This is a genomic window from Mesorhizobium quangtriensis, assembly GCF_040081925.1.
Lineage (GTDB): Bacteria > Pseudomonadota > Alphaproteobacteria > Rhizobiales > Rhizobiaceae > Mesorhizobium_K > Mesorhizobium_K quangtriensis.
The window spans coordinates 671,653-784,335 of sequence record NZ_JBEBMF010000003.1; the positions used below are offsets into that span (position 1 = coordinate 671,653).

109 protein-coding genes, 3 tRNA genes and 1 pseudogene are annotated in these 112,683 nt (G+C 62.4%); 45 read left to right on the forward strand and 68 right to left on the reverse strand.

Translation table 11 applies throughout. The features are described 5' to 3' along the window. Positions 1-43: 43 nt before the first annotated feature. The 3 genes from ABMA32_RS19030 (at position 44) to ABMA32_RS19040 (ending at position 2,058) form a co-directional block, all read left to right on the forward strand. A complete protein-coding gene (locus ABMA32_RS19030; RefSeq protein WP_349015357.1) occupies positions 44-1,408 on the forward strand; it encodes an NAD(P)/FAD-dependent oxidoreductase in 1,365 nt (454 codons plus the stop codon). A gap of 99 nt (positions 1,409-1,507) precedes the next feature. Then, on the forward strand, positions 1,508-1,636 hold the full coding sequence (locus ABMA32_RS19035) for a hypothetical protein (protein WP_349015358.1): 129 nt from the start codon (positions 1,508-1,510) through the stop codon (positions 1,634-1,636). A 131-nt stretch (positions 1,637-1,767) separates the two neighbouring features. Next, positions 1,768-2,058 (forward strand): Dabb family protein, encoded by a 291-nt coding sequence (locus ABMA32_RS19040; RefSeq protein WP_349015359.1) that lies wholly within the window; start codon positions 1,768-1,770, stop codon positions 2,056-2,058. A gap of 5 nt (positions 2,059-2,063) precedes the next feature. Here the strand turns inward: ABMA32_RS19040 and ABMA32_RS19045 are convergent, their stop codons facing one another. The 4 genes from ABMA32_RS19045 to ABMA32_RS19060 form a co-directional block, all read right to left on the reverse strand. Then, positions 2,064-2,657, reverse strand: coding sequence for a class I SAM-dependent methyltransferase (locus ABMA32_RS19045; protein ID WP_349015360.1), 594 nt, complete (start codon positions 2,655-2,657; stop codon positions 2,064-2,066). Positions 2,658-2,865: 208 nt separating this feature from the next. Then, positions 2,866-3,174 carry a hypothetical protein gene (locus tag ABMA32_RS19050; RefSeq protein ID WP_349015361.1) on the reverse strand — a complete coding sequence of 103 codons (309 nt, stop codon included), beginning with the start codon at positions 3,172-3,174 and terminating at the stop codon, positions 2,866-2,868. A 194-nt stretch (positions 3,175-3,368) separates the two neighbouring features. Continuing rightward, a tRNA-Asn gene (locus tag ABMA32_RS19055) sits at positions 3,369-3,444 on the reverse strand. A gap of 471 nt (positions 3,445-3,915) precedes the next feature. Beyond that, the gene (locus ABMA32_RS19060) at positions 3,916-4,512 is read right to left on the reverse strand and encodes an HD domain-containing protein (RefSeq protein WP_349015362.1); all 597 of its coding nucleotides are present in this window, start codon (positions 4,510-4,512) and stop codon (positions 3,916-3,918) included. A gap of 136 nt (positions 4,513-4,648) precedes the next feature. Here ABMA32_RS19060 and cysE point away from each other — a divergent pair, with 136 nt between their 5' ends. Together cysE and ABMA32_RS19070 are read left to right on the forward strand one after the other, a co-directional pair. Beyond that, the gene (cysE, locus tag ABMA32_RS19065; protein WP_349015363.1) at positions 4,649-5,497 is read left to right on the forward strand and encodes a serine O-acetyltransferase; all 849 of its coding nucleotides are present in this window, start codon (positions 4,649-4,651) and stop codon (positions 5,495-5,497) included. 178 nt (positions 5,498-5,675) lie between these two features. After that, positions 5,676-5,879 (forward strand): DUF3126 family protein, encoded by a 204-nt coding sequence (locus tag ABMA32_RS19070; protein WP_349015364.1) that lies wholly within the window; start codon positions 5,676-5,678, stop codon positions 5,877-5,879. A 22-nt stretch (positions 5,880-5,901) separates the two neighbouring features. Here the strand turns inward: ABMA32_RS19070 and ABMA32_RS19075 are convergent, their stop codons facing one another. After that, complete coding sequence (locus tag ABMA32_RS19075; protein ID WP_349015365.1) at positions 5,902-6,633, reverse strand: hypothetical protein; 732 nt, start codon at positions 6,631-6,633, stop codon at positions 5,902-5,904. A 134-nt stretch (positions 6,634-6,767) separates the two neighbouring features. Here ABMA32_RS19075 and ABMA32_RS19080 point away from each other — a divergent pair, with 134 nt between their 5' ends. After that, on the forward strand, positions 6,768-7,298 hold the full coding sequence (locus ABMA32_RS19080) for a gamma carbonic anhydrase family protein (protein ID WP_349015366.1): 531 nt from the start codon (positions 6,768-6,770) through the stop codon (positions 7,296-7,298). A 128-nt stretch (positions 7,299-7,426) separates the two neighbouring features. Here the strand turns inward: ABMA32_RS19080 and ABMA32_RS19085 are convergent, their stop codons facing one another. The 3 genes from ABMA32_RS19085 to ABMA32_RS19095 all read right to left on the reverse strand — a co-directional run bounded on the left by ABMA32_RS19085 (position 7,427) and on the right by ABMA32_RS19095 (position 9,637). Next, positions 7,427-8,035, reverse strand: a complete 609-nt coding sequence (locus ABMA32_RS19085; RefSeq protein ID WP_349015367.1) for a transglutaminase-like cysteine peptidase — start codon at positions 8,033-8,035, stop codon at positions 7,427-7,429. 228 nt (positions 8,036-8,263) lie between these two features. Then, positions 8,264-8,881, reverse strand: coding sequence for a PilZ domain-containing protein (locus ABMA32_RS19090; protein WP_349015368.1), 618 nt, complete (start codon positions 8,879-8,881; stop codon positions 8,264-8,266). 117 nt (positions 8,882-8,998) lie between these two features. Beyond that, positions 8,999-9,637, reverse strand: coding sequence for a PAS domain-containing protein (locus ABMA32_RS19095; RefSeq protein WP_349015369.1), 639 nt, complete (start codon positions 9,635-9,637; stop codon positions 8,999-9,001). 390 nt (positions 9,638-10,027) lie between these two features. On the opposite strand from ABMA32_RS19095, the gene ABMA32_RS19100 reads away from it, so the two are divergent. Both ABMA32_RS19100 and ABMA32_RS19105 read left to right on the forward strand, forming a co-directional pair. Further along, on the forward strand, positions 10,028-10,741 hold the full coding sequence (locus tag ABMA32_RS19100; protein ID WP_349015370.1) for a rhomboid family intramembrane serine protease: 714 nt from the start codon (positions 10,028-10,030) through the stop codon (positions 10,739-10,741). 108 nt (positions 10,742-10,849) lie between these two features. Then, a complete protein-coding gene (locus ABMA32_RS19105) occupies positions 10,850-11,281 on the forward strand; it encodes a CBS domain-containing protein (protein ID WP_349015371.1) in 432 nt (143 codons plus the stop codon). Between the two features lie 49 nt (positions 11,282-11,330). Here the strand turns inward: ABMA32_RS19105 and ABMA32_RS19110 are convergent, their stop codons facing one another. Together ABMA32_RS19110 and chrA are read right to left on the reverse strand one after the other, a co-directional pair. Then, complete coding sequence (locus tag ABMA32_RS19110) at positions 11,331-11,585, reverse strand: YjhX family toxin (RefSeq protein WP_349015372.1); 255 nt, start codon at positions 11,583-11,585, stop codon at positions 11,331-11,333. A 214-nt stretch (positions 11,586-11,799) separates the two neighbouring features. Then, entirely contained in the window at positions 11,800-12,990 is a 1,191-nt protein-coding gene (chrA, locus tag ABMA32_RS19115) for a chromate efflux transporter (RefSeq protein WP_349015482.1), read from the reverse strand. A 188-nt stretch (positions 12,991-13,178) separates the two neighbouring features. Between chrA and ABMA32_RS19120 the strand changes: the two genes are divergently transcribed. From ABMA32_RS19120 to ABMA32_RS19135, 4 genes are all read left to right on the forward strand, one after another. Next, on the forward strand, positions 13,179-13,568 hold the full coding sequence (locus tag ABMA32_RS19120; protein ID WP_349015373.1) for a hypothetical protein: 390 nt from the start codon (positions 13,179-13,181) through the stop codon (positions 13,566-13,568). Between the two features lie 107 nt (positions 13,569-13,675). After that, positions 13,676-16,201, forward strand: a complete 2,526-nt coding sequence (gene secD / locus ABMA32_RS19125; RefSeq protein WP_349015374.1) for a protein translocase subunit SecD — start codon at positions 13,676-13,678, stop codon at positions 16,199-16,201. 147 nt (positions 16,202-16,348) lie between these two features. After that, positions 16,349-16,558, forward strand: a complete 210-nt coding sequence (locus ABMA32_RS19130; protein ID WP_349015375.1) for a hypothetical protein — start codon at positions 16,349-16,351, stop codon at positions 16,556-16,558. A 154-nt stretch (positions 16,559-16,712) separates the two neighbouring features. Continuing rightward, on the forward strand, positions 16,713-17,750 hold the full coding sequence (locus tag ABMA32_RS19135; RefSeq protein WP_349015376.1) for a glycoside hydrolase family 25 protein: 1,038 nt from the start codon (positions 16,713-16,715) through the stop codon (positions 17,748-17,750). 28 nt (positions 17,751-17,778) lie between these two features. On the opposite strand, the gene ABMA32_RS19140 is transcribed toward ABMA32_RS19135, so the two are convergent. Continuing rightward, the gene (locus tag ABMA32_RS19140) at positions 17,779-18,960 is read right to left on the reverse strand and encodes a lipopolysaccharide biosynthesis protein (RefSeq protein WP_349015377.1); all 1,182 of its coding nucleotides are present in this window, start codon (positions 18,958-18,960) and stop codon (positions 17,779-17,781) included. A gap of 182 nt (positions 18,961-19,142) precedes the next feature. Then, positions 19,143-20,774, reverse strand: coding sequence for an ABC transporter substrate-binding protein (locus ABMA32_RS19145; protein WP_349015378.1), 1,632 nt, complete (start codon positions 20,772-20,774; stop codon positions 19,143-19,145). A 272-nt stretch (positions 20,775-21,046) separates the two neighbouring features. On the opposite strand from ABMA32_RS19145, the gene ABMA32_RS19150 reads away from it, so the two are divergent. From ABMA32_RS19150 to ABMA32_RS19180, 7 genes are read left to right on the forward strand one after another with little or no spacing between them, the layout of a single operon-like run. Beyond that, positions 21,047-21,739, forward strand: coding sequence for a pyroglutamyl-peptidase I (locus ABMA32_RS19150; protein ID WP_349015379.1), 693 nt, complete (start codon positions 21,047-21,049; stop codon positions 21,737-21,739). Between the two features lie 7 nt (positions 21,740-21,746). Next, positions 21,747-23,057, forward strand: coding sequence for an amidohydrolase family protein (locus tag ABMA32_RS19155; RefSeq protein ID WP_349015380.1), 1,311 nt, complete (start codon positions 21,747-21,749; stop codon positions 23,055-23,057). Continuing rightward, positions 23,054-24,457, forward strand: a complete 1,404-nt coding sequence (locus tag ABMA32_RS19160) for a dihydroorotase (RefSeq protein ID WP_349015381.1) — start codon at positions 23,054-23,056, stop codon at positions 24,455-24,457. The genes ABMA32_RS19155 and ABMA32_RS19160 overlap by 4 nt, the downstream gene beginning before the upstream one ends. After that, positions 24,454-25,503, forward strand: coding sequence for an aminopeptidase (locus tag ABMA32_RS19165; protein ID WP_349015382.1), 1,050 nt, complete (start codon positions 24,454-24,456; stop codon positions 25,501-25,503). Before ABMA32_RS19160 ends, ABMA32_RS19165 begins: the two co-directional genes overlap by 4 nt. Next, a complete protein-coding gene (gene allE / locus ABMA32_RS19170; RefSeq protein ID WP_349015383.1) occupies positions 25,500-26,258 on the forward strand; it encodes a (S)-ureidoglycine aminohydrolase in 759 nt (252 codons plus the stop codon). The genes ABMA32_RS19165 and allE overlap by 4 nt, the downstream gene beginning before the upstream one ends. After that, complete coding sequence (locus ABMA32_RS19175; RefSeq protein ID WP_349015384.1) at positions 26,245-27,519, forward strand: amidohydrolase family protein; 1,275 nt, start codon at positions 26,245-26,247, stop codon at positions 27,517-27,519. Before allE ends, ABMA32_RS19175 begins: the two co-directional genes overlap by 14 nt. Positions 27,520-27,560: 41 nt before the next feature. Continuing rightward, positions 27,561-28,646 carry a LacI family DNA-binding transcriptional regulator gene (locus ABMA32_RS19180; RefSeq protein WP_349015385.1) on the forward strand — a complete coding sequence of 362 codons (1,086 nt, stop codon included), beginning with the start codon at positions 27,561-27,563 and terminating at the stop codon, positions 28,644-28,646. 161 nt (positions 28,647-28,807) lie between these two features. On the opposite strand, the gene ABMA32_RS19185 is transcribed toward ABMA32_RS19180, so the two are convergent. The 3 genes from ABMA32_RS19185 to ABMA32_RS19195 form a co-directional block, all read right to left on the reverse strand. Further along, positions 28,808-28,897, reverse strand: a tRNA-Ser gene (locus ABMA32_RS19185). Positions 28,898-29,087: 190 nt separating this feature from the next. Further along, a complete protein-coding gene (locus ABMA32_RS19190) occupies positions 29,088-29,885 on the reverse strand; it encodes a hypothetical protein (RefSeq protein ID WP_349015386.1) in 798 nt (265 codons plus the stop codon). A 187-nt stretch (positions 29,886-30,072) separates the two neighbouring features. Continuing rightward, positions 30,073-30,312: an HP1242/YdcH family protein gene (locus ABMA32_RS19195; protein ID WP_349015387.1), complete on the reverse strand. Its 240-nt coding sequence runs from the start codon at positions 30,310-30,312 to the stop codon at positions 30,073-30,075. 119 nt (positions 30,313-30,431) lie between these two features. On the opposite strand from ABMA32_RS19195, the gene ABMA32_RS19200 reads away from it, so the two are divergent. Then, positions 30,432-31,220 carry an alpha/beta fold hydrolase gene (locus tag ABMA32_RS19200; protein WP_349015388.1) on the forward strand — a complete coding sequence of 263 codons (789 nt, stop codon included), beginning with the start codon at positions 30,432-30,434 and terminating at the stop codon, positions 31,218-31,220. Here ABMA32_RS19200 and ABMA32_RS19205 read toward each other — a convergent pair. Beyond that, complete coding sequence (locus ABMA32_RS19205) at positions 31,217-31,456, reverse strand: hypothetical protein (protein ID WP_349015389.1); 240 nt, start codon at positions 31,454-31,456, stop codon at positions 31,217-31,219. The genes ABMA32_RS19200 and ABMA32_RS19205 overlap by 4 nt on opposite strands. A gap of 72 nt (positions 31,457-31,528) precedes the next feature. On the opposite strand from ABMA32_RS19205, the gene ABMA32_RS19210 reads away from it, so the two are divergent. Beyond that, positions 31,529-31,834 carry an SH3 domain-containing protein gene (locus ABMA32_RS19210; protein WP_349015390.1) on the forward strand — a complete coding sequence of 102 codons (306 nt, stop codon included), beginning with the start codon at positions 31,529-31,531 and terminating at the stop codon, positions 31,832-31,834. Positions 31,835-31,850: 16 nt separating this feature from the next. Here the strand turns inward: ABMA32_RS19210 and ABMA32_RS19215 are convergent, their stop codons facing one another. After that, positions 31,851-32,474, reverse strand: coding sequence for an alpha/beta hydrolase family protein (locus tag ABMA32_RS19215; RefSeq protein ID WP_349015391.1), 624 nt, complete (start codon positions 32,472-32,474; stop codon positions 31,851-31,853). Between the two features lie 64 nt (positions 32,475-32,538). Beyond that, positions 32,539-32,946, reverse strand: coding sequence for a hypothetical protein (locus tag ABMA32_RS19220; RefSeq protein ID WP_349015392.1), 408 nt, complete (start codon positions 32,944-32,946; stop codon positions 32,539-32,541). 591 nt (positions 32,947-33,537) lie between these two features. Here ABMA32_RS19220 and ABMA32_RS19225 point away from each other — a divergent pair. The 9 genes from ABMA32_RS19225 (at position 33,538) to rimO (ending at position 43,494) form a co-directional block, all read left to right on the forward strand. Next, positions 33,538-34,722, forward strand: a complete 1,185-nt coding sequence (locus tag ABMA32_RS19225; protein WP_349015483.1) for a septal ring lytic transglycosylase RlpA family protein — start codon at positions 33,538-33,540, stop codon at positions 34,720-34,722. Positions 34,723-34,880: 158 nt separating this feature from the next. Then, a complete protein-coding gene (locus tag ABMA32_RS19230) occupies positions 34,881-36,011 on the forward strand; it encodes a D-alanyl-D-alanine carboxypeptidase family protein (RefSeq protein ID WP_349015484.1) in 1,131 nt (376 codons plus the stop codon). 111 nt (positions 36,012-36,122) lie between these two features. Next, a complete protein-coding gene (gene tmk, locus ABMA32_RS19235; protein ID WP_349015393.1) occupies positions 36,123-36,785 on the forward strand; it encodes a dTMP kinase in 663 nt (220 codons plus the stop codon). A 4-nt stretch (positions 36,786-36,789) separates the two neighbouring features. Continuing rightward, positions 36,790-37,842, forward strand: a complete 1,053-nt coding sequence (locus ABMA32_RS19240; protein WP_349015394.1) for a DNA polymerase III subunit delta' — start codon at positions 36,790-36,792, stop codon at positions 37,840-37,842. A gap of 143 nt (positions 37,843-37,985) precedes the next feature. Further along, positions 37,986-39,533: a methionine--tRNA ligase gene (gene metG, locus ABMA32_RS19245; RefSeq protein WP_349015395.1), complete on the forward strand. Its 1,548-nt coding sequence runs from the start codon at positions 37,986-37,988 to the stop codon at positions 39,531-39,533. A gap of 5 nt (positions 39,534-39,538) precedes the next feature. After that, on the forward strand, positions 39,539-40,333 hold the full coding sequence (locus ABMA32_RS19250; protein ID WP_349015396.1) for a TatD family hydrolase: 795 nt from the start codon (positions 39,539-39,541) through the stop codon (positions 40,331-40,333). A 2-nt stretch (positions 40,334-40,335) separates the two neighbouring features. Next, on the forward strand, positions 40,336-41,148 hold the full coding sequence (locus ABMA32_RS19255; protein WP_349015397.1) for an MBL fold metallo-hydrolase: 813 nt from the start codon (positions 40,336-40,338) through the stop codon (positions 41,146-41,148). A 210-nt stretch (positions 41,149-41,358) separates the two neighbouring features. Then, positions 41,359-42,069: a TerC family protein gene (locus ABMA32_RS19260; RefSeq protein ID WP_349015398.1), complete on the forward strand. Its 711-nt coding sequence runs from the start codon at positions 41,359-41,361 to the stop codon at positions 42,067-42,069. A gap of 111 nt (positions 42,070-42,180) precedes the next feature. Further along, a complete protein-coding gene (gene rimO, locus ABMA32_RS19265) occupies positions 42,181-43,494 on the forward strand; it encodes a 30S ribosomal protein S12 methylthiotransferase RimO (protein WP_349015399.1) in 1,314 nt (437 codons plus the stop codon). A gap of 81 nt (positions 43,495-43,575) precedes the next feature. On the opposite strand, the gene ABMA32_RS19270 is transcribed toward rimO, so the two are convergent. The 6 genes from ABMA32_RS19270 to pcsA form a co-directional block, all read right to left on the reverse strand. Then, positions 43,576-44,652: a BMP family ABC transporter substrate-binding protein gene (locus ABMA32_RS19270; protein WP_425475560.1), complete on the reverse strand. Its 1,077-nt coding sequence runs from the start codon at positions 44,650-44,652 to the stop codon at positions 43,576-43,578. A 58-nt stretch (positions 44,653-44,710) separates the two neighbouring features. Continuing rightward, complete coding sequence (locus ABMA32_RS19275) at positions 44,711-45,625, reverse strand: ABC transporter permease (protein ID WP_349015400.1); 915 nt, start codon at positions 45,623-45,625, stop codon at positions 44,711-44,713. Position 45,626: 1 nt separating this feature from the next. Beyond that, positions 45,627-46,748 (reverse strand): ABC transporter permease, encoded by a 1,122-nt coding sequence (locus ABMA32_RS19280; RefSeq protein ID WP_349015401.1) that lies wholly within the window; start codon positions 46,746-46,748, stop codon positions 45,627-45,629. After that, positions 46,748-48,313: an ABC transporter ATP-binding protein gene (locus tag ABMA32_RS19285; RefSeq protein WP_349015402.1), complete on the reverse strand. Its 1,566-nt coding sequence runs from the start codon at positions 48,311-48,313 to the stop codon at positions 46,748-46,750. Before ABMA32_RS19285 ends, ABMA32_RS19280 begins: the two co-directional genes overlap by 1 nt. Positions 48,314-48,446: 133 nt before the next feature. Continuing rightward, complete coding sequence (locus ABMA32_RS19290; RefSeq protein ID WP_349015403.1) at positions 48,447-49,424, reverse strand: quinone oxidoreductase family protein; 978 nt, start codon at positions 49,422-49,424, stop codon at positions 48,447-48,449. A 3-nt stretch (positions 49,425-49,427) separates the two neighbouring features. Beyond that, positions 49,428-50,237 (reverse strand): phosphatidylcholine synthase, encoded by an 810-nt coding sequence (pcsA, locus tag ABMA32_RS19295; protein WP_349015404.1) that lies wholly within the window; start codon positions 50,235-50,237, stop codon positions 49,428-49,430. A gap of 148 nt (positions 50,238-50,385) precedes the next feature. On the opposite strand from pcsA, the gene ABMA32_RS19300 reads away from it, so the two are divergent. Beyond that, positions 50,386-51,603 (forward strand): UbiH/UbiF family hydroxylase, encoded by a 1,218-nt coding sequence (locus tag ABMA32_RS19300; protein ID WP_349015486.1) that lies wholly within the window; start codon positions 50,386-50,388, stop codon positions 51,601-51,603. Here the strand turns inward: ABMA32_RS19300 and ABMA32_RS19305 are convergent. Further along, positions 51,580-52,542 carry an AEC family transporter gene (locus ABMA32_RS19305; RefSeq protein ID WP_349015405.1) on the reverse strand — a complete coding sequence of 321 codons (963 nt, stop codon included), beginning with the start codon at positions 52,540-52,542 and terminating at the stop codon, positions 51,580-51,582. The two genes, ABMA32_RS19300 and ABMA32_RS19305, sit on opposite strands and share 24 nt — an antisense overlap. Before the next feature lie 127 nt (positions 52,543-52,669). Between ABMA32_RS19305 and hspQ the strand changes: the two genes are divergently transcribed. After that, the gene (hspQ, locus tag ABMA32_RS19310) at positions 52,670-52,993 is read left to right on the forward strand and encodes a heat shock protein HspQ (RefSeq protein WP_349015487.1); all 324 of its coding nucleotides are present in this window, start codon (positions 52,670-52,672) and stop codon (positions 52,991-52,993) included. Between the two features lie 69 nt (positions 52,994-53,062). Here hspQ and ABMA32_RS19315 read toward each other — a convergent pair whose 3' ends face one another. Beyond that, entirely contained in the window at positions 53,063-53,701 is a 639-nt protein-coding gene (locus ABMA32_RS19315; RefSeq protein ID WP_349015406.1) for an invasion associated locus B family protein, read from the reverse strand. Between the two features lie 246 nt (positions 53,702-53,947). On the opposite strand from ABMA32_RS19315, the gene ABMA32_RS19320 reads away from it, so the two are divergent. The 3 genes from ABMA32_RS19320 (at position 53,948) to ABMA32_RS19330 (ending at position 59,893) form a co-directional block, all read left to right on the forward strand. Beyond that, positions 53,948-55,750, forward strand: coding sequence for an extracellular solute-binding protein (locus tag ABMA32_RS19320; protein WP_349015407.1), 1,803 nt, complete (start codon positions 53,948-53,950; stop codon positions 55,748-55,750). A gap of 10 nt (positions 55,751-55,760) precedes the next feature. Beyond that, complete coding sequence (locus ABMA32_RS19325) at positions 55,761-56,435, forward strand: DsbA family oxidoreductase (protein WP_349015408.1); 675 nt, start codon at positions 55,761-55,763, stop codon at positions 56,433-56,435. Positions 56,436-57,010: 575 nt separating this feature from the next. After that, on the forward strand, positions 57,011-59,893 hold the full coding sequence (locus ABMA32_RS19330) for an Rne/Rng family ribonuclease (protein WP_349015409.1): 2,883 nt from the start codon (positions 57,011-57,013) through the stop codon (positions 59,891-59,893). An 83-nt stretch (positions 59,894-59,976) separates the two neighbouring features. Here ABMA32_RS19330 and ABMA32_RS19335 read toward each other — a convergent pair whose 3' ends face one another. From ABMA32_RS19335 to ABMA32_RS19350, 4 genes are all read right to left on the reverse strand, one after another. Next, positions 59,977-60,441: a hypothetical protein gene (locus tag ABMA32_RS19335; protein WP_349015410.1), complete on the reverse strand. Its 465-nt coding sequence runs from the start codon at positions 60,439-60,441 to the stop codon at positions 59,977-59,979. A gap of 117 nt (positions 60,442-60,558) precedes the next feature. Continuing rightward, positions 60,559-60,966, reverse strand: coding sequence for an ACT domain-containing protein (locus tag ABMA32_RS19340; protein WP_349015411.1), 408 nt, complete (start codon positions 60,964-60,966; stop codon positions 60,559-60,561). Between the two features lie 3 nt (positions 60,967-60,969). Beyond that, entirely contained in the window at positions 60,970-64,467 is a 3,498-nt protein-coding gene (gene mfd, locus ABMA32_RS19345) for a transcription-repair coupling factor (protein WP_349015412.1), read from the reverse strand. A 12-nt stretch (positions 64,468-64,479) separates the two neighbouring features. Beyond that, positions 64,480-64,758: an FAD assembly factor SdhE gene (locus ABMA32_RS19350; RefSeq protein WP_349015488.1), complete on the reverse strand. Its 279-nt coding sequence runs from the start codon at positions 64,756-64,758 to the stop codon at positions 64,480-64,482. An 87-nt stretch (positions 64,759-64,845) separates the two neighbouring features. Here ABMA32_RS19350 and recG point away from each other — a divergent pair, with 87 nt between their 5' ends. After that, positions 64,846-66,954 carry an ATP-dependent DNA helicase RecG gene (gene recG, locus ABMA32_RS19355; protein ID WP_349015413.1) on the forward strand — a complete coding sequence of 703 codons (2,109 nt, stop codon included), beginning with the start codon at positions 64,846-64,848 and terminating at the stop codon, positions 66,952-66,954. Here the strand turns inward: recG and ABMA32_RS19360 are convergent. From ABMA32_RS19360 to ABMA32_RS19410, 11 genes and pseudogenes are all read right to left on the reverse strand, one after another. Beyond that, positions 66,906-67,689: pseudogene (locus ABMA32_RS19360) on the reverse strand (DUF502 domain-containing protein). The gene recG and the pseudogene ABMA32_RS19360 overlap by 49 nt on opposite strands. An 85-nt stretch (positions 67,690-67,774) precedes the next feature. Further along, positions 67,775-68,395, reverse strand: a complete 621-nt coding sequence (locus tag ABMA32_RS19365) for an AAA family ATPase (RefSeq protein ID WP_349015415.1) — start codon at positions 68,393-68,395, stop codon at positions 67,775-67,777. Positions 68,396-68,502: 107 nt separating this feature from the next. Next, entirely contained in the window at positions 68,503-70,326 is a 1,824-nt protein-coding gene (gene glmS / locus ABMA32_RS19370) for a glutamine--fructose-6-phosphate transaminase (isomerizing) (protein ID WP_349015416.1), read from the reverse strand. Positions 70,327-70,552: 226 nt separating this feature from the next. Continuing rightward, positions 70,553-71,926: a bifunctional UDP-N-acetylglucosamine diphosphorylase/glucosamine-1-phosphate N-acetyltransferase GlmU gene (gene glmU / locus ABMA32_RS19375; protein WP_349015417.1), complete on the reverse strand. Its 1,374-nt coding sequence runs from the start codon at positions 71,924-71,926 to the stop codon at positions 70,553-70,555. 88 nt (positions 71,927-72,014) lie between these two features. Continuing rightward, a complete protein-coding gene (locus ABMA32_RS19380) occupies positions 72,015-72,731 on the reverse strand; it encodes a GDSL-type esterase/lipase family protein (RefSeq protein ID WP_349015418.1) in 717 nt (238 codons plus the stop codon). Next, a complete protein-coding gene (locus ABMA32_RS19385; RefSeq protein WP_349015419.1) occupies positions 72,728-73,474 on the reverse strand; it encodes a cytochrome c biogenesis CcdA family protein in 747 nt (248 codons plus the stop codon). The genes ABMA32_RS19380 and ABMA32_RS19385 overlap by 4 nt, the downstream gene beginning before the upstream one ends. Positions 73,475-73,586: 112 nt before the next feature. Continuing rightward, a complete protein-coding gene (locus ABMA32_RS19390) occupies positions 73,587-74,825 on the reverse strand; it encodes a DegT/DnrJ/EryC1/StrS family aminotransferase (protein WP_349015420.1) in 1,239 nt (412 codons plus the stop codon). A gap of 212 nt (positions 74,826-75,037) precedes the next feature. After that, positions 75,038-75,910 carry a polysaccharide deacetylase family protein gene (locus ABMA32_RS19395; protein ID WP_349015421.1) on the reverse strand — a complete coding sequence of 291 codons (873 nt, stop codon included), beginning with the start codon at positions 75,908-75,910 and terminating at the stop codon, positions 75,038-75,040. 20 nt (positions 75,911-75,930) lie between these two features. Further along, positions 75,931-76,764 carry an ATP-binding cassette domain-containing protein gene (locus tag ABMA32_RS19400; protein WP_349015422.1) on the reverse strand — a complete coding sequence of 278 codons (834 nt, stop codon included), beginning with the start codon at positions 76,762-76,764 and terminating at the stop codon, positions 75,931-75,933. Continuing rightward, positions 76,761-77,885 carry an ABC transporter permease gene (locus tag ABMA32_RS19405; RefSeq protein WP_349015423.1) on the reverse strand — a complete coding sequence of 375 codons (1,125 nt, stop codon included), beginning with the start codon at positions 77,883-77,885 and terminating at the stop codon, positions 76,761-76,763. Before ABMA32_RS19405 ends, ABMA32_RS19400 begins: the two co-directional genes overlap by 4 nt. 72 nt (positions 77,886-77,957) lie before the next feature. Next, entirely contained in the window at positions 77,958-78,986 is a 1,029-nt protein-coding gene (locus ABMA32_RS19410) for a substrate-binding domain-containing protein (protein WP_349015424.1), read from the reverse strand. 489 nt (positions 78,987-79,475) lie between these two features. Here ABMA32_RS19410 and ABMA32_RS19415 point away from each other — a divergent pair, with 489 nt between their 5' ends. The 4 genes from ABMA32_RS19415 to ABMA32_RS19430 all read left to right on the forward strand — a co-directional run bounded on the left by ABMA32_RS19415 (position 79,476) and on the right by ABMA32_RS19430 (position 83,659). Continuing rightward, positions 79,476-80,441, forward strand: a complete 966-nt coding sequence (locus ABMA32_RS19415; RefSeq protein WP_349015425.1) for a rhizopine catabolism ABC transporter substrate-binding protein — start codon at positions 79,476-79,478, stop codon at positions 80,439-80,441. Between the two features lie 111 nt (positions 80,442-80,552). Further along, entirely contained in the window at positions 80,553-81,725 is a 1,173-nt protein-coding gene (locus tag ABMA32_RS19420) for an ABC transporter permease (protein ID WP_349015426.1), read from the forward strand. Further along, positions 81,722-82,543, forward strand: a complete 822-nt coding sequence (locus ABMA32_RS19425) for an ATP-binding cassette domain-containing protein (protein ID WP_349015427.1) — start codon at positions 81,722-81,724, stop codon at positions 82,541-82,543. The genes ABMA32_RS19420 and ABMA32_RS19425 overlap by 4 nt, the downstream gene beginning before the upstream one ends. Positions 82,544-82,561: 18 nt before the next feature. Next, entirely contained in the window at positions 82,562-83,659 is a 1,098-nt protein-coding gene (locus ABMA32_RS19430) for a Gfo/Idh/MocA family protein (RefSeq protein ID WP_349015428.1), read from the forward strand. Positions 83,660-83,723: 64 nt separating this feature from the next. On the opposite strand, the gene ABMA32_RS19435 is transcribed toward ABMA32_RS19430, so the two are convergent. Then, on the reverse strand, positions 83,724-84,701 hold the full coding sequence (locus ABMA32_RS19435) for a LysR family transcriptional regulator (protein ID WP_349015429.1): 978 nt from the start codon (positions 84,699-84,701) through the stop codon (positions 83,724-83,726). Between the two features lie 65 nt (positions 84,702-84,766). On the opposite strand from ABMA32_RS19435, the gene ABMA32_RS19440 reads away from it, so the two are divergent. Continuing rightward, positions 84,767-85,096, forward strand: a complete 330-nt coding sequence (locus ABMA32_RS19440) for a nuclear transport factor 2 family protein (protein ID WP_349015430.1) — start codon at positions 84,767-84,769, stop codon at positions 85,094-85,096. Beyond that, on the forward strand, positions 85,093-85,881 hold the full coding sequence (locus ABMA32_RS19445; protein WP_349015431.1) for an SDR family oxidoreductase: 789 nt from the start codon (positions 85,093-85,095) through the stop codon (positions 85,879-85,881). Before ABMA32_RS19440 ends, ABMA32_RS19445 begins: the two co-directional genes overlap by 4 nt. Positions 85,882-86,061: 180 nt before the next feature. Here the strand turns inward: ABMA32_RS19445 and ABMA32_RS19450 are convergent, their stop codons facing one another. Beyond that, complete coding sequence (locus ABMA32_RS19450; protein ID WP_349015432.1) at positions 86,062-86,382, reverse strand: hypothetical protein; 321 nt, start codon at positions 86,380-86,382, stop codon at positions 86,062-86,064. A gap of 160 nt (positions 86,383-86,542) precedes the next feature. Between ABMA32_RS19450 and mazG the strand changes: the two genes are divergently transcribed. Continuing rightward, positions 86,543-87,373: a nucleoside triphosphate pyrophosphohydrolase gene (gene mazG, locus ABMA32_RS19455; RefSeq protein ID WP_349015433.1), complete on the forward strand. Its 831-nt coding sequence runs from the start codon at positions 86,543-86,545 to the stop codon at positions 87,371-87,373. Between the two features lie 47 nt (positions 87,374-87,420). Here mazG and hflX read toward each other — a convergent pair whose 3' ends face one another. The 8 genes from hflX to dusB form a co-directional block, all read right to left on the reverse strand. Then, entirely contained in the window at positions 87,421-88,752 is a 1,332-nt protein-coding gene (hflX, locus tag ABMA32_RS19460) for a GTPase HflX (RefSeq protein ID WP_349015489.1), read from the reverse strand. Between the two features lie 69 nt (positions 88,753-88,821). Then, positions 88,822-89,070 (reverse strand): RNA chaperone Hfq, encoded by a 249-nt coding sequence (hfq, locus tag ABMA32_RS19465; RefSeq protein ID WP_349015434.1) that lies wholly within the window; start codon positions 89,068-89,070, stop codon positions 88,822-88,824. A gap of 134 nt (positions 89,071-89,204) precedes the next feature. Continuing rightward, entirely contained in the window at positions 89,205-90,065 is an 861-nt protein-coding gene (locus tag ABMA32_RS19470; protein ID WP_349015435.1) for a D-amino-acid transaminase, read from the reverse strand. A gap of 87 nt (positions 90,066-90,152) precedes the next feature. Then, on the reverse strand, positions 90,153-91,514 hold the full coding sequence (gene ntrX / locus ABMA32_RS19475; RefSeq protein ID WP_349015436.1) for a nitrogen assimilation response regulator NtrX: 1,362 nt from the start codon (positions 91,512-91,514) through the stop codon (positions 90,153-90,155). Beyond that, positions 91,504-93,771, reverse strand: coding sequence for a sensor histidine kinase NtrY-like (locus ABMA32_RS19480; protein WP_349015437.1), 2,268 nt, complete (start codon positions 93,769-93,771; stop codon positions 91,504-91,506). The genes ntrX and ABMA32_RS19480 overlap by 11 nt, the downstream gene beginning before the upstream one ends. Positions 93,772-93,877: 106 nt before the next feature. Beyond that, positions 93,878-95,335, reverse strand: coding sequence for a nitrogen regulation protein NR(I) (ntrC, locus tag ABMA32_RS19485; protein ID WP_349015438.1), 1,458 nt, complete (start codon positions 95,333-95,335; stop codon positions 93,878-93,880). Then, on the reverse strand, positions 95,332-96,462 hold the full coding sequence (locus tag ABMA32_RS19490) for a two-component system sensor histidine kinase NtrB (RefSeq protein WP_349015490.1): 1,131 nt from the start codon (positions 96,460-96,462) through the stop codon (positions 95,332-95,334). The genes ntrC and ABMA32_RS19490 overlap by 4 nt, the downstream gene beginning before the upstream one ends. A gap of 2 nt (positions 96,463-96,464) precedes the next feature. Beyond that, positions 96,465-97,496 (reverse strand): tRNA dihydrouridine synthase DusB, encoded by a 1,032-nt coding sequence (dusB, locus tag ABMA32_RS19495; protein WP_349015439.1) that lies wholly within the window; start codon positions 97,494-97,496, stop codon positions 96,465-96,467. A 139-nt stretch (positions 97,497-97,635) separates the two neighbouring features. On the opposite strand from dusB, the gene ABMA32_RS19500 reads away from it, so the two are divergent. Together ABMA32_RS19500 and ABMA32_RS19505 are read left to right on the forward strand one after the other, a co-directional pair. Next, on the forward strand, positions 97,636-98,853 hold the full coding sequence (locus ABMA32_RS19500; protein ID WP_349015440.1) for a bifunctional 2-C-methyl-D-erythritol 4-phosphate cytidylyltransferase/2-C-methyl-D-erythritol 2,4-cyclodiphosphate synthase: 1,218 nt from the start codon (positions 97,636-97,638) through the stop codon (positions 98,851-98,853). After that, the gene (locus tag ABMA32_RS19505; RefSeq protein WP_349015441.1) at positions 98,850-99,344 is read left to right on the forward strand and encodes a CinA family protein; all 495 of its coding nucleotides are present in this window, start codon (positions 98,850-98,852) and stop codon (positions 99,342-99,344) included. Before ABMA32_RS19500 ends, ABMA32_RS19505 begins: the two co-directional genes overlap by 4 nt. Positions 99,345-99,367: 23 nt before the next feature. Here ABMA32_RS19505 and ABMA32_RS19510 read toward each other — a convergent pair whose 3' ends face one another. The 17 genes from ABMA32_RS19510 to ABMA32_RS19590 all read right to left on the reverse strand — a co-directional run. Further along, positions 99,368-99,796, reverse strand: coding sequence for a GNAT family N-acetyltransferase (locus ABMA32_RS19510; protein ID WP_349015442.1), 429 nt, complete (start codon positions 99,794-99,796; stop codon positions 99,368-99,370). 4 nt (positions 99,797-99,800) lie between these two features. Next, entirely contained in the window at positions 99,801-100,262 is a 462-nt protein-coding gene (locus tag ABMA32_RS19515; RefSeq protein ID WP_349015443.1) for a type II toxin-antitoxin system RatA family toxin, read from the reverse strand. Between the two features lie 6 nt (positions 100,263-100,268). Then, positions 100,269-101,249 (reverse strand): lipoyl synthase, encoded by a 981-nt coding sequence (lipA, locus tag ABMA32_RS19520; protein ID WP_349015491.1) that lies wholly within the window; start codon positions 101,247-101,249, stop codon positions 100,269-100,271. Positions 101,250-101,355: 106 nt separating this feature from the next. After that, the gene (locus ABMA32_RS19525; protein WP_349015444.1) at positions 101,356-101,613 is read right to left on the reverse strand and encodes a GlsB/YeaQ/YmgE family stress response membrane protein; all 258 of its coding nucleotides are present in this window, start codon (positions 101,611-101,613) and stop codon (positions 101,356-101,358) included. A 132-nt stretch (positions 101,614-101,745) separates the two neighbouring features. Then, a complete protein-coding gene (gene lpdA / locus ABMA32_RS19530) occupies positions 101,746-103,206 on the reverse strand; it encodes a dihydrolipoyl dehydrogenase (protein WP_349015445.1) in 1,461 nt (486 codons plus the stop codon). Between the two features lie 16 nt (positions 103,207-103,222). Further along, positions 103,223-103,864, reverse strand: a complete 642-nt coding sequence (locus ABMA32_RS19535; RefSeq protein WP_349015446.1) for an SGNH/GDSL hydrolase family protein — start codon at positions 103,862-103,864, stop codon at positions 103,223-103,225. Continuing rightward, positions 103,861-104,310, reverse strand: coding sequence for a hypothetical protein (locus ABMA32_RS19540; RefSeq protein WP_349015447.1), 450 nt, complete (start codon positions 104,308-104,310; stop codon positions 103,861-103,863). The genes ABMA32_RS19535 and ABMA32_RS19540 overlap by 4 nt, the downstream gene beginning before the upstream one ends. Positions 104,311-104,320: 10 nt before the next feature. After that, the gene (locus tag ABMA32_RS19545) at positions 104,321-105,685 is read right to left on the reverse strand and encodes a pyruvate dehydrogenase complex dihydrolipoamide acetyltransferase (protein WP_349015448.1); all 1,365 of its coding nucleotides are present in this window, start codon (positions 105,683-105,685) and stop codon (positions 104,321-104,323) included. Positions 105,686-105,703: 18 nt separating this feature from the next. Continuing rightward, positions 105,704-107,125 carry a pyruvate dehydrogenase complex E1 component subunit beta gene (locus ABMA32_RS19550; RefSeq protein WP_349015449.1) on the reverse strand — a complete coding sequence of 474 codons (1,422 nt, stop codon included), beginning with the start codon at positions 107,123-107,125 and terminating at the stop codon, positions 105,704-105,706. Positions 107,126-107,150: 25 nt separating this feature from the next. After that, positions 107,151-107,432, reverse strand: coding sequence for a hypothetical protein (locus ABMA32_RS19555; protein ID WP_349015450.1), 282 nt, complete (start codon positions 107,430-107,432; stop codon positions 107,151-107,153). An 11-nt stretch (positions 107,433-107,443) separates the two neighbouring features. After that, on the reverse strand, positions 107,444-108,508 hold the full coding sequence (gene pdhA, locus ABMA32_RS19560) for a pyruvate dehydrogenase (acetyl-transferring) E1 component subunit alpha (RefSeq protein WP_349015451.1): 1,065 nt from the start codon (positions 108,506-108,508) through the stop codon (positions 107,444-107,446). A gap of 172 nt (positions 108,509-108,680) precedes the next feature. After that, positions 108,681-109,007, reverse strand: a complete 327-nt coding sequence (locus ABMA32_RS19565) for an FtsB family cell division protein (RefSeq protein ID WP_349015452.1) — start codon at positions 109,005-109,007, stop codon at positions 108,681-108,683. A gap of 75 nt (positions 109,008-109,082) precedes the next feature. After that, complete coding sequence (gene eno / locus ABMA32_RS19570) at positions 109,083-110,357, reverse strand: phosphopyruvate hydratase (RefSeq protein ID WP_349015453.1); 1,275 nt, start codon at positions 110,355-110,357, stop codon at positions 109,083-109,085. A gap of 422 nt (positions 110,358-110,779) precedes the next feature. Continuing rightward, positions 110,780-111,142 (reverse strand): PRC-barrel domain-containing protein, encoded by a 363-nt coding sequence (locus tag ABMA32_RS19575; protein ID WP_349015492.1) that lies wholly within the window; start codon positions 111,140-111,142, stop codon positions 110,780-110,782. 84 nt (positions 111,143-111,226) lie between these two features. Then, positions 111,227-112,057 (reverse strand): 3-deoxy-8-phosphooctulonate synthase, encoded by an 831-nt coding sequence (gene kdsA, locus ABMA32_RS19580; RefSeq protein ID WP_349015454.1) that lies wholly within the window; start codon positions 112,055-112,057, stop codon positions 111,227-111,229. 121 nt (positions 112,058-112,178) lie between these two features. Next, positions 112,179-112,254: transfer RNA gene (locus ABMA32_RS19585), tRNA-Trp, on the reverse strand. Between the two features lie 229 nt (positions 112,255-112,483). Further along, positions 112,484-112,683 (reverse strand): EF-Tu C-terminal domain-related protein (locus tag ABMA32_RS19590; protein ID WP_484534581.1); only part of this gene is annotated, 200 nt, incomplete at its 5' end.

Genomic DNA, 112,683 nt, shown 5'->3' on the forward strand with positions numbered 1-112,683 from the left:
GAAGCCCTATCTTTGAAGGACCGGGCGAGCGAAGATCGGGAAGATGGAACAGGGAACTCACCGTGTCGTCATCGTGGGCGCCGGCTTTGGCGGGCTTGAGTGTACGCGCGCGCTTTCGAGTTCGCCGGTAAGCATTACCGTGGTAGACCAGCGCAACCACCATCTCTTCCAGCCGCTTCTCTATCAGGTCGCGACGACGGCGCTCGCAACCTCGGAAATCGCCTGGCCGATCAGGCATCTCTTGCGCAAGCGCAAGAACGCGACGACGCTCCTCGGGACCGTGATCGGCGTCGATGCCGAAAACAGCCGAGTGTTGTTTGATGACGGCGGTTTCGTCGACTATGACACTCTCGTCCTCGCGACCGGAGCGCGCCACGCCTATTTCGGTCACGACGAATGGGAACCGTTCGCGCCCGGTCTCAAGACGCTGGAGGATGCGACGACCATCCGCCGGCGCATATTGCTGGCGTTCGAGCGCGCGGAGCGCGAAACCGACCTCGAAAGGCAACGCGCGCTGATGACATTCGTCGTCATCGGCGGCGGCCCGACCGGCGTCGAGTTGGCCGGCACCATCGCCGAGCTGGCACGCGACACGCTCGTCGGCGAATTCCGTAACATCGATACGCGGACAACGCGGGTCGTGCTGATCGAGGCCGGATCGCGCATCCTTCCGGGGTTCAAGCCGGAACTGTCCACCTATGCCAAGCAAGCGCTGGAAAAGCTCGGTGTCACTGTCGAGCTCGGCAATTCGGTAACCGAATGCGCGGCTGACGGCGTCGTGTTCGGCGGCCGGCATCTTCCTGCCGGGGCCGTCATCTGGGCTGCCGGCGTGGCCGCGTCGCCGGCCGCGGAATGGCTTGTTGCAAAAGCCGACAAGGCGGGACGCATAATTGTGGAGCCAGACCTGACCCTGCCGGGCCACCCGGAAATCTTTGCCATAGGCGACACAGCGCTGGTCAGGTGGGACGCGGATCGGAACGTTCCCGGCATCGCGCCCGCCGCCAAGCAGCAGGGCATGCATGTCGCCGCAACGATCAAGGCGCGGCTAGCAGGCGACCGCTCATCACGCCCGTTCAAATACCGGCACGCCGGCGATCTCGCCACCATCGGCAAGCGCGCGGCGGCGATCGATTTCGGCTGGATGAAGCTGAAGGGACGCCTTGCCTGGTGGATCTGGGGCATCGCCCATATCTACTTCCTGATCGGCCTCAGAAACCGCATCAGCGTCATGCTGAGCTGGCTCTGGATCTACGTCAGCGGCCAGCGCAGCGCACGGCTGATTACCCAGATCGACAGGCACGAGGAAGCTGCTCGCGACGAGGAGCGCCTAACACGTCTGGACGAACCGACCGTCATTCCGGCCGCTTCCGACCCGACCGGACTGGACGAGGATTTGATCCAGGCTTGATGAACCGGGCGAAGATGGTTTCGTCTGCTCGATCAAACCGCCCCGATTGGCCGTTGCGCATCGGTCAAAAAAGACTGATGCTTTGGCTGGGAGCACGACATGCGCTACGTGATTGTTATCTGTGCCATAACCGCATTCCTGATCTGGGACTTCGGTTACAACGAGGGCCGGTATGTCGGCTCGGCCGTCCTTGAGGTGAAGCGCCTCGTGGGCATGGCAACAGGTTGATTTCGGTCCGTATCTCGGGCGCGTGAATTCGTCACGGTTGACCTGAGCCGTTCGGCGACACAAGAAGGCCGCGCGGGCCGTGAGCCCGCGCTTCATCTGGCCCCGTTCAGGGGCGCGGTCCGGAGGCGGAGTTGATCAGGCACATCGTGTTTTTCAGCGCGAAGAGGAGCGACGACATCGAGGCAATCCGCGATGGCTTGGAGGCACTCGGCACGATCCCGCATTCCACGGTTTTCGAGGTGGCGCTGAACTCGAAAGTCGATCCCTACGGCAACGACATCGACATCGTCGTCTATGCCGAATTTCCCGACGAGGCGGCCCTGGCAGCCTACAAGGCGCACCCGACCTACGCCGAGACGACCGCCAAGGTCAGGCCAATGCGCGAACTGCGCTTTTCCGCCGACGTAAAGGCAGGCCAGTAGCTTGGTCAGGCTTTCGGCCCCGAAAACAGACTGACCGATGACCCCAGCCGCTCCACAATCCAGCGGTAACGGGCCGCGGAGCGTGGCAGCAGGAATGCGCCTTCCCACTCTCCCGTGACAGGATCCTCGCCGCGATAGGCGAGGACCGGCTGGTCCGGAATATAGGCGGCGAAGCGCTTTACCACGTCGGAGCCATAGACGCGCCAGTGACCGTGCTTTTCCGGCTTCGGAAAGCCCCAGTCGCGCGTCACCTCCTCGCGGAACGGATCGGGGAAGGCGAGGTAGAGCATGCCTTCGGGCTTCACGATGCGCAGCAACTCGTGCAACGCCTTGCGGTCGTCGCCGACATGTTCGATCACATGCGAGCAGATGGCGATGTCATAGGCCGCGTCTGGCTTGTCGATCGCCTGGATGTCCAGTCCGCCCGGTTCGCCGTAGACAGAAAGCTCATGGGATGCGAACCATGACGGATCGACCGTTGCATCAGGGCTGAACTGGATGGCCTTCCAGTCGGCAAAACCGTCCGTTCCCAGCGTGTCGAACATGACGCGGAAGATGCGGTGACGCTCGAGTGACTGGCAACCGGCACAGCGCGGCATCGTTCCATTCGGAGCTTTGCGCCCCTTCGGTCCTGGCCCAAATATCGTCCCCTTGCAAATAGGGCATTGCGGATGTGCGGGCGGGACGGCGACTGGCAGCATAATGTGTTCCTGGCGGCGGGGAGCCGACAGGCATCATGACAGGCGGACCGGCGCAAGCAAAAAGTGACGCTTCAGCTCCTGTTCCGAGGGCACCGAACTGTCCGGCCTAATGACCGTCATGCTTGATCGGCAATTCGCCATCAGCGGCGGTCTTCGGGTTTTCGGCAGGCGAATCCCGTGTGTCGCGCGTCGGCGTTTTGCTTTCCTCGTGCTTTTTTCTGCCGTTCCGCGCCTTGGCGTCGTCCTTCTTCTCGCCACGCGCCCGGGCGCGTGCATCCGGTCCGGCGACGATCACGCCCTCGTCGTCGTCATCATTACGTTTCGCGTCGTGTTGGTTGTCCATTGAAAATCTCCTTTCGAAGGCAGCCTTGGCGGCTGCGATCACCCGCAACTCTGCACGCTTTTGCTGCAGCAACAGCTTTGTGTGTGCTCTCGGAAAAATCTCGGCTGACAGGCTATCCAACCAGCTCATAGCAAACCTCGTCCGAGACGAACTCGCAGGGCAGCCAAGGGTTCCCGAAGGCAACAGAAACGGAGAGGAATTGACAACAGTTGACGAGGGCCGACATCAGCCGACCGGCCCAACATTCAGAAAGTTCAGAGGATAAGTGGCTCCCTGAGCAGGACTCGAACCTGCGACCATTCGATTAACAGTCGAACGCTCTACCAACTGAGCTATCAGGGAACATCGCTCTCGCGACTGCGGGCTGCCCTATAGCATACCTTTCGCGTTTGCAAAGAGCAGAAAGGCACTTTTTCCCGGTTGGATTCGTCTGCCTTCTCGCAATTTGCGCCAAATCGCATCATATGCGCGGCTCAGGCGTTAATGCGTGCCGCCGACGTGCGGCAAGACGTTAGGCATGGAGCGAGACGCAACAGCGCATGACCGACAAGCCGATCGATCACAGCCTTCATCCTCGGCGCAGAATCAATGTCCTGGGGCGGGATTTTCACCTGCCACAGTCCAAGGCGCTACGCATTTCTATGGGCTCCGGCCTAGTGTTTTTGGGCTGCCTCGGGTTCCTGCCCGTGCTGGGCTTCTGGATGATTCCACTCGGTTTGCTCGTCCTGTCTCACGATTTGGCATGGGCGCGGCGGGGCAGGCGGCGGATGAATGTGTGGTGGGAGAAGCGGCGTCGAAAGAGGACTGGCGCTCCTAACCGTTGAGCTGCGACAACGACCTCTCGATGTTTTTCCGCGCAGGCTGTTCGTAGCGCGTCCCGAAGAGGTCAGTGTGGAAGATCGCCGGGCGGTCCGCGAATTTCCGCAGCACGGCAGCACGTCCGGTCCGCCAGGAGGCTTCGTCCACCCACCCATATTCCCGGCGTATGGCGGCTTCGTAGGCGTCGAAGGCGTCGGCAGGCGCACCGAGGATCGCAAGATCCATATCCAGGAACAGCGCAGCGTCGCGACGTGCTTTGCCCGGGAGGTCGGGCAGGGCATGCGTCGCCGTCGCCTCTATCATCGCGACGACGCGCGAAAGGCGGGCAGGGTCGACCGTGCCTGCCAGCCGATCGGCGGCCAGCGCCGCGCTCTTCGCCTCGTTGTCGGCGCGCCGGCTGTCGTAGATGGCGTCGTGGAACCAGATCGCCGCCTCGACCGCCTCCGGGTCGGCGAATTCGGATCGGTTTTCACCGAGCAGATGGAGCAGCGCCTCGATATGGTCGAGGCCGTGGTAATGTCGATCAGGCTGCCGATAAAACGCGGAAAGTTCAGTTTTAAGCGCTGCGCCGATCAAGGGTTCGTTTGCCATGCCGTCTTGAATCCCGATGAACCAATTCCATTTGAAGGACGACTAAGGAAAATTGAGTTCAACCGAACGGCGATTTGCCTTATAGGACCAGCCATAGAGCCTATAGCGCCGCCCGTCGGCAATGGGGAGCGTGTCGATGAATACCCTTAGCATCGCAAGAGGTTCAAACCTCCAGCCGGTCGATCCGATCTGGCGCGCTGTTCGCGACGAGGCAACCGAGGCCGTCGAGCGTGACCCGTTGCTCGCCGCCTTTCTCTATTCGACCGTGCTCAATCAGGAGACGCTGGAAGACGCCGTTATCCACCGGCTCGCCGAGCGATTGGCGCATCAGGATCTGGGCGCCGACATCATCCGCCAGAGCTTCAAGGCCATGCAGAAGGCCAATCCGGAATGGAGCTCGATCGTACGCGTCGACATCCAGGCCTATTACGACCGCGATCCGGCCTGCGACCGCTTCATCATGCCAGTGCTCTATTTCAAGGGCTTCCATGCCGTGCAGACACATCGTCTGGCGCACTGGCTCTATCAGGAGGGTCGTCGCGACTTCGCGCTCTATCTCCAGAGCCGCTCGTCCTCCGTGTTCCAGACCGACATCAATCCGGCCGCCCGGATCGGCAAGGGCATCTTCATTGACCATGCGACCGGCCTCGTGGTCGGCGAGACTGCCGTCATCGAGGACGATGTGTCGATCTTGCACGGCGTGACGCTGGGCGGCACCGGCAAGGCGGGCGGCGATCGCCACCCGAAGATTCGCCACGGCGTGCTGATCGGCGCCGGCGCAAAGATCCTCGGCAATATCGAGGTCGGCCATTGCGCCAAGATCGCGGCCGGCTCGGTTGTGCTGGCTCCGGTGCCCCATAACAAGACGGTGGCCGGCGTGCCGGCGCGTGTCGTCGGTGAGAGCGGCTGCGCGCAGCCTTCGCGCCAGATGGACCAGTTGCTGCCGTCGCAATCGATGGATCACGTCGTCAGCTTCGATATCTGAACTGGTGGGTTTCTGCGCCACCTAAGGGGAGCAGGTGGCTTGAAGGTTGTGACGCGATCTGGCGTCAGCCTTTACACCGCCACACCTCCATGCAAGAAGCACCTCCCACCATGAAAGCGCACCCTATTGCCTGGCTGCAAAAGCCGGGACAGCGCCGCGTCCAGATCGGAGAAGAGCCTTGAAGCCGGAAGAAATCAGGAAGCTAACCGCTTACCTAAAGCGTGTGTTTCAGAATCCGACCATCGATGTGAAGGCGCGGCCGCGCAAGGAAGATTCGGCCGAGGTTTACATCGGCGAGGAATTCATCGGTCTGATCTACAAGGACGAGGAAGACGGCGACTATAATTTCCAGATGGCGATCCTGGATATCGACCTGAACTGATTGAGGTAGATTCGGCCGGCGCTCAGCCGGCCGTCTTCAGCAGCGAAGCCGCCTTGGCGCGAACCGTTGCCTCAAGCGCCTGCCAGTCCGCCAGAAGCGCCAGCGGAAATCTGTAGGTCAGGCTCAAATCCTTGCCGACATGGATGTCGCGTTCGCAGGGCGCGAGCGACTCCTCGGCGCTTTCGCCGGCAAGGCAGCGCGCAACGAAGGCCTCACCGTCCGTCTGGCGCGCCACCGCCAGCATCTCGTTCAGGTAGCCCGACTTCTCGTTGAACATGAACAGTTCGACGCCTGACGGTCCGGGTTGGCCGGGCTGCACCAGCATGGTCGAGTAGATCGGCTCCAACCTGCCGCTCATGTCTCGCGACATCATGCGTTCGCCGAACGAGAGGAAGATGACGTTGCGGCTGCCGTTGGCGTGGTTGAAGTCGTCGCGCGCGGCGTCGCTGTAGCCATCCATCTGCGGCCAACGCAGATAGAGGTCGAGACGGCTTGCCACGCCATCCGTGCGCTGCCTGTCGAAACGGATCATGTTGGATGGCGCGGAGATCACGTTGTTGCCGATGACGATCTCGCGCAGCGTGGCGTCATCCGTGTGGCCGGCAAGCGCGATCGAGCGCCCGAGCCATTTGCCCCCCATGCTGATGCCGAGCGACAGCAGGGCCAGCGCCGCGAAGACATAGAACACCTTCATCATGAAAGATGAATCGATCGCATGCCTGGATTGCAGTGCGGGCGCAGTCGCCTCGGTCATGGAGCCACCCCTCGAATGCGCGGACTCTGGGCCCGTCATGGTAAATGGACGGTAAACCTTCGGGGCATGCGTCCTTGCCTCTTCTTCGTCGGCACGCTTATTGAACAGGACGGGACTGCGAACGGGGGGCCAGCATGCCGATCTACGCCATTGACGGGAAAGAGCCGCAATTCGCGGACCGCAAGACGAACTGGATCGCGCCGGACGCGACCCTAGTCGGCAAGGTGCACCTGGGGCGCGACGTGTCCATCTGGTTCGGCGTGGCCATCCGCGGCGACAACGAGCCGATCGTGATCGGCGAAAGCAGCAATGTGCAGGAACATACGATCATCCACACAGACCCCGGCTTCCCGCTGACGATCGGTGCGGGTTGCACCATCGGCCACCGCGCGCTTTTGCATGGCTGCACCATCGGAGAAAACAGCCTCGTCGGCATGGGCGCCATCATTCTCAACGGTGCGAAGATAGGACGCAATTCGCTCGTCGGGGCCGGTGCGCTCGTGACAGAAGGGAAGAAATTTCCGGATAATTCGCTGATCGTCGGTGCGCCGGCGAAGGTCGTGCGTACGTTAGATGACGAGGCTGTCGCCAGGCTGCGCGCGTCGGCGCAGCATTACGTCGCCAATGGGCGGCGCTTTATCTCAGGTCTCAGAACGGTTTTGTAAAAAAGGCGGAGCCGGCCCCGGGGACAAGGGGCCGGCTCCTGAACCCGGTCGTTGGGGACGGGGAGGGTGGGGACTCGACCAGGTTTTTCCGTCGAGGCTCCGCGCGAACGGTGCCTCCGTGATCTCTTTTACTTCACGCTGCCGACGGCGATCGTCGCGCGGCTGTCGTCGATGGCGATCCACGCGCCCGAGTTCCGGTCGGACTGGCGCTTGAGATAGGTGTAGGGCGTCTCCGACCAGAGCTTCACCTTGCCCTCCAGGTTGTCGAGAATGAAGTCGCCCCGGCTGGTACGCACCGTCAGAACCGCATGACCGTCGCCGTTAGGCTGGCGCGCCACCGTCATCAGCAGGTCGCCCGGGGCGATACCGATTTCCATCAGGCGGCGGCGCTTCTCCAGCGCATAGTCCTCGCAGTCACCAACACTGGTGGGATAGGACCAGACTTCTTCCTTGCCCCAGATCTCCATGTCGGTGCGCGGCTCGACGGCGGCGTTCACCGCGTTGTTGATCTCGATGATCGCGGACCATAGTTTGCGCGTCAGCTCGACCGGCGCCTTCTTTGGCGTCTTCTGGCTGCATTCGCCCGTCTCGCGCTGGCAGAATTCGTAGTGGCCGATTGGCTGCGTCGTGCGCCCGCCCGTCGGCATGTAGGCCGATCCGCCCTGCGCGACACCTGCCCAGGCGCTCAGCGCCACAGCCATCGCAAGAACTAACGGCGTCCCCATCCGTTTTGTCATTGTTATGTCTCCCCGTTCGAAGACACCATGACAGACGGCGATTTAAGTCACGCAAAGACCGCTATCGATGTTTGAGTAAAATAAGGAACGACTTGTAAAGGTTCACGAACGAACCGTGGCCGAGCGTGGTTAAACCTTTGTCGCTGCGGGAATGCCATACACAGGACGAATGCAGCACGGCGCGTCGATGTGCCCGACGCGCCGCGTGACAGTCACGAAAATCCGATATCAGGAGAGGCGGCCGCCGAACTCGGCATCGAGGGACTCGGCGCGCTGGACGACCGCGAATTCGATGGCGATGCCATCCTCGAAATGACGCACGACCTGGCCGCGCATGGTTCCGAGCGTGACCTGAACGCCGATCGCCGGCTTCACCTCTATCTCGATGGCCGCGCCTGACAGGGACAGGTCGATGACACGGCACGGATACTGACGTCCGTCCAACAATTGAAGCACGCTCAAAGGATTGCGCGGCGCGACGCGTTCATGCCGGCGATCCTCGGGCAGGTCTAGTTCGTGCTTGTTGGCGAGCCACGTGAGCTGCGCCGCAAGCTTGTCGCGCTTGCGCTCCGACGCGACAACCGTCATCGCGAAGCCGTCCTGCAGCGTGCGCGTAACCACACCTTCGACGCGGCCGATGTGATCCAGATAGGCGATCACCTTTTCACCGGGCTGGCCGATGCGCTTCGACATCAGCGAGACGTTGCCCGGCGACATGTCGATGACCTGACAGGGATGCTCGGTGCGGTCCTCCAGCATGAAGCGGCCGTAAATCTTCACGCGCACGCGCTGAAAATTGCGTCGTTCGGCCATCGCCGGCGTATGATCGATCGCCGCTGCCCTCATGAAATCCCTCGACCTCCGCTGGAGCATTATCGCAGGACGCGAATGTATGCTGCGACATTACCGCCAAATAGGTTAATGCGCGGTAACGTTCCGGCATCAGGGATTTACTTTTGATGCCTATTCCGTGCGGCCTCCGTCGAGCACGACGAGGTGCCGAATACGCCGGGGGGGCGCCGCATTCTCGGTAGTTCCGAGGTTTTCAAGTTCGATGGGAGAGAGTGCGGGAACGTCGATTGCCGCCCGGTCTCGCAGGAACATCGCTTCCTGTTCTGGATCGACGACGCGCACCGATTCGACCGTCGCCTCGACAATAGGGTCGGCCCCCAGCCAGAAGGGCTTGCGCAAGGGCGAAATCGCGCCGATGCAGCGCGGGCTGTCGACACCGCCGTTGAGCGGCAGGATCACCATCTCGAACGGGTTTGCACGGCCGTTCCTGCTCCGGCCGTCTAACGTCACGACGATGACATGGTTGGACTCGAAGACGCTGCGCACCAGCCGGTCGATGAGGGCCTGATCCCGCTCGGTCCAGAGCGAGGTGAAGGACAGGCTCTTGAGTTCGCCGCCATGCGTCGCACAGACGCGTGTTCCAGCCAGCCGGAAGATGGCTTTGCCGCGCATGTCGCGCTCGAGGATAAACGTGTCCGACAGCAGCGACTTGATGTCGGCCGGTTCGATTTCAGTTCGTTTGGGGGCGGGGCGACCTTTACGAAGCCGATTCCAATAATGGAACAGCGCCACCGATCCGTCCTGCTTCATGCCAAATGCTCCGTCTAGTCGGTCGTCAGGTGTGCCAACGCCGGACAGAATGGCGCCCTCCGATGACCTACATGCGGGGCGTCGCAGGAAGCGTGCCAGCCTGCCTCTCGGGTTGTTAACCGGGCAAGGTCGTTAAGGTTAATTTTTGGTTTACGTTGTGCCGCCAAATGCCCTGTGCCATACAACATTCGGGGCTTGGACAGCACTTCCAGTCTAATTCTAGGACGGGTCGGGGGACTCGACCAACCGTCCGGGGGAAACCTCGGGCGGTTTTCTTTTGTTGCTGATTCGAATCATTAAGCAAAATCGACCCGTATTCGGCTCCCGGATTCCTTTGTGATTCCGACGGCGGTCGATTACAGCCGGTATAGAGAAACCGGAACGCCAGACATGACCGAGCCTGCGCCCGACGCGCGCGATTATGAACCGCACAAACGCGAGCCGGTTTTCAACCTGCCCGCGGTTGTCATCGCCTTCATCGCACTCTGTGTCGGAACCTTCCTCGTCACCGACTACGTGCTCGATGACGCGCAGTACTACTGGCTGATCCTGCATGCGGCCTTCATCCCGGCCTTCTACAGCGGGGGGATCGCGATCGACTTCTATCCGGTATTCGGCCCCGTCACCTATTCGCTACTGCATGGCAGCGTCGCGCACCTCTTTGTCAACATGATCTGGCTGGCTGCCTTCGGCTCGCCGCTTGCGAACCGGCTGGGAGCAGGGCGCTTCATACTTTTCTGGATCGTCACGTCGCTTGCGGCGGCCGCCCTGCATTTCGTCATCTACCCGACCAGCCAGGCGCCACTGATCGGGGCCTCCGGGGCAATCTCGGGCATGATGGGAGCCGCCGCTCGTTTCGGCTTCCGGGTCGACCGTTCCGCCGGCAAGCCCGCTTTCGACGGGCCGGTGCTGCCGATCATGACAGTCCTTCGCATGCGCAACACCGTCGCCTTTCTGGCGGTTTGGATGGTCATCAACGTAGTCACGGGCGTTGTCGGCATTGTCCCCGGAGAAGCAAGCCAGATTGCCTGGGAGGCCCATATCGGCGGCTTTGTCGTCGGCTTCTTCTTCGTCTCCCTGTTCGACAGGCGTTACTACGGCTGACGTCCGACCGGCTTTCCTCTTGAAATGGCCGCTTTCAAGCGGCACGATCACTCGGCCGGACAAGGGGTGGAGCGAAGGGTCGATAAACGAAGTCAGGAGGAGGACGCTATGACGGTCAAGGCAATTCTCGAAGCCAAAGGGCACGACGTCGTGACCCTGGGACCCAATGAGAAATTATCGGAGGCCATCAGGCTCCTCGCCGAACGTCGGATCGGCGCGCTGGTCGTCACCAACGGCGACCGCAAGATCGTCGGCATCCTTTCGGAGCGAGACATCGTGCGTACCATCGGAAAGGAAGGCGCATCGGCTCTGGATTTCATCGTGCGCGATGTCATGACGCCGAAGGTGAATATCTGCAATGAGCACCACACCGTCAACGAGGTCATGGAAATCATGACGCGCGGGCGTTTCCGACACCTGCCCGTCGAAAAGAACGGGCAGCTCGACGGCATCATCTCCATCGGCGACGTGGTGAAGAAGCGCATCGAGGATGTCGAACGCGAGGCGGAGGATATCCGCAGCTACATCGCGACAGCCTGAGCCTCGAAAAAGGCTCCCGCCGGACGGAACCGGCGGAAGCCTTTGTGCATCAGCAGTTGTCGAGTTGCGCGCGCACCAGTTCCAACCCGCGACGCGTGATGCGGTAGGGACCACCGCCCGTGGACGACACCGCCTTCTTGCGCTTCAGCTTGCGGAACAGCACGAGGTCGACGCCTGGATAGCGCCAGCCGTCACGCGTCAGGCAAACGACGTCCGCTATGGTCTTGCCTTCCTTTTCGATTTCGATGCGCCCGCCTTGCGCGAGCAGATGCAGGACGCGTTGTTCCGAACGCGAAATGTCCATGATGAGAATTCCCGGGTAATGCCGGCGCGCTGAGGCGCAAATGCCGGCCGAACGCCAAAATCCGCCGCCGCGATTAGGTCGCGGCACGGGGTTTCAGGTTTCATGCCCTGCCTCGCTACGAGGTCAGGGCCTTACCGGGTCTCTCGGGACGAAGGCATCCAAACTCCTGGGAACGGTCGGCCTATAGCCGATCGCGCCCGGGAACTCCAGCGTTTCAAAGCAGCAGGAAGCCGGCAACTCCCGCCGCCACAACAACCGCCCATGCAGGAGCCTTCCATGCGGCAAGCGCAACGAAGGACGCAGCCGCGATCGCCATCGTCAGCGGCGACGTTATCCCTGCGGTGAACACAGGATCGTAGAATGCCGCGGCGAGCAGGCCCACGACGGCGGCGTTAACGCCCAGCATCGCCTTGCGCGCCAGGGGCGCCGCCCGCAATCTTTCCCAAAAGGGCAGCGCTCCGATCACCAGAAGCGTCGAGGGCAGGTAGATGGCGAGTAGTGCGATCGCAGCGCCTGCAAGACCGGTCGGGGGCGTCTGGTAGACCGCGCCAAGATAGGCAGCGAAGGAGAACAACGGCCCCGGCACGGCCTGCGCGGCTCCATATCCGGCGAGGAATGCCTGTTCGCTCACATGGCCCGTCGCCACGACTTCTGCTTGCAGCAGCGGCAGCACGACATGGCCACCGCCGAAGACAAGTGAGCCGGCGCGGTAGAAGCTGTCGATCATTTCGAGCACGGGATTGCCTGATACTCCGGCCAGCAGCGGCAGCGCCACCAGCAGGATGGCGAAAACCGAAAGAAAGCAGGCGCCGGCCGTGCTGCTTACCGGAACGGCAAAAGGCTCGTGACGACCGATCTGCGGCATGGACGGCTTGAGCCAAAAAAGTCCGGCCACAGCGCCCGCTGCAATGGCGAGGACCTGCCCGAGCGCGGTTGGTACCAGCAGGACGATACCCATGGCGATCACCGCGATGGTTGCCCGCTCCTTGTCGGGCGTCAGCGTCGATGCCATGCCGAGAACAGCGTGCGCGACGACACCGACGGCGGCCGCCTTCAGCCCCGCGATCCAGCCGGCACCCATGTCCGCGCCCAGCGTGGACGCGCCCCAGGCGAACAGCAAAAGCAGGATGGCTGAGGGCAGGGTGAAGGCGGCCCATGCGGCCAGAAGCCCGGCATAGCCAGCGCGCTGCAGGCCGATCGCCATTCCGACCTGGCTCGACGCGGGACCGGGCAGGAACTGGCAGAGAGCGACGAGATCGGCATAGGCGGCGTCGCCGATCCACTTGCGGCGGACAACGAAGGCGTCGCGGAAATAGCCGATATGCGCGACCGGTCCGCCGAAGGACGTCACGCCGAGAAGCAGGAAGGCGCGGAACACCTCACCGACCGAACCCGACTTGCCCATTGCGACGCTAGCGTCTTCCGTAGCCAATCCGAACCTCCGTCTCCGAACCTAGATGTCCCGGCACGATCGTTAGCTGGCGTGTATGACGATCATGTTGCAGGCCATAGGGAAATTGCTGCGTTGCCGACTATCTATTGCCCGATTTCGGGCCTATATGCAGCCTTGCAACGGATTTCCGCCGCCAGAAGATGAAACGGCCGGACACATATCGCAAAGGGGCCGCGGACGCATTGTCGGCCTTCTTCCTGTTCGTCGCCATGCTTCTGGCTGGCGGCTACGGGCCGCTTGCGTCATCCGCGCCCGCAGCACCGCAGACGGTCCGAACCGCACCGGTGGACGCGGGAACCGGTGGCCAGCGCTCCGTTCCAGTCCTTTCCAAGCAACAGACCTATCTGTCCGAATCCGAGGACGCGACGTCGTCTTCATCCGACGAAGGCAAGGCCAAGGCGATTGTCGTCGCGGGCTTCGAACTTCCGGCGTCATCCGTCGAAATCGCGCACGACCAACCCGTCGTCTCACTCCTGCCGCCGCTTCGCGCGGCGTCCTTCAGCGCCCGCGCGCCTCCTGCCCAATCCTGAACGGAATTGACCGGTGCGACCCGCCTGCGGGTCTCACTTCTTGATGTTTTGGCTCCAACCGCGCGCTGATTGCGCCGGCACGGAGCCACCGACAGGATTTAATGACCATGCGAACCCAAAGATGGGTGCTGGTGACGTACGTCATCCTCATCATGGCCGGCGTGCTCGCCGCGCTTCCCAACATGTTCACACCACAGCAACTGGCCGCATTGCCCGGCTGGGTGCCGAAACACCAGATCACGCTGGGCCTCGACCTGCAGGGCGGCTCCCACCTCGTGCTCGAGGTCGATGCTGCCGCGCTCAAAACAGACCGCCTGCGTTCGCTGCTCGACGACGTGCGCGCGACGCTTCGGAAGGAGCGCATCGATGCTCGCTCGGCGCGCATCTCGTCGGGCCAGCTCTTCGTCACCATCGACGATGCCGACCAGCGCGCCAAGGCGCTTGAAGCCATCACCGCTATCGCCAACCCGATCGGCATCGGTGGCATGAAGGATCTCGACATCACGACCGATGCTGCGACGATCAAGGTCGCGCTCACCGATGCGGGCATGAACGATCGCATCGATTCCGCGATCCGCCAGAGCCTGGAGATCGTGCGTCAGCGCGTCGACCAGGTTGGCGTCGCCGAGCCGACCATCCAGCGCGTCGGTTCGGATCGTATCCTCGTTCAGCTTCCCGGCCTGCAGGACCCGACGCGGCTGCGCCAGCTTCTCGGCTCCACCGCCAAGATGACGTTCCACCTGCTGGCGGATACCGCCAATGGAGAGCAGGTACCGCCCGGCGTCACCATGCTGCCCGACGCCAAGAGCGGCGCGCAGTATCCCGTAGAGGACCGCGTCGCGCTTGACGGCGAGCACCTGACCGACGCCCGCGCCAGCTTCGACCAGCGCACCCGGGAGCCGCTCGTCACCTTCCGCTTCGATTCCATCGGCGCGCGCAAGTTCGCCGAGATCACGCAGGCCAACGTCGACAAGCCCTTCGCGATCGTGCTTGACGGCAAGGTGCTGTCCGCACCGGTCATCCGCGAGCCGATCACCGGCGGTTCCGGCCAGATCAGCGGCAACTTCACCGTCGAGGAAACCTCGACACTCGCAGCTCTTCTGCGTGCCGGCGCATTGCCCGCGCCGCTCACCGTCATCGAGGAGCGGACCGTCGGCCCGGATCTCGGTGGCGACGTCATCAAGATGGGCATCTATACAGGCATTGCCGGTTTCGTGGCGGTCGCGCTGTTCATCGTCGCACTTTACGGCTCGTGGGGCATGATCGCGAACTTCGCGCTCTTTTTGCACCTGATACTGACCTTCGGCGTCCTCAACATCATCGGCGCGACACTGACCTTGCCCGGCATCGCCGGCATCATCCTCGGTATCGGCTTCGGGGTGGACGCCAACATCCTGATCAACGAGCGAATACGCGAGGAGGCGAAGAAGGGCCTGAGCGCCTTCGCCGCGCTCGACAACGGCTTCCGGCGTGCCTATTCGACCATCGTCGACGCCAACGTCACCTCGCTGATCGCCACCAGCCTGCTCTTCATGTTCGGCTCCGGCCCGGTGAAGGGTTTTGCGGTGACGATGTTCCTCGGCACCTGCCTGTCGATGTTCACGGCCGTCTCAGTGACGCGCATCATGATGGCGTCGGTCGTCCGCAGGCGGAAGATGAAGACCATCAAGATCGAGCCGTTGATCCGGTTCTTCCCGGAAAAAACGTCGATCGCCTTCATGAAGGGGCGCTACCTCGGCATCGCGACATCGATCCTGCTGTCGCTCGCCTCGGTCGGCCTGTTCTTCAAGCCGGGCCTCAACTACGGCATCGATTTCAAGGGCGGCATCCAGGTCGAGATCACGACCTCGAAGCCGGCAGACCTAGCGGCTCTTCGCAGCACGCTATCCGAGATCGGCGTCGGCGAGGTCACGCTGCAACAGGTCGGTGGCGTCGACAACGACGTGCTGATCCGCGTCCAGCGCCAGGACGGCGGCGAAGAGGCGCAGACGCGCGCGGTCGATGCGGTCAAGGACGCGGTGCTGAAGCTCGACCCGGCGGTCAAGTTCGATAAGACCGACGTTGTCGGCCCGAAGGTTAGCGGCGAACTGGCGCAATCCGGCATCCTGGCCGTCGTGCTCGCAGCGGTGGCGATGCTGATCTACATCTGGTGGCGTTTCGAATGGAACTTCGCGATCGGCGCGATCGCGACGCTCGTTCTGGACACCACCAAGATGGTCGGCTTCTTTGCGCTGTTCCAGCTCGACTTCAACCTGACGGCTATCGCCGCGCTGCTCACCATCATCGGCTATTCGGTGAATGACAAGGTGGTGGTGTACGACCGCATGCGCGAGAACCTGCGGCTCTACAAGAAGATGCCGCTCCGCGAGGTGATCGACATGAGTATCAACCAGGTGTTCGCGCGCTGCGTCTACACCTCGGTCGCCATTCTGCTCTCCATGCTGCCGATGGCGATCTGGGGCGGCAGCGCCGTGGAGAACTTCGCGATACCGCTGGTATTCGGCGTCGTGGTGGCCACGACCTCGTCGATATTCATCGCCGCGCCGATTCTGCTGCTGCTGGGCGACTGGTGGAAGCATCGCCGCGAACGCGAGGCCGCGCACATCGACACAAGCGCCGTAAAGCCTGCGTGATCGAGAAAACGGGCTGCGGTTTTGGCGGCGGCCCGTTTACTTTTCCAGGGTCGGAGCCTTTTTCCAAAAAAAGTCACGAGATTGCCGTCTAAGGATCATTGGCTCGTCACCATTGGCTGCCTATCTACGCCAAAGCGGGGTGCTTTCGTGGAGGCGAAGATGAGCGAGAGCAGAAAGACAAAACTGGACGAACTGCTTGGCGATCCGATGGTGCAACTCGTGATGGCACGCGATCAGGTGCGGCCGGACGATCTGCGACGGATGCTCGAACGCGACCGCCGCCGGCTTATGGATAAACAAATGATCCCTCCGGCGCATGTCATTGCAGCTTGCCAGGCCGGCAGCTTCTGCTCGTGATTATTTCGCTCTGAGGCGCGCGATACGCGGATCGCGCGCCGGCTGTTAAGACTTTGATTCAAACTTTGTTGGTATTTTCCCAGTAGCGATTCGGCTTCGGGTTTTTTTGTGCAGACCCGTCCGCCTTTGTTTCTTGTATCGCGTACGGGGTCTCATGCGTTCGCTCGTTCTCCTGGCATGCCTGGGAATTTCCGCCATCGGACTTGCCGGTTGCAGCTCGACGTCGGGCATCGACAGCCTCGGTCTGGCTAGCCTGAAACCGTCCAAGGAAACGACCGCCGCCATCCCGCGTCCGGCGGAAGCCGTCGCCGAGACCATGACGCCGATGTCGTCTGAGATGGAGGCGCTCGCCGAAACAGGCATGCCGGCCGTCACACCAAGCGCGCTGGTCGGCGGCAAGCAGGCGAGGGCGGTCGAGGCCGCCGAGGACATCGCGCTCGCCATGCCGGAGAAGGCGGTCTACAAAGGCAGCAAGAAGGTCACCAGGCACCGCTTCCGCGATGCCAAGCCGATCAACTTCGGCAAGGTGAAGCCGCAGGATTTCCCGGTCCATGGCGTGGACGTGTCGCGCTGGCAGGGCAACATCGACTGGCAGACGCTGCGCAGCCAGGGCGCCAACTTCGTCTACATCAAGGCCACCGACGGCGGCGACCACCTCGACCCGATGTTCCGCAAGAACTGGGATGGAGCTCACAGGGCCGGCCTGAAGCGTGGCGCGTACCACTTCTTCTACTGGTGCCGCGCTGCCAGCGAGCAGGCCGACTGGTTCATCCGAAACGTACCGAAGGTAGAGGGCGCACTGCCGCCGGTCATAGACGTCGAATACAACCATTTGTCGAGCTGCAAGCGCCGCCTGTCGCGCGCCAAGACCATCGAGAAGATGCAGGTCTTCATGGATCGGCTTGAGGCCTATTACGGCCAGCGCCCGGTCATCTACACCGCGCCCGACTTCTATGCCGACAATCTCAAGGGCGAATTCCTCGACTATCCCTTCTGGCTTCGCTCCGTCGCCGCGCATCCTTCCGTACGTTATCCGGGCCGCAACTGGGTGTTCTGGCAGTATTCCGGCTCCGGCCTGTCGCAGGGCGTGAACGAGAAGATCGACCTCAACGTCTTCAATGGCAGCGAGAAGCAGTGGTGGAGCTGGGTCGCCAAAGCCACGCACACGAACTCGCGCATGGCCGCCAACTGACACATCAGAGTCAGCAAAGTTCTTGAGTTCAGTGGTTGCTATAACCCCGGCCAAAAGAAAGCAGCAGGGCCTGGTAGCTCGCCACCACAACGGCAAACTCGACAAGAAGGAGAGCGATCGCGGTGCCTGTCTGCTCCGCAAATGGCACGATCGTGACCGACAAGGCTACGGATACGAACAGGGAGTAAAGTCTCGCCTGCATCGCGATCCGCGGTCGATTGGTCGCGATCAAAATGCTTCTCTGGACAGAGAAAATGTAGCTCAGCAGCGAAGCGCCGGCAAAAATTGGAAGCAGATAGGACGAGGACGAGAAATCCTCGCCGAACAATGTGGTCACGATAAAATCGTGGGCTATGAAAAATACCACGAAGAGAATGGCGTGGAGCAGTACCCCGAATGATATCGTCGCTATCGTGACGAACCTCGTGGTTTCAAATCGCCCCTCCAGAAACGCCGCCCTGAGCTGGTGGGGAAGCACGGTTTCCAGCGAACGGGGCAGGATCTGTACGATCTGGGCTATGCTGGTCAACGCCCTGATCTGGCCTAGCGCCGTCGAGGATCCGAACAGGCCAAGGGCCAGCAGCGGCAGATTGAGGGCGACGTATTCGGTAGCAGTCATAACGCCGAGCCTGAACGACGCAGGCATGTGCCGGCGCGCGACATGCCGCCTGATCCTGCCACTCGTTTTTCCAATACCCGAGCCGAACGCGTAGGCGAGAGGCGCCGCGGACGCCAGGGCGATGAAAAGATACGTTTGGGTCGGCGTCAGCGACACCTGCATCAAGCGGCACAGGCACAAGGCTCCGATCAGAGCGGCACTGCGGCCGACATCAAGGACGACGGCTTGCCTTGGGGTGTCGCGGACGAATGCCTGTCGCCGGGACTGTTCGTGCAACCCGCTCGCAAGCACAGCAAAAAAGAAGACCGCGAACTCAACCGACGAAAACCCTCTTTGCTCCACCATGGTAACCCAGAGCCCGAGCGCTGCAGTCAGGACGAGTGCGCAGAAGGAAGCGAGCAGGAATGCATGCTCGAGCACAGCGCGGTCGTAATGAGGGTGGCGGCTGCGGTGGACCCGCGGACGATGCGTTATCGTGGGCGCGGTGACCATTGCCATCTGCAGGCTGAGCGAGAACAATATCCCCATCCAGCCTACTGCAAACGATCCGAACAGGCTCGCGCCAAGCGCGGAGGCGACCAGCACCAGCATGGCGAAGTTCGTCACGCTCCATAGTATCTGGTCCACGAGCGCCCAAGCGGCGGCGTCCCGATCTTTCGATCGCAGCCGTGACAGCACGCCCATCCTTTTTCGGGGATCGTCGATGAAGGACGTGGCGAACAGGACTGTAAGCAGCGATCCGATACGCTTGGCGACCGGTACGCCCCAGGAGGTCATTCCGTTGCACCGATCTTGGCGGCCCAAGGAGCATGAAGCTGCATGTAGGACGCCGGCGTTCCGGTCGCGCGCGCATTCAGGAAGACGGTGTTGTACGGCGCGTAGAGGGGGATCCAAAGCGTTTCACCGACCACTATCTTCTGCGCCGCGATGACTGACTTGGCGCGCTCGGCAAGGTCGGACTGGCTGCCCGCAGCTTCGATGAGAGCGTCGTATTCCGGGTTCGAGAAGCCGAAGAAGTTGTAGAAGTTGCCGGTCGCGAAATAGCGGTACATCTGCAGGGGGTCTGCGAAGTCGGTGCCCCAGCCAGTCAGGAACAGGTCCACACCCTTGCGGGCCGCTGCATCGGTATAGACCGCATAATACTGATCGGCAGGGACGAGCTTCAGCTCCACGTTCAGGCCGATCTTCGCCGCCGCTGACTGGATTTCTGCGGCGATCAGAGACGAACGCGCATCCGCATTCGTGGTCGCAAAGACAATGGGCTTCGTTGGCATGGTCGTGGTAGCCAACAAGGCCTTGGCGCCCTCGACATCCAGCGTCGCGGTCTCGATGGCGTCCCATGCGGCCTGGAAGGCCTCCTTCTCGTAACCCCAGGATCCGGGAACGGCCGGCGCGCGCTGTTCTAGGCCGGCGCCCTTGATGGCGACGTCGATGATCGCCTGGCGATCGATTACCATCGAGAGGGCTTTGCGCACGATCGGATCGGCGAGGGGGCCGGTCGGGTCCATCACGATGGCGTTGTAGCCCTGCGTGCTCTTGCCGAAATAAACATTGCCGACGCCGCTGGAATTCAGCCGTTCGATTGCTGCCGGATCGACGCTCCAGGTTCCGTCGATAGAACCGGCAAGCAGCCCGCTGACCACGGCCGATGGGTCACGGACGATGACGAATTCGACCGTCTTTGTCTTGGCGCGGTGCGCAGCGTCAAAGTAGTCGTCGTCGCGCTCGAGGGTGATCGACTGGCCAGACTGCCAGCTCCCAAGTTTGTAGGGGCCGACGCAGTTCACACCACCTTGCGGCGTGCCATATTCCGAGCCGAGCTTCTGTACGGTCGCCGCGCTGTCGATGCCGCCCGCCGGGCTGGACATGTATGCATTGAAAAGTTCGTCGGGTGCGCTCATGCGAACCGTCACTTCGAGCGGAGCCGTGGCCTCGATCGATGCCACCTTCTCATACGCACCCGTCCAGAATGAACCGCCGGCCGGGTCCATGTTGCGCTTCAGGCTGAAGACGACGTCGGCGGCGGTCAAAGGGGTTCCGTCGTGGAACTTCACGCCGTCGCGGAGCTTGTAGATCCATGTCTTGTTGTCGGGATGCGCAACGCTCTCGGCAAGTGCAGGCTCCAGCGACAGGTCAGGCGCCAACCGCAAAAGGCCCTCGCACATATTGGCGAGGATGGAGCCGGTTACGAGATCGGCGTTCCTGGTCCAGTCTAGTGAGGCGGGCTCGCTCGAAACGGCCCAGACGATCTTGTCCAGTTCGCCTTTCGGCGCAGGCGTGAGTTCGACGAGCTCCGGTACGGCGCCCTCCGACTGGGCCTGACCCACGGCTGTAAAGACGCTTGATGCGGCAAGCGCACCGGCTGCTAAAAGTACATTACGGGATATCCCGGCTGCGCGACCCATTGCTGTCCCCTTTATTGTTTTAGTGACCGTGCCCGAGTTGCGCGGATTCGTCTTGGGAAGCGCATCCTGCGGCTGCCTGCGGGCAGATCAATAATGCCTCGACCATTCGACCTGTCAACAAAGAAGAACGTTCTTTTTAAAAAATGTATCGTTCCATTTTTCTATTTAATCGGCTATCACGAGGCTCGACGGAAGTCCTGCGAGGAGGAGCGCGGGGCTTGTGCGGGCATCCTACGCTCCCCGCATCGGCGGGTTTTGGTCAGGGAGAGACAATGCACGAACCATGGGTGCTTCTTACCGGTAACGGCGCTTTCGGCGATACGGCCGAGCGGACCGGCCTTCATTATCCGGTGAACCCGAGTTCGTTGCTGGCAGCGCAGCTGGACGGTGAAGTGATCTCAGGTCGACGCGTGATCGGACGAGGGCTCCAGTGGAATGAGCATCCGACCGAGGCGCTTCTTCCAATCCTCGAAGCCACGCGCGAAGCGCCGCCCGAAATCGTGATTTCGACGGGTGTCTTCTCCGGCCGTTCAACTGTGACCGTCGAAAGGATCGCCGCGAACGTGCGGGATTTCCAGTTCGCCGACGGGGGCGGTCGGCGGCCGGCGGGAGAGCCGGTCATAAAGGGCGGCCCGAGCGCCTATTTCGCCACGCTTCCGATCAAGGCGATGACCCATGCGATGCGCGAGCAGGGTATTCCGGCGCTGGTGTCGAACTCGGCGTCGACGCATGGCTGCAATTCCGTGATGTACACGGTGCTGCATTATATCGCCGAGCGCGGCCTGCCGATGCGGGCGGGTTTCATCCATCTGCCCGACACGCCCGAGCATATCGCAAGGACTGGCAGCAACGGTCCAAGCATGGATCTTCGGTTGCAGGCCGAGGCGCTGCGGGTCGCGATCGAGGCCGCCGTGAGGTACGGCGACGGCGATCTCAACGAGCCTGCCAACGAATGGGAATGGTAATCGTAACATGACCCCGCTTCTGATCAGAGACGCCTCGATCCACGGCCTTGCCGGTCGCCATGACGTTCTTGTGGAGGACGGCAAGGTCACGCGCATCGACGCAGTGAAGCCCGGCGCGCAGCACCCATCCATGATGGGGTCAAACGGGCCTACATCCACCGTCATCGAGGCCGAGGGCGGCCTGCTCGCCCGCGCCTTTGTCGAGCCTCACCTTCATCCCGACAAGTCCTTCAGCCTCTCGGACCTGCCGGCGTCCGAAACAGCCGGGCTCGATCATTTCGCGCGCTCTTCGCGGATCAAGGCGTCGTTTACGGCGGAGCAGGTGGCGCGGCGCGCAAGGCGCGCTTTCGACCTTGCCGTCGCGAATGGCGTGACACGCCTGCGCGCCAACATCGACGTGGATTCGATTGCCGGCCTGCGCGGATTCGAGGGGGTGCTACGGGCGCGCGAGGAGATGGCGGGGATTCTGGACATCGATCTGGTTGCGTTTCCGCAAGAGGGACTGGGTCGCGATCCTGCAGCCCATGACCTGCTGCGCGAAGCACTGAAATCCGGCGCAAACCACATCGGTGGCTGGCCGAATGTCGAGGATGGCGACCAGGCACAGCGCGCGCATGTCGCGACCGTCTTCGATCTCGCCGAGGAATTCGACGTGGATATCGATATCCATGCCGACTGCTGGCTCGACGAACGCGAGCGCATGCTGGAAGTTATCGCCGATGAGACAATTGCGCGCGGGTTCCACGGCAGGGTGATGGCAAGCCATTGCTGCGGCATCGAGTGCTATCGCGACGATGCTCCTTGCGTCGCGGAAAAGGTCGCGGCGGCCGACGTCCGCGTCGCGGTCATTCCGCTGAACCTGCTGGATGGCGGTCCGCGGGGGATGGCGCGACCACACCTCCTGCGCAAGGCCGGGGTGGAGGTGATCGTGGGGTCTGACAATCTCAACGACGGCTGGTACTCGCTGGGAACGCTGAATCCGTTGGACCGCATCTACATGGCGGTTGTGGGCGGCGGCTTCCGGGATGATGAGGTCGATGCGGTCTGGCACATGGTTTCTGGCGGCGCGGCGCATGCGCTCGACAATCGGGATCGCGCCCAAGCCTCGGCGGAGACCGCGACCGACGTCCATGTCGGCATGGTCGCTGACCTCGTGCTGCTTGGCGCGCGCAGCAGGGTCGAGGCCGTCAGCCAGCCTGGAGGCGGCATCACCACGATCAAGCGCGGCCGCGTGGTTGCCCGGCGCAAGATCGAGGAGCGCTTTCCCCTGTCGGGCTTCAGCAAGGCAACCTTCAGGGCTGAAGAGGTTACCTCGTGACCGCCGTCGATCTGGTTGTCCGGGGCGAACGCGTCCTTCTGGATGGCCAACTCCGTCCTGCCACCGTTCTGGTTGGCGAAGGGCGTATTGTGGGTATCATGCCGGGCCGCGACGCCGAGGCTCCGTCGTCCGCAGCGCGCGTGATCGATGCCGGGGCGGATGTCGTTGCGCCCGGGTTCATCGACGTGCACGTGCATTTCGACAATCCCGCCATAGACCTTGCGGAGGACTTCCATTTCGGTACGGCCAATGCCTCGCTGGGTGGATGCACGTTCGTCATCGAGCATCCCTTTTCCAACCCGCTGACCACAACGGCCGCCCGCTATGAAGCCAAGCGCAAACGGGCGGCCGAACGCGCCTTCGTCGATTTCGGGCTGTGGGGAGCTCTGACCGCACCAAGCCTGAACGAGCTTGGCGGACAGCGCGCGCTGGGCGCGCTGGGGTTCAAAGCCTTCCTGCCCGACAACAGCATGAATTTTCCTCCGGCGACCGACGACGATTTGCGCAAGGGTCTGGCCTTCGTTGCGCGTGAGGGCGGGTTCGTGCTTGTCCATGCGGAAGACCGCGACGCGCTGAGAACCACGATCTCGCGGGAAAGACAGGCAGGTCGAACCGGTTATGGAGCTGTCCTGGCGTCTCGCGCGCCGGAAATCGAAGTGCAGGCGGTGCGCCACGTGCTGGAGATTGCAGAAGAGACCGGCGGAGCGGTTCACCTAGTGCATCTTTCCGTTCCGGAATCCGTGGATCTCGTCGATGCCGCGCGGGCGCGCGGCGTGCAGGCAAGTTGCGAGGCAATGACGCACCATCTCTTGTTGGATTCCGATGCGCTCCCGGAATTGGGCTGGCGGGCGCTCTGCGCGCCGCCGCTGCGCTCCCGCGCCGCTGTCGAAGGACTGTGGCAGCGTTTGCGGGATGGGCTTATCGACGTCATCGCGTCGGACCATTGCCCTTACCGGGTGGTGGACAAGGTTCGCGCGGATATCAATGCGCTTGACGGACCGTTCGGCATCCAGAGCGTACGCGAGTTCGCACCGCTGTTTCTGGACGAGGCGCTGCGCCGGGGTTGGACGCTGCCAGAGGCGCTCGCGCTCGTCACCAGCAGGCCAGCCGATTTGTGTGGGGTAGCACCTAGAAAGGGGCGCATCGCGGTTGGGGCAGATGCGGATTTCGCCATCCTCCAGACCGGCGGGAACTATCAGGTTGATGCGCAGCAACAGTTCGGTCCCGACAAATGGTCGCCATATGACGGGCGTCCACTTGGGGTGCGCATTGATACGACCATCTTGCGTGGAAAGACCCTCGTCTCTGGTGGCAAGATCGTGGTGGCCGGCGGTGACGGTCGGTTTCTTTCCCTTGCGCCGGCCGCGCCTGTCGTCTCGTTTGAGGGAGTGGGCGATTGAACGAAGCAGTAACGGAGGCAAATCTTATCGCCGGCGCGCAAGAACTCGTGCACACTTGCCTGGCGATCGGAGCCGCCGACCGGGTTCTTGTCCTCACCGACTTGGCGACGGAGAAACTTGCCGACTACATCGTACGAGCGGCCTCGGCGATTGCCGGCACGACGAAGGTGTTGGTCGGCGATGTAGATACCGATTTCGTTGCCGCGTTTGCAACGATCGAAGGCGCGCTTGATGCATTTAGGCCGACCGTCACTGTGTTTGCCGCGCGCGACTCCGGCGATCTTTTGGCGTGGGAACCCCGTTTCGGGCAGAAGCTGGAGGTGCTCGGCGCACGTCACGCCCAGATGCCAGCGCTGGATTCCATAAGTCTTGGTATCGGCATGGCTGCCGACTACCGCGAGGTGGCAACATTCAGCAAGGCGGTGCGGCAACGGCTCGCCGGAACCCGCGAGGTGTCGATTAGTAATGCCTTAGGCACTGACATCCTGTTCACACTTGATCCCCAACGGCCATGGATTCCGTTGACCGGGCTCTACCACTCAGCCGGCCAGCGTGGCCGGCTGCCGCAGGGCGAGGTATTCTGTTCGCCGCTGAGCGCCGATGGCGTGATTGCGGCGTCGGTTCTTGGTTACCCCTTCAACGCGGCAACCGGACTACTAGCGCAGCCGGTGCGCTTCGAAATAGAAAAGGGACGGCTGGCCGACCTGTCGCATCCCGACGCCGATCTTGCAGCAAGCCTACGCGACTGGTTCCGGCGCGATGAACATGCGGGCCGGATCGGGGAACTGGCAGTCGGGACGAACCGTGGGTCGACGGCCCTTTGCGGCAATCTGTTGTTCGACGAAAACGTGCCGGGCTGCCACATCGCACTTGGGCATCCCTTCGGAGATTGGACCGGTGCGGAATGGCATTCATCAGTGCATGTCGACCTCGTTGTCGACCGCCCCACGATAGTACTCGACGGCCAGATGTTGATCGTGGACGGCGCTTATGTCGACGCGCCTTCCCTCTCTGTGCCGATTCAGCGTGACGAGAAGCGTCTATGACCTATCGCAATGACCATTTGAGCAGCAGCCGAGGCCGCGTCGGCAACCGCTACTACCTGATGACGCCGGATACGCTGGTGCCGAACAGCCTGCCCGGTTTGCCACCATACTCCGCTGTAGTGCTCGCCGCTCCGCAGGGCACGCCTGCGCGGTTCGGCGAATATCTCGTGACACTGACCAAGGGGGACGGAAGCTCGCTTCCACTGGGCGTGGGGTTCGAGAACTTCATCGCCGTCCTGTATGGCGAGATATTTGTGACGTCTTCGAAGGGCGATATGTCCTGGACGCTCGGCGGCGGCGACTATCTCTTCCTGCCCGAAGGCAACTCCTTCTTGATCAAGGCAAGCCGGGCTGCGCGGCTCCTTTGGGTCAAAAAGCGATATTCCGCCGTGGACGGCATCGACGCGCCGCCGGTCGTCGAGGGCCGGATCGCAGCAGTCGTCGGGACCGAAGACGACGGCATCGATGGGAGTTGGGGCCAATTGCTGCCCGACGACATCCGTTTCGACTTCGCCATGAACATCATGCGCTTCAAGGGCGGGGCGAGGTTCCGGATGGCCGAAATCCATCATCAGGAGCATGGCCTCTATATGCTCGAAGGTGGCGGCATCTATCACCTGGACGGCGACCACGTCGACGTTCAGGCCAACGATTTCATCTACATGGCGCCATATTGCACGCAGGCCTTCACGGCCACCGGGCAGGGACCGTCGAGCTATCTTCTTTACAAGGATGTCAACCGTGACGGATTTTGAGAAAGGCGATGCGAACGCGCTGGCGGACATTGTCGTGTCGGGCGCCTGCATCGACGGCAGCGCCGGCGAAATCGTCGATATCATTGTGGCCAAGGGCGTCATAACGGCGATCGGTCCGGGCGCGGCGGCCAATGTGACGGCGACATCGCGCTTCGACGCGCAGGGTGGCCTTGTCCTGTCGCCCTTCGCGGAACCGCATACCCATCCCGACAAGGTCTACAGCCATGAGAACATCGCAAGGCTCGGCCTGCCGTCCGACGGTCCGCGCCCGGTGCTGATGCAGCGCCAGCGCGACCTGAAGGCGAGATTCACGCATGCCGACGTGATGGACCGCGCGTCGCGCTTCATGCATGCGCTGGCTATCGAGGGTGTCGGCCTCGTGGCAGGCCAGGCCGACATCGACTCCGTCACCAGTCTGATCTCGGTGGAAGGCGTGCTGGCAGCGCGCGAAGCATGCGAGGAGATCATTGAGTTGGTCGTTACGGCTTTTCCACAGGAAGGGCTTATCGGCGATCCGCAAGCCTATGACCTTGTGGCTGCCGCGCTCTCAATGGGGGCAGACCGCGTCGGCGGATGGCCGAACAACGAGCCCGACGAGGATGCTCGGCTGGCGCATCTTCGTCAGGTATTCGAGCTTGCCGAAAAATTCGGTGTCGGGATCGATATCAACATCGACTATTTCACGGACCCTTCGGAAAGGCTGCTGGAGCCGCTGGCCGAGATGACAGTCGCGCACGGCATGCAGGGGCTGGTGAACGCCAACCATGTCGGCGCGCTCGAGACCTATTCCAACGAGGATGCCGCTCGCGTCATCGAGAAGGTGGCGGCTGCCGGCATCTCGGTTACAGTCTGCCCGACCAACCTTCAGGGATCCTATCCGTGGCGCGGCGTGTCGCGGCCCAACCAACTGCTCGACGCCGGGATCAACGTTGCAATCGGCACCGGCAACCATCAGGACAACTGGGACCTGCTCAGCGTGCTAGACCCGCTTGAGCGGGCGCGATTCGGCTGGCATGCTCTGCCGTTGGCCGGACGCGAGGGAGAAGGCATTGACGAAGCCTGGCGCATGGTCACGACTTCGGCGCGTGCTGCAATCGGCCGACCTGCGATGCAACTTGCACCCGGCGCGGAGGCATCCTTCGTGGTCCTTTCAGCCGCCGAGAGGCTGCATGCGTTGCGCAACGAGCCTGCTTCACGGCTCACAGTCCGTCATGGGAAGGTGGTGGCATCGCGCAGTGTTGTGATCGAGAGGCATTACTGACAGGCTCCCACGGGAGTCGGTTTCCGGGAGGAACGGGATTGATGTCACAGCAGAGCCAGACACCGCAGAGGCGCGTTACAATCCACGATGTCGCGCGCGAAATCGGCCTGTCGGCCAGCACGGTTTCCGCGGCGCTGAACGGCACCGGCAAGCTGCGCCAGAAGACACGCGATCTCGTGCAGCGAACAGCGGATCGGCTTGGCTATCGGACGAGCCGATCGGCACAGGCATTCAGGCTCGGCCGTTCGGGCACGATCGCACTGGTCCTGCCCACGGTCGATGACGGCGCGGTGCCGATGCTGGACTTGGATTTCTACATGACGTTCGCGAGGGTTGCGGCGACCGCTGCCTTCGACGCAGGTTTCGCGCTGACCCTGACGCCGCCGAAGATGAAAGGCGAAGACGGCTGGCGGCTGCTTGAGGCGGACGGCGTAGTGCTTTGCGACCCGGTGCGCAATGACGAGCGCCTGACTGCGCTCGAACGCATGGGTACGCCGGTGGTGACGCTGGAGCGGGATGTTGGCCGGCCTGACCGGCGTGCGGCCGTCGTCAGCGATCACGGCGTCAACATGCGTAAACTTCTCGATCATCTGCATGATCAGGGCGCGCGGCAAATCGCGTTTATCGGCGCGGATTCGAGCTGGTCCTGGGCGATGGAAAGCGTCTCCGCCTATCGGGAATGGGTAGCAGAACACGGCCTCGCTGAAACCATCCGGCTCGTTCCACTGGACCAGACTCACAACGACCTCCATCGGACAACCTTCGAACTACTGGGTGAAGGCGGCGATCGTCCGGATGCCATTGTGGCGATAGCTGAACAATACCGTGAAGGTGTGCTGCGGGCCTGTCGCGAAGCCAATGTACGCATTCCGACCGACGTCCTCGTCGCTCTGGGGATCGACAGCCCAGGGTGTGAGTGGACTGAGCCTCCGCTTACGGCAATCGATCTGCAACCTGAGACTCAAGCGAGAATGGCTGTTTCCATGCTGCTGCGAATGATCAATGGCGAACAGATCGAAGGGCCATGCCGTTCGGACGCCGTTTTGCGCATTCGTTCAAGTACCATTTCTCTGGGTCCAGCCAATCGACGCCGTGGTGCCTTTCGGGCAGTGGGTAAGGGCCGCTGAATCGACGATGGTCAAACACAATAGATTCGAAGCCAAAGCCTTCGACTTGTCGCGTATGCAATCGGCTATAGTGGGGATAGAAGTGGGGGTGGAAATACCCCACAAAAATTTGTCGTTTAACATCATATAGATAACAAGACGCAGTGGCGGAGAGGACGCAGTGGCGGAGAGGGTGGGATTCGAACCCACGGTAGGGTCTCCCCTACGGCGGTTTTCAAGACCGCTGCCTTAAACCACTCGGCCACCTCTCCGAACGGGTAGGTTATTCCGACCCGTGAGGGTTACGGAAAATCTCATTGAAGCGATTTGCAACCGTTCAGCTTACGAAGAGCCGCTTATAGCGCCGCGCGTTTCGCCGTCAATGATCTCGCGTTGAATGTTTTGGCTTGGCTGGATTTAGCTGTCGCGCAGGCTTCCTGGGGAAATAGCGACGAAGAAGCCTTAGCACACCAGACGTCCGGTGCGCCAGCGGGCGGCGGCTCGGGTCCACTTGCGCTTCAGCCACGCGTACCATGCAGGGCAGTTCTCGCCGACAAGAAGGAGATGGACGACCGTCGTCTGCAACTGCCTGTGGCGCAGGGCTCGACGCCATTTCGCCACGAAGGCGACTTCGCATTGCCTGAACGGCTCTCCCATCTTTGCTTCGCCGTAGTGGGCGAGGTGAAACGGGATCACGTAGGCGTTCCAGCCCAGTATGTCGGCGATCGTGCAAATATCGGCGCCGTACATATGGAAGCCCGCGAGGTCGCGCGAAAAGGAAAGACGGGCTTCCGGCCGGATGACAAGGAAGTTCTCGTCGAGACTGTGGACCCGCTTTGGCAGGTCCGGCGAACGATAGGTATCGGTCGCGCTCGATACGCATAGATACATGACATGGAAGCCGTCGCAACCGGCGTTGCCGGCGATAGCCCAGGCGGGATCGATCGCTTCCAGTTCGGCAAGGCATCGGTCGAGCTGCTCGCGACCGTCGTCAACCAGTTCGACGTCTTGGTGGCAAAGAATGATCGTCCGGCCCCGCGCATCGTTCAACATGCGGTTCAGACCGGTGTAGGCGTCTGCCTGGTTGCCGGATGAGTTGTCGACGGTCAGAAATTCGCAGTCGTCGCCGAAACCGCGTTCGCGCATCGACTGAATCATCTTGTCGTAAAGCGCCCAATCGGTGACTAGCGTTCCCACGGTGTAGGCAGGGCGGCTGGCTTTGCCGTCGGCAATCGTGTGACTGGCGTATGAAGAGGGCATGTACTCGACGGGACTGGAGGGCAATAAGGGCGGCGGCTTGTGTCGCCGACACCTATAGCCCCGAGCCAGTCATCGAAAAAGAGCACCAGACCACCACAAATGGACGGCATCGCCTCCTGTCGGTGGTTGCCCGACAGGTGGATGGCAGCCTACGGATAACGGCCATCCAGATCTTGCGCATCGCTGTTCAGGAGGTTTCGAGCGCCGCGGCAATCCTGTCCTTGAGCGCAAGGCGTGTCTTGCGAAGCGACGTTTCGACATCATCGCCGACCGGCTCGATGCGGGTTTCGGCCCGATGGATACGGTCGTTGACCTCGTCGTATTCCTCCAGCAATCGGGCGAATTCCGGGTGCTTGCCCTTCAGCGCATGAATGGCGTCGAGCTGGCCCGGGAACTCTTCGCCGAGCGTGTGTGGCGTGTTGGACATGCTGCCTCCTTGTTTTCCGTTCCAACCCTAGGCTGCGGGTCACGCGCCGCATTGACTTGGGTCAATCCCGTCGCATTGTTCACGTCGTACGGGCTGTCACGAGGGGAGGGCGGTTGACGATGCAGGTGCTTGAACGCGGCGGTACGAAACTGGCCTACGCCGACAGCGGCGGGCGCGGCCACCCGGTTGTGCTCATTCATGGCTGGTGCTGCGACCGCAGCTTTTTCCAACCACAGTTCGACCATCTCGTCGGCTTGGGCCACCGCGTGGTGGCGCTCGACCTCAGGGGCCACGGCGAGAGCGACGCACCGCATGGCGCCTATTCGATGGAGGTTTTTACCGACGACGTGGCCTGGTGCCTGCGGGAACTCGCGCTGGAACGGCCGGTTGTCGTCGGCCACAGCATGGGCGGCATCATCGCCTTCAATCTTGCTGCGAGATATCCAGACCTGACAGGCGCGATCGTGATGATCGATTCCGCCGTCTTCCGGTCCGCCGGCGCGCTGAAGGCGATCGGTGGTATCTGCGAAAGGCTTGCTGGGCCGGACCGCGTTGCCGTCGCGCGCGAGTATGTGAGTTCGGCGTTGTTCATCGCGACCGACGATCCCGTGCGAAAGAGCGACATCCTCAGGCGCATGGGAAATGCGCCGGCGCATGTGATGCTGGGAGCCATGGAGGGGTTGCGCGACTACGACCCGTCCTCTGCGCGCGGGCGGATAGCTGTGCCGAGCCTGTTCATCATGGCGGACGAGCCGGTACCGCGGTCATACATGCCCGGTCTGCTCGAACTGGTGCCGCAGCTCATGGTGGGGCAGACCGTCGGTTCTGGGCACTTCTGCCAGTTGGAAGTGCCTGATCAGGTCAATGCCATGTTGGATCGCTTCATCAGCATCGCCGGCCGGAATTAGCCAGAAATCAGACGATAGGCCGAATAGCCGCCGATCGCAGTCAAACCTGCGATGCAGACGGCGTGAAAGGCAACGGCGAACCAGAAGGCTCCGGGCTCGCGGTTACGGTCGTACGAACGCCCGCGCGAGGGCAGCACGCCGTTCGCAAGCGCTTCGCGAATGAGATGGACCTCAAGCGCGATCATGGGAACGACGAGTGCGATCGCGACGAGTTGGGCGATGGTTTCGGGCTTCACCGAGGCTTTCCGTGGACATGGGCGCGGCAGGTGATAGCGTGTCGCGACGAATTCGGCTCGGGGAGGGGCATTTTGAAAAGCTTGAGCAAACTATCGGCGACCACCGTGCTGGGGCTCCTCATGCTTTCCGGCGGAGCGTCCGCTCAATATTGCGAAGGCACTGTCTTCGGCCTTTCGTCGACGTACAACCTGGCCAAGGGAACGGGCTTCCTGGCAGTCAGGTCGCAGCCCAAATCTTCGGCGCGGATGGTTGGGCAATTCTTCAATGGCGACAAGACCGAGATCATGGGCCGGCAGGGCAACTGGTACCGCGTCGCCATAGGGGGCATCGACGGCTGGGCCAGCGCAAAGTGGATACGCAACTCCTGCAACTATTGACGCGCGGATTGCGTCGTCAGGTGATGCGGCGGACCCAGTCTGCGACGGCGCCGGAAATGGTCTTGAGGTGATCAGCGGCTGAGAACCCGGAGATGGCTTTGCGAGGCTTCAGGTCGTGGTCACCGTCTTCCAGCCATAGCAGCTCGATCCGGTCGGAAAGGCTGTAGCCGGCCACCTCTTCCTTGGTTCCGAACTCGTCGCGGGTTCCCTGGACGATGAGGGCAGGCGTCTTCAGGTGTTCGAGGTGCGCCGTCCTGAGTTGCGTGGGCTTACCCGGTGGGTGAAACGGGTAGCCGAGGCAGAGCAGGCCGGCGATCTTGCCTGCGGCGAAGGCATCTTCGGCCATCATGCTGGCAACACGTCCGCCCATCGATTTGCCGCCAATGATCAGTGGCCCTTTGGCGTTCAGCGCGTCGATGGCCGCCAGATATTCTGGAATGACCGCCTCGGCACGCGGCGGTGGCTTGCGGATGCCGGAACGCCGGGCTGCCATGTAGCCGAACTCGAACCGAGCGACGCGAAAGCCGGCCGAGGCGAGCGCTTTGGCGGAGGCGGTCATGGATGCGGAATCCATCGGCGCGCCGGCGCCGTGCGCAAGCAGGATCGTCGTCCCGGCATCCGATGGTCCGTCAAAGATCATGCTCGTCCCATCCCTTCTGGAAGGCAGCGAGGATAGCAGCCGGATCGTGGAAGGTCAGCCTCGCCTATTCCGCGCCCGGCAACCATGCGACGAGCGCAGACGGCGCTACGCGATCAGCAGTCCAGGCGATGCCGGCCTTGACCACGTCATAGCCTTTGGCGGTCCCATGCAGGACATCGCCACCGCGGGCCAGGACAGCGTCGTAGAGCGAGCGGCCATCTTCCTGTTCCAGCGCTGCCAGCGCCGTGGCCGGAGGCTGCTGTGCCGGCTCGGCAGGGTCGGAGACCGCACGGCATATGCCGGTGACGAGCGGGTAGTCGAAGCCCGGCGCGCGTATGACCTGTGCACTCATGTCGGCTTCGCATTCTGCAACGGTCGCCCACTGGGCTGGCGTCTCCGAAACGAATTCGCAGAGCTTCGCGTCGCAATCGCAACCGACGATCGTCATCGCCACAAGCGCAGTTTTCAGCATCACCGTCCCTCCAGTGGACGCATGCAGGATCGTTCATGATCGCGGCGTCACTTGGCCGGGAATTGGGAAAGAAAGAGGCAGCGCCTATTCAGCTGGCGGAGCCAGCTCGCAGTCCTGACCCTCGCAGCTTTCCATGGGGCCGCTTGCCGAGGGCATGCAGTTCTCGCCCTCGCACTCCTGTGCGGGATTTTCTTGCGCAGGAAGGCAATTCTCGCCCTCGCAGGTGACGGCAGGATGAGGCGGGCAATCCTCGCCTTCGCATTGCGGTTGTGTCGGATCGACGTAGACCGGCGCGATCTCCTGGGCAAACGACGGTATCGAACCGGCCAGGATCGCAGAGCAGACAAACGCAACGTGCAACAACCGCATCATCGCCTCCTGAATCAGAGTCCGCCACGGAACAGGCATAGTCCACGGTGACATTGCCGGTCTGACAAGGCAAGCACCGGCGCGTGGCGACGCTTCCGCCACATTGCCGCCCCGTTCTCGACATATTCGCTTAACAGGCTGCTAATTCTTCCCGTGCATATTGAGGGGTAGGGACAAGTTTTTAGCGGCGGACTTCGCGGGTCGCAGGGGACGATTTTGAGAATTCTGATTCCGGCGCGCTCGCGCCTGCGCGGCGCCTCTACGATCGTTGCAATCGCTGCCACCGCGGGTTTCCTGGTGGCCTGCACATCATCCCAGCCGACTGCAGAGGTTAGCGTCAAGAAGCGGTCGAAGGAGTACTTCGCCGAGTCGGAATATGGCGTGAAGGCAAGCCCGCGCGTCACGATGCTCAAGTCCAACCTGCCGCGTGGCGGCGGCCGCGAGCAGGTCGGCAAGCCCTACAAGGTCAAGGGGAAGGTTTACTATCCAAAGGAAGAGAAGGGCTACAAGAAGACCGGCCTCGCCTCGTGGTATGGCGACGCGTTCCATGGCCGCCTGACCGCCAACGGCGAAATCTACGACATGACGCATCTGACGGCGGCGCACCCGACCATGCCGCTGCCGAGCTATGCCCGCGTCACCAATCTCGCGAACGGCAGCTCCGTGATCGTGCGTGTCAACGATCGCGGTCCCTATTCGCACAACCGCCTGATCGATCTTTCGAAGCGCGCGGCGGAAATGCTGGACTATACGCACACCGGCACAGCCAAGGTGAAGGTCGAATATGTCGGCCGGGCGCCATTGGACGGCGAGGATGACCAGTACCTGATGGCTTCGTATAGGCCGGGCAACCGCGCGCCCGATCCGTCCGACGGAATGCCGACCGGCGTGATGATCGCCATGAATGGACCGACGCCGACCACCGATGTCGGATCCTCAGGCGCACCGTTCGACATGATGGCGACTGGCACGAGCGGCCTTGCACTACCTGCCGAGGGACCGATCGCGCCGGAGCGTCCGGCTCCGGATGGACTGGGGCAAATGCAGGTAGCAATGGCATCGCTTTCCTACGCAGACGACAAGGGCAGCCGTTCAGCCGGCGCTTTCGCCGCCCTCGGAAGCCTGACGCCCGATGCAGTTTCGCAGTCGTGGAAACGCATGAACGATGGTCTGGTGCCTGAGGGCGAGGCTTATATCGCCGCCGCCAGCTTTACCGATGCCGCCGAGGCCGACAGATTGGCAAAGGAGCTTGCCCGCTACGGTCGCACCGAAATCGAGAAAACCGAGATCGACAACGTCATGTGGTACGGCGTCAACCTAAGGGCCGATGGCCGCCAGTCGGTCGACGACCTGCTCGAGGCGGCGTGGTCGCATGGTGCGCCCGATGCGATCGTGGTGCGCGACTGAGACTCGTCGCCATCAAACCTGAACACAAACGCGCGATTTCTGGTGCCGGCTGTTGATCGCCGGCATTGCGGACTGGTAGGTCTGAAGCCTCAGCCGCATTCCTGCAGGACATCGCGCTCATGGCAACACGCGCATTTTCCGTTCTCATCGCGCTGGCGATGATTTTTGGCTCGACCGGCCCCGGCTGGTCGCAGGCCAAATCTCAACTTTTCGAGACGCGCGCCAAGCAGGCCGTGATGCTCGACGCCGAGACAGGCACGATCCTCTACTCGAAGGACGGGGACAAGCTGATACCGCCGGCGTCGCTGGCCAAGCTGATGACCATGGAAGTCGTCTTCCATGCTCTCAAGGTCGGCCGACTGAAGATGGACGACACGTTCGCCGTCAGCAAGAACGCTTGGACCAAGGGCGGCGCCAAGTCCGGCGGTTCGACCATGTTCGCCAAGGTGAACTCGGAAATCCGGGTCGAGGACCTGATCAAGGCCGTGATCGTCCAGTCGGCGAACGACGCATGCATCACGCTTGCCGAGGGCATCGCCGGCACCGAAGAGAATTTCGCGCAACTGATGACCGAGCGAGCGCGGCAGATCGGCCTGAAACAGTCCGTGTTCAAGAATTCCAACGGGCTACCCGCCGAAGGACAGCTCGTCACAATGAACGAACTGGTGCACCTCGGCCGGCATATCTGGCAGGAATATCCGGAGTATTATCGCTTCTACAGCATCCGCGAATTCACCTGGAACAAGATCACCCAGCCCAACCGCAACCCGTTGCTTGGCATGGAGATCGGCGCGGACGGCATGAAGACCGGCTTCACCGACGCATCCGGCTACGCGATCGTCGGCTCGGTGCAGCGGGACGGACACCGCGTGTTCGCCGCAATGAGCGGCATGGCCAGCGAGCAGGAGCGCGGCGAAGAAGCGCGCAAGCTGCTCGAGTGGGGCCTGCGGGCTTTCGAAAAGACGCAGCTTTTCGAAGCCGACGAGGTGATCGGCGAGGCGAAGGTATTTGGCGGCGCGAAGTCTGGAGTGGCTGTCAAGGCCAAGGGGCCGATCAGCATCTTCATTCCGCTGACCAACACCGACCGGCTGGTCGCGCGCATCGTCTACCGGGGCCCGATCGCCGCGCCTGTGCGCGAAGGCACGCCGGTCGGCGTGCTGAGGGTCTGGATCGGCGACAATATGAGCCAGGAAACGCCGCTCTATGCCGCCGAGACCGTGGAGCTCGGAAGCCTCCAGCAGCGCGCGCTCGATGCCGTCGGCGAGTTGATGGTCGGATGGCTGCGCTGATCCGGGGCTGCGGCTTCGGCAAACGGCGGAATTGATTTCATCCGGGCGATCAATGCTCTACATACCGTCCGATGGCGTCGATCTTTGCGCCGTCCGACACGGAATACGGGATTGGCGCGCGGCTTTTTCATAACGTTCGAAGGCGGGGAGGGCGCGGGCAAGTCGACGCAGATCGAGCGGCTGGCCAGAAAGCTTCGCGACAAGCGCTATGCCGTCACGGTGACGCGCGAGCCGGGCGGTTCGCCGGGCGCAGAGGCGATCCGCCACGTCATCCTCTCTGGCGCGGCGGAACCCTTTGGGCCGACGATGGAGGCGCTGCTCTTCGCGGCGGCCCGGTCAGACCATATCGAACAGCTGATCCGACCGGCGCTGAGGCGCGGCAAGATCGTGCTCTGCGATCGTTTCGTGGATTCCTGGCGCGTCTATCAGGACAACATCGATCCGGCTTTGATGGCGGAGATGGAGCACGTGTCGCTGAACGGGGTGATGCCCGACCTGACGCTGATCTTCGACCTCGACCCCGAGGAAGGCCTGCGGCGGGCATCGGCGCGGCGGGGAAACGGCGAGGTAGATCGCTTCGAGCGCGAGACGCTCGCCATTCACAGGCGGCGAAGGCAGGCGTTCCTGGACGTTGCGCTCAAGGAACCGAGACGCTGCGTGGTGATCGATGCCACGCCGGAAGCGGATCTGGTGGAGGAGGCGGTGACGCAGGCGGTTTTCGCCGCGCTGCCGGTCCGTTCGCATGCCGAGCCCAAAGCGGTCCAGGAAACCTAGACGGATGTTTGAGCGCATGGCCCCCGAGCAGCACGACACGCTGGACGGTATCCCGGAGCCGGCGGAGAACCCGCATCTTTTCGGGCATGATGGCGTCGCGACGATGCTCGCATCGGCCCATCGCACGGGAAAGCTGCCGCACGCACTGTTGCTTGCGGGCCAGACCGGTATCGGCAAGGCGACGCTCGCCTTTCATCTCGCCTATCATCTGTTGAAGTATCCGGAACCAGGTCGCGCGCCTGATATGCTCGCGACGCCGGACGTCGAATCCGCCTTGTTTCGCCAGATCGCCATCGGAGCGCATCCTTCCGTCCTGCATCTGACACGTCCGCTCAACGAGAAGACGAAAGGCTTCAAGACAGTCGTGACGGTTGATGAGATCCGGCGCGTGAACCGCTTCCTGGCGATGACCTCACACGATGGCGGCTACCGCGTCGTGATCGTCGATCCGGCCGACGATATGAACACCAACGCTGCGAATGCGCTGCTGAAGAACCTTGAGGAGCCGCCGTCGCGCACAGTCTTCATCCTGATCGCGCATTCGCCCGGTGGACTGCTTCCGACCATCCGCTCGCGCTGCCAGACCGTCAGGCTTGCGCCCCTCGGCCGGCAGGATCTGTTCGCTGCCCTTTCGCACTTCGATCTTGCGCAGCCGGCCGACGAACCCTCGCAGGATGCGCTGGCGGAACGGGCAGGGGGCAGCGTGCGCATGGCGATCTTGCTCACCCAATATGGCGGGCTTGAAATCGCCGAGGCGACCGACCGCATCGTGCTGTCGCCAAGCCTCGACGTCGCCGGCGCGCATCGCGTTGCCGACGCGGTGAGCGGACGCGATGCGGCGATACAATTCGACATCTTCAACCAGCACGCGCTCGACCTCTTCGCCAACGCGGCGTCGACGGCCGCGCTGAGGGGTGAAACACGACTCGCCGACCGCCTGTCGCAGGGCTGGGAGGACTCACGGGTTGCGATCGCGGAAACCGAAACCTATAATCTCGACCGCAAACAACATGCGTTGAACATGATCGTCCGGCTGCAAGACACGTTTCGAATGTGAAGCTGCGCTGATTTTCAGCGCCGCGCCGGATTTTGCCGAAGCTTTTCCTGTTTTCAGGTCTGATGCCCGACCGGGTGGCTTCCATCGGCCCGATGCGCTATCTCCGCCAAACTTTGTCCCTGCATTCCTGAACGGCGTCCACCATGTCCCGCGATAAATTCTACCTGACCACTCCGATCTTCTATCCGAACGGCAAGCCGCATATCGGCCATGCCTATACGGTGATCGCCAGCGATGCCCTGTCGCGCTTCCAGCGCCACGACGGCAAGGACGTGTTCTTCCTGTCGGGAACCGACGAGCACGGGCTGAAGATGCAGCAGACGGCGGAGAAGGAAGGGATCACGCCGAAGGAGCTGGCCGATCGCAACTCGGCGATCTTCCGCGACATGGAGGCTGCTCTCGGCGCGTCCATCAACGACTTCATCCGCACCACAGAGGACAGGCACTACAAGTCCTGCCAGGCGCTGTGGGAACGCATGGCAGCCAATGGCGACATCTATCTCGACCGCTACAGCGGCTGGTACTCGGTGCGGCAAGAAGCCTATTTCGACGAGAAGGAAACGACCCTCGGCGACGACGGCGTCAGGCGCGAGCCGCTCGGCTCTCCGGTCGAATGGAACGAGGAGGAAAGCTATTTCTTCCGGCTGTCCGCTTATCAGGACAAGCTGCTGGCGCTTTACGAAAGCAATCCAGACTTCGTCGGCCCGTCGGAGCGCCGCAACGAGGTGCTCAGCTTCGTGAAGTCTGGGCTGCAGGACCTCTCGGTCTCGCGCACCACGTTCAACTGGGGCGTTCCGGTTCCGGGCGACCCCAAGCATGTCATGTATGTATGGGTCGACGCGCTGACCAACTACATCACGGCGGCCGGTTTCCCGGACACCAGCGCCGAAAATTGGAGCTACTGGCCGGCGACGCACATCATCGGCAAGGACATCGTGCGCTTCCACGCTGTCTACTGGCCGGCCTTCCTGATGTCGGCGGGCATCGAGCTGCCCAAGCGCGTCTATGCGCACGGCTTCCTGTTCAACCGCGGCGAGAAAATGTCGAAGTCGGTCGGCAACGTCGTCGATCCCTTCGCGATGGTCGAGCACTACGGCCTGGATCAGGTGCGATACTTCTTCCTGCGCGAGGTGCCGTTCGGCCAGGACGGCAGCTATAGCCATGAGGCGATCGTCAACCGCACAAACGCCGACCTCGCCAACGATCTCGGCAATCTGGCGCAGCGCTCGCTGTCGATGATCGCGAAGAACTGCGGCGGCATGGTCCCTGCCAAGGGCGCGCTGGCCGAAGCCGACGTGGCGATCCTGAAGCAGGCCGCCGAAGCGCTGGAGACCGCGCGCAAGACGATGGCCGAACAGGCGATCCATCAGGCGCTGGCCGCGATCTTCGGCGTAGTCGCCGAAGCCAACCGCTATTTCGCGGGGCAGGAGCCGTGGGCACTGAAGAAGACCGATCCGGTGCGCATGGAGACGGTGTTGTGGACGACGGCCGAGGTGCTGCGGCGCGTCGGCATCCTGTGTCAGCCCTATATCCCGAACTCGGCCGCAAAACTCCTCGACCTACTGGCGGTCAAGGACGATGATCGCAGCTTCGCCCATGTCTCTGACGCGCACGGGCTCGTTTCGGGTACCGTGCTGCCGGCACCGGCGCCGGTCTTCCCGCGCTACGTCGAGCAGGCCGAGGAAACCTGACGCCGATGCTCGTCGATAGCCACTGCCACCTCGACTTTCCGGATTTCGCCGAGGAACGGGCGGCAGTGGTGGCACGCGCGGTGGCTGCGGGAGTCGGCCACATGGTCACGATCTCGACCAGGGTGCGGCGGTTCGATCAGGTGCTGGCGATAGCCGAAGAGTTCGACAACGTCTTCTGCTCGGTCGGCACGCACCCGCACAACGCGGCCGAAGAATTGGACGTCACGGCCGACGAACTGGTCAGATTGTCGGCGCATCCGAAGGTTGTCGCGATCGGCGAGGCGGGGCTCGACTACCACTACGACAAGTCGCCACGCGACGACCAGATGAAGGGTTTTCGGACACACATCGAGGCGGCGCGCCGCACAAGCCTGCCGCTGGTGATCCATGCCCGGAATGCCGACGAGGACATAGCCGCGACCCTGGAAGAACAGACCGGGAAGGGCGCGTTTCCTTTCGTGCTGCACTGCTTCTCATCGGGCGCGGAACTGGCCCGGACAGGTGTGCGGCTCGGCGGCTATGTCTCGTTCTCCGGTATCCTGACCTTCAAGAATTCCGACGAACTGCGGTCCATCGCCGCCGAGGTTCCGCGTGACAGGCTGCTGGTCGAGACGGACGCGCCCTACCTCGCCCCCGTGCCCATGCGCGGCAAGCGGAACGAGCCCTCTTTCGTCGTCAATACGGCGAATGTTCTGGCTGAGGTTCTTGGTGTAAGCCACGCAGAAATTAGGAAAATCACGACTGAGAATTTCTTCCATCTATTCTCGAAGGCGGGCAAGACCGTCACGCGGGCAGCCTGACCGTGGCAGGCGACATCCTGCGTCTCACCATCCTCGGCTGCGGTTCGTCGCCGGGCGTACCGCGCATCACCGGCGACTGGGGCAATTGCGATCCCAACGATCCCAGGAACCGCCGCACGCGGACTGCCGCGATGGTCGAGCGCGTGGCGCCGGACGGCCGTGTCACGCGCGTCGTGATCGATACAGGCCCGGATTTTCGGGCGCAGATGGTCGCGGCGGGCGTCAAGCGCCTCGATGCAGTGGTGTACACCCACCCGCATGCGGACCATATCCACGGCATCGATGATCTGCGCGGATACTGGCTGGAACAGCGCAATCTCATCGACGTTCACGCCGATGCGCCGACGTTGGCGAGGCTGAAGCAGGCCTTCAGCTACTGCTTCGAGACGCCGCCCGGAGGCTCCTACCCGCCGATCGTGCGCGGCCATCTCATCGACACGCCGGCGGCGTTCACGGTGGAAGGAGAGGGGGGACCCCTCACCTTCGAGCCGCTGCCGCATGTGCATGGCGATATCATGTCGCTCGGCTTTCGCGTCGGCCGGCTGGCCTATTGCCCCGACGTCAGCGACTTTCCGGCGGCGACGGTCGAGCGACTTGGCCGCCTCGACGTGCTCGTCATCGACGCGCTGCAATACAACACGCATCCGAGCCATTTTTCACTCGGCCAGGCGCTTGGCTGGATCGAGCGGCTGACGCCAGGTCGCGCCGTGTTGACCCACATGCATACGCCGCTCGACTACGCCGCAGTCAGCGCCGAGACCCCGGATCATGTCGAGCCGGCCTATGACGGCATGACGATAGAGATTCCATTTTGAATCAAAGCGCTGCGGCCGGGGGACGAAGCGATTGGCATGAGGCGCGCAAACACAGGCTTCACCCAACCTCTCATTAGCCCATAAGTTCCATAATATGTCTTATGCGACAAATGTGTAGATGCGCGCTCGACGGTCCACTTGACGGGAAGCAGGTGCGCTTGTACGGCCACCTCTCCCATCCACGGCCCAACTCCCGAGGCTAAGGACTTCATGGAACTCTTCACAGCCGCTGGTTTCGCCGCGCTCCTGCAGGTCATCGCGATCGACCTCGTTCTCGCGGGCGACAATGCCATTGTCATCGGCCTGGCAGCGGCCGGCCTTCCGCCGGAACAGCGCAAGAAAGCGATCCTCGTCGGCATCATCGCTGCCACCATACTGCGTATCGGCTTTGCTCTGATCACCCAGCAATTGCTGCAGATCGGCCCGATCCTGCTGATCGCCGGCGGTCTGCTGCTGTTCTATGTCTCCTGGAAGATGTGGCGCGAACTGCGCACGCCTCATCACGAGGAACACGCCGCCGCCGAAGCGCTGGCGGAAGCTACGATTGGCGAAGAAGGTCCCGCCAGCGGCAGCAAGGTTGCGTCTACAAAGCCCCGCAAAACCTTTGCGCAGGCCGCATGGCAGATCGTCATAGCCGACGTTTCGATGTCGTTGGACAATGTACTCGCCGTCGCCGGCGCTGCGATGGACCACCCGACGGTCCTCATTATCGGGCTCGGGCTGTCGATCGCGCTGATGGGCTTTGCCGCAACCTTCATCGCAAAGCTTCTGCACAAGCACCGCTGGATCGCCTATGTCGGTCTGGCGGTCATCGTCTATGTCGCGATCGAGATGACGCTGAAGGGCGCCTATGGCCAGTGGCCTGAGCATTTTGCCTTCCTCGACTTCTGGTTCGGCGGCAAGCCGGCGATGGGGCACTGAGCCCCCGAGGGCGCTTTCTGCGCCCTCGCCGGCTTCTGTGACGCGGCGGTGATTACAATCCCGAGAAATTGTGATACTGCGCCGCCTTTCCTGATCCACCGGAAGCTTTGAATGGCCGCGCCACGCGTCAGTTTCGTCAGTCTCGGTTGCCCAAAGGCGCTCGTCGATTCCGAGCGTATCCTCACGCGCCTGCGCGCCGAAGGCTACGAGATATCGCGCAAGCACGACGGCGCGGACCTCGTCGTCGTCAACACATGCGGCTTTCTGGATTCAGCGCGCGACGAGTCGCTGGACGCGATCGGCACCGCGATGAAGGAGAACGGCAAAGTCATCGTCACGGGCTGCATGGGCGCGACACCGGAGCTGATCCGCCAAAAACACCCCAACGTGCTGGCAATCACCGGTCCCCAGGCTTACGAAAGCGTCATGGCCGCCGTGCACGAGGCTGCTCCGCCGGCCCACGACCCGTTCGTGGACCTGCTGCCGCCGCAGGGCGTGAAGTTGACACCGCGCCACTATGCCTACCTGAAGATTTCCGAAGGCTGCAACAATCGCTGCACGTTCTGCATCATCCCGGCGCTGCGCGGCGATCTCGTCTCGCGGCCGGCCGCCGACGTGCTGCGCGAGGCGGAAAAGCTTGCCGCCGCCGGCGTCAAGGAACTGCTGGTGATCTCGCAGGACACCAGCGCCTACGGCATCGACGTGAAATACCAGACGAGCCTTTTTCACGACCGCGAGGTGAAGGCAAAGTTCCTCGATCTTGCACAGGAACTCGGCGAGATGGGGATCTGGGTGCGCATGCACTACGTGTACCCCTACCCGCATGTCGCCGACGTCATCCCGCTGATGGCCGACGGCAAGATCCTCCCCTACCTCGACATCCCGTTCCAGCACGCCTCGCCGCAGGTGCTGAAGAACATGCGCCGCCCGGCGCATGGCGAGAAGACGCTGGAGCGTATCCGCGGCTGGCGCGAAACCTGCCCCGACCTTGCCATCCGCTCGACCTTCATCGTTGGCTTCCCCGGCGAGACGGACGGCGACTTCGAGATGCTGCTCGACTGGATGGACGAAGCCAAGATCGAGCGCGCCGGCTGCTTCAAATACGAGCCGGTCGATGGCGCGCGGTCCAACGACCTGGGCCTCGAACAGGTGCCGCAGGAAATCAAGGAAGCACGCTGGCACCGCTTCATGCAGCGCCAGCAGAAGATTTCGGCCGGCCTGCTTCAGAAGAAGGTCGGCAAGCGCCTTCCCGTTATCATTGACGACGTGCATGGCACGGCTGCCAAGGGACGCACGAAGTACGACGCGCCCGAGATCGACGGCTCCGTTCACATACAGTCGCGCAGGCCGCTCCGCACTGGCGACATCGTGACCGTCAAGATCGATCGGGCTGACGCCTACGACCTCTACGGCACAGCCGTCTGAGCGCATTCCACGCATTCGGCCGGCCGCAATGAAAAAGGGCGCCAAAGGCGCCCTTCCTTCGTTCGGATGTGAGAGCTGCGCTTACTGCGGCAGCTTGTCGTCCACGCCGGCGACGTAGAAGTTGAGGCCAAGAAGCACGCCGTCCTCAGCCACCTCGCCTGCCTTCAGCCATTCGGTCCCGTCCTGCTTGTTGATCGGTCCAGTGAACGGATTGAGCTCGCCGGAGGTGATCTTGGCCTGGGCCGCCTCAGCAGCAGCCTTCACGTCATCGGGCATGTTGGTGTAGGGAGCCATGACAACATGGCCGTCCTTCATGCCGCCCCAGATGTCGATCTGTTCCCAGTTTCCGTCAGCCACAGCCTTGATGCGCTTGGTGTAGTACGGACCCCAGTCGTCGACGATCGAGGTGAGTTGGGTCTCGGGGCCGAACTTGATCATGTCGGAAGCCTGGCCGAAGGCCTTGATGCCACGGTCATGCGCAACCTGCATCGGCGCGGTCGAGTCGGTGTGCTGGGTGATGATGTCGACGCCCTGGTCGATCAGCGCCTTGGCAGCGTCGGCTTCCTTGCCCGGGTCGAACCAGGTGTTGGCCCACACGACCTTGACCTTGAAGTCTGGATTGACCGACTGCGCGCCGAGCAGGAAGGAGTTGATCCCCATCACCACTTCCGGGATCGGGAACGAGGCGATGTAGCCTGCGACGCCGGCCTTCGACATCTTGGCGGCGATGATGCCCTGCACGTAGCGGCCTTCGTGGAACTTCGAGTTGTAGGTCGAGACGTTGGGCGATTCACGCTTGAAGCCGGTTGCATGCTCGAACTTCACGTCGGGGAACTTCTTGGCCACCGCGTTGGTGGCATCCATGTACCCGAACGACGTCGTGAAGATGATGTTGCAGCCGGAGCGGGCGAAACGCTCTATGGCGCGCTCGGCGTCAGCGCCTTCCGGCACGCTTTCGAGATAGGCGAGTTCCACCTGCTCCTCGCCACCGAGGGCCGTCTGCGCCTCGAGCGCGCCCTGATGGTGCTGATAGGACCAGCCGAAGTCGCCGATCGGGCCGACATAGATGAAGCAGGCCTTGACCTTGGCTTCCGCCGCCATCGTGCCGAACGCAAGTGCCGCCGCCGTGGCTGCGAGTGTCAGAAATCTTGTTTTCATACTGGTAGATCCTTTTGAGGTTCTTCTTTTGGGGTCTCTTCCCGTCTTTGCATTTTGTCTAGCGATCTGGCACGAACGGCCGCCCCAGTGAAGCCGGTGTGTTGATCATCGTCAGTCGCCTGTTCCGCGAGATTAGAACAAGAACGAGGGTGGTAGCCAGATAAGGAAGGGCCGAAAGCAGCTGCGAGGGGATGCCTATCCCCAGCGCCTGCGCATGAAGCTGGCCGATTGAGACCGCGCCGAACAGATAAGCACCGGCAAGAACGCGCAGCGGACGCCATGATGCGAAGACCACCAGCGCCAGCGCGATCCAGCCGCGCCCCGCGCTCATGTTCTCGATCCACTGCGTCGTGTAGACGAGCGACAGGAAAGCGCCGGCAAGCCCGGCGCAAGCGCCGCCGAACATGACGGCGAGATAGCGGATGCGGATGACGTTGATGCCGAGCGCGTGCGCCGAGCCGTGATTGTCGCCGACGGAGCGAAGCGTCAGACCCGCGCGCGTCCGGAACAGGAACCAGGCGACGCCGACGGTCAGCAGGATCGAGACGTAGAAAAGCGGATCCTGCCCGAAGAACAGCCGGCCTACGAAAGGAATGTCCGTCAGCCCCGGAATGTAGATGGCCGCGAGCTTGACGCCGGGCTGGCCGACGAAAGCTTCGCCGATCATGCCGGAGAGGCCGAGACCGAGGAGCGTGAGCGCCAGGCCCGTCGCCACCTGATTGGTGACAAGCGTCAGCGTCAGGAATCCGAACAGCAGCGAAAACAGCGCTCCGACAATGATGGCGGCGAACACGCCGAGCCATGGCGAACCGGTGGTGAGCGCCACGCCGAAGCCGGTGACCGCGCCCATGATCATCATGCCCTCGACGCCGAGGTTGAGAACGCCCGACCGTTCCACGACGAGTTCGCCGATCGCGGCGATCAGCAAAGGCGTCGCGGCGGTGGCGATGGTTATGAGTATCTGCTCGATCATGTCAGACGGCCCCCGCCTTGCCGGCTTCGGCCTTCATTCCCGATGTTCCCACGATGCGGACGCGGTAGTGGATCAGCGTGTCGCAGGCGAGCACGAAGAAGAGCAGCATGCCCTGGAAGGCGCGTACCGCCTTGTCGGAGACGCCGATGGCGATCTGCGCCGACTCGCCGCCAAGATAGGTAAGCGCCAGGATGATGCCGGCGGCGACGATGCCGAGAGGATTCAGCCTCCCGAGGAACGCTACGATGATGGCCGTAAAGCCGTAGCCGATCGATATCTTCTCGTTCAGGTGCTCGATGGGACCGGCGGCCTCGCAGATGCCGGCAAGCCCGGCGAGCGCGCCGGAAAGCAGGAAGGCGAAGAAGACGACCTTGCCGGAGGAGAAGCCGGCAAAGCGCCCTGCCCTCGGGCTCTGTCCCAGCACCTTCACCTCGAACCCCTTGAGAGTCTTCGACAGCATGAACCAGACGAGGACGGCCGCGACCAGTGCGAAGACGAAGCCCCAATGGGCGCGGCCCGCATCCGGCCAGATCTGCGGCAGGATGGCCCATTCGCTGAAGCGGATCGTGCCGGGGAAGCTCATGCCCTCGGGATTGCGCCAGATGCCGCGCACCAGCCAGTCGTTGAAGAGCTGCGCAACATAGACCAGCATCAGGCTGGTCAGGATTTCGTTGGTGTTGAACCTTACCTTGAAGAAGGCGGGTATAGCAGCATAGGCCGCGCCGCCGGCCATGCCGAGGATCAGCATGAGCGGCAGCACGATCCATGAATGGAAGCCTGGAAACATGACCGGAATGAAGGAGCCGACGATAGCGCCGACAATGAACTGGCCTTCCGCGCCGATGTTCCAGTTGTTGGAGAGGTAGCAGACCGAAAGGCCGACCGCGATCAGGATCAGCGGGGCCGCCTTGATGGCCAACTCATGCAACTGCCACCGATTGCTGGGGTCCCAGATGCCGGTCAGCGGGTCGATGAAATAGTAATAGAGCGCATCGACCGGGTTCTTGCCCAGCACGGAGAACATGATCGCGCCGGCGATCAATGTCAGCCCGAGCGCCATGAATGGCGAAAGGGTAGAAAAGAGCACCGAATGTTGCGGGCGCCTGACGAGTTCGATCCGCATCAGACGCTCTCCAGACCGGGGTCGGCATGGCCGGGCTCGGCGCCGCCCATGAGGAGGCCGATCTTCTCGAACGTCGCCTCGGCGCGCGGCAGCGGTTTTGACAACTCGCCATTGTGCATGACGGAGATCGCGTCCGAAATCTCGAACAGTTCGTCCAGATCCTGGCTGATCACCAGCACCGCAGATCCCGACCGCGCCAGTTCGATCAGCGATTGCCTGATCTTGGCCGCGGCGCCGGCGTCAACGCCCCATGTCGGCTGGTTGACGACCATCACCGTCGGGCGGCGATCAAGCTCCCGGCCGATGATGAATTTCTGCAGATTGCCGCCGGAGAGTGCGGCAGCTTCAGGGTCGCGCGCACTCTTCCGGACGTCCATCTCCTGAATGATGCGCTGCGTAGCCGCGTCGATGGCGCTTTCCTTTACGAAACCGGCGGGGCCGAGGAAGGCCTTGCTGTCGGTGGCGTAGCGGGACAGGAACAGGTTTTCCGAGAGCTTCATGCGTGGCGCGGCTCCGTGGCCAAGCCGTTCTTCGGGGACAAACGCTGCGCCGAGCAGCCGGCGGCCGGTGATGGAGAGTCTTCCGGCGTCTTTGCCACGTATGCGGATCGTGCCGGCATCCGGCTGCATGGCCTCGCCCGACACGGCCTCGAAAAACTCGCCCTGCCCGTTGCCGGCCACGCCTGCGATGCCGATGACTTCGCCTGCCCTGACATTGAGCGAAATGTTCTTCAGCGCCATGGAAAATGGCGTCGCCGGCTTTCGGCTCAGGTTCCTGACCTCGAGCAGCGCCTCGGCCGTCTCGATGCCCTCGACCGGCGCGCGTACGACCGCATGAACTTCGCTACCCACCATCATGCGCGCCAGCGAGGCCGCCGTCTCCTGGCGGGGGTCACAATGGGCGACGACCTTGCCGTGGCGCATCACGGTGGCCGCATCGCACATGCGCTTCACCTCTTCGAGGCGGTGCGAGATGTAGAGAATCGACTTGCCCTCGGCGCGAAGCCGCTCCAGCGTCTCGAACAGCTTGTCGGCTTCCTGCGGCGTCAGAACCGATGTCGGTTCATCGAGGATGATGAGGTCCGGCGTCTGCAGCAGGCAGCGGATGATCTCGATGCGCTGACGCTCCCCGACAGAAAGGTCGCCCACCAGCGAATAGGGGTCAAGCGGCAGGCCGTAGCTGTAGGACAACGCCTGCGCCTTGGCGGCAATCGTCGAGATCGGCGTCTGGTCGTCCAGCGACAGCGCAATGTTCTCGGCCGCCGACAGCGCCTCGAAGAGCGAGAAGTGCTGGAACACCATGCCGATGCCGAGCTTCCGGGCCGCGTTCGGGTTGGCGATCTTGACCGGCTGCCCGTTCCAGCGGATTTCGCCGGAGTACGGCTCCAGCGAACCGAAGAGCATCTTCACCAGCGTCGACTTGCCGGCGCCGTTTTCGCCGAGCAATGCATGAATCTCGCCCTTGCGAATGGTCAGGTCGACCGCGTCGCAGGCTTTCAGCGTCCCGAATATCTTCGTAAGGCCGCGAACCTCAAGCAGGTTCGCCGCGGCGGTATCAGCACTCACCGTGCCTCCCGGTCATTAAGCCAGTTATATTCTTTTGTTCCCGTGGGCATCGTAGCCGCCGTCCTGCTGCAACGCAAACTAGGACGAGCCTTGAAAGATTTTCAAGTTTTTCGAGGGCAACGCGACTGATTATTCACGGAATCAGAATGGTTGTCCCGGTCGTCTTGCGGCCTTCGAGGTCGGCGTGCGCTTTCGCGGCATCTTCCAGAGCATAGCGCTGGTTGATCCGAACCTCGACCTTGCCGGAGAGGACGACATCGAACAGCGCGGCCGCGCCTCTTTCCAGATGCTCGCGCTTTGCGGTGTAGGTGAAAAGGGTCGGTCGGGTCGCGAAAAGCGAGCCCTTCTGCGCCAGCATCGACAGGTTGAACGGCGGAATCGGGCCGGAAGACTGGCCGAAGCAGACGAACATGCCGAGCGGCCGGAGGCAGTCCAGCGAACCGGGGAACGTGTCCTTGCCGACGGAATCATAGACCACGTCGCACATCTTGCCGCCGGTGATGTTCTTCACCTCGGCCACGAAATCCTGCTCGCGGTAGTTGATCACATGATCGTAGCCGTGGGCGCGAGCCAGCTCCACCTTGTCCGCAGAGCCAGCGGTGCCGATTGTGTTCGCGCCGAGATGCTTGGCCCATTGGCCGAGTATAAGGCCGACGCCGCCCGCAGCGGCATGGCAGAGAAGCGTGTCGCCCGGCTTTATCGGGAACGTGCGCCGAAGCAGGAACTCGGCGGTCATGCCCTTGAGCATCATGGCCGCCGCCATTTCGTCCGATATGCCGTCTGGTACCTTCACCAGCCTGTCGGCCGCGACCACGCGTTCTTGCGCATAGGCGCCGATCGCCGTGAAATAGGCGACACGGTCACCCGGCCTGAGCCAGTCGACACCCTCGCCCACCTCGACGACCGTCCCCGCGGCTTCGGCGCCCGCGACCAGCGGCAGGCCGTTCGGGGCTGCGTAAAGGCCGGTGCGGTAGTAGGTGTCCAGGAAATTGAGCCCGATTGCGGTTTGTCGGACCAGAGCTTGGCCGAGTCCGGGTGTGCCGGGATTGTCATCCTCCCAGGAAAGCACCTCGGGCCCACCATGCGCGTGGATACGGACAGCCTTCGCCATGTGTCAGGCCTTCTGTGTCTCGGGCTTGCCGCCGAGGTTGGGAAACAGCTGCATGACGCCGCCGATGCAGAAAAGGTAGATGCCGGTGACGCCGATGCCGACTTTGGTGAAGGCGCTGACGTTTTCCGCCAGCACGCCGATCTGCGTATAAAACTGCGCCAGGTAGGATTCCGCGAGCGCCAGCGCCCCGAAGGCGCACCACGCCAGCGTCACACCGAGATTGAGCGGCCGCAGGCGCTTGACACGCACCGGATGCAGGAAAAACACCGGCACGAACGTCAGGATGCCGGCAGCGAGCACCACGGCGAAGGACACCCATTCCCCGGGCTCGATGACGAAGAGCGTGAATACCACCATGTTCCAGACGACGGGGAACCCCTTGAAGAAGTTCTCCCGCGTCTTCATGCCCGTGTCGGCGTAGTAGACCGCGCTCGACACGACGATGATCGCTGCCGAGAGGAAGGACAGTCCCTCGCCCATCAGCCCGAACTGGTAGAGCGCGAAAGCGGGAATCAGGACGTAGGTGACGTAGTCGATGATGTTGTCGAGGAGTTCGCCCGACCAGGTCGGCAGAACCTCCTTGACGTCCAGCTTGCGCGCGATCGGACCGTCGATGCCATCGACGAAGAGTGCAAGCCCGAGCCACCAGAACATTGCTGTCCAGCGCTCCTCGCTGGCCGCCACGAGGGACAGGAAGGCCAGGAACGAGCCCGATGCGGTCAGCAGGTGGACCGAGAAGGCGCGCGCCTGCGGCCATGTGACTTTCGTTCTGGGTTTCAACAGCCGCCCGGACCCCCGTTGTGTGTCGACCATGCGGCCGGCGAGATGGTCGGTGACAGTAATAGCACGCCTGCGATCGGCACAAGCCATGTTGTGCCGCAATCCAACCACAACCGCTCCGGCCCGGGTGGCGTCCGACGGTCGCATTGATCGAAACGGCCGGCCTGCCTATAGCTGTAGTATGGAAAATGAGAGCAAGAGCGACCGATCGGTCATCGTGGCGGGCACGGGTCCGGCCGGCCTGATCGCTGCGCTGGCGTTGGCCGACATCGGAGTGCCAGTCAAGCTGGTTGGCCCCCCTGCCTCATCTTCGGACGGACGAACCACAGCGCTGATGACACCTGCGCTGGCGCTTCTGGACAGTCTAGGCGTGCTTTCTTCGCTGGAGCCGCGCGCGGCTCCGCTGAAGGTGATGCGGATCGTGGACGCCACGCGGCGTCTCTTTCGTAGCCCGGTCGTGACGTTCCGCGCCGCCGAGATCGGGGAAGAACGCTTCGGGCTGAACATGCCGAACCGTGTTCTGAACGCCGTTCTCGAAGCCGCAGTCCTGGCCCGTCCGACAATCCACTGGCGTCGCGCGTTGGTGGAAGTCTGGTCGATCGGCGATGAACAGGCGTCCGCGAAGCTGAGTGACGGCTCGACCGTCGAAGCATTGCTGGCGGTCGCCGCCGACGGCCGACTGTCGCCCGCGCGGGACGCAGCCAGCATAAAGACGTCGGGCCGCACCTATCCGCAGGCGGCGCTCGTCCTCAATTTTTCGCACACACGCGGGCATAGCTTCATCTCGACCGAATTCCATACCGAGACCGGTCCCTTTACCCAGGTTCCCCTGCCCGGCGATCGCTCGAGCCTCGTTTGGGTGCTCAAGCCAGAACAAGCTCGGGAGCTGTCCGAAGTTTCTGATGACGTTCTGTCCGCCTTGGTCGAAGAGAAGATGCAGTCGCTGCTCGGGCGCGTGACCGTCGAGCCAGGCCGACAGGTCTATCCGCTCGGCGCGACGCTTCCTGCACGCTTCGCGCGGAACCGGGTCGCGCTGGTGGGCGAGGCCGCACATGTCTTCCCGCCGATCGGCGCCCAAGGCTTGAACCTTGGTGTTAGAGATGTTCGTGATCTTGTTGATGTAATTGAAAAATGTGGCGGCGATATCGGATCGAAGGCCGTACTCGACGCGTACGATCGTCGAAGAAAGCCGGACGTGGTCGCGCGGTCGGCTGCGGTCAACTTGCTGAATGTCTCGCTGTTGTCCAGCATGCTGCCGGCCCAGCTGGCCCGTAGCTTCACGCTCGGCGCAGTTGGCGGTTTTGCGCCGCTCCGCGCGCTCTTCATGCGCGAGGGGCTCCAGCCGGGCAGTGGCCTTGCGCGCGTCTTCGGCGATCTACGGGAACAGGTCGGGCGGTAGCATCCCGCTGGTGATCAGGTAGATCAGGCCCGTCACTGTTGCGACCGAGAAGCAGGTAGTCAGCAGGATGCTGGCCGAGGCCCGCTCGACCCAGACGTGGTATTGCTGGGCAAGCACGAAGACGTTGGTGGCCGTGGGCAGCGCCGCCAGAAGCACGGCGGAAAACAGCCAGACTTCCGAGAAATTGCCCACCCAACTCAGCACGACATAACAGACCAGCGGTTGCAGGATCAGCTTGAGGAAGACGATCGGGCCGAGTTCCTTCGGCACTCGCTTCAACGGCCTCAGCGCCAGCGTCACGCCCATGGCGAAGAGCGCGCAGGGCGCGGCGGCGGCCGAAAGATATTCCAGCAGCCGTTCGATCGGCAGCGGCGGCCGAAGGTGAAGATATGCCGCCGCGACGCCCGCCGCGGTCGCGATGATGAAGGGATGCAGGACGATCTTGCGCAGCACGCCAAGCATAAGTTGCGCGGGCGGCTGCTTCTCTCCGCCGGAAAGCGCCATCATCATCGGCGCGACCGCGAAATGGATGATGTTCTCGAAGCAGAAGATCAGCGCGACCGGTACTGCCGCTTCGGGTCCGAACACAAGCAATGCAAGTCCCGGGCCCATGTAGCCGATGTTTCCATAGGCAGCAGCGAGGCTCTTGATGGTCGATTCCGCGATGCTGCTGCCCTCGATCAACCTCGATCCCGCAAACATCAGCGTGAAGATGAAATAGGTCGACAGCACGGAGCCTAGGATGCACGTCAATTCCGTCAGCTGCTCGAACGGCGTCTTCGCCAGCAACTGGAAAAACAAAGCCGGCAAGGCGACGTAGACTATGAAGGTATTCATCCAGCCAAGCGCTTCGACCGGCTGGCGGGTGATGCGCGCGACGAAAAAGCCGAGGAAAATCAATCCGAAGAACGGCAGGACAAGGCCGATGACATCGAGCATTCACAAATTCTTCCAGCCGCCGCGAGGCTCTGTCCGCCTCACAGTTCCCCGTGCGCAAAGCGCATCCGGGATTGAATTGCATGTTGCACTGCGCCAAATATGACGCAAGGCTCGGATCATGAACGACATCAAGACAGCGAAGTTTGCAATCGGCCAGGTGGTGCGCCACCGGCTGTTCCCGTTCCGGGGCGTTATCTTCGATGTCGATCCGCAGTTCAACAACACCGAGGAATGGTACGAAGCGATCCCGAAGGACGTCCGGCCCCGCAAGGACCAGCCCTTCTACCACCTGCTCGCGGAAAACTCGGAGTCGGAATACATCGCCTACGTATCCGAGCAGAACCTGCTGGAAGATGATTCAGGGGAACCTGTGCGGCATCCGCAGTTGCGGGAACTGTTCGACGTCAGGGCGGACGGGCAGTACGCGCCGAAAGTACGCACGCGACACTGACCCTCGAATGTTTCGGACAATAAAAAAGCGGGGCAAGCCCCGCTTTTTTATTGCGTCAGGCAGGCGCGATCAGTTCGCGGCCTTGGCCTTGTCCTGCTCTTCCTTGAGCTTCTTGGCGAAGTCCTCGTTGTTCTTCGCCACGAACTCCTGAAGCTTCTTCTGGCGGTCCTCGATGTCGGACTGCTGCAGCGGTGCACCGTCAAAGGCGGCAGTGAAGCCAGCCAGCGAAACCTTGACCGGATTGGCCTGGTTCTGTGCATTGACGGAGGTCAGTGTGAGCTCGGTGCCCTTCTTGAAGGAGCCTACCAACTGGTCGTTGAGCTGCGCCTCGGCGATGCAACGATCCGGGAAGCAGAGCACGTATTCGAGCTTCTGGGCCTTGCCGCCGTCGATCTGAAGACCGATGCCCGGAGGCACCAGACGGCCGGTCGGCACGGTTACCTGAAAGACCTTGCGGTTCACCTTGCCCTTCAGCTCGAGCAGGCTGATGCCGGTAATGACCTGCCCGGTGTTGGCGGTCATGATGTTCTGCACATTGCAGATATCGACATCTTCCTGCTTGGCGCAGGCCTTGAACCAGCCTTTCGGAATCTGCGGTTGCTGCGGCTGCTGCTGAGCCGCGGCAGGCAGAAGCCCGGCGGCAAGCACGCCCACGACACCGGCGGCCATCACCGAGACACGGTAAGCGTCGGTTTTCAGGCTTGTCATCTCGTTCGATTCCTCTCAACTGATCAGGAAGTGCGGCAAACGCCGTCCATGCGAGCTACCTGTTGGCCAAATGAGGCAACAGGATGACTTTGCCCGCGTCTACACCTCCCCGCCCCCTGAATCCAGTCCGGGCATGGCCAGTGACATCAAATTTCGGACATGCTGAACGGTAGCCGTGTGACGCATGATAGGTTCCGGCAACGAATCAATCCGGCCCCGATCCGGCCAGGAGGCGGAAGATTTCCTATGGCACGCATGCTGATAAGCCTATTCTTGGGCATATATGCGCTACTGGGCGGCGGCATAGCCGCGGCCGAGCCTTCTCACGCTATTGCCATGCACGGCGAGCCGGCGTTGCCCGCCGACTTCGCGCATTTTCCATACGCCAACCCCGAAGCGCCCAAGGGCGGTGCCATCAACTATGCATGGCCGGGAACCTTCGACAGCATCAATCCCTTCATCGTCCAGGGCAGCGGTGCGCGCGGCAGCCTCGACCTCGTCTTCGGCAACAATGTCTTCGAGACGCTGATGATGCGCTCGGCCGACGAACCCTTTTCGCTCTACCCGCTTCTGGCAAAGTCCATCAAGACGGATGACGAGCGGACGTTCGTCGAGTTCACGCTGGATGAGCGTGCGAAATTCTCCGATGGCAAGCCTGTGACGCCGGAAGACGTCATCTTCACCTTCAACCTTCTCGCCGAGAAGGGCTTTCCTCGCTATGGCGTGACCGCCGGCAAGGTCGAAAAGGTCGAACAGGTCGGCACGAATGGCGTTCGCTTCACCTTCAAGCGGCCGGATCGCGAATTGCCCCTGATCCTTGCCCTGTTTCCGGTTCTGCCGAAGCATGCAATCGACGCCGAAACCTTCGACAAGTCGACGCTGAGACCGATGGTCGGCAGCGGACCCTACCGGCTGGAGACGGTAAAGGCTGGCGATTCCCTGACTTTCCGCAAGAACCCCGACTATTGGGCGAAGGACATCCCTTCCAAGCGCGGCTTCGACAATTACGACACGATCACTCTAACCTACTTCCGTGAAGAGAACGCGATGTTCGAGGCCTTCAAGAAGGGGCTGGTCGACGTCTTTCTCGACGAGAACAGCGGTCGCTGGGCCAGCCAATATGATTTCCCGGCCGTGACTCGTGGCGACATCATCAAGGAAACAATCAAGACGAGGTTGCCGTCAGGCATGCTCGGCATCGTGCTGAACACAAGGCAGCCGGTGTTCGAAGACGCCGCGCTGCGTGCTGCGCTGATTGATCTGTTCGACTTCGAATGGGCAAACCGTACGCTGTTTTCCGGCTCCTACACTCGCACACGCAGCTTTTTCGACAATTCGGATCTGTCCTCGGCCAATAGGCCCGCGAGCGAGAACGAAAGGGCCCTGCTCGCACCCTTTCCCGATGCCGTGACGCCGGAAATCCTGGCAAACGGCTGGACGCCGCCGATCTCGGACGGCAGTGGGTTGGACCGCGCCTTCATGCGCGCCGGTTTCGAGAAGCTGAAAAAGGCAGGCTATGTGCTGAAAGACGGTCGTCTTCTCGCGCCAGACGGAAAGCCTGTCGCCTTCGAGATCATGCTGAAAAGCAACGAGAACCAGCAGGTCGCCGTCGCCTACCAGCAGACGCTGGCCAAGCTCGGTATCGAGGTTTCCATCCGCTCGGTCGATGCGGCGCAGTTCCTGCAACGACAGATCAACTACGATTTCGACGCCATGTTCTTCAATTATACGGCGTCGCTGTCGCCCGGCGTTGAGCAGCTTAACAGATGGGGCTCGTCGTCGAAGGAAAAGCCGGGCACCTTCAATTATGCGGGCGTCGCCGATCCCGCGGTCGATGCGATGATCGAGGCGCTGATCAATGCCCGCACCCGCGAAGACTTCGTTGACGCCGTGCGCGCCTACGACCGCGTGCTTCTGAGTGGAGCATATATCGTGCCGCTCTATTTCAAGCCGGAGCAGTGGATCGCCCACTGGAAGCGCATAGAGCGGCCGGATGTCGTTCCATTGCAGGGCGCGCAGTTTCCGACATGGTGGCATGCCGTCAATTGAGAGGTTTGAAATGCCCGAGAAACAGACGATCCAGATCGACGTGGTGTCAGACGTTGTCTGCCCATGGTGTTTCCTCGGGCAGAAGCGGCTGGACGCGGCTATTGCCGCCTCGCCCGGCGTCGATGTCGCAGTCGCCTGGCGGCCTTATCAGCTTGATCCGACGATTCCGGCCGAAGGCATGGATCGCAAGGCCTATATGCGCGCCAAATTCGGCGACAAGTCCCGGTTGCGCGATGCGCATATCAGGCTTGAGGAACTTGGGAAGGCGGTCGGGATCGCCTACGACTTCGACGCGATCAAGGTCGCGCCCAATACGCTCGACGCCCACCGCGTGATTCGCTGGGCCGGGGCGACCGGCCCTGAGGCGCAGAACAAACTGGTCCGACAACTTTTCCGGCTCTATTTCGAAGAAGAACGCAATATTGGCGACCACGCCGTACTTGTTGAGGCGGCTGAAGCGTGCGGAATGGATGGAGCAGTGGTTGGCAGCCTGCTCGCCAGCGACGCCGACCGTAGCGCGGTTACGGAAGAGGCATCGACGGCCTCGCGGATGGGCATAACCGGCGTCCCCTGCTTCCTGCTGGAAGGCAAATATGCCGTCATGGGCGCACAGGAAACGGACACGCTCGCTGACGCCATCCGGCAGATCGCGGATGCCAAGCAACGCGGTGAATTGCCCGCCTGAGGAGTCGATTTTAATAAAATCAATGGGTTAATCGATGCCAGGTCGAGAAAACCCTATTGTTGTCGAACCGTCCATTTGACTTGCCGGCGTCAGAAATCGGGGTTGCCTAAAACTTCGCCAAATCATAAAAGCGGTGCTGGATCATCATATGCCCGGAACCCCTCCGCCACTCCCAAAGGTTAGTCTGACGGCGGACAAAGGTGGCTCCAATCGCAACAGTCGATGCAGGCAGGGTTGATCCCTGAGGATTTCGTCAGGGCGCCCCGGTGGCGCGGGTCCCCTGTCGCAAACGAATACGGCCGGAAGACGAAGGATCCGCGCCGGCTCATCGAGAGCAAAACAAGCTGGTCCGGCCAGGTCGGGCTTAGGTTCAAAGGGTTCCGCTAGGGAAGCAATGGCTTCAAGTGATATCATGGAAAGGTCCGCAGGATACCGCGCCGTTTCGGCCGCGGGCGGCACCGCCATGGCTGAACGCCAGCTCCACGCGGACATAATTTCCGGCATCCCATCAGGCGCGCGGCGCAGGGCTTTTTCCCTGACGCTACGGTCGACGGCAGCCGGAGGGAAAACGCATTATGCCAAACAAGATGCTTATCGACTCCTCCCACCCGGAGGAAACACGGGTTGTCGTCGTTCGCGGTAACCGCATTGAAGAATTTGATTTCGAATCACAGGACAAGAAGCAACTCAAAGGAAATATCTATCTTGCGCGGGTTACCCGCGTAGAGCCGTCGCTTCAGGCTGCCTTTGTCGAATATGGTGGGAACCGTCACGGTTTCCTCGCCTTCAGCGAAATCCACCCTGACTACTACCAGATCCCGGTTGCCGACCGTCAGGCCCTGCTGCGTGCAGAGGCCGAGGAGGAAGAGGACGAGGACGAGGACGGTGAGGAACGCGAGCGCAGCCGCGGCAATCGCCGGCGTCGGCGCGGCGGCCGCAGCCGCGACAAGGGCGAGGACGGCGCCAGGGCAGCAGCGGAATCCGCTACCGAAGCGACTTCCGACGGTGAGCAGTCCGCAGAGGGCATAGAGGTTCTCGGCGATGTTTCTGTCGACGATGTCGTGGAAACCGACGAACCCGCTTCTGCAGGCGTCGAGGCGGCGGAAGACGCGACCGAACCGACGGCCGACGAGGACAGGCCTGAAGAAGGTGGCCCGAAGTCGATCGCAGCCGAGGTCGAGGTCGATGTCATCACCGAAGACCTGCCCGCGCTGGCCGAAAGCCCGGAAAGCGAGAGCGATGCCCGTGGGGTCGTAGAAGAGGTTCACGCCACTCACCATGATGACGAACACGAGCACGAGGTGGAATCGGTCGGGGCCGAGGACGCGCTTGAAGAAGTGCGCAATCGCCGCAAGCCGCCGCGCCGCCACTACAAGATCCAGGAAGTAATCAAGCGCCGGCAGATCCTGCTCGTGCAGGTCGTCAAGGAAGAGCGCGGCAACAAGGGCGCGGCGCTGACCACGTACCTTTCGCTTGCCGGCCGCTATTCAGTGCTGATGCCGAACACCGCGCGCGGCGGCGGCATTTCGCGCAAAATCACCAATGCGCAGGACCGCAAGCGCCTGAAGGAAGTCGTCAGCGACCTCGAAGTGCCGCAGGGCATGGGCGTCATCCTGCGCACCGCAGGCGAAAGCCGCACCAAGGCTGAGATCAAGCGCGACTACGAATATCTGATGCGGCTCTGGGACAATGTGCGCGAGCTTACGCTCAAGTCCACCGCTCCTGCTCTCGTTTATGAGGAAGGCTCGCTGATCAAGCGGTCCGTGCGCGACCTCTACAACAAGGACATCGACGAGATTCTCGTCGCCGGTGAGGAAGGCTACCGGGAAGCAAAAGACTTCATGCGGATGCTGATGCCGAGCCATGCGAAGGTGGTCCAGCCGTATCGCGAGACGACCCCTCTCTTTGCCCGCTTCGGCATGGAGGCCCAACTCGACAAGATGCTGCAGCCGCAGGTGACGCTGAAGAGCGGCGGCTACCTCATCATCAACCAGACAGAGGCGCTGGTTGCGATCGACGTCAACTCCGGACGCTCGACGCGCGAGCATTCGATCGAGGAAACGGCGCTCCACACAAACCTCGAAGCCGCCGAGGAAGTCGCCCGGCAACTGCGCCTGCGTGACCTTGCGGGCCTGATCGTCATCGACTTCATCGACATGGAGGAGAACCGCAACAACCGTGCGGTCGAGAAGCGCCTCAAGGATCATCTCAAGAACGACAGGGCGCGCATCCAGCTTGGCCGTATCTCGCATTTCGGCCTGATGGAGATGAGCCGCCAGCGCATCCGCGCCAGCGTGCTGGAATCGACGATGAAGCCCTGCCCGCATTGCGGCGGGACCGGTCATGTGCGCTCGGATTCTTCCGTTGCGCTGATGGTCGTGCGTGCGATCGAGGAATTCCTGCTCAAGGATTCGCGCAACCACATAACCGTCAAGACGCCCTCGTCGACGGCCCTTTACATGCTCAACCACAAGCGCAGCACGTTGACAGAACTGGAGGCGCGCTTCGGCCTGGCGATCACGATCGAGGTCGATGAAACCGTTGGCGCGCAGCACTACGTTATCACGCGCGGCGCGGTTGCCGAAAAGCCGGTTGGTTTCCAGGAGCATCAGTTCCTGGCGCCGCCCCCCGTCGAGGAAGACGATGACGACGACCTTGTCATCGAGGCCGAGGCTGAGGAAGAAGCGGTCGAGCAGAGGCCGCAGCAGAACCAGCAGCGTCATGCCGAGAACGGCGAGGAAGGCAACCGCAAGCGCCGTCGCCGTCGTCGTCGCCGCGGTGGACGTGATCGCGACCGCGAGCACGACCAGAACGGCGCATCGGACGCCGTAGTAGCTGACGCACCTTCGGTCTCGCCGGCCGAGGCGGAGTTTGCGGCGAGCGAGTCCGACCTCGACGTTGATGCCGAGGGTTCCGAGACCGAAGCGATTGCGGAAGCCGAAGCCGGTACCGCCGTCGTCGCAGACGATGGACAGGCCAAGAAGCGCCGGCGCGGCAAGCGTGGCGGCAAGCGAAACCGTCGCGAAGGCGACGAGCAGGAAGCTGAAGCTGGGACGTCTGACGAGGCTGGCGACGAGGTCGAGGCTGTAGCGGAAGTTTCGATGGAAGAGACTGTCGAAGCCGTGGCGGTCGAGCCCGTCGTGGAAACGGCCGAACCCGAAGAGCCGAAGAAGAAGCCGAAGCGCGCCTCCCGGGCGAAGAAAAAGGCCGCCGAGCCCGAGGAAGCGGCAGCGATCGAGGTCGCCGTTGAGGATACGACGGTTGTGGCTGCAGCACCGGAGGAGCCGGCGGCGATCGTCCCGCCAGTTGCCGAAGAGACCGAAAGCGCTCCGGCCGCAAAATCCAATGGCGAGCCGCCGAAGCCGGTTGTGTCATCCACTCTGTCGGAAGGGCAGGAAAAGCCTGCCGACGACCAGCCCAAGAAGGGCGGTTGGTGGCAAAGGCGCGGCTTCTTCTGAGACCGGGCCGCAATCCGGCGGCCAAGTGAATGTAATAAAAAGGCGCGGTCCAAACCGCGCCTTTCTTGTATTGGCAGAGCCGGTCAGGGCATCTGCGGTTCGAAAACGATGAAGGGCGTGGTCGGTTTGACGCCGGGCTCCACGTAGTCAGGCGCCGGAGCACCCGGCTCGCCGAGCGACTTCACATAGCGGTAGAAAGAGCGCAGTTCGTCTTCCTTCATTCCGTGTACGCCGAACCAGGGCATCGGCGGCCGCGTCTTGAAAGTATGGCCGTACTCGACGAATTCGTCCTCACCCATTTTCGATAGCGTGATGCGCAGGTTGGACGGATAGGTGGTGCCCCAGGGCCCCTTGAAGCCGATGGCACTGCCGCGTAGCGCCCGTTCCGGGTCGATCTGCCCGCCGCTGACGGCGTAGCCGTCGGTATGGCAGTCATGGCAGCCGCCGATGATGGAGATCCGCAAGCCTTCTTCCACCGAAATGTCTTCCGCCAATGCGTACGGAACTGCCGCGATTATCAGGCCCGCGGCGATGACGAATTGTCTCATTCTGCTGGCTCCCTCAATGTCGGCTGAGAAGTCGCTGATCCCGGTAACGGCCGGATGGCGCAGATTACCAGATGCCGTTACGCAAGTGTTGCCTGGAGCGGAGCGGCTTTCGGACAATCAGGCCATATTGTCCCTCACCAACCGCATCAGCACCTGCATCGCCTCGTCTGTCCGATCTGCCGGCACAAACAGATGATCGTGGAAATAGGCCGAGACCGGGTTCACGCCCATACCGGCTGCTGCGAGCCGCGTGGCGATGACGGCCAGGAAGCCGACCGCCTCAAGTGAGGAATACACGTTCAGCGTGATCATCCGGCTCGGAAACGCAAAGGCCAGTCCCGCCAGCCTCGCTTCGCTTTCCGGAAGGACAAGCGTAACGCCTTCCTTCTCGCGAAAGATCATCACCGGTTCGACGCCGGAGGGCACCGTTTCTCCAGGCGGCAAGGTCGCAAAGACGTAGACGCCCGGCAAAAGCTCCGGCGACATCGACCCGAGAAGGTTCTGCAGGTCGGTTTCGCCGGTCATGCCTCAGGCGGCCTTCGACGCCATGCGCGCGAGCTGGGTCATCACAACCGCCGAACCGGCCAGCCGCTTGTCGGCGCTCGGCCAGTCGCGGATGAAGACGATGCTATGGTCGGGGCGTATCTTCGCCAAGGAGCCCTGCTCGCCGATATAGCGGACAAGCCCCGCCGGATCGGGGAACTGCTTGTTGCGGAAATGGATGACGACGCCCTTGGGGCCCGCATCCAGCTTTTCGACATTGGCCTGTCGGCACAGCGCCTTGATGAAGACGATCTTGAGCAGGTGCTGAACCTCGTCCGGCAACGGACCGAAGCGGTCGATCAGTTCAGCGCCGAAGGCATCGATCTCTTCCGGCGTCTCCAGATCGCCCAAGCGACGGTAAAGCGCGAGGCGCAACTGGAGGTCCGGCACATAGGCTTCCGGGATCATGACTGCGGTGCCGACCGTGATCTGCGGCGACCAGCCGCCATCGACTGCCTCACCGGTGTCGCGGATTTCGGCGACCGCCTCCTCAAGCATCTGCTGATAGAGCTCGAAGCCGACTTCCTTGATATGGCCGGATTGCTCTTCGCCGAGCAGATTGCCTGCTCCACGAATATCCAGGTCGTGGCTGGCGAGCTGGAAACCCGCGCCAAGCGTATCCAGCGACTGCAGCACCTTCAGGCGGCGGTCGGCGGTGTCGGTCAGCTTGCGGTTCGCCGGCAGGGTGAAGAGCGCGTAGGCGCGCAGCTTCGAGCGCCCTACCCGCCCGCGCAACTGGTAGAGCTGCGCCAGCCCGAACATGTCAGCACGGTGCACGATCAGCGTGTTCGCGGTCGGGACGTCGAGACCGGATTCCACGATGGTGGTCGACAGCAGCACGTCGTACTGGCCGTCGTAGAAGGCGTTCATGATGTCGTCGAGCTCGCCGGGCGGCATCTGGCCGTGGGCGGTGGCGAATTTCAGTTCCGGCACCTGCTCGCGCAGGAAGCTGCCGACCTCGTCCAGATCGGCGATGCGCGGGACGACGTAAAAACTCTGCCCCCCGCGATAGCGTTCGCGCAGGAGCGTTTCGCGGATCACCAGCGGATCGAAGGGCGAAATGAAGGTGCGCACCGCCATGCGGTCGACCGGCGGCGTGGCGATCAGCGACAGTTCGCGAACGCCCGTCAGCGCCAGTTGCAGCGTGCGCGGAATAGGCGTCGCGGACAACGTGAGAACATGCACGTCGCTTTTCAGTTCCTTCAGGCGTTCCTTGTGCTTGACGCCGAAATGCTGCTCCTCGTCGATGATCAGCAGGCCGAGGTTCTTGAAGGAAATGGAGCTGCCAAGCAGCGCGTGCGTTCCGACCACGATATCCACGGTGCCGTCTGCAAGCCCCTTCTTCGTTTCGGCAAGCTCCTTCGCACCAACAAGGCGCGACGCCTGCCTGACCGTAATCGGAAGTCCCGCGAAGCGCTGCGAAAACGTCTTGAAATGCTGGCGCGACAGCAGCGTGGTGGGCACCACGACCGCGACCTGCACACCCTCCATCGCCGCGACGAAAGCGGCGCGCAACGCGACTTCGGTCTTGCCGAAGCCGACGTCGCCGCAGATCAGACGATCCATCGGACGGCCGAGAGACAGGTCGTCCAGCACGGAGTCGATGGCGTTCTGTTGGTCGTCGGTCTCCTCGTAGGGAAAACGGGCGGAGAACTCGCCGTAGAGCCCTTCCGGCGCGTTGAACGCCTTGGCGGTGCGCATCTTGCGCTCGGCCGCGATGCGAATGAGCTGGCCCGCCATCTCCAGCAGGCGGCGCTTCAGCTTCGCCTTGCGCGACTGCCATGCGCCGCCGCCAAGCCTGTCGAGCTGCGCCTCGGCGGAGTCCGACCCGTAGCGCGACAGCAGTTCGATGTTTTCGACCGGAAGGTAGAGGCGTCCGTCGCCGGCATAGTGGATTTCGAGGCAGTCGTGCGGGGCACCCGCCGCCTCGATCGTCTTCAGGCCGATGAAGCGGCCGATCCCGTGGTCGGCATGGACGACGATGTCGCCAGCCGACAGCGACGCGGCCTCGGCAATGAAATCGGACGCCTTCTTGCGGCGCTTGGAGCGGCGGACCAGACGGTCGCCCAGAATGTCCTGCTCGGCGACCACCACCAGCCGGTCGGTCTCGAAACCCGCTTCCAGAGGCAGGACAGCCGCACCGACCTGCCCGGCCTCGAGTTTCTCGATGTCGGCCAGGGTGGCGACCGGCTTGAGGTTGCCGAGCTTGTGTTCGACGAGGATCTGCGTCAGCCGATCGAGCGAGCCGTCGCTCCAACCGGCAACCACGACTCGGCGCTTGGCGGCGCGGACGGAGGAGATGTGATCGACGGCGGCCTGAAAGACATTGGCGTTGGGGTCGGCGCGTTCCTCGGCGAAGGAGCGTCCGGCGCGCGACCCCGCGTGCAGGACCGTGCGTGGACCGGCATCGGGCGTATCGAAGGGCGTGAACTCGATGGCCAGATGGTCGGGCAGCGCGGCCGCAATGTCGTCGGGTGTCAAGTACAGCAAGCCGGGCGGCGTCGGCTTGTAGGGCACCGCCTCCTTGAGCGCCGCGCTCGCCTGCTGGCGGCGCGCCTCGTAGTAATCGAGGATCAGCTTGTTACGCTCGTCCAACGCTTCTTTCGCGAGGTGGTCGAAGACGACAGGCGCGCCCGGCAGGTAGTCGAACAGCGTTTCCAGCCGCTCGTAGTAGAAAGGCAGCCAGTGCTCCATGCCGGCGAAGCGCCTGCCCTCGCTGATGGCCGCGTAAAGCCCGTCATCGCGCGACGGCGCGCCGAACGCCTCGATGTAGTTGCGCCTGAAACGGCTGATCGTCTCGGGCGTCAGCATCACCTCGGTCATCGGCTGGAGCGTGACCTGCGGCTGAGCACCCGTGGTGCGCTGCGTCGCGACATCGAAGGCGCGGATCGTCTCCAGCGTGTCGCCAAAGAAATCGAGCCGCAGCGCCTCGTCAGCGCCCGGCGCAAAGAGGTCGAGAATGCCGCCGCGCACGGCGAACTCGCCGACATCGCGTACCGTGGGCACGCGCTCGAAACCGGATTTCTCCAGCCGCGAGATCAGTTCATTCATGTTGACCTGATTGCCGGGCTTGGCGCGGAACCCTTGCGCCTCGATCACCTCAGCAGGCGGAACACGCTGGAGAAGCGCGTTGGCGGTCGTCACGATCAGTGCCCGGTGTGGCGACTTCCGCAAGGATGCCATCGCCGCCAGCGCGTCGAGACGACGGGCGGCCGCGTCAGCGCCGGGCGAAACCCGGTCATAGGGCAGGCAGTCCCACGCCGGAAACTCCAGAACCGGCAGGTCCGGCGCGACGAATGCGAGCGCGTCGATGATGGCCGGCAGGCGCTGGCCGTCGCGCGCGACGAAAAGGACGGGACCGTCAGGCGAGGCCTCCGCAACGACGGAGGCGAGCGCGAACGCCTCGAAGCCGTCCGCGACGCCATCGACGATAAACTGTCCGGTCCGGCTTTTCGGCAGGCCGATTTTTTCAAGCAGGCTCATGAAATCAAGTCTTCAGGCGGCCCGGGAGGCCATGATCTTTTTCAAAAGGGGCGTGTCGAACGCGGCGGGGACCGGATTTGTGCCGGTGACCCAGGCGAGGAGGTCGGCGTCCTGCAACTCCAGCAGATGCTCATATTGGTCCAATTCGGCGTCGGTCAAGGTCGCAAGCCCGGCATCTGCAAAACCGCCGAGGATCAGGTCCATCTCGCGTATCCCCCGATGCCACGAGCGGAACAACAGTTTGCGCCGCCGGTTGTCCAGTTCTTCGCCCGCAAATGCCGTGCCGGTCATCATCCAGTCCCTTTGCGAGGCGGGTATAACGTGGACATCGGCAGTTGTCAGCTTTGCGGAAGGACCATTCCTGCCTAAGTTCCCGCCATGAGACCTTCCCTACTCGATCCGCTATTTGCGCCGGTCACCGCGCTGGAGGGTGTTGGGCCCAAGGTGGCCGCGCTGATCGAGAAGGTCGTGCCGGCCGACCTCGGCGATCGTCCGGCGCGCGTCGGCGACCTGCTTTTCACCCTGCCGCATTCGGTCATCGACCGGCGCAACCGGCCGGGCATCGCTGGCGCTGCGGAAGGATCCATCGTCACGCTGGAGGTGCGGATCGACCGCCACCTGCCGCCGCCGCGCGGCAACCGCTCGGTGCCCTACCGCGTCTTTGCCCATGACGACACCGGCGAGATCGCGCTGACCTTTTTCCATGCCCATGCGGCCTATCTGGAAAAGCAGATGCCGGTCGGCGAGCACGTCGTCGTCTCCGGTCGCATGGAATGGTTCAATGGCCGTCCGTCGATGGTCCATCCCGACCATATCGCGCCCTTGTCGGGAGCCGACAGCCTGCCATTGGTCGAGCCGGTCTATCCGCTGACGGCGGGGCTGTCCGGAAAGGTGCTGCGCCGTGCCATCGGGCAGGCACTGGACAGGCTCCCGGAACTGCCCGACTGGCTCGAGCCCTCCGTCGCTAGGAAGCAGAGCTTTCCACCCTTTGCCGATGCGCTGAAACGCCTGCATGATCCGCCGGACCCGCTCGCCGTGTCGCCGGAAGCGACGGCATGGCGGCGGCTTGCCTATGACGAGTTCCTGGCCGGCCAGTTGTCGCTCGCCCTCATGCGCGCCAACCTGCGCAGGCTTTCGGGCCGGCCTCTGACGGGCGACGGCAGGATCGAGGATGCGATCCGCAGCGCGCTGCCCTATTCGCTGACCGGCTCGCAGGAATTCGCTCTGGCTGAGATCAACGCCGACATGGCCGAGCCGGAGCGCATGCTCCGGCTACTGCAGGGCGATGTCGGCTCGGGCAAGACGGTGGTCGCGCTGCTTGCCATGGCCCGCGCGGTCGAGGCGGGCGGACAGGCGGCGCTCATGGCCCCGACCGAGATCCTCGCACGCCAGCATTTTGCGACGCTCGCGCCGCTGGCGGAACGCGCCGGTCTCAGGATCGCGGTACTTACCGGCCGGGAGAAAGGCCGCGAGCGCAGCACCACATTGGCGGGGCTCGAAGATGGGTCGATCGACATCGTGGTGGGCACGCATGCGCTGTTCCAGGAGCAGGTGAAGTTCCGCGATCTCGTGCTCGCCGTGGTTGACGAGCAGCACCGTTTCGGCGTTCACCAGCGCCTCGCCATTACCGCGAAGGGAGATGCTCCCGACATGCTGGTCATGACTGCGACGCCCATACCGCGCACGCTCGTGCTGACCGCATTCGGGGACATGGACGTGTCGCGCCTGACCGAAAAGCCTGCGGGCCGCAGGCCGATCAAGACGGTGACGCTGCCGCTCGATCGCATGGACCAACTGCTTGTCCGCATCTCTGACCAGATCGAAGAGGGCCAGAAAGTCTACTGGATCTGCCCGCTGGTCGAGGATTCCGACGAGATCAAGGTGACATCAGCCGAAGAGCGCTTCGCGACGCTGCGGCACGAGTTCGGCGATCTCGTCGGGCTTGTCCACGGCCGCATGAAGGGCGCGGAGAAGGACGAGGCGATGCGGGCCTTCAAGGATGGCGAGACCAAGATCCTCGTCGCGACGACCGTCATCGAGGTCGGGGTCGATGTGCCGGACGCGACGATCATGGTGATCGAACACGCCGAACGCTTCGGGCTGGCGCAGTTGCACCAGCTGCGCGGGCGCGTCGGGCGCGGTGACAAGGCGTCCTCCTGCGTCCTGCTCTACAAGGACCCGCTTGGCGAGACGGCGAAACGACGCCTGAGCGTGATGCGCGAGACCGAGGACGGGTTCCTGATCTCCGAGGAAGACCTGAAACTACGCGGCGAAGGCGAGTTGCTGGGTTCCAGGCAGTCCGGCACGCCGGGGTTCCAGATCGCGCGCATCGAGTTCCACAGCGACCTGCTGGAGGTCGCCCGCGACGATGCACGACTTATCCTGTCGCAGGACCCGGAGTTGGAAACGGAGCGTGGCCAGGCGCTACGCGTGCTGCTCTATCTGTTCGGCCGCGACGAGGCCATCAGGCTGCTGCGAGCGGGCTGATGCTTACCTGAACTTCAGGTTGGAGACCTTCTCGACCTCGGGATTGGCTAGTCCGACCTCCATCGGCCTGCCATCCTTGGTGACAACCTTGCGCTTGTATTCCGGCGCCACGAGCCCGGCCGAGACGATCAGCTTGGCGCCGTCCTCAACCGACATGTCGAGCAAAACGATCTCCGAACGATAGACATACATCAGGAAGCCGGTTGTCGGGTTCGGCGCGCAGGGCATGAACACGGCGATCAGCGGGTCGCCTTCCTTGTCCAGCTTCGCATTGATCTCGGTCTCTTTCTCGTTGGCCACGAAGACCAGCGACCAGACTCCCTTGCGCGGGTATTCGACAAGCCCGACCTGCCGGAACATCTCGTTCTTGTTGGAGAGAACCGTCTCGAAGATCTGCTTCAGCGCCTTGTAGACGCCGCGCACCAGCGGCATGCGCCCGAGCAGCCGCTCACCGGACGAAACGATCGAGCGCCCGACGATGTTGGCAGCAAGGAAGCCGATCATGGTGATGACGAAGATCGCCACCAGCAGGCCGAACCCGGGGACGGCGAATGGCAGATAGGTGTCGGGGCTGTATGCCGTAGGGATGTAAGGCTTTACCCAGGAATCGATCCAACCGATGAAGGACCAGGCTATATACACAGTGATCGCCAGCGGCGCGGCGACGATCAGACCGGTCAGGAAGTAGTTCCTGAGGCGGGTCATGCCGGAGATGACGCCTGGAGATTCGGACATTGAGATTCGCCGCTACTGCATCGCAGGATAGTGAAGGGGCAAACGATTTGGAACAGCGAAATTGGTCTGGACAGGCCGCTGCAATTCACCCGCCGATACGGGCCTCCTCGACATGCAGTCGAACGAGATCAACGCGTTGCTCTACCGATAGCGGCTTGTCGGGCAAACGCAAAATCGGCACGTCGACTTGGGTCTGCATCAAGCCTGCAGTTATCGCCTCACTTAGCATCTGCGCGGTGAAGCTCGAACTCCGCCTATTGCCCTGCTCGTTTGGACGTTGAGAAAACATTCGCGTCGGCGTCACCACGACTAGATCGAATGTCTTCGCTTTTTCTTTGAAATTATGAAGGAAACGATGGGTCAGCGCGTCCATGTTATTTCGATCGAGACCGAAACGCACCAGCCACCAGTCAAGCAAATCCAACTCCCAGCGATCGGCAACAAAGCCCCCCGCCTTTTTGTAGAGACTTGTTCTGTCGGTGTCCCATTGCTTGAATTCTTCGATCAAATTGATCCGAAGCGCGGGAATGTCCCTCTGGCGATTCTGTATATGAGCGAGCGCTATCTGCCTCTCGGCCCGCGCGATGGGAAGCATATTCTCTTCTATGACCGGCAGATCAAACTTTTCACCAAGCGCTTTGACTAGCGACGTTTTTCCTGTGCCCGGGAAGCCGGTCACGGCAATTCTCAAAGGCTTGTGAGCCATCTTGGATTCCCCCACAATTCCCCTGCAATGGCATAAAGCACAGGTGAATAACTGCGCAGTTTAAATGTAGATTGCGCTACAGAGAAAGCCCGTATGGGATCTAAAGGTCATTCGACCGTAACAGACTTGGCCAGATTTCGCGGCTGGTCGACGTCGGTGCCCATGAAGACAGCCGTCCAGTAGGCCAGCATCTGGATCGGCAGCGCGTAGACGATCGGGGCCACGAACTCCGGCACGTCGGGCAGGACGATCGTCTCTAGCGTGTTGACCGTCGCGCTGGCCGCGCCCTTCGTGTCGGTGATGAGGATGATCTTGCCGCCGCGGGCCGCCACCTCCTGCATGTTCGAAACCGTCTTCTCGAAAATGCGGTCATGCGGGGCGATGACGATGACGGGCATATGCTCATCGATCAGCGCGATGGGGCCATGCTTCAGTTCACCTGCTGCATAACCTTCTGCATGTATGTAGCTGATTTCCTTCAGCTTAAGCGCGCCTTCCATAGCCAGAGGGTAGTTGGTGTCGCGGCCGAGATAGAGGACATGCTTGTAGTGCGAAAGCTCGCGCGCGACCTGCTCGATCTGGCTTTCCAGCTTCAGCACCTGGGTGGCGATGCGCGGCACTTCGGACAGGCTACGCACCATCGACTTTTCGTCTTCCGGCGTGATCGTCCCGCGCGCGGCGGCTGCCCGCAGCGCCAGCGAGGCAAGCACCGAGAGCTGGCAGGTGAATGCCTTGGTCGAGGCGACGCCGATTTCCGGGCCTGCAAGGGTTGGCAGCACAACGTCGGATTCCCGCGCGATGGTGGATTCTCGCACGTTCACGATCGCGCCGATCGGCACGCCGGCCTGCCGGCAGTAGCGCAGCGAGGCCAGCGTGTCGGCCGTCTCGCCAGACTGCGAAACGAAGAAGGCGGCGCTGTTCTTGACGATCGGCATTTCGCGGTAACGGAACTCGGAGGCGATATCGATATCGACCGGCAACCGCGCAAAGCGCTCGAACCAGTATTTGCCGATAAGGCCAGCAAGATAGGCCGTGCCACAGGCCGACACCGCGATTCGGTCAAGGCTTGCGAAGTCGAAGGGCAGTTCAAGCGCTTTGGCCTCGCCCTTGGTGAAGTCCACGTAGTGGGCCAGCGTGTGGCCGATCACCTCCGGCTGCTCGTGGATTTCCTTCTGCATGAAGTGGCGGTAGTTGCCCTTGTCGACCAGGAAGCTGGTTCCGATCGACTGCTGACGCTTCCGCTCGACAGCCTTGCCCTCCATGTCGAAGATAAGGATTTCGTTGCGGCGGATGACCGCCCAGTCGCCATCTTCCAGATAGGTGATGGAGTTGGTGAAGGGGGCGAGCGCAATGGCGTCCGAACCCAGGAACATCTCACCGTCCCCGTGCCCGACGGCCAGCGGCGGGCCGTTGCGCGCGCCGACGATCAGATCCTCGTCGCCCCTGAACATGATAGCGAGTGCGAACGCGCCCTGCAGCCGTTTGAGCGCGTTGTAGGCGGCCTCGACGGGCTTCCTGCCGGCCGCCAATTCGCGAGCCACCAGATGGGCGACGACTTCCGTGTCGGTCTGCGAGGCGAACACGTAGCCATCGCGCTGCAGTTCGTCGCGCAATTCGGCGAAGTTCTCGATGATACCGTTATGGACGATGGCAACGCCGTTGGAGAAATGCGGGTGCGCGTTGGTCTCATTGGGCACCCCATGAGTTGCCCAGCGCGTGTGGCCGATACCGATGTTGCCGTCGAGCGGCTCATCCCTCAGACGACGCTCGAGGTTGACCAGCTTGCCTTCGGCGCGGCGGCGGGAGAGCTCGCCCCGCTCGATGGTGGCGACGCCCGCCGAGTCATAGCCGCGATATTCCAGACGCTTGAGCGCGTCCACGATCAGCGGCGCGACAGGCGAATGGCCGACTATTCCAACGATTCCGCACATGCTGACTGCCCCGATTCCGGCCCGTGATCTTCCGCAGGGTCTTAGCGGAGAGCGCGGACGTTGCGGAATTCAAATTGCGTTTCGTTCCATTTCAGGACGATTCATGCCACGGTCGCGGACAACTCGCATCAGCAAGCTTACCGGCTGGTTAAGATGTCTGGTTAAAGGCGAGACATCCGGCCGAGGCACCATTTCGATTCATGATTGGCCCGCAAATGCGGAAGTGTCAGGTTTCCGAAACGGATTTCTTCTTGGCCGCGGCTGCGGCCGCGAAACGCTCGCGAAGCTCCCTGCCCTTGCCCGGTATCGTCTTCTGCCGCGCGCGCCCGAACGCCAGCGCCTCGCCTTCGACGTTCTCGGTGATGACGCTGCCCGAGGCGATATAGGCGCCGTCGCCGAGCGTCACCGGCGCGACCAGCGAGGAATTGGAGCCGACGAAAGCCCCAGCGCCGATGTCGGTGAAGTGCTTGCCGAAGCCGTCATAGTTGCACGTGATCGTGCCCGCGCCGATGTTTGCACCTGCGCCGACGCGCGCGTCGCCGATGTAGGTCAGGTGGTTGACCTTGGCGCCCTTCTGGATGGCCGCGTTCTTCACCTCGCAGAAATTGCCGACCTTGGCCTTCTCGTGCAGGTCCGCGCCGGGCCGCAGGCGCGCGTAGGGGCCGACCTGCGAACCGGTCGCGATGGTCGCGCCCTCGATATGGCTAAAGGCGTGGATGGTCACGCCGGACGAGACCCTTACGGCCGGGCCGAACCAGACGTTCGGCTCGACCAGCGAGTCCTGCCCGATCTCGGTGTCATGCGAGAAATAGATGGTTTCGGGGGCGATCAGCGTCACGCCCGAGAGCATGACCTGATGGCGGCGGCGGCGCTGCCAGATCGCCTCGGCCTCGGCCAGTTCGGCGCGGTTGTTGATGCCGAGTACGCTTTCGGCGCTGGCCTCCGTCGCGACCACGTCGAGACCGTCGCCGGTAGCGATCTCGACGATGTCGGTCAGGTAGTATTCGCCCTTGGCATTATTGTTGCCGACGCGCTCGAGCAGCGACAGGGCATGCCTACCGGAGATCGCCATCAAGCCCCCGTTGCAGAAGCCGATCTTCTTCTCGGCCTCCGACGCATCCTTGTCCTCGCGGATCGCGACCAGCCTGCCGTTCTCCTCGATGAGGCGACCATAGCCGGCAGGGTTCTGCGGGCGGAATCCGACGACCACGACCGCCGCGCCTTCCGCCAGCTTTTTGCGCGCGGCGAGGAGCGGCGCGGCCTCGATCAGCGGCGTGTCGCCGAACATGACGAGCACGTCGTCATAGCCGGGTTCGATCGCCTGCCGCGCGGCGAGAACGGCATGCGCCGTTCCAAGTCGCTGTTCCTGAACGAAAATTTCCGGCGCGGGATCGAACCCGCCAGCCGCCTTGCGCACTTCGTCGGCGCCGTGGCCGATCACAATCGCGATATCGCCGCCGCCGGCATTCCTCGCTGCCGCAGCCACATGCGCCACCATCGGCAACCCCGCGATCTCGTGCAGCACCTTGGGCTTGGCGCTTTTCATACGCGTGCCCTCGCCTGCGGCGAGGATGATGGAGAGGCAGCTTCTGTCGGTCATGGGACGAGCACCGTGCGGCGTGAATCGAGGTTGGCGGCTTATAGCCTAGCTGCGCCATCCTGCGCCAATGCGGTTAAATTCCGGTGGCTTAGTCCTGCTTGATGGCGCTGCCTTCAAGCCTGGCCAGATGTTCGCGCAGCGTCTTTGCCCATGCCAAGTAGCCAGCGCCGTTCAGGTGGATGCCGTCGATCGTCATGTCGCTGCGCAGCGAACCATCCTCCGTACGCAACGCGGCAAGGTCGAGATAGGTGCAGTTGTCGCGGCAGAACGCCTGCATCGCGACGTTCATCTCGGCGAAGGGGCCGTTTGCCCTGGTATCGGCCGGTGCGGTGACAGGAACCGTCGATTGCAGCACGACGGTCTTGGCGCGTGACATCAGTTGGCCGACGATCGCCTGGTAACGCGCAATGATGTCGGAAGGTTGAGAGCGCAGCGCCAGGACGTCGTTCACGCCAATCGTCAGGATGACGGTGGACTGGCTGAGGTCCCCAAGTGCATCGAGGCGCCGTGCGAGGCCGATGGTGTGGTCGTTTCCGATTCCGCGGTTGGCGACGCGGTATTCCGGGAAATGCTCCGCCCATTCGCCGAATTCGGTCAGGCTGTCGCCCACGAATACAAGGTCGCCGACGGCCGGGAATTGCCGGAAATAGTCGAGCCGGCTTTGATAAAGCGCGGTCGTGGTGCGATCGGTCTTGCCCGTCATCCAATCTGGCAGCGGAAAGACCCTGGCGTAGCCCGCTAGATATAGTCCGACGGCTGCGACCGCAGCGAGAAACGCCACGAGTACCTTACCGCGACCCGTCATCCCAAAGTCGCCAGGCCGGGGAACGTTTCAAGCAACCAGTAGGCGCTGGTCTGGATGCCTCCGGTCAGGAACAGCACCCCGGCGATCACCAGAAGCGCGCCGATGACCTTTTCGACCCGGCCGAGATGCACCCTGAAACGCTGCAGGAAGCGCATGAAGGCGCCGGAGAAAAGCGCGGCGATCATGAACGGTATGCCGAGCCCCAGCGAATAGGCAAACAACAACAAGGCGCCTTCGATGACCGTCTCGCGGCCGCCAGCCAGCGTGAGTATCGGCCCCAGCACTGGACCGATGCAGGGCGTCCAGCCGAAGGCAAAGGCGAGACCCATCAGATACGCGCCGATCGCCGTCGCCGGCTTGGCGTCGGACTGGAAACGCGCCTCGCGCGAAAGAAACGGGATGCGGATCACCCCGAGGAAGTTCAATCCCATGATGATGATGAGCACGCCGGCGGCCATGGCCAGCGGCTCCTGCCAGACACGCAAGAGCCGGCCGATCGTGGACGCGCCCGCTCCGAGCGCGACGAAAACCGTCGAGAAACCGAGCACGAAGGCGAATGAAGAATGCAGGAGCGCCGTCCGCGCGCCGGTTTTCGCAGCCGCAGCCCCCTCGGCGCGGAAATCGTCGACCGACACGCCGGCCATGTAGCAGAGATAGGGCGGCACAAGCGGCAGGACGCAGGGCGACAGGAACGAGAGGGCCCCCGCCCCCATCGCGGTCAGATAGCCGACATCCAACGCCATAAAGCCTGCTCCAGAGTTTCCGGCGGCAAGCATATAGACGCGGCGGCCGAGCCGCTCCAGTCACGACTGCGTGGCATGTCGTCGCCTGGTGACCCGGCGAACCGGGGCCGCCTCAGGCGTCGAATTTCTGCAGATCGACGCCCTGCTGGTTCTTCAGGACGATGTCATCGGCCGAGATGTCTTCCAGGGCCACGCGCGCAGCCTGGTCGATGTTGTGAATGATCGCCTCGATCTCGTCGTCCGTGTGCGAGGGGCTGGTCGCGACCATGACCGTGCGGTTGAGGATGTCGAGCGAGCCCTTGCACATCCCTTCCTTGTATTCCGTGCGCAGACCCTTGTTGGCGGGAATCTTGTAAGGATTGATCGCCGGGTGGTGCGACCCCTCGTGCATCAGCACCTGATCCCACTGAGTGAAGGTGTGGCGGCCGGTCTTGCCCGCGATCACCGCCGGCATCGTACCGATGAAAGTCTTGGCGGCAGCTTCGCTTGGCAAGGTGAACATGACCTGCGTCGAACAATCATGGTCAGCGCTGTTCATCGGCGTCGCCTTGAGGCCGAGATTGCCGAGATGCTTGGTGCCGGCAAGAATACGCTTCTTCTCGGCCCGCATCGTGCGGATCATGCCGTCAAGCCGGTCGAGTTGGACGTTCAGCATCGCGCCCAGCAGTTCCGAGGCGCGCGCGCCGACGCCGGCGAAGGGCTTGGTGTCCTCGCTGCGGCCCTGCCAGTAGAAATGGCAGGGATCGATGTAGCAGCGGGCGCGCTCTGCGACCTTCGGATCGCTGGTGGCGAACCCGCCGCCCTCGCCGCCGCTCATGTTCTTGAAGAAATTGAAGCTGAAGGCGCCAGCGTGACCGATCGAGCCGAGTTTGCGGCCTTCATAGGAGCCGCCGATCCCCTGGCAGACATCCTCGAGCACCAGCAGGCCTTTGCTCTCGGCGATGTCCATGATGGCGTTCATGTTGCAGGCCGCCCCCCACATATGGACCGGGATGATCGCCCTGGTGTGCGGGCCGATGGCGTCGCGGATGGCGTCCGGGCTGATGGTGATCGACTCGTCGATGTCCACGATCACGGGGATGGCTCCGACTGCCAGCACGGCGGTGGCGGTGGCCATGTAGGTATGCGCCGGTACCAGCACCTCGTCGCCCGGCCCGATGCCGAGGCCGACAAGCCCGGCGGCCAACCCTTGCGTGCCGCTCGCGCCCAGACCGAACTCGCTGACGCCAAGGTGTTTTGCGTACCGCTTTTCAAAGCGGTCGCATTCGCTCTCGTCGCGATAGCGGAACATTTTGCCTGAGCGGATGACCTTCGCGATCGCGTCGATCTCTTCTTCGCCTGCCAGGTACATCGTCGCCTCCGGTGAACTTCTAGAATGCTGAATGGTTTTGTTTGATGCACGGGCAAGCCAGGGTTTGAAAGAACCAATCAGGCGCGTTCCGACGAATCCATTGGGCTCTTCGCTGGCGCTGCCGCAGGTCTTCCAAGGACGTAGCGCTCCCAACCCGCAGACAGCCGTGCTGACCGCTGCCGGCGAAGTTCCAAACCGACTTTCGCCAGTCGTTACGCCCTGTATACGTTGGCCCTCAGGTCGTCGCGAAGCGTGCGCATGCCGATCACCTCGACATCGAACTCCGCGATCCAGTCCTTGATGACGGACGACATTGCGAACAGTTCGTATTCCTCCGTTCGCAGGTGGGCGTCCGGCGGATTGATGGTCTCGAAATCGCCCACAGTGTTGAAGTGAAGCGACAGGAAGGTCAGCCCGTCTGGGATGGCCTTGAACATCTCGTAATACGCCGTCTTGGCGTCCGTCTTGCGCGCCCAGGGCGTCTCAAGCACGATGTCGAAGACCGGCTCGCCGATGGCCTTGGCCTTGACGATTTCCGCATCGTAGCGGCCAACGTCGAGTTGTCCCGCGTAGCTGGCGGGATTGTATTTCGACAGGTCCTTCACCAGCAGCACTGGTTGACGGTATTCGGCCCCCAGCTTGCGCAGGATGGCGGTGAACTCTGGCATCTGGGCCGTTCCCATGTGGCAATCGAAGTGGGTGATGTCGATGCCGGCGGCAACCGCTACGTCGATCTGCGCGCGCAGTTCGGCTTCAACGGCTTCAGGGTGCGCCTTGCGCGCCTGCGGAACAGTCGGCCAGAAATATCCGTAGTCGTCGGTCAGTCCGGCTGATTTCGGCGGGCTGGTCAGCGGACGCCAGCGATAGGGCTTCTGCTCGCTGGTCAGCGTCAGGTGCACGCCGACGTCGAGCGATGCGTCCTTTGTCGCTAATTCGGCCGCTTCGGGGAACCACGGGCATGGAACCATGACGGAACCGGAACTGCAGGTGCCGAGCTTCGACAGTTCGACGAACGCCATGTTCGCGCCGTGGCTCATCCCGACATCGTCTTCGTGAATGACGACGCGTTTTTTCGATTTGCTCAAAGTTATCTCCCTAATTGCTGTTAGCCGACCCTGGCGACGAGGTCCGTCAGTTCGTCCAGTTCCACTTCGTCGCGCCGGAACTGGCCGGCCACCCTGCCTTGCGCCAGCACGGTTATGTCGTCCGCAACGGATAGGGCGTGACGGAAGTTGTGCGTGATCAGGATCACGGCCTGTCCCTGCTCCCGCGCCCTGACGATGTGGTCGAGCACGCGTCCGGCTTGCCGCACGGCGAGTGCCGACGTGGGTTCGTCGAGGATCAGCGCCGATGAGCCGAAGAACATCGCGCGGGCGATCGCCAGCGACTGCCGCTCGCCGCCCGATATGTTGGCGCCGCGCTCGTCGAGCCCCCGCTCCCAGCGAACGCCAAGACCGTGAAGCGCGGAACGCGCCATCTCCTCGGCCTTCTTCAGGTCCAGCAACTTGAACGGTCCGAAGCCCTTCTGGGGTTCGCGACCAAGCACGATATTCCTGGTCACCGAAAGCAGTTCGCAGACCGCCAGATCCTGAAAGACGGTGGCGATGCCACGTTCCCGCGCGTCCGCAGGATTCGCGAAGGTCACCGATTTGCCGTTGAAGAGAAGCTGTCCGGCGTCAGGCGGAAACACACCCGACAATATCTTGATCAGCGTCGATTTCCCCGCGCCGTTGTCGCCAAGCAGCGCAAGGATGCGACCGGAATAGGCTTTCAGCGACACATCGACCAGGGCCGTCGTGGCGCCAAAACCCTTGGAAATGTTCACCGCCTCGAGCACGGGAACCGCGCCTGCGGGAATAGGCTCGACCGGCGGGCGGCGGGCCAGCATGTCTTCGGAGCCGCTGCCCGCCGGCAGACTGGCCGTGCGTTCCCCGCTCATCGCGAACCCTCCGAAGCGCCGGATTTTCCGGTTGCGATACCGACTTCCGCCCCTGCCCTTATCGCCGCGTCGGCGTCGCTGCTGCCTCTCTTGAAGCCGGCCAACGGCTTGGAATTCGCCATGCGCCGCGCGACCGTGGTGTTGAGTATGACCGCACCGACGACGATGACGCCGGTCAGTGTTCGGAAGAAGTGGCCGGGAGCCCCCGCCAGCACCAACCCGACCTGGATCATGCCGAACGTGATAGCGCCCAACATCGTCCCGACGACACTTCCGTAGCCGCCGGAAAGCAGGGTTCCGCCGATAACCGTGACGGCGACGGCCTGCAGTTCCATGCCCTCGCCCCGCAATGCATCGACCGACGCGAAGCGTGCGACCTGAATGATGCCGGCAAGAGCGGCGAGCGAAGACGTGATAACGAATAGAAGGATCGTCACCCTCTCGACAGGTACGCCGAGGTTTCGTGCAGCGTTGGCATTCTGTCCGATTGCCTGGACCCAGTTGCCGAACTTGGTCCGCACAAGAAGGATGGTCGCGAGGATGCCAACGGCGAAGAACCAGAGCATCGACATGCGGAAGCCGCCGAGCAACGGGCCTGACATGGCGTCCTTGAAACCTTGCGGGATGGTGACTGTCATCGGAAAGCCGCCGGTCAGCGCGATCAGCACGCCGCGCCAGATCAGCATGGTGCCCAGCGTCACCACGAAGGAGTGAATGCGAAAGCGAACCACCAGATAGCCGTTCAGGAGGCCGAGCAATCCGCCAACTGAAATGGCGATAAGCGATGCCGGAACAGGGTGTACGCCGAAATCACGCATGAGTACGACGGCAACGTAGGACGTCAGACCCAGCACCGCTCCGACCGACAGATCGAAATGCCCACCGATCATCAGCAGCGTGACGCCGATGCTGATAATACCTAGCTCGGCCGCCACGGCCATGATGCTGATATAGGTAAGCCTAGCGGGAAAAAGCGTCGGCGCTAGCGCCGAGAAACCTATGAAGAGGAAGATGACGGCGACGACGGACGTCGCCTCTGGACGCAGCATGAACCGTCTGAGCGCCTCGCCGTAGACGACGCGTCTGGGATGCTGTGCGCTGGCTTTTTCGCCATTGCTCATGCCGACACTCCGGGCGTTTTCCGAATCATGGGAAATCCGGGGCGTTGTCGCCCCGGATCGTCATACCTACGATCAGCGATAGCCCTTCTCGACCAGAGCGGACACCCGATCGACATTGTCCTTGTCGACAATGGTCGGGCCGGTCAGGAAGTAATTGCCTTCGATCAGGCCATACTTGAGATAATGCGTGAGCAGCAGTACCGGCATGTAGCCGCGCCAGAACTGTTGCTGGTCGATCGTAAACGCCTGGCGACCATCCTTGATCGCCGCGAGCGACTGCGCGACGATGTCATAGCCCGTCAGGATCAGGTTGTCGTATCCACCGTCAGCTTTGGCCGCAAGGAAGCCGTCGATGACGTCGCAGGTGCTGGTGGCCGCGGCCGTGTCCGGGTTGCGGCGCAGATAGGCCGAAAGCGTTTCCGCCTGCTGGCCGGGGTCCATCGTCAGTTCGAGGAACTCAGCCTCGATGCCGGCTGCCTTCAAGGCCTCGATCTGCGAGGTTGCGCGCAACTGGCAGCTTGCGTCGCCCGGCTGCTGGTTGGCGACGACCACGCGGCCCTTGACGCCCATGCTGACCAGCCGCTGTGCTGTCAGCCTGCCTGCCGCGGCCTCGTCCGAACCCGTGCGGAACAGGAAGAAGTCCTCGGGATCGCGCACCTGCGCGCCGGAGGGCGGAGCTGCGGCGCTGCCGAAGGCAATCCCCGCTTCCTTGGCGCGCGCGGCGATCTCGGCATAGGCGACGTCTTCGGCAAAGGCGCAGATAGCGATGCCGTTGGCCTGCGCGGCAATGGCCTCCTCGATCTTCTGGACCTGGTTGGGAATGGTGAGCTGGTCGGGATAGATGTAGGTGACCTTTACGCCAAGATTCTCGCCGGCCTCGGCCGCACCGCGCGCCAGATAGCCATGGAAGCCGGTCGGCGCAGCACAGCCGACGAAGTAGATCGAGATGTCATCCTGCGCCTGCGCCTGACCCTGCCAGGCAGTTGCGGCGAGGATCATCGAAGCGCCGAAAAGAAGAGCCTTCTTCAATGCCTGCTTTCCGAAACTATCCTTCCCGGTTGCAGTCGTCTGAACGTCACCTGCCGATGATTTGTGTTTCATGACCTTGCTTCCCCTTTTGTTTTCTCGTGGCGCTGGTACGCAGCGGGAAAGCTAAGGGTCAGGCTGCCCCCTCAAAAAGAACCATTTCCCATCGATATCCCGGAGCCAATTCCCGCACGTGCGTGAACCGACCGATTTCAGATGCGCGCACGAGCGGCGTTCTCGGGTCCTTGGCGCTGCGGACGGCAGGCGACGCATCGTCCGCCGCAATCGTATCCATCAAAATCTGCGAAAGTGGCTCTGTCACATGCGGGTTTTTCGAGGTTCCATTCCATCCAGTTGGGCAACGCCGGAGGCTCGCCGCCGCCGGCTAAACGGTTGAGTTCCATGATTTCCGGAACAGGCTTTGGACGACCCGCACTGCAGGCATTTCGTTGCCGCCAGAGCATCTTCTGCGCCCCAGTTACCAGACCATTCGTATCGGCAACGCGCCCTTAGAAGGCCGGCCGGTCGGGAACGATGAACTGTCATTTCAATGGGAGACTGCACATGAAGATACTTTCCAAACTCGCGCTCGCCGCCCTCGTATCGGCCAGCTTCCTGGCCGGCGCTCATGCCGAGAACCTCAAGGAAGCCAAGGACGTACGCATCACTTTCGTGGTGCACGGTTCATCGTCAGACCCATATTGGTCTGTGGTGAAGCGCGGTGCGGACGACGCCGCCAAGCTGACCGGAGCGACCGTCGAGTACCACAACCCGCAGGTCTTCGACGTCGTCGAACAGGCGCGCCTGATGGAGGCCGCCGTCGCCAGCAAGCCGGACGGCATCGCGGTGTCGATCGCCGACGCCGATGCGATGCGGAAGTCTGTCCAGAGCGCGCTGGCCGCCAACATTCCGGTCGTCGTCGTCGACTCCGGCGAGATCACCGGCGAGGAGATGGGAACCACCCTCTACGTGGGCACCGTCTCTGAATATGACTCCGGCAAAAAGGCTGGCGAGCGCCTCGCCAAGGACGGCATCCTCAAGGTCGTCTGCATCAACCACGAGGTCGGTAACGTCAGCCTCGACGACCGCTGCCGTGGCCTGAACGACGGCCTCGCTCCGTCGGGCGGCGGCACGCAGGTTGTCGCGGTAACGCCCGACCCGGCGGATATCACCCGTCGCACGGAAGCCTTCCTGTCGGCCAATCCCGACGTGCAGGCCGTGTTCGCCATGGGCGCCGGCGCTGCCAACCCGCTGATCCCCTACTTCACCGAGAAGGAACTGTGGAGCAAGCTGAAGCTCTACACCTTCGACATCAGCCCCGAAGTTCTGGATTCCGTCATTGCCGGCCAGATGGGCTTCGGCATGGACGCGCAGCAATACCTGATGGGCTTCCTGCCGGTCATCTACATGGTCGAGAACGCCACACACGGCTTCTGGCCGATCAGTGACAGCTATACGGGCCCGCTCTTCATCGACACGCCCGCCAAGGCACAGGCCATGCTTGGTCTCGCCAAGGACGGCATCCGCTAATCTGGATTGCGAACCACCCTCTCCCCCAAATCGCGGGGGAGAGTTTTCGCATGCGCGTAACTTTTCGGCCCGCGTCAATCCATCTTGTGATCTGAAATTTTGGGGAGCCTAATGGCGGCTGTGGAACAGCAACTTTCCGAACCCACCGCGCACGAAAACCGCTTCGGCATCAAGTCGAAGCGGGCGGGCGGCGCGGATGAACGTCTGGCGTCCACAGGCTGGTTTACAAAGCTTGTCCAGCGCCCGGAAGCCGGGGCCGCCGGTGGCCTTGTGGCAACCATCATCATCTTCGCGCTGCTGCCCGGGGCATCGAACCTCTTCTCCCTGCAGGGGTCGATGACCTTCCTCACGCTGTCGGCGGAACTCGGCATCATCGCCACGGCAGCCGCCCTTCTGATCATCGCCGGCGAGTTCGATCTCTCCGTCGGTTCGATGATCGGCTTTGCAGGCGTCGTCATTGGCCTCACCGTCCGCGAGTTCGGTTTTCCGCTGTGGGGCGGCATCGCTTCGGCCTTCGCGGTCGCAATCCTCGTCGGCTACCTCAACGGGCTGATCGTTGTGAAGACCCGCCTGCCCTCTTTCATCGTCACGCTGGCCTCGCTGTTCATCCTGCGCGGCCTTTCCATCGCGCTCACCCGCGCCATCACCGGCCGCACGCAGATCCCATACATCTTGCAGGATGTACCGGATCCGTGGACCGCGAGCTTGTTCAACGGGCATATCTTCACCGGCTTCTTCCAATGGATGGCTGACCAGGGGTGGATCGCTGCGCGCTCGGACGGCGTTCCCTTCGTCACAGGCATTCCGGCGTCCATCGTATGGTGGATCGGCATTACGGTCGTTGCCGGCTACGTCCTCACCCAGACCCGCTACGGCAACTGGATTTTTGCAACCGGCGGCGATCAGGACGTGGCGCGAAACGTCGGCGTCCCGGTCGGCCGCGTGAAGATAAGCCTTTTCATCTGCACCGCCTGCGCCGCCACACTGCTCGCCACCATCCAGGTCATGGAAGCTGGCTCGGCCGACACGACGCGCGGCCTGCTCAAGGAGTTCGAGGCGATCATCGGCGCCGTCATCGGAGGCGTCCTGCTGACCGGCGGCTACGGCACAGTCTACGGCGTGCTCTTCGGCTCACTGATCTTCGGCCTCGTCCAGATGGGCATTTTCTACACTGGCATCGATACTGACTGGTTCAAGGTCTTTCTCGGCCTCGTCATCCTCGCCGCGGTCCTGGTCAACACGGCCATCCGAACAAGGGCGCTTGGTGGAGGGCGGGGCCGATGACCTCTGTTCCAGCCATGGAATTGCGCGGCGTCAACGTCAACTTCGGTTCGGTCAAGGCGCTTCAGGACATCGACATCAAGGTCTATCCCGGCGAGGTGCATTGTTTGCTCGGCGACAACGGCGCGGGCAAGTCGACGCTGATCAAAGTGCTGTCGGGAGTTCACCGGCCGAGCTCAGGCGAGATCCTGGTCGACGGCAATCCCGTCGTGTTCCGCAACCCGCGCGAAGCACAGGCGCTTGGCGTTGCGACGGTCTTCCAGGACCTTGGCATGATTCCGCTGATGTCCATCACCCGCAATTTCTTCCTCGGCCGGGAGCCAACCCGAAGCTCCCTGCCCTTCTCGCGGCTGGACAAGGAAAAGGCCAACTCGGTCGCCCGGCAGGCCATGGCCGATATCGGCATCGACGTCCGCGATCCCACTCAAGCCGTTGGCACGCTTTCCGGTGGCGAACGCCAGTCCGTCGCCATCGCGCGGGCGGTTCACTTTGGCGCGAAGGTGCTGATCCTCGATGAGCCGACCTCGGCGCTCGGTGTGCATCAGGCGGCGATGGTGCTGAAATTCATCATCGAGGCGCGCATGCGTGGGCTGGCCGTCATCTTCATCAGCCACAACATCCACCATGCCTATCCCGTCGGCGACACCTTCACGCTGCTCAATCGCGGCCGCAATCGCGGTACCTACGCGAAATCCGAGATCTCGCGCGACGAGGTGATCTCTATCATGTCCGGCGGCGAGGACCTGAAAGCGGTGGAAGCGGAAATCGCCGGGCTGCTCGCGTCCATTGCGGATCGCAAGGCAACGGCCACAGCTAACTGACCGGTTGAGAGCATTCCCATGACAAAACTCCGCGTCGGCGTCATTGGCGCCGGCACTATTTCGCAGGTCGAGCATATCCCCAACCTCTTGGCGCTCGGCGACCTGTTCGATCTGGTCGGCGTGGCCGATCCGTCTGCGATTGCCCGGCAATTTGTGACCGATACTTGGGGCGTCTTCTGCTACGAGGCGCCGGACCAGCTTTTCGACCAGCGCCTCGACGCGGTCGTCGTTGCTGCTCCCGATCCGCTGCACCATGAACTGGTCATGGCGGCACTGGCGCGCGGCCTGCATGTTTTCTGCGAGAAGCCGCTCTGCTATTCGCCGGTGGAAATTTCCGACATCGTCGCCAAGCGCGACGCGGCCGGCAAAGTCGTACAGGTCGGCTACATGAAGCGGTTCGACCCGGCCTACCGCGAGGCGCTGGCGGTACTTCCCGGATCCGCACAGACGCTCCGCCAAGTGTCGGTCGAGGTCCACGACCCCGACGCCTGGCCGTTCATCGCTCATTCGCGCACAAGGTTCGGGAATGACGTGCCCGACGAACTCAAACAGGATGCCGGCAGGAAGAAGCACGCGCAGATCGAGCGCGCCTTCGGCAAGTCCTTGCCGAAGCTGGCGTTCGGCGGCTTTTCGTCGGTCTACAGCTCGGCGCTGGTCCACGACGTCAACGCTGTCCACGGTCTTCTCGACACGCTTGGCGTGCCCGACGGCGAAGTTGTTGGCGGGCAGATTTTTGCAGGCGGCGACGGTGGGCAGGGTACGGTCAGGCTTCTCGACGGTCAGGCATTGTGGACGATGACGCACCTGACCGTGCCGAAACTCGCCGAATACCGGGAGCGCATAACGCTCTATTTCGACGATGCGATGCTGGAGCTTGAATTCCCGTCGCCTTACCTCAACCATCATTCGACGCGGCTGACGGTGAAGAAATCCGACGGGCACACGCTATCCAGCAACCATATTCGGCCGGGTTATAAGGAAGCCTTTGTGGAGGAGTTGCGAGGCTTCTGGAGCGCGATCGTCGATGGTGCGCCGGTCGTCAACCTGCCCGAACATGCGGCCCGCGACCAGAAACTGCTGATCGGACTGACCAACCGCTACTTGGAGACGATCTGACCGGTTCTCGCCGGAAATGGTCGAGGTTTTAGGCGTCGAATGTCCGTGACTGTCGCTTTCGGAGCTATGGCGGCGTCAGGGTAGCGCTGGCTCCACTTTGCCGCCGCGCGAAATCGACGAACGCCTTGAACGCGGCGGTCGGGTTGCGTCGGCTTGGATAGTAGAGGCTCAAGAGCGAGAGCGTTGGCGTCCAATCCTCAAGCACGCGCATGAGGCGGCCTGCCTCGATGTCGTCTCGCACGTCGGACTCCATCGCCAGGGTGAGACCGACGGAAGCGAGGGCTGCGGTGCGTGCAAGGCTCGCTTCGTCGAGAGTGATGGCCCCATCAACGTCGATATGGACCGATTGGCCGCCCTTCTCGAACGGCCAGCGGTAGATCGCGCCATCGGGAAGCCGGACGCGAAGACAAGAGTGCTTGCCGAGATCCTGGGGCACCATGGGCGTCCCGTGCGCTTCCAGATAGCTCGGTGAGCCCACTACGACGTTGCGCCTTACACCCCCCAGCGGGAGTGCGATCATGTCGACCGGCACGAGGTCGGCGCTGCGCACGCCGAGATCGAAGCCGCCGGCGACAATGTCCACCAGTCGGCCCTCTGTGACGATATCGACATGGACCTGCGGATGCGCGCGCAGAAACGGTAGGACCAACCACGAGAAGATTTCCCGTGCCGCTGTCGGAAAGGCGTTGATGCGCAGCGTGCCCGAAGGGGTGGTCTGCTGAGAGCGCGCAACCTCCATCGCCTCATGAATTTCCCGCACGGCCGGAGCAACCTGCGCCACGAATTGCTGGCCTGCCTCCGTCAAGGAGACGCTTCGTGTCGTCCGGTTGAAGAGCCGTATGCCGAGCGCGCGCTCCAGCTTTGCAACAGCATTGCTGAGCGCAGTCGTCGAAACCCCCAGCTCAAGCGCAGCCGCGCGGAATTTGCCCCGGCGAGCGACCATCAGAACTGCGTCTAGCTCAGTCAGATTACTTTGCACAATTATCCCGATTTTCGTGATGAGACATCCCGAATTGTCCTGATTATTGTGCGACCTGTCCATCTCTATTTTCGCTGCCAACGGCAAGCAGCGTTTGAGGCTGCACCCCAGGTAAGAAGGACAAAACAATGACGCTCGAACTTCCATCACCGATTGCCGCGTATGTGGCCGCGAACGCCCGTCTCGATTTAGACGGAATGTTGAGCCCCTTCTCGCGGGAGGCGGTCCTTTTTGCTGATGGCGGTCGCCACGAGGGCTACGCTGGAATGCGGGCCCTGTTCGAAGAAGCGGTGATCCCGGTCAAAGCGATCTTCACGCCGGACACTATCCGGCACGAGGACGGACAGGTCGTTGTCGAAGGCCCTGCCCATGGCGACTTCAGGGGCAGTCCGATCCGCTTCACCTACCGTTTCGATCTCGACGGCGACTTGATCAAGACCTTGGAGATCACAGCATGAGCATCCAGGCTGATCCGACCGAATTCGCTGGCAAGCGCGTGCTCATCAGCGGCGGCACCAAGGGTCTGGGCCGCGCCACCGTTGACCGCTTCCTGGCCGGCAGCGCCCGGGTGATCACAGCCGCCCGCGGAGACCTGGAGCCCATCGATGGCGTCGAGTTCGTCCAGGCGGACCTAACGACGGCCGAGGGTGGTGAAGGGCTGGCAAAGACTGCGCTCGAGCGTCTGGGGGGCGTCGACATTCTCGCCCATGTGCTCGGCGGCTCGACCACGCCAGGTGGCGGCTTCGTCGCCTTGACCGACGACTACTGGCTATCCGAACTGAACTTGAACCTGCTGGCCACGGTTCGTCTTGACCGTCTCCTGATCCCCCAGATGGTCGCGCGGGGCGCCGGCGCGGTTGTGCACGTCACCTCCATCCAGTCCGTCCTGCCGCTTCCCGAGGCAACCACCGCGTACGCCGCCGCCAAGGCTGCGCTTCGGACCTACAGCAAGTCGATTTCCAAGGAACTGGGCCCGAAGGGAGTGCGGGTCAACGCTGTGTCCCCCGGTTGGATCATGACCGAGGGGACCGGGGTGTTTTTGGAACGTATCCAAGCCGCCAACGGCGGCACGCTAGAGGACGCGCGCCAGCTCGTCCTGGACGGCCTTGGCGGCATTGCCATCGGGCGCGGAGCCGAGCCATTCGAGGTCGCCGAAGCCATCGCCTTCCTGGCCTCGGATCGCGCCTCTTCGATCCATGGTTCGGAACTCGTCGTCGACGGCGGCACTGTCCCGAGTGTTTGATCACACGGGCCCGTCCACGCTTGGCCCATCCGCCATGCGTGGACAGACGCATCCAACGTCTGCTCGCCTTAGGGCGAATGCCGCTGACCTGGCCCTTCCCGACATATTGCGCTAGCGCCCGAAGTCGGTCGCTGTAGGGGCAACACGCCGCCGGGTTATGGTACGCTGCGTAGGAAGCTCCTACAGCACGGTCACGGCGACCAGCCAGACGGTCGCAACGAAGCGCGCCGTGGCTGCCTTGGACGCATCGACCAGTTCTGCTGTCCGCCAGACCGCGCCGAAGATGAAGATGTTGTACGGCAACGGTGCGTGAAACACGGCCAGCGCGACCGGCAGTTCGTACTTGAAGCCAAGCGCCATGAGCCCGAAGAAGGCGGCGGCGAGGTTCAGCGCCGAGCCGATCACCACCATGTCGCGCCAGAAAAGCAATCCGAGCGGAACCTGCCGCTGCCAGCGGCGCGTGAAGAAAGCAAACGGCCCTGCCAACTCCGTAACCGACATCCGCATCAGCCGTGGTTTGTTTTCGCGCCCGATTGTCCGTGAACCCGACTATTCTTGAATATGAGTGAGGCATCCGCGCGACAAGCGTGCGACCACGCAAATGTGGAAAATCTTTACTCCGACCGTTTCGCTGCACTGCACAGGCGGTTAGGGTTCGGCCATGCAGCCCTCCCGCGACATTTCCCGCCTTATCGAGATCATGGCAGCCCTGCGCGACCCGCAGGCGGGCTGTCCGTGGGACGTCGAGCAGGACTTTGCCAGCATTGCGCCCTACACGATCGAAGAAGCCTACGAGGTCGCTGATGCCATTGCGCGCGGCGATCTGGATGACCTGCGCGACGAACTCGGCGACCTCCTGCTCCAGGTCGTCTATCACGCCCGGATGGCCGAAGAGGCGCAGGAATTCGCCTTCGGCGATGTCGTCCAGGCGATCACCGAGAAGATGATCCGCCGTCATCCGCACGTCTTCGGCAGCGAGCAGGCCCGCAGCGCCGGCATGGCCAAGGGCATGTGGGAAAAGATCAAAGCCGAGGAAAAGGCGCTGAAGCGCGAGGCGCGGGTGGCGCGCGGCCTCGACCCGGAAGAAAACGGGACGGGCTTTCTGGATGGCATTCCTGTCGCTCTGCCGGCGCTGACCAGGGCGCTGAAGCTGCAGGAAAAGGCGGCCCGCGTCGGCTTCGACTGGGCAGCGGCGGGGCCGATCCTCGACAAGATCGAGGAGGAAATCGGCGAACTGCGTGAAGCGCTGTCGAAGGGCGATGTGGCGTCGACCAAAGATGAGTTTGGCGATGTCCTGTTCGCGATGGTCAATCTCGGTCGGCACCTGAAGGTCGATTCCGAGGCGGCGCTGTCGGGAACGAATGAAAAGTTCCGCAGCCGTTTCCATCATGTCGAAAACGCGCTGAAGGCTTCGGGCCGCAGCCTCGATGCGTCTTCGCTGGACGAGATGGAAGACCTCTGGCAGCAGGCCAAGGGCGTCGAACGGTTTTAGAGCATGATCTTTTCCGAAAACCGGTTTCCACTTTTCGGGATCATGCCTTAGCCGCGTTTCCGGCCGTCCAGCCGCATGGAAATCTCCTCCCGCGTCGCTTCGGTCACCCGCATCGATACCGACACGCTGCCGTCGTCATTGTCGGTGCGCGATACCACGTCGCCGTTGCGGTAGAGCCAGTCGATCTGCCCAAGCTGGTCAGGACGGAGCGTGACATCGACTGGCACGAGCTCGCCTGAAACACGCTGCTCGATCTGCGCTGTCAGCGCGTCGATCCCTTCGCCCGTCACGGCGGAAATCGCGATCGGCGGCTCGGCCCTTTCGGCCTTTCCCTCGACCAGCAGACGCGTGCGGTTGCCCTCGTCGAGCAGGTCGATCTTGTTCCAGACCTCGATGACGCGCTTGCGGTCGCTGGCGTCTACGCCGAGGTCGCCAAGGATACGTTCAACGTCTTCGGCCTGCGCGACCGTGTCCGGATCGGCGATGTCGCGCAGATGGATGACGAGGTCGGCCTCGACCACCTCTTCGAGCGTTGCGCGGAAAGCGGCGACCAGATGCGTCGGAAGGTCGGAGATGAAGCCCACCGTGTCTGACAGGATGATCGGCGTGCCGTGCGGCAGGCGCACCCGGCGTAGCGTCGGGTCGAGCGTCGCAAACAGCATGTCCTCGGCAAGGACGCCGGCGCCTGTCAGGCGGTTGAAGAGCGTCGATTTTCCCGCGTTCGTGTAGCCAACGATGGCAACCACTGGAAACGGTACCTTCTTGCGCTTGGCGCGGTGCAGGTCGCGCGTGCGGCGCACTGTCTCCAGTTCGCGCTTCAGCTTGACGATCTTGTCCTGCAGGACACGCCGGTCGGCTTCGATCTGCGTTTCGCCGGGACCGCCTAGGAAGCCGCCGCCGCCGCGTTGCCGCTCGAGGTGGGTCCAGCTTCGGACCAGCCGGCCGCGCTGGTATTCCAGATGCGCCAGTTCGACCTGCAACGCGCCTTCCTTGGTGCGCGCCCGCTCGCCGAAGATTTCGAGAATCAGTGCGGTGCGGTCGAGGACCTTGGCGTTCAGTTCCTTTTCGAGGTTGCGCTGCTGCACCGGCGTCAGCGGATGGTCGACGATGACCACCTCGACTTTCTTCTCCGCAACGATCTCGGCGATCTCCTCGACCTTGCCGGAGCCCAGCAACGTCGCCGGACGCGGGTCGTTCACGGCAACGACGACGCTATAGACAATATCCAGATCAATCGCCCCCGCCAGGCCGACCGCTTCTTCGTGCCGGGCGTCGGAGGAGCGCGTCAGGCGCGGCCTGTTCTGGCCGGTCTCTTCATCTGCGTGAAAAGCTCGTGGCAGGACGGGTACGATGACGGCCGCACGAGTTCGCGCGCGCATCCGGTCTATGCCCGATGCGCCGGTGGATTTGCCGCTTGCCCCTTGGCCCGCGTGCTTCAGCTTCGCCAATCAGCCGCCCTGGCCAGCTTCCTCGCCATCAAACATCTGAACCGGCTGGCTCGGCATGATGGTGGAAATGGCATGTTTGTACACGAGCTGGGAGTGCCCGTCGCGGCGCAGCAACACGCAGAAATTGTCAAACGAAGTGACAACGCCTGTCAATTTTACGCCGTTGATGAGGAAAATCGTCAGAGGATTCTTGGTCTTTCTGACCGAGTTCAGGAAAAGATCCTGCAAGTTCTGCGAGCGTTCCGCCATTGTTCTTATCTTCCGCCTGCCCTGTTCGTCCCTAAAGCAATGCGCCAAATTTAAATGCGCGTGTCAAGCACACAACCTCCCCTTGCTGCGGATAGCAGCAAAGGAGACCCTTTGAGACGTGGAGCCTGCGGTTATCAGGCCGGTCTCTTCTCTGCAACGTCAAAAAAGGCCTGACGTAAAGAAAGCACCACTGAACCCGGGTGCCCGTTTGCGATTGGCGCGCCATCAATGGCGACGACCGGCATCGCGATGGTGGTTGCCGAACTGATGAAGGCTTCGCGCGCTTCCTTGGCTTCCTGAACCGAGAAGTAGCGCTCCTCGACCTTCAACCCGAGACCGGCCGCGACCTTGAAGAGGGTCGTACGCGTGATACCGCGCAAAATGCCATGATCGGCCGGCCGGGTGACGAGAACGCCATCCTTCGTGACGATCCAGGCGTTGGAGGACCCACCTTCCTTGACGTTTCCGTCCGCATCCACGAACCACGCCTCTTGTGCGCCAGCGGCCTTCGCCTGCTCCTTGGCGAGAACGTTAGGCAGCAGGCCGACAGTCTTGATGTCAACGCGGTCCCAACGGTTCTCGGGCACGGTAATCACCTTGATCCCGGCCTCGGCCTTTCCCGCATTGATCGCCGGATTGACCTTTCTAGCGGTGACGACGAGGGACGACCTCCCACCGGCCGGAAACAGGAAGTCTCGGGGCGCAACCCCGCGCGACACCTGTATGTAGACCAGCCCGTTCATCACGCGGTTGCGCCGGACGACCTCGCGCACCACTATTTCAAATGCTGCACGCGACATCGGCCAGGCCATGCGCAGTTCATCCAGCGACCGCCCAAGCCGGTCAAGGTGTCCGGCCATGTCAACGATGTATCCCTTTGCAACCTCGCAGACTTCGTAAACGGCGTCGGCGAACTGGTATCCACGATCCTCGATGTGGACATACGCGTCCGCATGCGGCGCGTATCGTCCGTTCACATAGGAAATGCGCGGCATGATGAGAGGTCTCCGAAGTATGTCGTGGAGTTATGCGATTCCGGGTCGGTGGCAAATCGCAAGAGATTGGTCCACTGTCAGCTAACCCTAAACGCCTAAAGACTTGAGCTTGCGGTGCAGCGCCGAGCGCTCCATGCCGATAAACTCGGCGGTTCGGGAGATGTTGCCGCCGAAACGGTTGATCTGCGCGATCAGATATTCCTTCTCGAACATCTCGCGCGCCTCCCTGAGCGGAAGCGCCATGATGTGCTGGTCGGACTGGCTCGGCGCTCTGGGCATGACGTCGCCGATTTCCGATGGGAGCAGGTCCGCCGTGATGGGCGCCTCCGCATCGTCCCCGCGGACCAGGATCATCAGCCGTTCGATGTTGTTGCGCAATTGCCGAACGTTGCCGGGCCAGTTATGTGCCTGAAGCACCGCAAGCGCGTCGTCGCCGATGCGCCTTGGCTTGATGCCAGCCTGTCGCGCAACCTGTTTCATGAAGTGATCGACGAGGTAGGGAATATCCTCCCTGCGCTCGGCAAGTCCGGGCACCGCGACCGGAACCACCGACAGGCGGTGATACAGATCCTCGCGGAACCGACCCTCGGCGATCATCGCCTCGAGGTTCTGGGCAGTCGACGAGATGATGCGGACGTCGACCTTGACCCGCTTGGTGCCGCCAACCCGCTCGAATTGCTGATCGACAAGCACACGCAATATCTTGCTCTGCGTCTCGCGCGGCATATCGGCGATCTCGTCGAGATAGAGGATGCCGCGGTGTGCTTCTTCGAGCGCGCCGACCTTTCGTTCGCCTCCGTTCGACTCCGTACCGAAAAGCTCGATCTCCATGCGCTCCGGCGTGATTGTCGCGGCGTTGAGGCTCACAAACGGCCCCGTCTTGCGCAAAGACATCGCGTGAATTGCACGAGCCACCAGTTCCTTACCGGACCCCGAAGGCCCGACGATCATGATACGGCTATTGGTCGGCGCGACGCGTTCGATCGTCTGCCGCAACTGGCTCATCGCGGACGACATGCCGATCAGATCGAACGTCTCGCCGCTGCGGAGCTTCAGGTCGGAAACCTCGCGTTTCAGTTTCGATGTTTCCAGCGCCCGTTCCGCGATGAGGATCAACCGGTCCGCCTTGAACGGCTTTTCGATGAAATCGTAAGCGCCACGCCGGATTGCGGACACGGCGGTTTCGATATTGCCGTGACCCGAGATCATCACCACCGGCAGGCTCGGATGCATGGTCTTGATCTGGTCGAGAAGCGCGAGCCCGTCGAGGCGCGAGCCCTGCAGCCAGATATCGAGGAAAACGAGCCTCGGAACCCGGTCGGCGATGGCGGCAAGTGCGCTGTCTGCGTCGCGAGCAGTGCGAGTCTCGTGGCCTTCATCGCTCAGGATGCCGGCAACGAGTTCGCGGATGTCTTCTTCGTCGTCGACGATAAGTATGTCAGACGCCATCGGCTACCTTCTCGATTTCACTTGAGTTCCCCTCGGTCCCTGCCGCCGCCGGGAGGAACATGCTGACCATTGCGCCGCGACCCTCATGGAAATTCGCAGGCGCATCATGAAGTTCCAGACGACCACCGTGATCCTCGATAATTTTCTTCACGATCGCGAGGCCGAGCCCCGTCCCCTTCTCGCGAGTGGTCATATAGGGCTCGAGCAGACGCTGGCGATTCTCGCGCGGCAGGCCTTTGCCGTTGTCGATCACGTCGACTCGGATCATGTCGCCTTCCATCCTGGACCGGATGCGTATCGCGCCTGTGTCGCCGATCTCCTTTCCGACCGCATCGATCGCTTCGGAGGCGTTCTTGATGACGTTGCCGAATGCCTGTGCCATGAGACGGCTGTCGAAAGTTCCCTTCAGGGGCCCACTGCCAAAATCACGCTCGAATTTGATGTCCGACCGGCTGACCTCGACAAGGAACGACGCCTCGCGGAGAGCCTCGCGAATGTCGATTACCTTCATTTCCGGCTTTGGCATGCGGGCAAAAGCAGAGAACTCGTCGACCATGCGGCCGATGTCCTCGACCTGACGGATGATGGTGTCGGTGCACTGGTCGAAAACCTCGCGGTCCTCGGTGATGACCTTGCCGTAGCGGCGGCGAATGCGCTCGGCGGAAAGCTGGATCGGGGTGAGCGGGTTCTTGATTTCGTGCGCGATGCGACGCGCCACATCGGCCCATGCGGTTGAGCGCTGGGCCTGCACCAGGTCGGTGATGTCGTCGATCGTGACGACATAGGATTTCTCCTCCTGTACGTCATCGCCGCCCTCGATCGTCACCTGCACGTTGAAGGTGCGTTCTGCGCCTGCGCGATAGAACGTCACCTGCTCTCGATAGACCGGGCGGCCCGACCTGCGGCCGATTTCGAAGACACGACCGACATGCGGCAGCAATGTCGAGAGGTTCTGGCCTAGCGCCTCATCGGCGGGAAGACCCAGCATCGTTTCGGCCGAACGGTTGACGATGGTGATTGTGCCGTAAGGATCGACTCCGATGACGCCGGCCGTCACGCCGGCAAGAACTGCTTCCGAGAACCGTCGGCGCTCGTCTACCAGATCCTTGGCGTGCAGGATCTCGTTGCGCTGAGATTTCAACTCGAGAAGCATCTTGTTGAACGTGTCGCCAAGGGAGGCGACATCGCCGTCCGACAGGCGCACCGGAACCGACACGTCCAGATTGCCGGTCGCCACCTCGTCGGCGGCGCCGATAAGCTGGCGGATAGGCCGGACCAGCCGGTCCGCAACCGCGATGCCGGTCCATATCGCGGACAACACGATGATCAGCGTGAGGCCGAGATAGAGAAGACCGAAGGCGATCTGGGTCGTCCGCCGGTTTGCCTCGAGCCCGCGATATTCGTCGGTGTTCGCCGTCACGATCTGACGCGCCCGGATGACCTCCGGATCGACCAGTCGGATCGTATAGAGATAGGTATCGTCGAACTGGCGCAGCTTGATCAGCGCGCCGACAACATTGCTCGTGCTCGGCTCGATGAGCACGGGCTGGCCGCCTGCCGCTTTTTCCAGGGCCTGCTTGTCGGGCTCGGGCATGTCGAAATCCGAGCGGGTCTGGGCATTCATGATGAAAGACCCGTCCACGCGGACCAACGCTGCATGCGCAAGGGCCCTGCCCACGGCCTGCCGGCTCAGGAACTCGCGGAATCCGGTCCGGTCGAGACCATAGAGCGACCGCGCGTTGTCGAGGTCGTTTGCCATCGACAATGTCGTGCCCTGAAGGTTGCGCGCATTCTCGCGCACATAGGCTTCGGCAATGGAAAGCGACGAACTGATGATCGTCTTCGTGCGAATTTCGAACCAGCGGTCGAGACCGATATCCAAGGTGATGGATGCGATGATCGCCACCAGCAGGGCCGGAAGCACGGCAATCAGCGAGAACATGGCGACGATGCGTACATGCAGGCGTGAGGCGGCCTTGCCTCGCCGTCTTGCCATGGCAATGCGGTGAAGCTCACGCCCGATCAGCGCGATCAGCACCGCCACGAACAAGGCGTTGATGACGATCAGCGAGATGGTGGTGGTTTCATCCGGCGCGATCGGGGTGATCCCGACCAGAATGGCAAAGGAAATAGCCGCCGTGATCAGCGCCGTCACGACTGCCACGATACCCGGCAACGCCAGCAGGCGTCGCCCGTCTGAGGTCACGGGCGCCTCAAAAGGAGGCCGGTCGGGAATCGCCGCTGACTGGAATGCCATATCGCCTGTCGGATGCCGTCCAATTATGGCGATCTATGCAACGCATTGTGGCAATTATGCAACGAGGCGTGGCATTTTCGACACGTTTTTTCGCATCAAGCAGGTTTTAGTTCGATTTGGACGCTCGATAAACGTTGACGCCCAATTCCCTGATCTTCTTGCGCAATGTGTTGCGATTGAGCCCGAGAAGTTCAGCAGCCTTGATCTGGTTGCCCCGCGTCGCGGTCATCGAGGCGAGGACCAGCGGGTATTCAACCTCCGCGAGAATTCTTTGATACAGCCCGGGAGGCGGCAGGTCGCCGCCAAAGCTGGCGAAATACCGTTGCAGATAGTGCTCGGCGGCCTGACCGATGGTCAGGTTCTCCGGCACCATGGCGCCACCAGGGACCGCTGGCTGTTCGCCAGTCTTCAACTCCGCCTCGATGATCTCGGCCGAAATCTCATCCTGCGGATAAAGTGCTGCCAGGCGGCGGATAAGGTTTTCCAGTTCCCGGACGTTACCGGGCCATGGGTAACGCTTCATCAGTTCGATGCCGCCGCTCGATATGCGCTTGGTGCGCAGGCCTTCCGCCTCGCCCTGCTTGAAGAAGTGCCTTACCAGGTCCGGCACGTCCTCGGCGCGCTCGCGCAGCGGCGGAAGCCTGAGCGGCACCACATTGAGGCGGTAGAACAGGTCCTCTCGGAACAGCCCCTGCCCGATCAGCGTGCGCAGATCCTTGTTGGTCGCCGCGACGATGCGCACGTCGGTCTTGATCGGGGTGCGACCGCCGACGGTCGTATATTCGCCCTGCTGCAGCACGCGCAGAAGCCGCGTCTGAGCCTCCATCGGCATGTCGCCGATCTCGTCGAGGAAAAGCGTGCCGCCTTCCGCCTGTTCGAAACGACCAGTCGAGCGGTTCTGCGCGCCGGTGAACGCGCCCTTCTCGTGGCCGAACAGTTCCGACTCGATCAGGTCGCGCGGTATTGCGGCCATGTTGATGGCGACGAAGGGCCCGGTACGGCGGCGGCCATATTCATGCAGCGCCCGCGCGACCAGTTCCTTGCCGGTGCCGGATTCGCCCGAGATCATGACCGTCAGGTCGGTCTGCATCATGCGGGCGAGCATGCGGTAGATATCCTGCATGGCAGCCGAGCGGCCGACCAGCGGCATCGCCTCCGCCTGATCGTCCGGCCTGCCGTCGATCTTGGGTCGTCGCGGCTCCGACAGGGCGCGGTTGACGATATTCAGCAGTTCGTTGAGGTCGAACGGCTTGGGCAGATATTCGTAGGCGCCTGTCTCCGATGCGCGGATGGCCGTCATGAAGGTGTTTTGAGCGCTCATGACGACGACAGGCAGTTCCGGCCGCGCCTTCTTGATACGCGGCAACATGTCGAAAGCGTTTTCGTCTGGCATGACGACATCGGTGATGACCAGATCGCCCTCGCCCGCCGCGACCCAGCGCCAGAGCGTCGCTGCATTGGACGTGACGCGGACCTGATGCCCGACGCGCGACAGCGCCTGGTTGAGAACCGTACGGATCGCCGCGTCGTCGTCGGCGACGAGAATATTGCCCTGCACGCTCACTCTTTGCCTCCCTCGGCCTCGCCCTCACCGGGGGCCGAAACGTCTTTCCAGGCCGGCATCAGCACACGGAAAGTGGTGCCGCGCGGTGTTGAATCGCATTCGATGATTCCGCCGTGGTCGCCGACGATCTTTGCGACAAGGGCAAGCCCCAGCCCCGAACCGTTAGGCTTCGTCGTTATGAACGGGTCGAAGAGGATCGGCAGGATGTCTTCGGATACGCCGGGCCCATTGTCCCGGACACAGAATTCGAGTGGTAGCGACACGCGATCCTGCGTGCCGGGGAAAGAAACGCGGATGCCCGGCCGAAACGCCGTGGAGAGCACGATTTCGCCGCCCGGTTCGTTCCCCACGGCTTCAGCCGCATTCTTCACCAGGTTGAGGAAGACCTGGATGAGCTGGTCGCGGTTGGCGTAGACCGGCGGTAGCGACGGGTCGTATTCCTCGAGGATCTTGATCTGGCTTGCAAAGCCGTTCTTGGCGATGGCCTTCACGTGGTCGAGCACCACGTGAATGTTGACGGGATAACGTTCGATCGGCCGCTCGTCGGAAAAGATTTCCATGCGATCGACCAGCGAGACAATGCGGTCGGTTTCGTCGGTGATGAGACGTGTCAGAGCGCGATCGTCGTCGGAGAGCGAGCTTTCCAGAAGCTGCGCGGCGCCGCGAATGCCCGACAGCGGATTCTTGATCTCGTGCGCCAGCATGGCGGCAAGCCCGGTCACCGAGCGCGCGGCGCTGCGATGCGTCATCTGGCGATCGATCTTGTCGGCCATCGACCGTTCCTGGAACATCACCACGACGGAGCCCGGAAATTCCGGGACCGGGGCAACATAGAGATCGACGACTTTCTCGATGCCGAGTCGTGGCGACGAGACGTCGACGCGATATTCGTTGACCGGCGAATTGCGCGCGCGGACCTGATCAACCAGCAACAGGATCGGGCTGCCGAACGGCACGAAATGCGCCAGCGTCTTGCGCGCCAGCCCTGCCGCGCTCGACCGGAAAAAGTCCTCGGCGTCGGCGTTGGCGTAGGTGATGTTGCTTTCCGGCCCGATCATGATGACGGGGCGACGGATGGTGTTGAGAACGATCTGCGCCGCGTCGGCTTCTGCAATGGGGTTGGTCATGTTCATGCAGCAGCCTTGTGAACGGACATATCGGCTTCGCGCAGGAACGCCTCGCGGAGACCGTCGATCACCCAGCGGCTATCCAGCGAGGTCATGATTGCGCTGCGCGCCTCTCCTGACAGGCCCCGCGTACAACGGTCGAGGTACCAGCCGAGATGCTTGCGCGAATGCCTGAGCCCGGTCTCGACGCCGTAGAGCGACAGCATGTCCTCGTAGTGGGCGATGACGTAGTCGGCCATTGGCGCGCCTTGTTCGGGTACGCCTTCGCAAGCAAGGTCCACTCCGGCGGCGCGCGCGATCAGTCCCGGCGTCCAGGGTGCCCCGTAACTTGCACGCCCCACCATCACGGCATCAGCGCCGGACTGCTCCAGTACAAGAGCCGCATCGGCCGGTGAGCCGACGTCTCCGTTGGCGACAACCGGAATAGACACGGCGGCCTTGACGCGGGCAATGGCCCGCCAGTCCGCCTTGCCTTGATAGAACTGGCAGCGCGTGCGGCCGTGAATTGTGACCATCTTCACCCCGGCATGTTCGGCACGGCGGGCAAGTGTCGGCGCGTTGAGCGCGCTTTCGTCCCAGCCCAGCCGCATCTTCACGGTCACCGGAACAGCGACGGTCCCTACTACGGCGTCGATCAGCGTCAAGGCATGGTCGAGATCGCGCATCAGCGCCGACCCACAATAGCCTCCGGTTACCTTCTTGGCCGGGCAGCCCATGTTGATGTCGATGATATCGGCACCCTCACCTTCCGCGATGCGGGCGGCCTCGGCCATGTGGTGTGCCTCCCGTCCCGCGAGTTGCACCATATGGACCGGAAGCCCGGAATGGCGTACACGTCTTTCTGTGTCGAGACGGCCCTTTGCCAGTTCGCCGCAGGCGATCATCTCCGAAACGACCAGCCCGGCGCCATGCGCGTAGGCGCGGCGACGGAAGGCATCGTCCGTCACGCCCGACATGGGCGCTAGGAAGACGCGGTTGCGGATGGCGACGTCACCTATCATCAGCGGCTCAGCGAGCCCGGCGATCCTGTTCATGCATAAAAACCAAGCACTTTTGCAGTTTGCCTAGGAAATAAACAGTTTCACTGGTGCATGCAACCGGAACTGAAGCGAAATTATGTCGGTTTCGCAAAGCCTCTGGTTTTCGATACCCCGCCCGACTATGCGTCACGGCATGCAGACGAATTCCAGTTCAGAGGCGTCCAGGGCTGCGGTCGTCATCGTTGCCGCAGGGCGGGGAGAACGGGCCGGCACGGCGGACGGTCCGAAGCAGTACAGGCCGATCGGCGGGAGGCCCGTCATCGCGCGGACACTAGACGCGTTTCTGGCACACCCGCTCGTTGGCAGGATCGTAGTCGCGATCCATCCTGACGACGACGCGCTTTTTCGTTCTGCGATATTGGGCCTGGACGAGCGGCGGATCGAGGCAATTCATGGCGGCGCAACGCGGCAGGAGTCGACACGGCTTGCATTGCAGGCATTACGCGGCGACGCTCCCGCCAAGGTGCTGATCCACGACGGGGTCAGGCCGTTCGTCGAGGCGGATTTGATCGAGCGCACGATCGCGGCCATCGGCGAGCGTCGCGGCTCCCTGCCCTCCATGCAGGTGGCCGACACGCTGAAGCGCGCTGACGCCGCCGGCGATGTTGCCGAGACCGTACCGCGCCATGGGCTTTATGCCGCGCAGACGCCGCAGGGCTTTCCGTTCTGGCCGATACTGGCCGCGCACGAAAAGGCAGCTACGCTCGGGAAGAACGATTTTACCGACGACGCGGCCGTCGCCGAATGGGCGAACATTCCGGTCCACATCGTCGCCGGCTCACCCGACAATGTGAAACTGACATGGGCCCGCGACATGGTGCTTGCCAATCAACGATTTGCCGGCGCGGCGTCGTTCCCCGACGTGCGAACCGGAAACGGCTATGACGTGCATTCCTTCGAGGACGGCGACCACGTTTTCCTCTGCGGCGTACGGATCGCGCACGGCAAAAAACTGTCGGGCCATTCCGATGCCGATGTCGGCCTCCATGCACTGACGGATGCGCTTCTGGCGACCTGCGGCGCGGGCGACATCGGCACGCATTTTCCGCCTTCCGATACACAATGGAGGGGCGCTGCATCGCGGCTGTTCGTGGAACATGCGGCATCGATCGTACGATCCCACGGCGGCCGGATCGCCAATGCGGACATCACACTGATCTGCGAAGCGCCCCGGATTGGACCACACAGGGATGCAATGACCAACACACTTGCGGAAATGCTCGGAATCGCGACCACGCGCATTTCGGTGAAGGCGACGACGAACGAGAAGCTTGGCTTCATCGGACGCGAGGAAGGCATCGCCGCAATCGCCACCGCCAGCGTGGTTTATCCGGGAGACCTGCCCGAATGACGGAAGCGCTGGAATGGGCTGACCTGGCAGACAGATTTCTAAAGGCCTGTGCTCGCCGCAAGATTCTCGTTGCGACCGCCGAGTCCTGCACCGGCGGTATGATCATATCTCTGCTGACAGACATCCCCGGTTCGTCGTCGATGGTCGACCGGGGGTTCGTGACCTATTCCAACGAAGCGAAGATGGACATGGTGGATGTTTCCTCCGCCACGCTTGAGGCGCATGGCGCGGTATCGGCCGAAACGGCGAAGGAGATGGCGGCAGGTGCGTTGAAGTACTCCCGCGCCGGCATCACGCTGGCGGTCACCGGTATTGCCGGCCCTGACGGCGGCTCGGCGGAAAAGCCCGTAGGCTTGGTCTGGTTCGGCATGGCGTTGAGCAGCAAACCGGTGGTCACGGAGAATGTGATCTTCGAGAACCGTGGCCGCGACTTCATCCGACGCGAAACGGTCAGGCACGCCTTGCGAATGGGACTGAAGGCGCTCGACTGAGGAGTCGTTTCCCGGTCTAAAGGCTACAATTCCAGCGCCATGCCAATCGAGGCAGGCGCTGTGGGCTTGAAACCAAACTTTTCGTAGAGATGCTTTGCTGGACCGTCGGCTATCAGGCTTACATATGCCGTCTCCGGCGCCGTCGCGCGAAGATACTCCATCAGCGCCTGCATGATCTTCTTCCCGAGACCTTTTCCCTGATGGCGCGGGTGAACGGCGATATCCGTTATCTGATAGAAACAACCGCCGTCGCCAATGACTCGGCCCATGCCGACCGCTTCCCCGTCGCATACCAGCGTGACCGCATGGATCGTATTGGGCAGGCCGCGCTCCGCAGCTTCGACAGTCTTGCCGCTCAGGCCCGAGACGTTGCGTAGCCTTCTGTAAGTCTCGATCGTCGGAATGCCGACCACCAACGTATAGTCACTGACCTCAGGATTTACGTCTTCCAATGCGTCACACCACGTTTGATTGGCCGTATATGACGTCCGCCCGCTTCTCGAATGCGTCGGTGAACATGCGGAATGCGCGGTCGAACATGGCGCCCATCAGAGCGCCGAGCACGCGGCTCTTGAACTCGTAGTCGATGAAGAAATTCACTTTCGAACCGCCTTTCCCGTCCGGCTCGAAGCGCCAATCATTGTTCAGGTAGCGGAACGGCCCATCGATGTATTTGACGTCGATGGCGAGTTCGTCCGGCTTGAGGTGGACTTGGCTGGTAAAGGTCTCGCGGATCGCCTTGTAGCCGACAGTCATGTCGGCGACGAGCATCGTGCGCCCTTCCCGCTCGCGGCGGGAACGTACGGTCAGCGCTTCGCAAAGCGGTAGGAATTCCGGATACCGCTCCACATCGGCCACCAGCGCGAACATGTTTGCTGGAGAATGCGCGACGTACCGGGTGGTCTCGAATTGCGGCATATACGATTATGCCGACTTCGCGAATTGCGTCTCACGCGCGGCGCGCAGGCGGGCAAAGTCCTCGCCGGCATGATGCGAGGAGCGCGTCAGAGGGCTCGATGCGACGAGGAGAAAGCCCTTAGTGCGGCCGACGGTTTCGTAGGACTTGAACTCTTCCGGCGTGACGAAGCGCTTTACCGGATGGTGCTTCTTCGTCGGCGGGAGATACTGGCCGATGGTCATGAAATCGACGTTGGCCGAGCGCAAATCGTCCATGAGCTGCAGGATTTCGTTCCGCTCCTCGCCCAGCCCGACCATGATGCCGGACTTGGTGAAGATCGACGGATCGAGTTCCTTCACCCGCTGAAGCAGCCGGATCGAATGGAAATAGCGCGCGCCGGGCCGCACCGTCAGGTAGTTCGACGGCACGGTTTCGAGATTGTGGTTGAAGACATCCGGGCGCGCCGCGACGACGACTTCCAGTGCGCCATCCTTGCGGAGGAAATCCGGCGTCAGGATTTCGATGGTGGTGCCCGGAGCCTCGCGCCGGATGGCGTGGATCACCTCGGCGAAATGCTGCGCCCCGCCGTCGGCAAGGTCGTCGCGATCAACCGAGGTGATTACGACATGGGAGAGTCCCATCTGCTTCACGGCATGGCCTATGCGCGCCGGTTCGTCATGATCGAGCGCGGTCGGGATGCCCGTGGCGACGTTGCAGAAGGCACATGCGCGCGTGCAGATCTCGCCCATGATCATGAAGGTTGCGTGCTTCTTGTCCCAGCACTCACCGATGTTGGGACAGCCCGCCTCCTCGCAGACGGTTACCAGCTTGTGCGTCTTCACGATCTCGCGGGTGTCGGCGTAACCTTTGGAGGTCGGCGCCTTGACGCGGATCCAGTCGGGCTTTCTCAGCATTTCCTGGTCGGGCCGATGGGCCTTTTCCGGGTGCCGGACGCGTGGGGCGTTGGCGATGCGGTCGATAACGTTGACCATCACGAACCTTTTCAGATTGGGCGCGGACGCCTATCGACCGTATCTATGACGTTTGAACGTAAAGAAAAAGGCCGCTGCGACGCATGCCGCAACGACCTTGATGCATAGCTTGAACTTGATGCTAGCGTCTGAAAAGACGCGCGATCGCTATCAGGATGCAGGCTCCGATGAAGCCGGCCACCAAATAGGCTACCCAGCCGGTGCCGATCGACACGCCGATCGCGCCCAGTATCGCGTTGGCCACGACCGCGCCGACGATGCCGAGGATAATGTTCATGAGCACACCCATGTTGCTCTTCATGAACATCTCGGCCAGCCACCCGGCGACGCCTCCAACCAAGATGGCTGCGATCCAGCCCATTCCCGCTCCAGCTTCCATAGCCCTCATCCTTTATCTGCACAGACTGTCTGCGCCATTTGACGTGCTCACCGCACGATTGCGGAAAGCGGGGCCATAACGAAATAGTGAAGCAGGAGGTTCCAAGCATAGCGGTCGGTCGAAAAATTCTCCTCAGGCGTTCAGCACGCGCCCATACGCATCCAGCACGCTTTCCTTCATGGTTTCGGAGAGCGTCGGGTGCGGGAAGATGGTGTGGAACAGTTCTTCCTCGGTCGTCTCCAGATTCATGGCGATTACGAAACCCTGGATGAGTTCGGTCACCTCGGCGCCGGCCATGTGAGCGCCGAGAAGCTGGCCGGTCTCCTTGTCGAAGATCGTCTTGACGATGCCCTGGTCTTCGCCGAGCGCGATCGCCTTGCCGTTAGCGACGAAAGGAAAGCGCCCAACGCGGATGTCGTAACCTGCCTCCTTCGCCTTCGCTTCCGTCAGACCGACCGACGCAACCTGCGGGCTGCAATAGGTGCAGCCGGGGATTTTCAGCTTGTCGAGCGGATGGACGTTGGGCAGACCGGCGATCTTCTCCACGCAAATGACCGCCTCGTGCTCGGCCTTATGCGCCAGCATCGGCGGACCCGCGACGTCGCCGATGGCGTAGAAGCCCGGCACGTTCGTGCGGCAATAGCCGTCGATTGCGATGGTGCCGCGCTCGGTCTTGATGCCGACCGCCTCCAGTCCGATGTTCTCGACATTGCCCTGCACCCCGACGGCGGAGATCATGCGGTCGGCGGTGATCTTCTGAACCTTGCCATCCTTGGTCTCGATGTGGGCGGTGATTGCATCCTTGCCCTTCTCGACCTTGGCGACCTTGGCTTCCAGCAGGATTTTCATGCCCTGCTTCTCGAACTGCTTCTTGGCGAAGGTGGCAATCTCGGTATCCTCGACCGGCATCACCTGGCTCATGATCTCGACCACTGTCACATCGACGCCCATGGTACGGTAGAAAGAAGCGAACTCGATTCCGATCGCGCCGGACCCCATGACCAGCAGCGACTTCGGCAGGTCCTTCGGCACCATCGCCTCGAAATAGGTCCAGATCAGCTTGCCGTCCGGCTCGATTCCGGGCAATGCGCGTGGCCGCGCGCCGGTGGCGATGATGATGTGCTTGGCGGTGTATGTGCCCTCGCCCAGTGTGTTCTTGGGCACAGGCCCCACAGGCTCCATCGGCTTCTTTGTCGTCTTGGACACGACAATCTCGCCGCCGCCGTCCTTGTTGGCCTTGGTGATCTTCGCCTCGCCCCAGATCACGTCGACCTTGTTCTTCTTCATCAGGAAGCCGACGCCGTTGTTCATGCGCTGGGCGATGCCGCGCGAACGATCGACGATCGCTTTCACGTCGGGCGTCACCTTGCCTTCGATCGAAAAGCCGTAGTTTTTAGCATGCTCGGCATAGTGGAACACTTCCGCCGTGCGCAGCAGCGCCTTGGTCGGGATGCAGCCCCAGTTGGAACAGATGCCGGCAAGATGCTCGCGCTCCACCACCGCAGTCTTCAGCCCGAGCTGTGCAGCGCGGATCGCCGCGATATACCCGCCCGGCCCCGAACCGATGATGATGACGTCATAGGAATTGGCCATGGAAATCTCCTGTGGCTCAGAGTGCCAGCATCTTGCGCACGACCGGCGCCAGTCCGCGCCCTACAGCCCGCGTGTTTTCCGCGTCGAGATGGACGCCATCGAGCGGTGTCGTCTCTGCGACGCTACCTGCGTCGAAGAAACCGGTTCCCGTCATTTCCGCGAGTTCGGCATAATACCGCGCCAGTTCACGCGAGGCTTCCGGCCCGCCGGCGAAGAACTGGCTGAACTCCGCATCGTCCGTCTTGCTGACGGCAGGCGGAGACACAAGCAAAATGCCCGGAGCCTTCCACCCGAAGCCGTAGTCTGTCCCGCGAATAATCTCGACCAGCCGGAGCATGCCGTATTTGGCGACTGCAGGGCTGCCGTGGATCTGAGGCTTCATGTCGTTGGCGCCGAGCATGACGATGACCAGATCGAGCGGCGCGTGGGTGAGCAGCGCGGTTCCCAGCGTGCGCGCGCCATTTCGGTCCGCTGCGGTCAGGTGATCGTCGAAGGCCGTCGTGCGGCCGTTCAGCCCGTCGGCGATGATGCGCACCCCATTCCCGAGTTCCGCCTGTAGCACGCTCGGCCAGCGGTCCTCGTAAGCATGGCGCGACGGCCCGACGGCGTTATAGCCCCACGTCAAGGAATCGCCGTAGCAAAGTATGGTTTTCGTCATTTCCTCCCTCCGGTATTCACGGCGCCCGCGCGGCCAAACTGCATCGCAGGCTCTATTCTGGACTGTGGCTCGTGCCTGAAGATGAACCAGTGGACCAGCACCACCAGTTCGCACGTAACCAGAAGCACGAGCATGACCTGCACGCCGGGCCATGTGGCAGCAACCGTCCCCTGCGCCCCGAAATGCGCAGCCGCCATGCCGAAGGTCGTCAGGCAAAGCACGACAGTCAGGAACAACGCAAGGCGGCGCGTTGCCTGACGTCGAACCGGCTGGAAAGAGGCCAGGGCGAACAGCGTCACAGAGATTAGAGCGACCAGAACAACGGCAAAAAAGACCACGACAAAGAAGTTGCCATTGCCCACGAAGATCGAAAGCACGGTTCCGACACCCGCCGAGAGCACGACCGAGACTGCCAGCGCGAAGACGATCGTTCCGACCAGCTTCACGGCCTTCGCCTTACACCAGCATGCCGATGGGGTTTTCAATGTGCCGCTTGAAGGCCACCAGAAGCTCTGCCCCGAGCGCTCCGTCGACAGCCCTGTGGTCGGTCGAGAGCGTCACCGACATGATAGTGGCGGCGACGATCTGGCCCTTCTTCACGACGGCCCGTGCCTCGCCTGCGCCGACCGCGAGGATCGTCGCGTGCGGCGGGTTGATGACGGCGGCAAAGTCCTTGATGCCGAACATGCCGAGGTTGGAGACGGCCGTCGTACCGCCCTGATATTCCTCTGGCTTGAGCTTCTTGGTGCGAGCGCGGCCGGCAAGGTCCTTCATCTCGTTGGCGATCACCGACAGCGACTTGGTGTCGGCATGACGGATGATTGGCGTGATGAGGCCGCCCGGAATGGAGACGGCGACGCCAACGTCCACCTGCTTGTGCTGAACCATCGCGGTGTCAGTCCACGAGACGTTGGCGGTCGGCACGTCGCGCAAAGCGAGCGCCATTGCCTTGATGACCATATCGTTGACCGAAACCTTGTAGGTGGGTTCCTCGCCCTTCTCTGTTTTCTTCACCGGCGCAGCGGCATTGATCTGCGTGCGCAGCGCCAGCAGCGCGTCGAGTTCGCAATCGAGCGTCAGGTAGAAATGCGGGATGGTAGACTTCGCTTCGACCAGCCGGCGCGCGATGGTCTTGCGCATGTTGTCATGCGGGATGAGCTCGTATGAGCCTTCCTCGAAGAGCTTGAGGACTGCCTCGTCCGACATCGGCTTGACGGCAGGTGAGGCACCGCCCGCTTTCGCCTGCGGCGCGGCCTTCGCGCCTCCGTTTGAGATTGCGGCTTCCACATCGGCGCGGACAACGCGGCCATGAGGTCCGCTGCCTGTCACAGCGCCGATATCGAGGCCGGCATCCTTGGCGACACGGCGCGCCAGCGGCGATGCGAAAACACGCTCGCCGGACGCATGGCCATTGGCGATTGCAACAGGTGCCTTGTCTGCTTTCGGCTGTTCGGCCTTTGGAGCCTCGGCTTTGGGCGCTTCGGCCTTCACCTCCTGCTGCGGTGCTTCGGCAGCCTTTGGAGCCTCTGCCTTCTTCTCGGCGCCGCCTGAAGACTTGGCTGCAGCGCCTGCATCCTCACCCTCGCCCGCGAGCACCGCGATCAGCGCGTTGACCTTCACCCCTTCGGTACCCGCCGGCACTACGATCTTGGCGACCGTGCCTTCGTCCACCGCCTCGACTTCCATCGTCGCCTTGTCGGTTTCGATCTCGGCGATCACGTCTCCGGGCGAGACCTTGTCACCCTCCTTGACCAGCCACTTGGCGAGATTGCCCTCCTCCATCGTGGGAGAGAGGGCCGGCATAGTGATGTTGATCGGCATGGCTTCCTCCCTCGCCGCTCAGCGATACGTGACGGCTTTTACCGCCTCGACGACCTCGGCGACGCTCGGCAGGGCCAGCTTCTCCAGGTTCGCGGCGTACGGCATGGGCACATCCTTGCCGGCGATCGTGATCACCGGGGCATCGAGATAGTCGAAGGCCTGTCGCGACACCTGGTTGGCGATGAAGTCGCCGACGGAAGACTGCGGAAACCCTTCCTCAATCACCACGAGCCGATTGGTCTTGCGAACCGATGCGATCACACTGTCCAAATCCATTGGCCGGATTGTCCTGAGATCGATCACTTCGGCATTGATGCCAAGGCCCGCGAGTTCGGTCTCAGCCTTCACCGCATAGGTCATGCCGATGCCCCATGAGACCAGCGTCACGTCCGTGCCGGCCTTGTGCAAGCGCGCCTTGCCGATCGGCAGCACGAAATCATCCAGCTTGGGCACGTCGAAGTGGTGACCGTAGAGGATTTCGTTTTCGAGGAAGATGACCGGGTTCGGATCGCGGATCGCGGCCTTAAGCAGGCCCTTTGCGTCGGCCGCCGTATAGGGCTGCACGACCTTGAGGCCGGGAATGTGACCGTACCATGCGCCATAGTCTTGGCTGTGCTGGGCGGCAACACGCGCTGCCGCTCCGTTGGGGCCACGGAACACGATCGGCGCGCCCATCTGGCCGCCGGACATGTAGAGCGTCTTGGCCGCCGAGTTGACGATCTGGTCGATCGCCTGCATGGCGAAGTTGAAGGTCATGAACTCGACGATCGGCTTCAGGCCCGCCATGGCGGCGCCGACGCCGACGCCGGCAAAACCGTGCTCGGTGATCGGCGTATCGACAACGCGGCGCGGGCCGAACTCCTGAAGCAGGCCCTGCGTGATCTTGTAGGCGCCCTGATACTCGGCGACCTCCTCGCCCATGACGAAGACATCCTCGTCGCGGCGCATTTCCTCGGCCATTGCGTCGCGCAAGGCCTCGCGAACGGTAGTCGACACCATCTCGGTGCCGGCCGGGATGTCCGGGTCGGCGGCGGCTTCTGTCTTCGGCGCAGCCGGAACCTTGGCTGCTTCGTTATCAACCGCCGGTTCGTCGGCTGCAGCACGCGCCTTGCCGCCGGCATCATCTGCCGGGGCTTCCTGCTTCGGAGGCTCCGCGGCCTTTGCCGGCGTAGCGTCGCCAGCCTTGGACGCGTCCTCGCCATCGACAGCCAGTATGGCGATCGGCGTATTCACCTTCACGCCTTCGGTCCCTTCCGGCACGACGATCTTGGCCAGCGTGCCTTCATCGACAGCCTCGACCTCCATGGTCGCCTTGTCGGTCTCGATCTCGGCGATCACGTCACCGGCGGTGATCTTGTCCCCGACCTTTTTCAGCCATTTGGAGACGTTGCCCTCCTCCATCGTCGGGGAAAGCGCAGGCATAAGGATTTCGATCGGCATAACGGTATCTCCCAGCTCTAGCGCGCTACAGTAGCAGCAGCAATAAGCCAACAGCCCAGAGGGCGACTAAAGGAATAAGGACCAAGGCGACGAATATCGAGCGAGCGAGCTTCATACGCTGTAGATGTGTCAGGGCAGATTCATTCAGATGTTCAGGGATACGACCGAATCTAAAAAGGCTGATTTCGCGGGAGATCGCCACTCGCTTATCAAGCGGAGTCAACCCCACCATCCTGACAGCGCTGTAGGCGGCAACGAGCCAGACACATAAGGCACCAACCATCCAAAAGGCCACGATCGTATTCACCGCACCCCTCTCTACGCGCTGATATAAATGTCCGTATAGAGCTCGGATGCATCCGGCTCGGGATCGGTCTGCGCGAATTCAGCGGCGTCCGCGACGATGTCGCGAACTTCCTTGTCGATTGCCTTGAGGTCGTCCTCGCTCGCCCACTTCTTGGCGGTCAGGCGCGCCTTAACCTGCTCGATCGGGTCATGCTCGGAGCGCATTTTCTGCACTTCGTCCTTCGAGCGGTATTTCGCCGGATCAGACATGGAGTGGCCGCGATAGCGGTAGGTCTGCATCTCCAGGATGATCGGCCCCTTGCCGGAGCGGCACCACTCCACGGCGAGGTCGGCAGCCGACTTCACGGCGCGCACATCCATGCCGTCGACCTGGATGCCCGGGATGCGGAACGAAACGCCGCGCTGCGAGAAATCGGTCTCGGCGGAAGAGCGCGTTACGGAGGTGCCCATCGCATAGCGGTTGTTCTCGATGACGTAGATCACCGGAAGCTTCCACAGCGAGGCCATGTTGAAGCTTTCGTAGACCTGGCCCTGGTTGGCCGCGCCGTCGCCGAAATAGGTCAGCGAGACGTTCTTGTTGCCGCGATAGCGGTTGGCGAAAGCCAGACCGGTGCCGAGCGACACCTGCGCACCGACAATGCCGTGGCCGCCGTAGAAGTTCTTCTCCTTGGAGAACATGTGCATGGAGCCGCCCTTGCCGCGGGAGTATCCTCCCCGACGGCCGGTCAACTCGGCCATGACACCGCGCGGCGACATATCCATCGCGAGCATGTGCCCGTGGTCACGATAGGCGGTAATCATCTGGTCGCCTTCGATCAGCGCCATCTTCATGCCGGTGACGACGGCTTCCTGACCGATGTAGAGATGGCAGAAACCGCCGATGAAGCCCATGCCGTAAAGCTGGCCGGCCTTCTCTTCGAAGCGGCGGATCAGAAGCATGCCGCGATAGGCATCGAGCTCCTGTTCCCTAGTGAAATTGGCTGGCTTAGGCGCCGAGGGCGCTGCAAGAGACTTGGCTTGGCTTTTCACGTCCGCTTTGGATTTGGTTGCGGACGCCTTCCTGGCGGCTACGGCCATTCATCACTCCCTGTGTCTTGTCTCTTCGCGGACAGTCCGAGGATACATTGCCCTCGATTGGTACGGACGCTAGCACGCCTGCCGCCCTTGAGCCATGCGGAAAAATGCATGGCAGGCATGCGACGTAACCGATTAAAATCGTTGAAAAACTCTTGAAATAACCAGAATCAAGTTAATTCTTGGGAAGCGAGCTGCGCATGATGACAATCTCGTCCGCTTGCGTGAAGTTCAGGGCCCTGCGCGCCTGCTCGTCGAGCATGTCCTTTTCAAGCGTGCCGTCGTGCAGCAATTGAACACGGCGCTCCATTTCCATGCGCTGAGCGCGTACGGCATCGAGCTTCGACTGCAGTTCGACGCCCTGCGCCTCATAGCGATATTTGGAATAGATGCCGTACTCACCGTGGTAGGCATGGAAGCCGAAGTAGGCAAGGAACAGCGCCGAGATGGCCGGCACGATGAGCCGTCCGGTCTTTCTCTGCTTATGCTGACGCGTCCACATTGGGCGGCTCCCATCTCACCCGCCTATCTCGCCCGATTGTGCTTAACAGGCGGTTAGCGGGAGCCGCGAAGACCGCTACGCCTTCAGGATCGACTTGCCGGCGTACAGCGCCTGCCTGCCAAGCTCTTCTTCAATTCGGATAAGCTGGTTGTACTTCGCCATGCGATCGGAGCGTGACAGCGAGCCGGTCTTGATCTGTCCGCAGTTCGTGGCGACAGCGAGGTCGGCGATGGTCGAATCCTCCGTCTCGCCGGAGCGGTGCGACATGACCGCCGTGTAGGCGGCCTTGTGAGCGGTGCCGACCGCGTCGAGAGTCTCGGTCAGGGAACCGATCTGGTTGACCTTGACGAGGATCGAGTTGGCAACGCCCATCCTGATGCCATCAGTCAGCCGGGCCGTGTTGGTGACGAACAGGTCGTCGCCTACAAGCTGCGTCTTGGAGCCGATCAGGTCGGTCAGGTACTTCCAGCCTTCCCAGTCGTCCTCGGCCATGCCGTCCTCGATCGAGATGATCGGGTAATCGACGGCAAGCTTGGCGAGATATTTCGCCTGCGCCTTAGGATCGCGGGTCTTCTTCTCGCCTTCATAGACGTAGGCGCCGTCCTTGAAGAATTCTGTCGCGGCGCAATCGAGCGCGATGGCGACCTCCTCGCCCGGCTTGTAGCCGGCCTTCTCGATCGATGCCATGACGAAGTCCAGCGCCACAGGCGCGCTCTTCAGGTTCGGCGCGAAACCGCCTTCGTCGCCGACATTGGTGTTATGGCCTGCTTCCTTTAGGCCCTTCTTCAGTGTGTGGAAGATTTCCGCACCCCAGCGCAAACCTTCACGGAACGAGTCCGCGCCGACCGGCATGATCATGAATTCCTGGAAGTCGATCGGATTGTCGGCATGCGCGCCACCATTGATGATGTTCATCATCGGCACCGGCAGGACATGTGCGCCCGCACCGCCGACATAGCGGTAGAGCGGCAGGCCGGAGGCTTCCGCAGCAGCCTTGGCGACGGCAAGCGACACGCCGAGGATGGCGTTTGCGCCAAGTCGCGACTTGTTGGGCGTGCCGTCCAGTTCGATCATCGTGCGGTCGATCTGGATCTGGTTCTCTGCCTCCATGCCTCCGATGGCCTCGAAGAGTTCACCATTCACGGCCTCGACGGCGCGCTCCACTCCCTTGCCGAGATAGCGCGACCCGCCATCCCGCAGTTCGACCGCTTCATGCGCGCCGGTCGAAGCGCCCGATGGAACCGCTGCTCGGCCCATCGAACCGTCTTCGAGAACCACATCGACCTCGACGGTCGGGTTGCCACGGCTGTCCAGAATCTCTCTGCCTACGATGTCAATAATGGCGGTCATGTGCGGAAATCCTCGGGAAATATGGGTTGAAGCCGCGCCCCTCTTAGTGGAAGCCCGGCAAAATTCAATCCGAACCGCTCATTTATCCGCCTAATGCGACCGATTCACGAAATGCGACTGCTTGTCGTCATTTGTCATCGATATGGTGCAGTCCAGTGACTGAAATTGAACTAACGTGTACGTCGCGCGGGGCGAAACGGAGGGGGTTTCGCCATGTCCGAGTTTTCCGGTATCTTGAATTTATTGCTTATCGTCACAGCGTTCATGACGTCGTGCAGCCCTGAGACCATGCAGTCCGAGCAACCGTCTGTCGCGCCGTTGTTCTCGCAACAATAGTGTCTTGACGCAAAGGCCCTGCCGGCTTGCGCCGGCAGGGCCTTTTTCGCTGGATGATGCAGCCGAGGCCGCTCCGAGCGAAAATCTCACCAGTACGGATCGACCTTGTAGTAGTCGTAGGATGCGTCGCGCGCGACGGTGCCGTCCCCCTTCGTCAGATCGTTGATCGAATAGGACGGTGCGGCCTCAAGCTGTTCCTTCGTGAAGGGCACGACATAGCCGCCTTTGTCCTCATCGTAGTCGAGAGAGGACCACGGAATGGCGTGGTATTTTTCGCCAATGCCGAGGAAGCCGCCAAAGCCTATCACGGCGAACATGATGCCGTTCGACATCTTCTCAAGCATGACGTCTTCAATCGAGCCAATGCGGTCGCCAGCCGTGTTGTAGACGGCGGTGCCGATGACGCGCGAGGCGGTGATCGCGTTGGTATGGCCGCCGGGTGTCTGCATGTTCATTGGGACATCTCCTCGTCGTGGGAAGTACGAGGAAAATGGTTGTGGACAGCGAAGGTTCCGGCTGCCTCAAGAAATCGCCTATGCCGCCTTGGCGATACGATCTAGCGCGATCAGCTTTTCAAGCAGGGCAGGCAGACCCTTCAACGGCACCATATTGGGGCCGTCGGAAGGCGCGTTGTCCGGGTCCTCATGGGTCTCGATAAAGACCCCAGCAACGCCGACGGCCACCGCCGCGCGGGCCAGCGTCGGCACGAAGCGTCGATCGCCACCAGAGGTCGTGCCCTGCCCGCCCGGCTGCTGCACGGAGTGCGTCGCGTCGAAGATCACAGGCGCGCCGATCTCTCCCATGATCGGCAGGGCCCGCATGTCGGAGACAAGCGTGTTGTAGCCGAAGGAAGCGCCGCGCTCGGTCACCAGCACGTTCGGGTTGCCGGAGCCGGTCACCTTGGCGACCACATTCTTCATGTCCCACGGAGCTAGGAACTGCCCCTTCTTGACGTTGACCACCTTGCCGGTCTTCGCGGCTGCGACGAGCAGGTCGGTCTGCCGCGACAAGAACGCCGGTATCTGCAGCACGTCGACGACGTCAGCCACGATCGCGCACTGTTCCTCGGTATGTACATCGGTAAGGATAGTAACGCCGAGTTCCTTGCGCAGGTCGGCGAATACCGGCAAGGCGGCATCGAGCCCCGCTCCGCGGGACGTACCCAGCGACGAGCGGTTCGCCTTGTCGTAGCTCGTCTTGTAGACAAAGCCGATTCCCAGCTTCGACGTGAGTTCCTTGAGCTTGCCGGCCATGTCGAAGGCATGGCCGCGCGATTCGAGCTGGCACGGGCCCGCAATCAGGGCCAGCGGCGCGGCGTTGGAAAACGACGCCTCGCCAATTGTAACGGTCTTGTTGGGGGTCATGCCAAAGCCTCGCGAAACGGTGTCGCCGGCCATGTGCATCAATTCAGCCCGGGCTTCAAGCGGCTGCCGCGCAAGGCTTCGCCATCGGGAGAACGCGCGATTGTTTGAACTGTATGGTCGGTGGCAGGGGCAACAGGGCTCGAACCTGTGACCTGCGGTTTTGGAGACCGCCGCTCTACCAACTGAGCTATACCCCTAGGCGCGGACGCGTACATTTCACAAAGCCTTGGCGGTTTCAAGGCCTCTTCCGCCGTTTGGTCGGCAGCGCAAACAAAAAGGGCGGCCGAAGCCGCCCTTTCCTATCGATGTTTTTCTACTACTCGATGATGGAAGCGACGATGCCGGCGCCGCGTGCAAATCGCGCTTGCGCGCCATCTGCACCACTTACGTTGCCGTCGGCGGCTTTCGGCATGTCGCCATCATCGATCACTCGATGATGGAAGCGACGATGCCGGCGCCGACGGTGCGGCCGCCTTCGCGGATGGCGAAGCGCAGGCGCTCTTCCATCGCGATCGGCACGATCAGCTGCACGTCGACCGTCACGTTGTCGCCGGGCATCACCATCTCGGTGCCGGCTGGCAGCGTCACGATGCCCGTCACGTCCGTCGTGCGGAAGTAGAACTGCG

Excerpts from the sequence above, each read along its gene's own strand:
- ABMA32_RS19030 (WP_349015357.1), top strand. The coding sequence starts at position 44 with ATGGAACAGGGAACTCACCGTGTCGTCATCGTGGGCGCCGGCTTTGGC.
- ABMA32_RS19035 (WP_349015358.1), top strand. The coding sequence starts at position 1,508 with ATGCGCTACGTGATTGTTATCTGTGCCATAACCGCATTCCTGATCTGG.
- ABMA32_RS19045 (WP_349015360.1), bottom strand. The coding sequence starts at position 2,657 with ATGCCGCGCTGTGCCGGTTGCCAGTCACTCGAGCGTCACCGCATCTTC.
- ABMA32_RS19060 (WP_349015362.1), bottom strand. The coding sequence starts at position 4,512 with ATGGCAAACGAACCCTTGATCGGCGCAGCGCTTAAAACTGAACTTTCC.
- cysE (WP_349015363.1), top strand. The coding sequence starts at position 4,649 with ATGAATACCCTTAGCATCGCAAGAGGTTCAAACCTCCAGCCGGTCGAT.
- ABMA32_RS19075 (WP_349015365.1), bottom strand. The coding sequence starts at position 6,633 with ATGACCGAGGCGACTGCGCCCGCACTGCAATCCAGGCATGCGATCGAT.
- ABMA32_RS19080 (WP_349015366.1), top strand. The coding sequence starts at position 6,768 with ATGCCGATCTACGCCATTGACGGGAAAGAGCCGCAATTCGCGGACCGC.
- ABMA32_RS19085 (WP_349015367.1), bottom strand. The coding sequence starts at position 8,035 with ATGACAAAACGGATGGGGACGCCGTTAGTTCTTGCGATGGCTGTGGCG.
- ABMA32_RS19090 (WP_349015368.1), bottom strand. The coding sequence starts at position 8,881 with ATGAGGGCAGCGGCGATCGATCATACGCCGGCGATGGCCGAACGACGC.
- ABMA32_RS19095 (WP_349015369.1), bottom strand. The coding sequence starts at position 9,637 with ATGAAGCAGGACGGATCGGTGGCGCTGTTCCATTATTGGAATCGGCTT.
- ABMA32_RS19100 (WP_349015370.1), top strand. The coding sequence starts at position 10,028 with ATGACCGAGCCTGCGCCCGACGCGCGCGATTATGAACCGCACAAACGC.
- ABMA32_RS19105 (WP_349015371.1), top strand. The coding sequence starts at position 10,850 with ATGACGGTCAAGGCAATTCTCGAAGCCAAAGGGCACGACGTCGTGACC.
- ABMA32_RS19110 (WP_349015372.1), bottom strand. The coding sequence starts at position 11,585 with ATGGACATTTCGCGTTCGGAACAACGCGTCCTGCATCTGCTCGCGCAA.
- chrA (WP_349015482.1), bottom strand. The coding sequence starts at position 12,990 with ATGGGCAAGTCGGGTTCGGTCGGTGAGGTGTTCCGCGCCTTCCTGCTT.
- ABMA32_RS19120 (WP_349015373.1), top strand. The coding sequence starts at position 13,179 with ATGAAACGGCCGGACACATATCGCAAAGGGGCCGCGGACGCATTGTCG.
- secD (WP_349015374.1), top strand. The coding sequence starts at position 13,676 with ATGCGAACCCAAAGATGGGTGCTGGTGACGTACGTCATCCTCATCATG.
- ABMA32_RS19135 (WP_349015376.1), top strand. The coding sequence starts at position 16,713 with ATGCGTTCGCTCGTTCTCCTGGCATGCCTGGGAATTTCCGCCATCGGA.
- ABMA32_RS19140 (WP_349015377.1), bottom strand. The coding sequence starts at position 18,960 with ATGCTGGTGCTGGTCGCCTCCGCGCTTGGCGCGAGCCTGTTCGGATCG.
- ABMA32_RS19145 (WP_349015378.1), bottom strand. The coding sequence starts at position 20,774 with ATGGGTCGCGCAGCCGGGATATCCCGTAATGTACTTTTAGCAGCCGGT.
- ABMA32_RS19150 (WP_349015379.1), top strand. The coding sequence starts at position 21,047 with ATGCACGAACCATGGGTGCTTCTTACCGGTAACGGCGCTTTCGGCGAT.
- ABMA32_RS19155 (WP_349015380.1), top strand. The coding sequence starts at position 21,747 with ATGACCCCGCTTCTGATCAGAGACGCCTCGATCCACGGCCTTGCCGGT.
- allE (WP_349015383.1), top strand. The coding sequence starts at position 25,500 with ATGACCTATCGCAATGACCATTTGAGCAGCAGCCGAGGCCGCGTCGGC.
- ABMA32_RS19180 (WP_349015385.1), top strand. The coding sequence starts at position 27,561 with ATGTCACAGCAGAGCCAGACACCGCAGAGGCGCGTTACAATCCACGAT.
- ABMA32_RS19190 (WP_349015386.1), bottom strand. The coding sequence starts at position 29,885 with ATGCCCTCTTCATACGCCAGTCACACGATTGCCGACGGCAAAGCCAGC.
- ABMA32_RS19195 (WP_349015387.1), bottom strand. The coding sequence starts at position 30,312 with ATGTCCAACACGCCACACACGCTCGGCGAAGAGTTCCCGGGCCAGCTC.
- ABMA32_RS19200 (WP_349015388.1), top strand. The coding sequence starts at position 30,432 with ATGCAGGTGCTTGAACGCGGCGGTACGAAACTGGCCTACGCCGACAGC.
- ABMA32_RS19215 (WP_349015391.1), bottom strand. The coding sequence starts at position 32,474 with ATGATCTTTGACGGACCATCGGATGCCGGGACGACGATCCTGCTTGCG.
- ABMA32_RS19220 (WP_349015392.1), bottom strand. The coding sequence starts at position 32,946 with ATGCTGAAAACTGCGCTTGTGGCGATGACGATCGTCGGTTGCGATTGC.
- ABMA32_RS19230 (WP_349015484.1), top strand. The coding sequence starts at position 34,881 with ATGATTTTTGGCTCGACCGGCCCCGGCTGGTCGCAGGCCAAATCTCAA.
- ABMA32_RS19240 (WP_349015394.1), top strand. The coding sequence starts at position 36,790 with ATGTTTGAGCGCATGGCCCCCGAGCAGCACGACACGCTGGACGGTATC.
- metG (WP_349015395.1), top strand. The coding sequence starts at position 37,986 with ATGTCCCGCGATAAATTCTACCTGACCACTCCGATCTTCTATCCGAAC.
- ABMA32_RS19250 (WP_349015396.1), top strand. The coding sequence starts at position 39,539 with ATGCTCGTCGATAGCCACTGCCACCTCGACTTTCCGGATTTCGCCGAG.
- ABMA32_RS19260 (WP_349015398.1), top strand. The coding sequence starts at position 41,359 with ATGGAACTCTTCACAGCCGCTGGTTTCGCCGCGCTCCTGCAGGTCATC.
- rimO (WP_349015399.1), top strand. The coding sequence starts at position 42,181 with ATGGCCGCGCCACGCGTCAGTTTCGTCAGTCTCGGTTGCCCAAAGGCG.
- ABMA32_RS19270 (WP_425475560.1), bottom strand. The coding sequence starts at position 44,652 with ATGAAAACAAGATTTCTGACACTCGCAGCCACGGCGGCGGCACTTGCG.
- ABMA32_RS19275 (WP_349015400.1), bottom strand. The coding sequence starts at position 45,625 with ATGATCGAGCAGATACTCATAACCATCGCCACCGCCGCGACGCCTTTG.
- ABMA32_RS19280 (WP_349015401.1), bottom strand. The coding sequence starts at position 46,748 with ATGCGGATCGAACTCGTCAGGCGCCCGCAACATTCGGTGCTCTTTTCT.
- ABMA32_RS19290 (WP_349015403.1), bottom strand. The coding sequence starts at position 49,424 with ATGGCGAAGGCTGTCCGTATCCACGCGCATGGTGGGCCCGAGGTGCTT.
- pcsA (WP_349015404.1), bottom strand. The coding sequence starts at position 50,237 with ATGGTCGACACACAACGGGGGTCCGGGCGGCTGTTGAAACCCAGAACG.
- ABMA32_RS19300 (WP_349015486.1), top strand. The coding sequence starts at position 50,386 with ATGGAAAATGAGAGCAAGAGCGACCGATCGGTCATCGTGGCGGGCACG.
- ABMA32_RS19305 (WP_349015405.1), bottom strand. The coding sequence starts at position 52,542 with ATGCTCGATGTCATCGGCCTTGTCCTGCCGTTCTTCGGATTGATTTTC.
- ABMA32_RS19315 (WP_349015406.1), bottom strand. The coding sequence starts at position 53,701 with ATGACAAGCCTGAAAACCGACGCTTACCGTGTCTCGGTGATGGCCGCC.
- ABMA32_RS19320 (WP_349015407.1), top strand. The coding sequence starts at position 53,948 with ATGGCACGCATGCTGATAAGCCTATTCTTGGGCATATATGCGCTACTG.
- ABMA32_RS19325 (WP_349015408.1), top strand. The coding sequence starts at position 55,761 with ATGCCCGAGAAACAGACGATCCAGATCGACGTGGTGTCAGACGTTGTC.
- ABMA32_RS19330 (WP_349015409.1), top strand. The coding sequence starts at position 57,011 with ATGCCAAACAAGATGCTTATCGACTCCTCCCACCCGGAGGAAACACGG.
- ABMA32_RS19335 (WP_349015410.1), bottom strand. The coding sequence starts at position 60,441 with ATGAGACAATTCGTCATCGCCGCGGGCCTGATAATCGCGGCAGTTCCG.
- ABMA32_RS19340 (WP_349015411.1), bottom strand. The coding sequence starts at position 60,966 with ATGACCGGCGAAACCGACCTGCAGAACCTTCTCGGGTCGATGTCGCCG.
- mfd (WP_349015412.1), bottom strand. The coding sequence starts at position 64,467 with ATGAGCCTGCTTGAAAAAATCGGCCTGCCGAAAAGCCGGACCGGACAG.
- ABMA32_RS19350 (WP_349015488.1), bottom strand. The coding sequence starts at position 64,758 with ATGACCGGCACGGCATTTGCGGGCGAAGAACTGGACAACCGGCGGCGC.
- recG (WP_349015413.1), top strand. The coding sequence starts at position 64,846 with ATGAGACCTTCCCTACTCGATCCGCTATTTGCGCCGGTCACCGCGCTG.
- ABMA32_RS19365 (WP_349015415.1), bottom strand. The coding sequence starts at position 68,395 with ATGGCTCACAAGCCTTTGAGAATTGCCGTGACCGGCTTCCCGGGCACA.
- glmS (WP_349015416.1), bottom strand. The coding sequence starts at position 70,326 with ATGTGCGGAATCGTTGGAATAGTCGGCCATTCGCCTGTCGCGCCGCTG.
- glmU (WP_349015417.1), bottom strand. The coding sequence starts at position 71,926 with ATGACCGACAGAAGCTGCCTCTCCATCATCCTCGCCGCAGGCGAGGGC.
- ABMA32_RS19380 (WP_349015418.1), bottom strand. The coding sequence starts at position 72,731 with ATGACGGGTCGCGGTAAGGTACTCGTGGCGTTTCTCGCTGCGGTCGCA.
- ABMA32_RS19385 (WP_349015419.1), bottom strand. The coding sequence starts at position 73,474 with ATGGCGTTGGATGTCGGCTATCTGACCGCGATGGGGGCGGGGGCCCTC.
- ABMA32_RS19390 (WP_349015420.1), bottom strand. The coding sequence starts at position 74,825 with ATGTACCTGGCAGGCGAAGAAGAGATCGACGCGATCGCGAAGGTCATC.
- ABMA32_RS19400 (WP_349015422.1), bottom strand. The coding sequence starts at position 76,764 with ATGAGCGGGGAACGCACGGCCAGTCTGCCGGCGGGCAGCGGCTCCGAA.
- ABMA32_RS19405 (WP_349015423.1), bottom strand. The coding sequence starts at position 77,885 with ATGAGCAATGGCGAAAAAGCCAGCGCACAGCATCCCAGACGCGTCGTC.
- ABMA32_RS19410 (WP_349015424.1), bottom strand. The coding sequence starts at position 78,986 with ATGAAACACAAATCATCGGCAGGTGACGTTCAGACGACTGCAACCGGG.
- ABMA32_RS19415 (WP_349015425.1), top strand. The coding sequence starts at position 79,476 with ATGAAGATACTTTCCAAACTCGCGCTCGCCGCCCTCGTATCGGCCAGC.
- ABMA32_RS19420 (WP_349015426.1), top strand. The coding sequence starts at position 80,553 with ATGGCGGCTGTGGAACAGCAACTTTCCGAACCCACCGCGCACGAAAAC.
- ABMA32_RS19425 (WP_349015427.1), top strand. The coding sequence starts at position 81,722 with ATGACCTCTGTTCCAGCCATGGAATTGCGCGGCGTCAACGTCAACTTC.
- ABMA32_RS19430 (WP_349015428.1), top strand. The coding sequence starts at position 82,562 with ATGACAAAACTCCGCGTCGGCGTCATTGGCGCCGGCACTATTTCGCAG.
- ABMA32_RS19435 (WP_349015429.1), bottom strand. The coding sequence starts at position 84,701 with ATGGACAGGTCGCACAATAATCAGGACAATTCGGGATGTCTCATCACG.
- ABMA32_RS19440 (WP_349015430.1), top strand. The coding sequence starts at position 84,767 with ATGACGCTCGAACTTCCATCACCGATTGCCGCGTATGTGGCCGCGAAC.
- ABMA32_RS19445 (WP_349015431.1), top strand. The coding sequence starts at position 85,093 with ATGAGCATCCAGGCTGATCCGACCGAATTCGCTGGCAAGCGCGTGCTC.
- ABMA32_RS19450 (WP_349015432.1), bottom strand. The coding sequence starts at position 86,382 with ATGTCGGTTACGGAGTTGGCAGGGCCGTTTGCTTTCTTCACGCGCCGC.
- mazG (WP_349015433.1), top strand. The coding sequence starts at position 86,543 with ATGCAGCCCTCCCGCGACATTTCCCGCCTTATCGAGATCATGGCAGCC.
- hflX (WP_349015489.1), bottom strand. The coding sequence starts at position 88,752 with ATGCGCGCGCGAACTCGTGCGGCCGTCATCGTACCCGTCCTGCCACGA.
- hfq (WP_349015434.1), bottom strand. The coding sequence starts at position 89,070 with ATGGCGGAACGCTCGCAGAACTTGCAGGATCTTTTCCTGAACTCGGTC.
- ABMA32_RS19470 (WP_349015435.1), bottom strand. The coding sequence starts at position 90,065 with ATGCCGCGCATTTCCTATGTGAACGGACGATACGCGCCGCATGCGGAC.
- ntrX (WP_349015436.1), bottom strand. The coding sequence starts at position 91,514 with ATGGCGTCTGACATACTTATCGTCGACGACGAAGAAGACATCCGCGAA.
- ABMA32_RS19480 (WP_349015437.1), bottom strand. The coding sequence starts at position 93,771 with ATGGCATTCCAGTCAGCGGCGATTCCCGACCGGCCTCCTTTTGAGGCG.
- ABMA32_RS19490 (WP_349015490.1), bottom strand. The coding sequence starts at position 96,462 with ATGACCAACCCCATTGCAGAAGCCGACGCGGCGCAGATCGTTCTCAAC.
- dusB (WP_349015439.1), bottom strand. The coding sequence starts at position 97,496 with ATGAACAGGATCGCCGGGCTCGCTGAGCCGCTGATGATAGGTGACGTC.
- ABMA32_RS19500 (WP_349015440.1), top strand. The coding sequence starts at position 97,636 with ATGCAGACGAATTCCAGTTCAGAGGCGTCCAGGGCTGCGGTCGTCATC.
- ABMA32_RS19505 (WP_349015441.1), top strand. The coding sequence starts at position 98,850 with ATGACGGAAGCGCTGGAATGGGCTGACCTGGCAGACAGATTTCTAAAG.
- ABMA32_RS19515 (WP_349015443.1), bottom strand. The coding sequence starts at position 100,262 with ATGCCGCAATTCGAGACCACCCGGTACGTCGCGCATTCTCCAGCAAAC.
- ABMA32_RS19525 (WP_349015444.1), bottom strand. The coding sequence starts at position 101,613 with ATGGAAGCTGGAGCGGGAATGGGCTGGATCGCAGCCATCTTGGTTGGA.
- lpdA (WP_349015445.1), bottom strand. The coding sequence starts at position 103,206 with ATGGCCAATTCCTATGACGTCATCATCATCGGTTCGGGGCCGGGCGGG.
- ABMA32_RS19535 (WP_349015446.1), bottom strand. The coding sequence starts at position 103,864 with ATGACGAAAACCATACTTTGCTACGGCGATTCCTTGACGTGGGGCTAT.
- ABMA32_RS19545 (WP_349015448.1), bottom strand. The coding sequence starts at position 105,685 with ATGCCGATCAACATCACTATGCCGGCCCTCTCTCCCACGATGGAGGAG.
- ABMA32_RS19550 (WP_349015449.1), bottom strand. The coding sequence starts at position 107,125 with ATGCCGATCGAAATCCTTATGCCTGCGCTTTCCCCGACGATGGAGGAG.
- pdhA (WP_349015451.1), bottom strand. The coding sequence starts at position 108,508 with ATGGCCGTAGCCGCCAGGAAGGCGTCCGCAACCAAATCCAAAGCGGAC.
- ABMA32_RS19565 (WP_349015452.1), bottom strand. The coding sequence starts at position 109,007 with ATGTGGACGCGTCAGCATAAGCAGAGAAAGACCGGACGGCTCATCGTG.
- eno (WP_349015453.1), bottom strand. The coding sequence starts at position 110,357 with ATGACCGCCATTATTGACATCGTAGGCAGAGAGATTCTGGACAGCCGT.
- ABMA32_RS19575 (WP_349015492.1), bottom strand. The coding sequence starts at position 111,142 with ATGCAGACACCCGGCGGCCATACCAACGCGATCACCGCCTCGCGCGTC.
- kdsA (WP_349015454.1), bottom strand. The coding sequence starts at position 112,057 with ATGACCCCCAACAAGACCGTTACAATTGGCGAGGCGTCGTTTTCCAAC.